General features: G+C 65.8%; 103 protein-coding genes (2 of these 103 cut by a window edge). 60 read left to right on the forward strand and 43 right to left on the reverse strand.

The features are described 5' to 3' along the window. A protein-coding gene (locus IE116_RS19310) for a maleate cis-trans isomerase family protein (RefSeq protein WP_189614902.1) crosses the window boundary here: on the reverse strand, positions 1 to 202 show its start. 539 nt of this gene lie to the left of the window's left edge; only the first 202 of its 741 coding nucleotides appear in the window; it begins with the start codon at positions 200 to 202; its stop codon lies beyond the left edge, outside the window. Next, positions 199 to 1464, reverse strand: a complete 1266-nt coding sequence (locus IE116_RS19315; RefSeq protein ID WP_189614903.1) for a CaiB/BaiF CoA transferase family protein — start codon at positions 1462 to 1464, stop codon at positions 199 to 201. The genes IE116_RS19310 and IE116_RS19315 overlap by 4 nt, the downstream gene beginning before the upstream one ends. A gap of 141 nt (positions 1465 to 1605) precedes the next feature. On the opposite strand from IE116_RS19315, the gene IE116_RS19320 reads away from it, so the two are divergent. From IE116_RS19320 to IE116_RS19360, 9 genes are all read left to right on the forward strand, one after another. After that, positions 1606 to 2532 carry a hydroxymethylglutaryl-CoA lyase gene (locus IE116_RS19320; protein WP_189614904.1) on the forward strand — a complete coding sequence of 309 codons (927 nt, stop codon included), beginning with the start codon at positions 1606 to 1608 and terminating at the stop codon, positions 2530 to 2532. A gap of 121 nt (positions 2533 to 2653) precedes the next feature. Continuing rightward, positions 2654 to 3649 (forward strand): XdhC family protein, encoded by a 996-nt coding sequence (locus tag IE116_RS19325; RefSeq protein ID WP_189614905.1) that lies wholly within the window; start codon positions 2654 to 2656, stop codon positions 3647 to 3649. 36 nt (positions 3650 to 3685) lie between these two features. After that, a complete protein-coding gene (locus IE116_RS19330) occupies positions 3686 to 4447 on the forward strand; it encodes a sulfurtransferase (protein WP_189614906.1) in 762 nt (253 codons plus the stop codon). Between the two features lie 276 nt (positions 4448 to 4723). Next, positions 4724 to 5821, forward strand: coding sequence for a bifunctional 3,4-dihydroxy-2-butanone-4-phosphate synthase/GTP cyclohydrolase II (gene ribBA, locus IE116_RS19335; RefSeq protein WP_229828775.1), 1098 nt, complete (start codon positions 4724 to 4726; stop codon positions 5819 to 5821). Then, entirely contained in the window at positions 5818 to 6339 is a 522-nt protein-coding gene (ribH, locus tag IE116_RS19340) for a 6,7-dimethyl-8-ribityllumazine synthase (protein WP_189614908.1), read from the forward strand. Before ribBA ends, ribH begins: the two co-directional genes overlap by 4 nt. Further along, complete coding sequence (nusB, locus tag IE116_RS19345) at positions 6332 to 6799, forward strand: transcription antitermination factor NusB (RefSeq protein WP_229828552.1); 468 nt, start codon at positions 6332 to 6334, stop codon at positions 6797 to 6799. The genes ribH and nusB overlap by 8 nt, the downstream gene beginning before the upstream one ends. A gap of 34 nt (positions 6800 to 6833) precedes the next feature. After that, positions 6834 to 7847, forward strand: a complete 1014-nt coding sequence (thiL, locus tag IE116_RS19350; RefSeq protein ID WP_189614910.1) for a thiamine-phosphate kinase — start codon at positions 6834 to 6836, stop codon at positions 7845 to 7847. A gap of 3 nt (positions 7848 to 7850) precedes the next feature. Beyond that, on the forward strand, positions 7851 to 8360 hold the full coding sequence (locus tag IE116_RS19355) for a phosphatidylglycerophosphatase A family protein (RefSeq protein ID WP_189614911.1): 510 nt from the start codon (positions 7851 to 7853) through the stop codon (positions 8358 to 8360). 25 nt (positions 8361 to 8385) lie between these two features. Then, positions 8386 to 8886, forward strand: coding sequence for a CinA family protein (locus IE116_RS19360; RefSeq protein WP_189614912.1), 501 nt, complete (start codon positions 8386 to 8388; stop codon positions 8884 to 8886). Positions 8887 to 8933: 47 nt separating this feature from the next. Here IE116_RS19360 and IE116_RS19365 read toward each other — a convergent pair whose 3' ends face one another. From IE116_RS19365 to IE116_RS19380, 4 genes are all read right to left on the reverse strand, one after another. After that, complete coding sequence (locus IE116_RS19365) at positions 8934 to 11405, reverse strand: TonB-dependent siderophore receptor (protein WP_189614913.1); 2472 nt, start codon at positions 11403 to 11405, stop codon at positions 8934 to 8936. Between the two features lie 84 nt (positions 11406 to 11489). Beyond that, on the reverse strand, positions 11490 to 12461 hold the full coding sequence (locus tag IE116_RS19370) for a FecR domain-containing protein (protein WP_189614914.1): 972 nt from the start codon (positions 12459 to 12461) through the stop codon (positions 11490 to 11492). Further along, positions 12458 to 12961, reverse strand: a complete 504-nt coding sequence (locus tag IE116_RS19375; protein ID WP_189614915.1) for a sigma-70 family RNA polymerase sigma factor — start codon at positions 12959 to 12961, stop codon at positions 12458 to 12460. The genes IE116_RS19370 and IE116_RS19375 overlap by 4 nt, the downstream gene beginning before the upstream one ends. A 64-nt stretch (positions 12962 to 13025) precedes the next feature. Beyond that, positions 13026 to 13940, reverse strand: a complete 915-nt coding sequence (locus tag IE116_RS19380; protein ID WP_189614916.1) for a LysR family transcriptional regulator — start codon at positions 13938 to 13940, stop codon at positions 13026 to 13028. Positions 13941 to 14047: 107 nt separating this feature from the next. On the opposite strand from IE116_RS19380, the gene IE116_RS19385 reads away from it, so the two are divergent. From IE116_RS19385 to IE116_RS19400, 4 genes are all read left to right on the forward strand, one after another. Further along, positions 14048 to 14986 carry a dihydrodipicolinate synthase family protein gene (locus IE116_RS19385; protein WP_189614917.1) on the forward strand — a complete coding sequence of 313 codons (939 nt, stop codon included), beginning with the start codon at positions 14048 to 14050 and terminating at the stop codon, positions 14984 to 14986. 170 nt (positions 14987 to 15156) lie between these two features. Beyond that, on the forward strand, positions 15157 to 16119 hold the full coding sequence (locus IE116_RS19390; protein ID WP_189614918.1) for a Bug family tripartite tricarboxylate transporter substrate binding protein: 963 nt from the start codon (positions 15157 to 15159) through the stop codon (positions 16117 to 16119). 109 nt (positions 16120 to 16228) lie between these two features. Continuing rightward, positions 16229 to 16879 (forward strand): SDR family NAD(P)-dependent oxidoreductase, encoded by a 651-nt coding sequence (locus IE116_RS19395; RefSeq protein WP_229828784.1) that lies wholly within the window; start codon positions 16229 to 16231, stop codon positions 16877 to 16879. Positions 16880 to 16933: 54 nt separating this feature from the next. Next, positions 16934 to 17251: an Rdx family protein gene (locus IE116_RS19400; RefSeq protein ID WP_189614920.1), complete on the forward strand. Its 318-nt coding sequence runs from the start codon at positions 16934 to 16936 to the stop codon at positions 17249 to 17251. Between the two features lie 54 nt (positions 17252 to 17305). On the opposite strand, the gene pyrF is transcribed toward IE116_RS19400, so the two are convergent. Both pyrF and IE116_RS19410 read right to left on the reverse strand, forming a co-directional pair. Further along, a complete protein-coding gene (gene pyrF / locus IE116_RS19405; protein ID WP_189614921.1) occupies positions 17306 to 18133 on the reverse strand; it encodes an orotidine-5'-phosphate decarboxylase in 828 nt (275 codons plus the stop codon). 75 nt (positions 18134 to 18208) lie between these two features. Then, positions 18209 to 18610 carry a diacylglycerol kinase gene (locus IE116_RS19410; RefSeq protein WP_189614922.1) on the reverse strand — a complete coding sequence of 134 codons (402 nt, stop codon included), beginning with the start codon at positions 18608 to 18610 and terminating at the stop codon, positions 18209 to 18211. A 294-nt stretch (positions 18611 to 18904) separates the two neighbouring features. Between IE116_RS19410 and IE116_RS19415 the strand changes: the two genes are divergently transcribed. Then, positions 18905 to 19837, forward strand: coding sequence for a tripartite tricarboxylate transporter substrate binding protein (locus IE116_RS19415; RefSeq protein ID WP_189615773.1), 933 nt, complete (start codon positions 18905 to 18907; stop codon positions 19835 to 19837). A gap of 63 nt (positions 19838 to 19900) precedes the next feature. Here IE116_RS19415 and IE116_RS19420 read toward each other — a convergent pair whose 3' ends face one another. The 8 genes from IE116_RS19420 to IE116_RS19455 all read right to left on the reverse strand — a co-directional run bounded on the left by IE116_RS19420 (position 19901) and on the right by IE116_RS19455 (position 30619). Next, on the reverse strand, positions 19901 to 22081 hold the full coding sequence (locus IE116_RS19420; protein WP_189614923.1) for a xanthine dehydrogenase family protein molybdopterin-binding subunit: 2181 nt from the start codon (positions 22079 to 22081) through the stop codon (positions 19901 to 19903). Between the two features lie 17 nt (positions 22082 to 22098). Then, positions 22099 to 22560, reverse strand: coding sequence for a (2Fe-2S)-binding protein (locus tag IE116_RS19425; protein WP_179588993.1), 462 nt, complete (start codon positions 22558 to 22560; stop codon positions 22099 to 22101). 301 nt (positions 22561 to 22861) lie between these two features. After that, entirely contained in the window at positions 22862 to 23842 is a 981-nt protein-coding gene (gene eutC / locus IE116_RS19430) for an ethanolamine ammonia-lyase subunit EutC (protein ID WP_189614924.1), read from the reverse strand. Positions 23843 to 23852: 10 nt separating this feature from the next. Further along, a complete protein-coding gene (locus IE116_RS19435; RefSeq protein ID WP_189614925.1) occupies positions 23853 to 25247 on the reverse strand; it encodes an ethanolamine ammonia-lyase subunit EutB in 1395 nt (464 codons plus the stop codon). Between the two features lie 203 nt (positions 25248 to 25450). Further along, a complete protein-coding gene (gene groL / locus IE116_RS19440) occupies positions 25451 to 27103 on the reverse strand; it encodes a chaperonin GroEL (RefSeq protein ID WP_189614926.1) in 1653 nt (550 codons plus the stop codon). 67 nt (positions 27104 to 27170) lie between these two features. After that, positions 27171 to 27458 carry a co-chaperone GroES gene (locus IE116_RS19445; protein WP_179588997.1) on the reverse strand — a complete coding sequence of 96 codons (288 nt, stop codon included), beginning with the start codon at positions 27456 to 27458 and terminating at the stop codon, positions 27171 to 27173. A 361-nt stretch (positions 27459 to 27819) separates the two neighbouring features. Continuing rightward, positions 27820 to 28590 (reverse strand): SDR family NAD(P)-dependent oxidoreductase, encoded by a 771-nt coding sequence (locus IE116_RS19450; RefSeq protein WP_189614927.1) that lies wholly within the window; start codon positions 28588 to 28590, stop codon positions 27820 to 27822. Between the two features lie 34 nt (positions 28591 to 28624). Continuing rightward, a complete protein-coding gene (locus tag IE116_RS19455) occupies positions 28625 to 30619 on the reverse strand; it encodes a RecQ family ATP-dependent DNA helicase (protein WP_189614928.1) in 1995 nt (664 codons plus the stop codon). A gap of 108 nt (positions 30620 to 30727) precedes the next feature. Here IE116_RS19455 and IE116_RS19460 point away from each other — a divergent pair, with 108 nt between their 5' ends. The 5 genes from IE116_RS19460 to IE116_RS25985 all read left to right on the forward strand — a co-directional run bounded on the left by IE116_RS19460 (position 30728) and on the right by IE116_RS25985 (position 34798). Next, complete coding sequence (locus IE116_RS19460) at positions 30728 to 31078, forward strand: hypothetical protein (RefSeq protein WP_189614929.1); 351 nt, start codon at positions 30728 to 30730, stop codon at positions 31076 to 31078. 88 nt (positions 31079 to 31166) lie between these two features. Beyond that, positions 31167 to 32075 (forward strand): SDR family oxidoreductase, encoded by a 909-nt coding sequence (locus IE116_RS19465; protein WP_189614930.1) that lies wholly within the window; start codon positions 31167 to 31169, stop codon positions 32073 to 32075. A 98-nt stretch (positions 32076 to 32173) separates the two neighbouring features. Further along, on the forward strand, positions 32174 to 33604 hold the full coding sequence (locus IE116_RS19470) for a cytochrome ubiquinol oxidase subunit I (RefSeq protein ID WP_189614931.1): 1431 nt from the start codon (positions 32174 to 32176) through the stop codon (positions 33602 to 33604). Positions 33605 to 33608: 4 nt separating this feature from the next. After that, positions 33609 to 34616: a cytochrome d ubiquinol oxidase subunit II gene (gene cydB / locus IE116_RS19475; protein WP_189614932.1), complete on the forward strand. Its 1008-nt coding sequence runs from the start codon at positions 33609 to 33611 to the stop codon at positions 34614 to 34616. Further along, positions 34616 to 34798 (forward strand): DUF2474 domain-containing protein, encoded by a 183-nt coding sequence (locus tag IE116_RS25985; protein WP_189614933.1) that lies wholly within the window; start codon positions 34616 to 34618, stop codon positions 34796 to 34798. The genes cydB and IE116_RS25985 overlap by 1 nt, the downstream gene beginning before the upstream one ends. 70 nt (positions 34799 to 34868) lie before the next feature. Here IE116_RS25985 and IE116_RS19485 read toward each other — a convergent pair whose 3' ends face one another. The 4 genes from IE116_RS19485 to ggt all read right to left on the reverse strand — a co-directional run bounded on the left by IE116_RS19485 (position 34869) and on the right by ggt (position 42067). Beyond that, positions 34869 to 36053 (reverse strand): esterase-like activity of phytase family protein, encoded by a 1185-nt coding sequence (locus tag IE116_RS19485; RefSeq protein ID WP_189614934.1) that lies wholly within the window; start codon positions 36051 to 36053, stop codon positions 34869 to 34871. A gap of 179 nt (positions 36054 to 36232) precedes the next feature. Beyond that, a complete protein-coding gene (gene mdoH / locus IE116_RS19490) occupies positions 36233 to 38530 on the reverse strand; it encodes a glucans biosynthesis glucosyltransferase MdoH (protein WP_373303088.1) in 2298 nt (765 codons plus the stop codon). Then, positions 38530 to 40218 carry a glucan biosynthesis protein G gene (locus tag IE116_RS19495; RefSeq protein WP_189615775.1) on the reverse strand — a complete coding sequence of 563 codons (1689 nt, stop codon included), beginning with the start codon at positions 40216 to 40218 and terminating at the stop codon, positions 38530 to 38532. The genes mdoH and IE116_RS19495 overlap by 1 nt, the downstream gene beginning before the upstream one ends. A 76-nt stretch (positions 40219 to 40294) precedes the next feature. Beyond that, positions 40295 to 42067 carry a gamma-glutamyltransferase gene (gene ggt / locus IE116_RS19500; protein ID WP_189615777.1) on the reverse strand — a complete coding sequence of 591 codons (1773 nt, stop codon included), beginning with the start codon at positions 42065 to 42067 and terminating at the stop codon, positions 40295 to 40297. Between the two features lie 149 nt (positions 42068 to 42216). Here ggt and IE116_RS19505 point away from each other — a divergent pair, with 149 nt between their 5' ends. The 3 genes from IE116_RS19505 to IE116_RS19515 all read left to right on the forward strand — a co-directional run bounded on the left by IE116_RS19505 (position 42217) and on the right by IE116_RS19515 (position 46368). Continuing rightward, the gene (locus tag IE116_RS19505; RefSeq protein ID WP_189614936.1) at positions 42217 to 42915 is read left to right on the forward strand and encodes a response regulator transcription factor; all 699 of its coding nucleotides are present in this window, start codon (positions 42217 to 42219) and stop codon (positions 42913 to 42915) included. Between the two features lie 77 nt (positions 42916 to 42992). After that, positions 42993 to 44288: a sensor histidine kinase gene (locus IE116_RS19510; RefSeq protein ID WP_189614937.1), complete on the forward strand. Its 1296-nt coding sequence runs from the start codon at positions 42993 to 42995 to the stop codon at positions 44286 to 44288. Between the two features lie 103 nt (positions 44289 to 44391). Then, positions 44392 to 46368: an LTA synthase family protein gene (locus IE116_RS19515; protein ID WP_189614938.1), complete on the forward strand. Its 1977-nt coding sequence runs from the start codon at positions 44392 to 44394 to the stop codon at positions 46366 to 46368. Positions 46369 to 46446: 78 nt separating this feature from the next. On the opposite strand, the gene IE116_RS19520 is transcribed toward IE116_RS19515, so the two are convergent. Next, on the reverse strand, positions 46447 to 47016 hold the full coding sequence (locus tag IE116_RS19520; protein WP_189614939.1) for a LeuD/DmdB family oxidoreductase small subunit: 570 nt from the start codon (positions 47014 to 47016) through the stop codon (positions 46447 to 46449). Next, positions 47016 to 48323, reverse strand: a complete 1308-nt coding sequence (locus tag IE116_RS19525) for a 3-isopropylmalate dehydratase large subunit (RefSeq protein WP_189614940.1) — start codon at positions 48321 to 48323, stop codon at positions 47016 to 47018. The genes IE116_RS19520 and IE116_RS19525 overlap by 1 nt, the downstream gene beginning before the upstream one ends. 96 nt (positions 48324 to 48419) lie before the next feature. Here IE116_RS19525 and IE116_RS19530 point away from each other — a divergent pair, with 96 nt between their 5' ends. Beyond that, a complete protein-coding gene (locus IE116_RS19530) occupies positions 48420 to 49337 on the forward strand; it encodes a LysR family transcriptional regulator (protein WP_229828554.1) in 918 nt (305 codons plus the stop codon). Positions 49338 to 49398: 61 nt separating this feature from the next. On the opposite strand, the gene fghA is transcribed toward IE116_RS19530, so the two are convergent. Beyond that, positions 49399 to 50247, reverse strand: coding sequence for an S-formylglutathione hydrolase (gene fghA, locus IE116_RS19535; RefSeq protein WP_189614941.1), 849 nt, complete (start codon positions 50245 to 50247; stop codon positions 49399 to 49401). A 17-nt stretch (positions 50248 to 50264) separates the two neighbouring features. Further along, the gene (locus tag IE116_RS19540) at positions 50265 to 51371 is read right to left on the reverse strand and encodes an S-(hydroxymethyl)glutathione dehydrogenase/class III alcohol dehydrogenase (protein WP_179589014.1); all 1107 of its coding nucleotides are present in this window, start codon (positions 51369 to 51371) and stop codon (positions 50265 to 50267) included. Positions 51372 to 51535: 164 nt separating this feature from the next. On the opposite strand from IE116_RS19540, the gene IE116_RS19545 reads away from it, so the two are divergent. From IE116_RS19545 to IE116_RS19565, 5 genes are all read left to right on the forward strand, one after another. After that, complete coding sequence (locus IE116_RS19545) at positions 51536 to 53122, forward strand: methyl-accepting chemotaxis protein (protein ID WP_189614942.1); 1587 nt, start codon at positions 51536 to 51538, stop codon at positions 53120 to 53122. A 224-nt stretch (positions 53123 to 53346) separates the two neighbouring features. Next, positions 53347 to 54798 carry a D-alanyl-D-alanine carboxypeptidase/D-alanyl-D-alanine endopeptidase gene (dacB, locus tag IE116_RS19550; RefSeq protein WP_373303064.1) on the forward strand — a complete coding sequence of 484 codons (1452 nt, stop codon included), beginning with the start codon at positions 53347 to 53349 and terminating at the stop codon, positions 54796 to 54798. A gap of 125 nt (positions 54799 to 54923) precedes the next feature. Continuing rightward, on the forward strand, positions 54924 to 55232 hold the full coding sequence (locus IE116_RS19555; protein ID WP_179589017.1) for an ElaB/YgaM/YqjD family protein: 309 nt from the start codon (positions 54924 to 54926) through the stop codon (positions 55230 to 55232). Positions 55233 to 55264: 32 nt separating this feature from the next. Further along, the gene (locus IE116_RS19560) at positions 55265 to 55654 is read left to right on the forward strand and encodes a phage holin family protein (protein WP_189614944.1); all 390 of its coding nucleotides are present in this window, start codon (positions 55265 to 55267) and stop codon (positions 55652 to 55654) included. Next, on the forward strand, positions 55651 to 56016 hold the full coding sequence (locus IE116_RS19565; RefSeq protein ID WP_189614945.1) for a hypothetical protein: 366 nt from the start codon (positions 55651 to 55653) through the stop codon (positions 56014 to 56016). The genes IE116_RS19560 and IE116_RS19565 overlap by 4 nt, the downstream gene beginning before the upstream one ends. Positions 56017 to 56080: 64 nt before the next feature. Here IE116_RS19565 and IE116_RS19570 read toward each other — a convergent pair whose 3' ends face one another. Then, on the reverse strand, positions 56081 to 56377 hold the full coding sequence (locus IE116_RS19570; RefSeq protein ID WP_268249249.1) for a peptidylprolyl isomerase: 297 nt from the start codon (positions 56375 to 56377) through the stop codon (positions 56081 to 56083). Between the two features lie 66 nt (positions 56378 to 56443). Continuing rightward, positions 56444 to 58009: a UbiD family decarboxylase gene (locus IE116_RS19575; RefSeq protein WP_189614946.1), complete on the reverse strand. Its 1566-nt coding sequence runs from the start codon at positions 58007 to 58009 to the stop codon at positions 56444 to 56446. A 687-nt stretch (positions 58010 to 58696) separates the two neighbouring features. Between IE116_RS19575 and IE116_RS19580 the strand changes: the two genes are divergently transcribed. Continuing rightward, positions 58697 to 59554 carry a transglycosylase SLT domain-containing protein gene (locus tag IE116_RS19580; protein WP_189614947.1) on the forward strand — a complete coding sequence of 286 codons (858 nt, stop codon included), beginning with the start codon at positions 58697 to 58699 and terminating at the stop codon, positions 59552 to 59554. A gap of 154 nt (positions 59555 to 59708) precedes the next feature. On the opposite strand, the gene IE116_RS19585 is transcribed toward IE116_RS19580, so the two are convergent. Then, on the reverse strand, positions 59709 to 60872 hold the full coding sequence (locus IE116_RS19585) for a pyridoxal phosphate-dependent aminotransferase (protein ID WP_189614948.1): 1164 nt from the start codon (positions 60870 to 60872) through the stop codon (positions 59709 to 59711). 69 nt (positions 60873 to 60941) lie between these two features. Between IE116_RS19585 and IE116_RS19590 the strand changes: the two genes are divergently transcribed. The 5 genes from IE116_RS19590 to IE116_RS19610 all read left to right on the forward strand — a co-directional run bounded on the left by IE116_RS19590 (position 60942) and on the right by IE116_RS19610 (position 66743). Beyond that, positions 60942 to 61958: an FAD-binding oxidoreductase gene (locus tag IE116_RS19590; protein WP_189614949.1), complete on the forward strand. Its 1017-nt coding sequence runs from the start codon at positions 60942 to 60944 to the stop codon at positions 61956 to 61958. 65 nt (positions 61959 to 62023) lie between these two features. Next, positions 62024 to 64330 (forward strand): NADP-dependent malic enzyme, encoded by a 2307-nt coding sequence (locus IE116_RS19595; protein WP_189614950.1) that lies wholly within the window; start codon positions 62024 to 62026, stop codon positions 64328 to 64330. 34 nt (positions 64331 to 64364) lie between these two features. After that, the gene (locus tag IE116_RS19600) at positions 64365 to 65678 is read left to right on the forward strand and encodes a patatin-like phospholipase family protein (protein WP_189614951.1); all 1314 of its coding nucleotides are present in this window, start codon (positions 64365 to 64367) and stop codon (positions 65676 to 65678) included. A gap of 130 nt (positions 65679 to 65808) precedes the next feature. After that, complete coding sequence (locus IE116_RS19605) at positions 65809 to 66282, forward strand: guanyl-specific ribonuclease (RefSeq protein WP_308428262.1); 474 nt, start codon at positions 65809 to 65811, stop codon at positions 66280 to 66282. Positions 66283 to 66284: 2 nt separating this feature from the next. Beyond that, positions 66285 to 66743, forward strand: coding sequence for a barstar family protein (locus IE116_RS19610; protein ID WP_189614952.1), 459 nt, complete (start codon positions 66285 to 66287; stop codon positions 66741 to 66743). A gap of 147 nt (positions 66744 to 66890) precedes the next feature. Here IE116_RS19610 and hutC read toward each other — a convergent pair whose 3' ends face one another. Further along, positions 66891 to 67607 (reverse strand): histidine utilization transcriptional repressor HutC, encoded by a 717-nt coding sequence (hutC, locus tag IE116_RS19615; RefSeq protein WP_189614953.1) that lies wholly within the window; start codon positions 67605 to 67607, stop codon positions 66891 to 66893. Between the two features lie 196 nt (positions 67608 to 67803). On the opposite strand from hutC, the gene IE116_RS19620 reads away from it, so the two are divergent. From IE116_RS19620 to hutG, 10 genes are all read left to right on the forward strand, one after another. Beyond that, positions 67804 to 68961 (forward strand): ABC transporter substrate-binding protein, encoded by a 1158-nt coding sequence (locus IE116_RS19620; protein WP_189614954.1) that lies wholly within the window; start codon positions 67804 to 67806, stop codon positions 68959 to 68961. An 87-nt stretch (positions 68962 to 69048) separates the two neighbouring features. Next, positions 69049 to 69912, forward strand: coding sequence for a branched-chain amino acid ABC transporter permease (locus IE116_RS19625; RefSeq protein WP_179589030.1), 864 nt, complete (start codon positions 69049 to 69051; stop codon positions 69910 to 69912). A gap of 10 nt (positions 69913 to 69922) precedes the next feature. After that, positions 69923 to 70774 (forward strand): branched-chain amino acid ABC transporter permease, encoded by an 852-nt coding sequence (locus tag IE116_RS19630; protein ID WP_229828556.1) that lies wholly within the window; start codon positions 69923 to 69925, stop codon positions 70772 to 70774. Next, a complete protein-coding gene (locus IE116_RS19635; protein ID WP_229828558.1) occupies positions 70771 to 71658 on the forward strand; it encodes an ABC transporter ATP-binding protein in 888 nt (295 codons plus the stop codon). The genes IE116_RS19630 and IE116_RS19635 overlap by 4 nt, the downstream gene beginning before the upstream one ends. Beyond that, a complete protein-coding gene (locus tag IE116_RS19640; protein ID WP_189614955.1) occupies positions 71651 to 72355 on the forward strand; it encodes an ABC transporter ATP-binding protein in 705 nt (234 codons plus the stop codon). Before IE116_RS19635 ends, IE116_RS19640 begins: the two co-directional genes overlap by 8 nt. A gap of 73 nt (positions 72356 to 72428) precedes the next feature. Further along, positions 72429 to 74150: a urocanate hydratase gene (gene hutU / locus IE116_RS19645; RefSeq protein WP_189614956.1), complete on the forward strand. Its 1722-nt coding sequence runs from the start codon at positions 72429 to 72431 to the stop codon at positions 74148 to 74150. Between the two features lie 17 nt (positions 74151 to 74167). Further along, positions 74168 to 74764, forward strand: coding sequence for a HutD/Ves family protein (locus IE116_RS19650; RefSeq protein ID WP_189614957.1), 597 nt, complete (start codon positions 74168 to 74170; stop codon positions 74762 to 74764). A gap of 20 nt (positions 74765 to 74784) precedes the next feature. Further along, positions 74785 to 76005 carry an imidazolonepropionase gene (hutI, locus tag IE116_RS19655; RefSeq protein WP_189614958.1) on the forward strand — a complete coding sequence of 407 codons (1221 nt, stop codon included), beginning with the start codon at positions 74785 to 74787 and terminating at the stop codon, positions 76003 to 76005. Then, entirely contained in the window at positions 76002 to 77402 is a 1401-nt protein-coding gene (locus tag IE116_RS19660; protein WP_189614959.1) for a formimidoylglutamate deiminase, read from the forward strand. Before hutI ends, IE116_RS19660 begins: the two co-directional genes overlap by 4 nt. A gap of 2 nt (positions 77403 to 77404) precedes the next feature. Next, positions 77405 to 78220 (forward strand): N-formylglutamate deformylase, encoded by an 816-nt coding sequence (hutG, locus tag IE116_RS19665; RefSeq protein WP_189614960.1) that lies wholly within the window; start codon positions 77405 to 77407, stop codon positions 78218 to 78220. A 25-nt stretch (positions 78221 to 78245) separates the two neighbouring features. Here the strand turns inward: hutG and IE116_RS19670 are convergent, their stop codons facing one another. Then, positions 78246 to 80054 (reverse strand): EAL domain-containing protein, encoded by a 1809-nt coding sequence (locus IE116_RS19670; protein WP_189614961.1) that lies wholly within the window; start codon positions 80052 to 80054, stop codon positions 78246 to 78248. A gap of 108 nt (positions 80055 to 80162) precedes the next feature. Further along, positions 80163 to 80942: a 16S rRNA (uracil(1498)-N(3))-methyltransferase gene (locus IE116_RS19675; protein WP_189614962.1), complete on the reverse strand. Its 780-nt coding sequence runs from the start codon at positions 80940 to 80942 to the stop codon at positions 80163 to 80165. Between the two features lie 125 nt (positions 80943 to 81067). Between IE116_RS19675 and tkt the strand changes: the two genes are divergently transcribed. The 5 genes from tkt (at position 81068) to IE116_RS19700 (ending at position 87665) form a co-directional block, all read left to right on the forward strand. After that, positions 81068 to 83119: a transketolase gene (tkt, locus tag IE116_RS19680; RefSeq protein WP_229828560.1), complete on the forward strand. Its 2052-nt coding sequence runs from the start codon at positions 81068 to 81070 to the stop codon at positions 83117 to 83119. Positions 83120 to 83172: 53 nt separating this feature from the next. Further along, positions 83173 to 84183, forward strand: a complete 1011-nt coding sequence (gap, locus tag IE116_RS19685; RefSeq protein WP_189614963.1) for a type I glyceraldehyde-3-phosphate dehydrogenase — start codon at positions 83173 to 83175, stop codon at positions 84181 to 84183. 2 nt (positions 84184 to 84185) lie between these two features. Next, the gene (locus IE116_RS19690; RefSeq protein WP_189614964.1) at positions 84186 to 85379 is read left to right on the forward strand and encodes a phosphoglycerate kinase; all 1194 of its coding nucleotides are present in this window, start codon (positions 84186 to 84188) and stop codon (positions 85377 to 85379) included. 308 nt (positions 85380 to 85687) lie between these two features. Further along, the gene (gene fba / locus IE116_RS19695; protein WP_189614965.1) at positions 85688 to 86752 is read left to right on the forward strand and encodes a class II fructose-bisphosphate aldolase; all 1065 of its coding nucleotides are present in this window, start codon (positions 85688 to 85690) and stop codon (positions 86750 to 86752) included. Positions 86753 to 86783: 31 nt separating this feature from the next. Then, positions 86784 to 87665, forward strand: coding sequence for a phosphoribosylaminoimidazolesuccinocarboxamide synthase (locus IE116_RS19700; protein WP_189614966.1), 882 nt, complete (start codon positions 86784 to 86786; stop codon positions 87663 to 87665). A 176-nt stretch (positions 87666 to 87841) separates the two neighbouring features. On the opposite strand, the gene IE116_RS19705 is transcribed toward IE116_RS19700, so the two are convergent. After that, positions 87842 to 88903, reverse strand: a complete 1062-nt coding sequence (locus IE116_RS19705; RefSeq protein WP_189614967.1) for an NAD(P)H-dependent flavin oxidoreductase — start codon at positions 88901 to 88903, stop codon at positions 87842 to 87844. A gap of 97 nt (positions 88904 to 89000) precedes the next feature. Then, on the reverse strand, positions 89001 to 89843 hold the full coding sequence (locus IE116_RS19710; RefSeq protein WP_189614968.1) for a thioredoxin family protein: 843 nt from the start codon (positions 89841 to 89843) through the stop codon (positions 89001 to 89003). Positions 89844 to 90092: 249 nt separating this feature from the next. On the opposite strand from IE116_RS19710, the gene purE reads away from it, so the two are divergent. The 3 genes from purE (at position 90093) to IE116_RS19725 (ending at position 93074) form a co-directional block, all read left to right on the forward strand. Continuing rightward, positions 90093 to 90701 carry a 5-(carboxyamino)imidazole ribonucleotide mutase gene (gene purE, locus IE116_RS19715; protein WP_189614969.1) on the forward strand — a complete coding sequence of 203 codons (609 nt, stop codon included), beginning with the start codon at positions 90093 to 90095 and terminating at the stop codon, positions 90699 to 90701. Further along, the gene (locus IE116_RS19720; RefSeq protein ID WP_189614970.1) at positions 90698 to 91888 is read left to right on the forward strand and encodes a 5-(carboxyamino)imidazole ribonucleotide synthase; all 1191 of its coding nucleotides are present in this window, start codon (positions 90698 to 90700) and stop codon (positions 91886 to 91888) included. Before purE ends, IE116_RS19720 begins: the two co-directional genes overlap by 4 nt. 136 nt (positions 91889 to 92024) lie before the next feature. Next, entirely contained in the window at positions 92025 to 93074 is a 1050-nt protein-coding gene (locus IE116_RS19725; RefSeq protein ID WP_189614971.1) for an L-threonylcarbamoyladenylate synthase, read from the forward strand. A gap of 108 nt (positions 93075 to 93182) precedes the next feature. Here the strand turns inward: IE116_RS19725 and IE116_RS19730 are convergent, their stop codons facing one another. After that, the gene (locus IE116_RS19730; protein WP_189614972.1) at positions 93183 to 94154 is read right to left on the reverse strand and encodes a Bug family tripartite tricarboxylate transporter substrate binding protein; all 972 of its coding nucleotides are present in this window, start codon (positions 94152 to 94154) and stop codon (positions 93183 to 93185) included. Positions 94155 to 94424: 270 nt separating this feature from the next. Between IE116_RS19730 and kdgD the strand changes: the two genes are divergently transcribed. From kdgD to IE116_RS19745, 3 genes are all read left to right on the forward strand, one after another. Continuing rightward, entirely contained in the window at positions 94425 to 95342 is a 918-nt protein-coding gene (kdgD, locus tag IE116_RS19735) for a 5-dehydro-4-deoxyglucarate dehydratase (protein WP_189614973.1), read from the forward strand. Between the two features lie 152 nt (positions 95343 to 95494). Then, positions 95495 to 95755, forward strand: coding sequence for an antitoxin (locus IE116_RS19740; RefSeq protein ID WP_189614974.1), 261 nt, complete (start codon positions 95495 to 95497; stop codon positions 95753 to 95755). After that, on the forward strand, positions 95752 to 96198 hold the full coding sequence (locus IE116_RS19745; protein WP_189614975.1) for a type II toxin-antitoxin system VapC family toxin: 447 nt from the start codon (positions 95752 to 95754) through the stop codon (positions 96196 to 96198). The genes IE116_RS19740 and IE116_RS19745 overlap by 4 nt, the downstream gene beginning before the upstream one ends. A 2-nt stretch (positions 96199 to 96200) precedes the next feature. Here the strand turns inward: IE116_RS19745 and IE116_RS19750 are convergent, their stop codons facing one another. From IE116_RS19750 to IE116_RS19775, 6 genes are all read right to left on the reverse strand, one after another. Further along, complete coding sequence (locus IE116_RS19750) at positions 96201 to 97010, reverse strand: hypothetical protein (protein WP_189614976.1); 810 nt, start codon at positions 97008 to 97010, stop codon at positions 96201 to 96203. A gap of 93 nt (positions 97011 to 97103) precedes the next feature. Next, entirely contained in the window at positions 97104 to 97625 is a 522-nt protein-coding gene (locus IE116_RS19755) for a flavin reductase family protein (protein ID WP_189614977.1), read from the reverse strand. Positions 97626 to 97692: 67 nt separating this feature from the next. Then, a complete protein-coding gene (locus IE116_RS19760; RefSeq protein ID WP_189614978.1) occupies positions 97693 to 98769 on the reverse strand; it encodes a DUF72 domain-containing protein in 1077 nt (358 codons plus the stop codon). 243 nt (positions 98770 to 99012) lie between these two features. After that, a complete protein-coding gene (pdxH, locus tag IE116_RS19765) occupies positions 99013 to 99645 on the reverse strand; it encodes a pyridoxamine 5'-phosphate oxidase (RefSeq protein WP_189614979.1) in 633 nt (210 codons plus the stop codon). 88 nt (positions 99646 to 99733) lie between these two features. Beyond that, the gene (locus IE116_RS19770; RefSeq protein ID WP_229828562.1) at positions 99734 to 100348 is read right to left on the reverse strand and encodes a gamma-glutamylcyclotransferase; all 615 of its coding nucleotides are present in this window, start codon (positions 100346 to 100348) and stop codon (positions 99734 to 99736) included. Then, a complete protein-coding gene (locus tag IE116_RS19775) occupies positions 100318 to 101535 on the reverse strand; it encodes an MFS transporter (protein WP_189614980.1) in 1218 nt (405 codons plus the stop codon). Before IE116_RS19775 ends, IE116_RS19770 begins: the two co-directional genes overlap by 31 nt. A 161-nt stretch (positions 101536 to 101696) precedes the next feature. Here IE116_RS19775 and IE116_RS19780 point away from each other — a divergent pair, with 161 nt between their 5' ends. The 4 genes from IE116_RS19780 (at position 101697) to IE116_RS19795 (ending at position 105915) form a co-directional block, all read left to right on the forward strand. Then, positions 101697 to 102554: a tRNA threonylcarbamoyladenosine dehydratase gene (locus IE116_RS19780; RefSeq protein WP_189614981.1), complete on the forward strand. Its 858-nt coding sequence runs from the start codon at positions 101697 to 101699 to the stop codon at positions 102552 to 102554. A 179-nt stretch (positions 102555 to 102733) separates the two neighbouring features. Then, a complete protein-coding gene (locus IE116_RS19785) occupies positions 102734 to 103804 on the forward strand; it encodes a helix-turn-helix domain-containing protein (protein WP_189614982.1) in 1071 nt (356 codons plus the stop codon). Positions 103805 to 103917: 113 nt separating this feature from the next. Then, positions 103918 to 104877: an AraC-like ligand-binding domain-containing protein gene (locus IE116_RS19790; RefSeq protein ID WP_189614983.1), complete on the forward strand. Its 960-nt coding sequence runs from the start codon at positions 103918 to 103920 to the stop codon at positions 104875 to 104877. Between the two features lie 135 nt (positions 104878 to 105012). After that, positions 105013 to 105915: a JmjC domain-containing protein gene (locus IE116_RS19795; protein ID WP_189614984.1), complete on the forward strand. Its 903-nt coding sequence runs from the start codon at positions 105013 to 105015 to the stop codon at positions 105913 to 105915. Positions 105916 to 105936: 21 nt separating this feature from the next. Here IE116_RS19795 and IE116_RS19800 read toward each other — a convergent pair whose 3' ends face one another. Beyond that, a complete protein-coding gene (locus IE116_RS19800; RefSeq protein ID WP_189614985.1) occupies positions 105937 to 106578 on the reverse strand; it encodes an aminotransferase class IV in 642 nt (213 codons plus the stop codon). A gap of 1 nt (position 106579) precedes the next feature. Then, positions 106580 to 112420 carry an excinuclease ABC subunit UvrA gene (uvrA, locus tag IE116_RS19805; protein ID WP_189614986.1) on the reverse strand — a complete coding sequence of 1947 codons (5841 nt, stop codon included), beginning with the start codon at positions 112418 to 112420 and terminating at the stop codon, positions 106580 to 106582. A 164-nt stretch (positions 112421 to 112584) separates the two neighbouring features. Between uvrA and IE116_RS19810 the strand changes: the two genes are divergently transcribed. After that, positions 112585 to 112917, forward strand: a complete 333-nt coding sequence (locus IE116_RS19810) for a hypothetical protein (protein ID WP_189614987.1) — start codon at positions 112585 to 112587, stop codon at positions 112915 to 112917. A gap of 20 nt (positions 112918 to 112937) precedes the next feature. On the opposite strand, the gene IE116_RS19815 is transcribed toward IE116_RS19810, so the two are convergent. Then, positions 112938 to 113414 (reverse strand): hypothetical protein, encoded by a 477-nt coding sequence (locus IE116_RS19815; RefSeq protein WP_189615908.1) that lies wholly within the window; start codon positions 113412 to 113414, stop codon positions 112938 to 112940. Next, positions 113411 to 114144: the 3' portion of an alpha/beta fold hydrolase gene (locus IE116_RS19820; RefSeq protein ID WP_373303067.1), read on the reverse strand. 202 nt of this gene lie beyond the right edge of the window; the window shows 734 of its 936 coding nt (coding positions 203-936); the start codon falls outside the window, past its right edge; the stop codon is at positions 113411 to 113413. Before IE116_RS19820 ends, IE116_RS19815 begins: the two co-directional genes overlap by 4 nt.

A 114144-nucleotide genomic window follows, 5' to 3' on the forward strand; every position in this document is an offset into this window, starting at 1 on the left:
CGGCGCCCTGGCTGCGCAGTTGCGTCATGGCCGCGGCCAGATCGTCCTGCAGGGCCTGCTTGCCCGCCGGCGTGTCGGTGTCTGCGTGCAGCGCCATGCGGGTGAACTGCATGGACACGCCCGCGGGCAGCAGGCGCGCCCATTCCTTTTCGTTCACGGTATTGGTGGGCGGCGCGATCACGCCAAGCCGGAGTGCGGTCATGCGGCGCCTTTTGCCAGCTGCGTGGCGTCGTCCTTGTCCAGTGTGCCGATAATGCCTTTTTCCATGAGCGTGCTCAATGTTGAACGGTCCATGTTCAGAATGCCTTCGAACACTTCGCGGTTGTGCTGGCCCAGTTCGGGTCCGCAGGACACGATGCTGCCGGGGGTTTCAGACAGGCGCGGCGCCACGTTCTGCATCTTGAGCGACCCGAAGACCGGGTGCAGCACATCGGCAATCGCATTGCGCGCCTTGAAGTGCGCATCGGCCAGCATGTCGGGCGCGCGGTAGATGTCGCCGTAGGGCACGCCGTGCTGCTCCATCAGCGCGGCCAGCGCATCGGCGCTGAGCGTGCGCGTCCATGCCGCAATGATGTCGTCCAGTTCGGTCTGGTGCTGGCCGCGCGCCGTGTGCGTGATGTAGCGCGGGTCGGCCAGCAGATCGGCGCGGTCCATGGCCGTGGCCAGGCGCTTGAAGACGGTGTCCTGGTTCGCGGCAATCAGCGTAAAGCGCCCGTCATGGGTCGGGTACACGTTGGAGGGCGATATGTTCGGCAGGATCGCGCCGGTGCGTTCGCGCACATAGCCGGTCTGGTCGTACTCGGTCACCAGCGACTCCATCACGGCCAGCACGGCTTCATAGATGGCGCTGTCCACGACCTGGCCGCGGCCGGTCTTCTGTACATGATGCAGTGCCGTCAGCGCACCCAGGCAGGCAAAGGTGGCGGCCAGCGTATCGCCGATCGAAATGCCCATGCGGCTGGGCGGCGTGGACGGATCGCCCACCACATAGCGCAGGCCGCCCATGGCTTCACCGATCGCGCCATATCCGGCGCGAGCGGCATAGGGTCCGGTCTGGCCGTAGCCGGACACACGCACCATGATCAGCCGCGGATTGAGCTCGCGCAGCGTTGCGTAATCGAGGCCCCAGCGTTCCATCGTGCCGGGCCGGAAATTCTCGAGCAGGATGTCGGCGTCCTTGACCAGCTCGCGAATCAGCGCCTGGCCTTCGGCTTCCCTTGCGTTGATCTCGACCGACTTCTTGTTGCGCGCCACCACCGGCCACCACAACGATTTGCCATGCGGCTTTTCGCGGCCCCATTCGCGCATCGGATCGCCCAGTCCGGGCTGTTCCACCTTGATGACTTCGGCGCCAAAGTCCGCAAACAACTGGCCGCAGAACGGACCGGCCAGCAACTGGCCCATTTCAATGACCCGCAGGTCGGTCAGGGGGCCCGACCGGGTGGCATCTCGCGCTTCGTCCATGGCATTCCTTGTGGTCTGGTGCCCAGGCGCCGCGTGTCGTGCGGCCCCGTGGCACGGGGTCATTCAAAGCGGTCGGATGCTTTGTCCGGACAAATACTATACTATCCGCTGACCGCTGGGAATGCATGCTTGGAGGCAGCCATGGCAACCGAAGGACAACACGCGGCGCGACGCGTCGAACTGGTCGAGGTGTCCCCTCGCGACGGTATCCAGAATGAAAAAGTGGTGCTGTCCACCGACGACAAACTCGAGCTGATGCGGCGTATTCACACGGCGGGCCTGCGCCGTGCCGAGGCGACCAGTTTCGTCAGCCCCAAGCGCGTGCCGCAGATGGCGGATGCCGAAGCGGTGATGGCGGGGGCGCTGGCCGAGCCGGGTCATGCGTCGCTGATCGGGCTGGTGCTGAACCAGGCCGGCTTTGACCGGGCGCGCGCGGCGCGCTGCGACGAGATCAACGTGGTGGTGGTCGCGAGCGAGACCTTCTCGCGCAAGAACCAGGGCGCGGGCATCACTGACATGGTGGCCGCGGCGTCCGCCATCCTGGCGCAGTCGCGCAAGGCCGGAATCAAGGCATCGGTCACGATTGCCGCCGCGTTCGGCTGCCCCTTTGAAGGGGAAGTACCGGCCGCCAAGGTGCTGGGTCTGGTCGAATCGCTGCTGCCCGCCCGCCCCGACGAGATCGCGTTTGCCGACACCATCGGCTGCGGCGTGCCCACCCAGGTGCGTGAACTGCTGGCCGGCACGCAGGCGCTCGACGCCGGCATGCCCTTGCGCTGCCACTTTCACAACACCCGCAGCACCGCGCTGGCCAACGTGCTGGCGGCGGTGGAAGCGGGCGTGCATGCGCTCGACAGCAGCATCGGGGGCTTTGGCGGGTGCCCCTTTGCGCCGGCGGCCACGGGCAACGTCGCAACCGAAGACGTGGTCTACCTGCTGGAGCGCATGGGCATTTCCACGGGGGTCGACCTGCAGATGCTGATCGACACGGCCGGGTGGCTGGGCGACCGGCTGGGCCATCCCCCGATGAGCGGGCTGGCCCGGGCAGGGCGGTTCCCGGCCGCGGCGTAGGTGGTTCGATCTGGTGGCAAGACCCGGTGGCAAGCCCCGACAGCAAGGACTTGCTGCCGCGCGGCATTATCATGGTGCCCATCGCGCGGTCCTGCCGCGCTCCAGCACATGAGGATGAACTATGGACAACGTCGACCTTGACGTCTTGCGGCGCGTGGCGACCTGGCAGCGGGAAGGCCACCGGGTGGTCATGGGTACCGTCACCCGCACCTGGGGCTCGGCGCCCCGGCCGATCGGGTCGGTCGTGGCCGTGCGCGACGACGGCTCGATTGCCGGTTCGGTGTCGGGCGGCTGTATCGAAGATGACCTCATCATCAAGGCGCGTCAGGGCGAATTGCCCAGCGATGCGCCGGCGCTGACCCGCTATGGGGTGTCGGCCGAGGAAGCCAACCGTTTCGGCCTGCCCTGTGGCGGCACGCTGGAACTGGTGCTCGAGCCGGTCACGCCCGCCACCCGGCTGGACGAACTGCTGGCCGACCTGGATGCCGGCAAACGGGTGCGCCGTGAACTGAACATTGCGTCCGGCCAGGTGGTGCACACCCCCGCCAAGGGCGAAGACGCCTTCGAGATCACCGACACCACCCTGATTTCCACGCATGGCCCGAGCTGGCGCCTGCTGGTGATCGGCGCCGGGCAGATGACCCAGTACCTGGCGCAGATGGCGCGCGCGCTGGACTACGACGTCATCATTTGCGATCCGCGCGAAGAATACGCCGACCACTGGAGCGTGCCCGGCACGACCCTGGTGCGCACCATGCCCGACGACACCGTGATCGAAATGCGTCCCGACCGCCACACGGCCGTGGTGGCCCTGACGCATGATCCCAAGCTAGACGACCTGGCGCTGATGGAAGCCCTGAAGTCCGACGCCTTCTACGTGGGCGCGATCGGATCGCGCAAGAACCAGGCGCGGCGCCGGGAACGGCTGCTGGAATTCGACGTGAGCCCGGAACAGATCGACCGCCTGCACGGGCCGGTGGGCTTGCGTATCGGCGCCCGCACGCCGCCGGAAATCGCGGTGGCGATCATTGCGCACATGACGGCCGAGCGCTACGGCTTTCACCACGTGCAGTTCGAAGGCGAGGGCGAGGAGGAAGGCGAGAGCGCTTCCGCGTAAAATGGCCGGCTGATCGTTTCGTTCTGGAAGTCCGCTGTGCCCGCCATTGTCAACATCGCCGCCTACAAATTCGTGTCGCTCGACCGCCTGCCGGAACGCCAGCAGGCCGTGCGCGAGCAGGCGGCCGCGGCGGGCCTGAAGGGCACGGTGCTGCTGGCCGAAGAGGGCATCAACCTCTTCCTGGCCGGGGAACGCGCCGCGATCGACGCCTGGCTGGACTGGCTGCGCACCGGGCCGTGGTTCCAGGGCCTGCTGGACGACCTGGAAGTCAAATTCAGCACGTCGGACGGCGTGCCGTTTCGCAAACTGCTGGTCAAGGTCAAGCGCGAAATCATCCGGATGGACCACCCGACGATCCGCCCGGCGGCCGGCCGCGCGCCGGCCGTCGACGCCCGCACCGCCGCGCGCTGGCTGCAGCAGGGCAAGGACGACGCGGGGCGCGAGGTGGTCATGCTCGACACCCGCAATGCCTTTGAAGTGGATGAAGGCACGTTTGAAGGCGCCATCGACTGGCGCATCGGCAAGTTCACCGAGTTTCCGGCCGCCGTGCAGGCGCATCGCGCCGAGCTGGAAGGCAAGACGGTGGTCAGCTTCTGCACCGGCGGCATCCGCTGCGAAAAGGCGGCGATCTACATGGCCGATGCGGGCATCGATCACGTCTACCAGCTGGAAGGCGGGATCCTGAAGTATTTCGAGGAAACCGGCGGCGCCGGGTTCAACGGCACGTGCTTCGTATTCGACGAGCGCGAGACGCTGGACGCCGGGTTGCAGCCCCGGGTGAGCGCGTCCGCCGCCTGACGCCAAAAAACCACCTGGATACCTTTGTCCCACCCGCGCTGAAGATTTTCGCGTTCAGGCGGTAAAATGCGCGGTTTCCTTCCTCGCCGACCTGCGTCGCATCCACGATACGACGCCGCCGAGCCAACCCCCGCCGGACCCCCGCCAATGTCTGCATCTGCTCCCGTTCCCGCCGCCGTGCCCGCCGACGCCCTGTCGGCCGTATCCCCTGAAGGATCGGCGCACTCGGCCATCGCCTCGGTATCGGACATCATTGCCGAGCTGCGCGCGGGCCGCATGGTGATCCTGGTCGACGAAGAAGACCGTGAAAACGAAGGCGACCTGGTCATGGCCGCCGAGCACGTCACCCCCGAAGCCATCAATTTCATGGCGCGCTACGGCCGCGGCCTGATCTGCCTGACCCTGACCGAACAGCGCTGCCGCCAGCTGGCCCTGCCGCTGATGGTCAGCGCCAACGGCACCAAGCACGGCACCAATTTCACGGTGTCGATCGAAGCCGCCACCGGGGTCAGCACCGGCATTTCGGCCGCCGACCGCGCGCGCACCGTGCAGGTCGCCGTCGCCCGCGACGCCAAGCCGGCCGACCTGGTGCAGCCCGGCCACATCTTCCCGCTGCAGGCGGCCAACGGCGGCGTGCTGATGCGCGCCGGCCACACCGAAGCCGGTTGCGACCTGACGGCGCTGGCCGGCCTGACGCCGGCATCGGTCATTTGCGAAGTGCTGAACGAAGACGGCACCATGGCGCGCCTGCCCGACCTGATCGAATTTTCGAAGCAGCACGGCCTGAAGATCGGCACGATCGCCGACCTGATCCAGTACCGCAGCGAACACGAATCCATGGTGCAACGCGTGGCCGAACGGGTCATCCGGACCGTGCATGGCGACTTTCGCTGCGTGCTGTACCGCGACACGCCCAGCGGCGCGCCGCACCTGGCGCTGGTCCACGGCACGATCCAGCCCGAACGCGAAACGCTGGTGCGGGTGCACGAACCCACGTCGGTGCTGGACCTGCTCGAAGTCGATAAAAGCACGCACAGCTGGAGCGTGCCGGCCGCCCTCGAAGCGATCGCGGCGGCCGAGGCCGGCGTCGTGATCCTGCTCAACTGCGACGGCGCCGCGGGCGACCTGTTCAAGGAATTCCAGCAACTGACCGACATGGACGCGACCGGTGCACGCACCGGCATCGCCCCCGTGCGTGTCGACCTGCGCACCTATGGCATTGGCGCGCAGATCCTCAAAGATCTCGACGTCTGCCAGATGAAACTGCTTGCGCAGCCGCGCAAGATGCCCAGCATGGCAGGCTTTTCCCTTACCGTGACTGGCTATGAAGCCGGTCATGACTCTCACTCCGCACAGGATGGTGCCGCATCATGAATCCCTATACCCTCACTCCCGATCTGAACGGCGAAGGGCTGCACATCTGCGTGGTCCGTGCGCGCTTCAATGAAAACATCGGCGAAATCGAACTCGATGCCTGCCTGGCCGAACTGGGCAAGCTCGGCGTCGACGAACAGGACATCATGGTCGTGTCCGTGCCCGGCGCACTGGAACTCGGCGTGACCCTGGCGCAGCTGGCCAACACCGGCGAATTCGACGCCCTGATCGCGCTGGGCGCGGTGGTGCGCGGCGAGACCTACCACTTCGAAGTGGTCAGCAATGAAAGCGCCGCCGCGATCACGCGTGTGTCGCTCGAAACCGGCATTGCGATCGCCAACGGCGTACTGACCGTCGACACCGAAGCGCAGGCGCTGGAGCGTGCCGAGGTCAAGGGCCGCGATTGCGCCCAGGCCGCCGTCGAAATGGCGAACCTGCTGGCCGGCCTGGAACCGGAAGAAGACGACGAGGACGACGAAGATCCCCGTTTCGATGACGAGGACGACCAGGATGAATGACAGCACCCAACGGCAGAACGCGCGCAGCGCACGCCGTCGTGCGCGCGAGTTCGCCCTGCAAGGCATGTATGAATGGCTGGTAAAAGGGGGCAACCCTGAAGAAGCTGGCGAGATCGACGCGCACATGCGCGACGCCGAAGGGTTCGACGAGGCCGACCTGGCGCACTACCGCGCGCTGCTGCATGGCGCGGTGCGTGACGCAGCCGTGCTGCGCGAAAAGTTCGCGCCCTTTCTGGACCGCCCGGTGCACGAACTGTCGCCGGTCGAGCACGGCATTCTGCTGATCGGCGCTTTCGAGCTCTCGACCCACGTCGAGATCCCGTACAAGGTCGTCATCAACGAAGCCGTGGAGCTGGCCAAGTCGTTTGGCGGCACGGACGGCTTCAAGTTCGTGAACGGGGTGCTGGACAAGCTGGCGGCCGAAGTGCGTCCCAACGAAGTGCAGGCCCTGCGTCGTTGATGGCTGCGGCCGCGCCAGTGCGTCGTGCCTGACCATGGCCGACGGCGAGTTCGACCTGATCCGCCGGCATTTCAGCCGGCCCGCCCCGCCCGGGGTACTGGGCGTGGGCGACGATTGCGCGCTGCTGCCCACGCGGCCGGGCGCCATGGCGATCAGCACCGACCTGCTCGTTGAAGGCCGGCACTTCTTTTCCGACGTCGACCCGGCCGCGCTGGGTCACAAGTCCCTGGCGGTCAACCTGTCCGACCTGGCCGCCATGGGCGCCGAGCCCGCCGGCTTCGTGCTGGGCCTGGCGCTGCCGCGGATCGACCATGATTTTCTGGCAGGTTTTGCCCAGGGCATGTACGCCCTGGCCGACCGCCACGCCTGTCCGCTGATCGGTGGCGACACCACGCGGGGGCAGGAAGGCATCGTCATTTCCGTCACCATCTTTGGCACCGTTGCGCCCGGCGAGGCCCTGCGGCGCGACGGCGCGCGTCCGGATGACGACATCTGGGTGTCCGGCTGCCTGGGCGATGCGGATATTGCGCTGCGCCTGCTGCTGGGGGGCGCCAGCGCCGGGGCGGGCACCCTTGCGCAAGGGGATGACCCATTCCCACCGGGCGTGGACCGTTCAGTCCTGCTTGCAGCCACCCGCCGCGCGCTCGAATGGCCCGAACCACGCGTGGCGCTGGGCCAGGCCTTGCGCGGTGTGGCGCATGCTGCACTGGATATCTCCGACGGGCTGCTGCAGGACCTGGGCCACGTGCTGGCGGCCAGTGGCGTGGGCGCGTGCGTCGACGCCGACGGCGTGCCGGTGTCGTCTGCCGTGGCAACCTTGCCGGCCCCCCTGCGTCGTTTGGCCGCGCTGTCGGGCGGCGATGTGTATGAACTCTGCTTTACTGCCCCACCGGGGTTGCGTTCCCAAGTGCTGGCCGCCGCAGTGACCGCGGGCGTTCCCGTCACCCGCATCGGCCAGATCACCGCCGCACCCGGCCTGCGCCTGGTCGATGCGTCGGGCGACCCTATCGATCCCCTGCCGCATGGCGGCTACGACCATTTCGCGTGAGCCATGGCTGAATCGTCCACCAAGAACCTGCTCGTCCAGCCTACCTTTGGGTGGATGCGCCTGAAGTTGAGCCGCCTGATCGCCTTTGGTTTCGGCAGCGGTCTGATCAAGCCCGCGCCGGGCACCTGGGGCACCCTGCTGGCCTGGCTGCTGTGGCAGCCCGTGTCGATGATCACGTCGCCCGGAGCCATGGCCCTTTTCTTGCTGCTGGCGTTTGGCATCGGCGTGTGGGCCTGTGACCGGGTCGGCCGCGAGCTGGGCGTGGGCGACTACAGTGGCCTGGTCTGGGACGAGGTCGTCGCCTTCTGGGTCGTGCTGTGGATGATTCCCGACACGGCCATGGCGCAAGCCTTCGGCTTCCTGCTGTTCCGTCTTTTCGACATCCTGAAACCGCCGCCGATCGCGTATTTCGACAAACGGTTCAAGAGCGGCCTGGGCGTGATGTGGGACGATCTCGTGGCCGCGTTCTACGCGGTCCTGGTGTTTGCGCTGGCGTCGCGGCTGTTTGGCTGACCCGGCCTTTTGTATGGAGACGTAGATGTTCGATCCGAAGACCCTGATACTGGCCGAACAGGTCGTCAAACGTCTGAGCATGGGCGGGCGTGTGCTGGCCACCGCGGAATCCTGCACGGGCGGGCTGGTCGCCGGCGCCATCACCGCGATTGCGGGGTCGAGCGTGTGCTTCGACCGCGGCTACGTCACCTACAGCAACGACGCCAAATCGCAGGAAATCGGCGTGCGTGAAGACACCCTGAAAGCCCACGGCGCGGTCAGCGAAGCCACAGCCCTGGAAATGGCCATTGGCGCCCTGGAAGGCAGCCAGGCCAACGTGGCGGTGTCTACCACCGGCATCGCCGGGCCGGGCGGCGCGACCGAAGGCAAACCCGTCGGCATGGTGTGCTTTGCGTGGGCCTGGGAAAGCCCCGAAGGCCGTTGCACCCGCATGCTGACCGACGTCTTTCCGGGCGACCGCACCGACGTGCGCGAAGCCGCCGTGCAGGTCGCGCTGCGGGGCTTGCTGGATATGCCGGCAGCCTGAGGGCAGAGGGCAGGGAGTCTGCCGTCCCGGGCTCCACCGGCCTGCCGTCAGAAGCTCCCCCGCACGGTCAGCATCACATTGCGCGGATTGCCGTAATAATTGTTGCCGGTCAGCGTGTTGTACGCGGGGATGTAATACCGCTTGTCGAACACATTGTTCAGGTTCAGCGCCACCGACACGTTGCGATTGACCTGGTAGGCCGCCCGCGTGCTCCACACCGAATAGCCGCCCAATTCGAAGCGGCGGTCCGAACTGATCGTGGCGCTTTGCACATTCACGCCGCCGCCCACGCGCACGCGGTTCAGGTCGCCGGGCAAGGTGTAATCGGACCACAGGCGCAGCATGTGCTTCGGGGTCCACGTGCTGAATTCCTTGCCGGCAAGATCCGGGTCTTCCAGAAACTTCGTGGTGTTGAAGGTATAGCCCGCCGACAGTTGCAGGCCGGTCATTACCTGCCCGCTGATCTCGGCTTCGATCCCCTGGCTGCGCACCTTGCCCGACGCGCGCGAGCAATACCACGCGCCGCATTCGTCCCGCAGCCCGGCCGCATAATCGTTCACGGCGCGGTTCTTCTGATCGTAGCGAAAGACCGCCAGCGACGCATTGGCCCGTCCGTCCATCAGTTCGCCTTTCACGCCCGCCTCGATATTGCCGCCCGTGATCGATGGCAGGATGGCTTGCCCCACCGCCCGGTTCGTTTGCGGAATGAAAACCTGCGCGTAGCTGGCGTACGCCGACCATTGCGGGTTGATGGCATAGACGGCGCCCGCATAGGGCGTCACTTTGGCCGGGGTGTCGTTGGTGCTGGGGGCGCCTGCGGTCGCGCCCGTGCGCGCGGCATAGCGGAAGTCGTACCAGCCCACGCGGCCGCCCGCGATCAAGGTCAGCGGCTGCGTGACCTGCAAGCGCCACGTGCCGTAGATGCCTTTCTGTTCGACGTCGTACTGACTGAAGGTCGCGCTGCCGCGGGCGGCGATGCTGTCGAAGTCCTGGCGCGGCCGCGCCGTGTCGATGTTGAAAATGTTGACGCCCGGGGTGAACAGCCGCGCGTAGGCGTCGTCGGTGGTGTAGGACGAATAGTTGCCACCGACAAGCACTTCCTGCTTCATGCCCAAGGCATCGAACTTGCCGGTCAGCACGGCGTCGAGTCCCCGGTTCCGGTTCGAAAACCGGACGGCGTAATCGGCATAACGCGGCCCGCTGCCGTCCGGCGCCACCGCGCCGGTCACGAATTGATAGGCCGAAGCGTTCTTCTCATTCATTGCAAGTGCCGACACCTTGACCGACCATGCGTCGTCGAATCGATGCGCCAGGTCGGCATACAGCGTGGTCTGCTCATTGCGGCTCGTGTTCCAGTCCGACCCGGTATAGGTGGACCGGGGCAGACCGAGGTCGGCGCCCGTCGCGTAGCGCGGCACGCCTATGAAATTGGGCCGGCTCCGGGTGATCTGGTTGCTGATGCCCAGGCCGACCGTGGTCCGGGGCGAGATGTCGTAGTCCAGGGCGGCATACACGGTTTGCGTGTTCTGTCCGGCCTGGTCGATGAAGGAATTGCCCCTGTCGTAGTCAATGAGGGCGCGGCCGCGCAGGGTGCCTTCGTCATTGAGCGCGCCGCCCGCATCCAGTTGCAGGCCGTACCGGTCCCAGGAACCGGCCTTGCCGGTCGCGGTAAAGAGGCGTTCGCGCGTGCCGCGTTTGCGCACCAGGTTGATCGCGCCGCCGGGGCTGTTCGCGCCTTGCAGAAGGCCCGAGGCGCCACGCAGGAATTCCAGGCGATCAACGATGGCCGTGGTCTCGGTCAGGTAGCTGCCCAGCGAATACACGTTGCGGGGCACGGGCACGCCATCGTATTGCAGGGCTTCGATATCGAAGCCGCGCGAGAACATGAACATCCCGGGGCCAGGCGACTTGGTCGACGTCATGCCCGTGGTGTTGATCAGGGCTTCGGTCAGGTTGGTGATGTTCTGGTCGTCCATCCGCTGCCGCGTCAGCACGCTCACGGACTGCGGAATGTCTTTCAGGGCCTGCTGCGTCTTGCCCAGCGTGACCGCACGCGTCGTGTACGAACCGGTGCCTTCCGTGGTCGCGGCGGAATCGGCCTGTCCGATCACCGTCACGGCCGCCAGGGTGGTGGCCTCCGGCCGCAGGGTCGGCATGTCGGCGGCCTTGCGCAGCGTGTAGCTGCCGTCGGGCCGCGGTGTCAGTTCGAGCCCGCTGCCCGCCAGCAGGCGGCGCGCCACGTCATCGGCCGGATAGGTGCCCGACACGGCCGGGCTGCTGAGCCCGTCGGTCAGCGCCGGGTCGAACGACAGGGCAATGCCCGCATCGACCGCAAAACGCGACAGGGCGCGGCCCAGCGGACCTGCCCCGATATCGTAGGCGCGCGGGGCCACGCTGTTCAGGGGGCGCGGGTCGGCGGCATACGCCAGGGGCAGGTGGGCGGCGGCCAGGGCGACGCCCAGCAGGGCAAGGCGAAACGTGGGGTGCCACCGGCAGGTGGCAGGGCGAACGACGGGCATGGGGTGGGCCTTACGGTTGGACGGACAAAGGGTGTCTCTATCCAAGTCGTATGAGCGCAAGAAAAGTGTCAGTCCGTCGACACATCACTGTGGCGGGCGCGCGGCAAGGGTGACCCAGTAGCCACCCAGCCGACGGTGCACGGATACCGGGTAGGTGTCCGCCAGCATGGCAAGCGCCCGGTCCGTATCGGTGATCGGGAAGGCGCCCGAGACCCGCAGATGGGCAATGGCCGGGTCGCACGACACGACACCGCTGCGGTAGCGGGCCAGTTCGTCGAGCACATCGGACAGGCCTTGGTCATCGGCCAGCAGCATGCCCTGCGTCCAGGCGGCAATGCTGTCGTCGGCAACCGAAATCGCCCCCACTGCGTGATCCGAAAACCGCGTTTGCCGACCCGCCGACAGCACCATTTGCGCACCCGGGCCGCCGTGTCGTGGCGTGATGCGAACCGCCCCATCAAGGACAGCGAGCCGCGTCCTGCCGGTGTCCTGGCGCACGGTAAATCGGGTGCCCAGCGCCTGCATCGCGCCTTGGGCGGTAAGTACCTGGAAAGGCCTTTGAAGCGCGGCCGGGTCGGCAGCGGTGTCGATCAGGATGTCGCCGGCAATCAGGCGCACCGTGCGGTCTGTCGCGGTGAACATCACGTCGATGGCGCTGGCCGTGCCCAGCACGACGCGGCTGCCGTCGGCCAGTTGCACCCGCCGTGTCTCGCCCGTCACCGTCTGGTAGTCGGCTGTGCGACGTTGCCAGCCTTGGGTTTGCGTGACCAGCCAGCCCGCAGGCGCCAGCGCCAGCAAGGAAGCGAGTTTGGCGATTGCGGCGCGCCGTCGGGGGTCGGCCTTCCGGCCCAGCACGGGCAGCGCAACCTGCGGGGGCAGGGCGCCCAGGTTCTGCATCAGCCGTTCCGCGCGGGCCCAGGCGCGCGCGTGATCGGCGCTGCCCGCCAGCCAGCGCGCGTGGGCGGCGCGGTCGTCGTCACTGACCTGGCCGGCCTGCCATCGGACCAGATAGTCCGCGGCCTCTTCCAGGATGTGGTCGGGCAGGGTGGCGGTCATTCCATCAGGCTCAGGCACTGCACGAACGCCTGCTTCATGTAGCGCTTCACGGTCGAGAGCGACACCTTCAGGCGCTCGGCAATCGCGTCATAGGTCATGCCTTCCAGCTGCGACATCAAAAAAGCCTGCTTGGCCGCCGCGGGCAGCGCGTCCAGCATCGCGTCGATCTCGTGCAGGGTCTGCAGGATGGATAGCCGGTATTCGGGCGAGGGGGTCTCGGGCTCGGGCAGCAGCGCCAGGGTGTCCAGGTAGGCCCGTTCCAGCGCCTGCCGCCGGTAGCGGTTGACCAGCACATTCCTGGCAATGGCGGCCAGGTAGGCGCGCGGCTGTTCGACAGGACCGGGACGGCGCGAAGTCAGCAGGCCGACGAAGGTATCGTGCGCCAGGTCGGCGGCATCGGCGGGATTGCCCAGCTTCTTGCGCAACCAGCCGGATAGCCAGCCGTGATGGTCGCAGTACAGCGCCGTGACGTGCGGGTCGGAAGATTCGATGACGGCCATGACCACTCCAGACAAGGGAGCGACAGGGCCCCGGGTCATTGAATAGGAATTGTTCGCATTATAGTCATGCGTTCACCGTCGTCCACAAGGCCTCGGCCGCATCCGACATCACCACCGGCTGGCGATACAGCCGGATCTCCAGCGGCAACTGCCAGGCTTCATCGCCTGTGACGGCCAGGCGGCCGCTGGCCAGTTCATCGGCAATCAGCCGTTTCGGCAGCCAGGCCAGGCCCCGGCCTTCCAGCGCCAGGCTTTTCAACACCAGGGCATGGTGCCCGGTGAATACCGTGTGGAAGGGCGCGTCCTTGGCGGACACTGCGCGCAGGCGGCCGCGCATGATGCGGCCCACGCCAGACGCATCGCTGTAGGCCAGCAAGGGCAGTGACGCGCCCTCATCCAGCCTGAAGCGGGGCGCCCCTCGCGCGTCCACCGCCGATACCGGCGCCAGCAGGTCGTCTTCCAGCTTGACCCAGGCCACGCCCGCTTCGTCCAGCCGGTTCGGCACCGCGTCGTGCGCGTAGCACATCAGAAACTGCGCGCGCCGCTGCAGCATCAGTTCTTCGCACCCCAAAGTGCTGTCCGACATCATCTCGATCGGCCCCAGCGCGCCCTGCGCTTCGATGCGCCCCAGCCACTGCGGAAAGTAGCCCAGCGACAGCGCATGCGTGGCCGCAAAGCGCAGGCTGGCCACGCTCTGGTCGTGCGCCATGCGGGCCTTGATGCGCGCGGCTATCAGGCGCGCCAGCACGTCTTCGGTCAGGGGCAGGAAACGTTTGCCGGCGGCGGTCAGCGTGGCCGGGTGCGCGCCGCGATCCACCAGGTCGGCGCCCACCCACTCTTCAAGCGCGCGGATATGGCGGCTGAACGCGGGTTGCGCGATGGTGCGCGCTTCGGCCGCGCGCGAAAAACTGCCCGTCTCGGCCAAGGTCACGAAGTCTTCGAGCCACTCGATGTCGAGGGGTCGGTTGCCGGGTCCCATGCTGCCGATGCTCCGTGGATAGATGTATGCGATTCGAGTATTGGACCGCCCGGGCGCAGGCGGCAATGATGCAGCCATTCTACTCACACCAAGACACCGGAGACGCCATGCCCTCGATCACCAATTACCACGGAATCATCCCCGCCATTTCGTGCCCGTTCACGCCCGACCACCGCATCGACGAGCCCGCGCTGCGCAAGCTGGCGTCGTGGCTGGCAGGCCATGATGGCGTCGTCGCGATCATGACCAACGGCCATACGGGGGAAGTGTTTTCCCTCACGCCGGCCGAGCGCGCCGAAGTCACGCGCATCGTTGCTTCGGAACTGGAAGGCAGGATGCCGGTGATCTCGTCCATCGTGTGCGAAGGCGTGGTCGAAGCCGCCGAGCATGCCCGCGCCGCCCAGGCCGCTGGCGCCAAGGCGCTGGACGTCATGCCGCCGCACCACTGGTTGCGCTTCGGCTTCACACCGGGGCATGCGCTGGAATATTTCGAAGCCATCCACCGTGCGGCGCCCGAACTGGATCTGGTGTGCCACGTCTATCCCGCATGGACACGTGCTTCGTACTCGTCGCAACTGCTGGCCGACCTGGCCCGCCTGCCGTACCTGGCCGCCTTCAAGGTCGGCCAGCGCGACATGAACAAATATGCCCGCGACATCCAGGCGATTCGTGACGCCGACGCCACCAAGGCCATCCTGACCTGCCACGACGAATACCTGCTGGCCTCGATGGTGCAGGGCGTGGACGGCGCGCTGGTCGGCTTCGCCACCTTCATCCCGCAACTGATCATCGACCTGTGGAATGCCGTGAAGGCCGGCGACCTGAAAAAGGCGCAGGACGTGCAGGCGCTGATCACGCCACTCAAGGACGCGGTGTACGGCGGCGGCGAGCCGACCGGCGAAGCGCACGCGCGCATGAAGGCCGGCATGTACCTGGCCGGCGTGATCGCCGATCCCACCGTGCGCCCGCCCACCGAAGCGCCGACCGCTGCCGACAACGAGGCGTTGCGGGCCGGGCTGCGCAAGGCGGGGCTGCTGGCGCGATAGGCGTCGCGGCATGGCGTTGCCGCTTCGACGCGAACGCTTGCGTTGTGGCGGCTCCCTGCCGCATCGATCTGCAGAATCCCGCCACGGCCTGAATTTTTGGCATCGGATCGCGGCGACCATTGGCCGCACCGTGCCGCGGCCATCATAAGAAAGATATCGGAGACACCTTCATGCTACGCACCTTTGCTGCGCGCGCCCTTGTGGCCGCCTTTGCCCTGATTCCGGCCACCGCGGCGCTTGCCGATACGTGGCCGTCGAAACAGGTCCGCATGCTGATCCCGTTCCCTCCGGGCGGCACGCTCGACACCGTGGGTCGCCTGCTTGCACAGAAACTGACCGAACAGACCGGCCAGCAATTCGTGGTTGAAAACCGTGCCGGCGGCAACGGCATCATCGGCGCCGACGCCGTCGCCAAGGCCCCGGCCGACGGCTACACCCTGCTGTTCAACGCCTCGACGTTCACCACGACGCCGATGACGATGAAGGCGCCGTTCGACGTCATCAAGGACTATCAACCCATTGCCCTGGTCGCCCAGGCGCCGCTGGCCGTCGCCGTCAACAAGGACCTGCCCTTCAATGATGTGAAAGGGATGTTGAGCTACGCGAAAGCCAACCCCGGCAAGCTCAGCTTTGCGGTGGGGTCCACCGGGTCCGCCGGACAGCTCGCCACCGAACTGCTGCGCCGTGCAGGCGACATGGAATACCTGGTCGTGCCCTACAAAGGCTCGGCGCCCGCGTATCAAGGCCTGGTCGGCGGCATGATCTCCGGCTTTATCGACCCGATCCTGGGTTCCATGTCGTACTACAAAGGCGGCATGCTGAAGATCCTGGCCGTCACCTCCAAATCGCGCGTCCCGACCCTGCCCGACGTGCCGACCGTGGGCGAGACCATTCCGGGCTACGAGTTCTACAGCTGGTACGGTCTGTGGGGTCCAGCCAAGCTGCCGATGGACATCGCCAAAAAGCTCAACGCCGAGGTCAACAAAGCACTGGCCGGCGACATGCGTGACCGGCTTGAACAGCAGGGCCTGATGCTGCAACCCGGATCGATCGACGACTTCGTGGCCTTTCAGAAAGACGACATGGCGCGGTCGCTCAAGATCGTGACGGAGGGGAATATTCGTGCCGAATGAACACGGATCACAGACGGGTAAGGGCGCGTCTGCCGCAAGCGGACCGACGACCGGGACCGGGGCAGGCACGGCGGCTCGTCACGCGGTCGTCACGGGCAGCAGTTCCGGCATCGGCAAAGCCATCGCGACCGGTCTGCTGGCCGAGGGCTGGCAGGTCAGCGGTCTGGACGTTGCTCCGCCCACGCTGGATCATGCGGGCTTTCGTTCGATCACGGTGGACCTGCGCAACGTGGACGCCATGGTCGCCGCTGCCCGCGAACTGACTGAGGTGGCAGCCTTCGTCCACGCGGCGGGTGTACTGAGGGTGGGCGCCCTGGGCGAGCTCGATGCATCTGCTGGCGCGTTGATGTGGCAATTGCATGTGCAGGCGGCATCCGTGCTGGCCGATGTGCTGGTTCCCGCCATGGTCGAACGCCGCCACGGCCGCGTCGTCCTGCTAGGCAGCCGCGTGGCGCAAGGCATGGCCGGCCGCAGCCAATACGCCGCCACCAAGGCGGCCATGATCGCCCTGGCACGCAGCTGGGCCGCCGAAGTCACCCCCTTTGGCGTCACCATCAACGTCGTCTCGCCCGCCGCCACCCAGACCGCCATGTCGAGCGACCCCGCCCGCGCCGCCGACGCGCCCCGCCTGCCCCCCATTGGCCGCCTCATCCGCCCGGAAGAAATCGCGGCCACGGTCGCATTCCTGCTGTCGCCCGCGGCCGAGGCGATGACGGGGCAGGATATTCAGCTGTGTGGCGGTGCGTCGCTGGTCCGGTAGGAGGGGGGGGGCGCCACGGTACGATGGGCCTGACGCCTGCCCAATGGACACTTCATGACCGACACGCCCGACATCCCGAATACCCGGGCCGCATCCCCTGCGCCCCGCATCGCCATCACCTACTGCACCCAATGCCTGTGGCTGCTGCGCGCCGCCTGGATGGCGCAGGAACTGCTGTCCACCTTCAGCACGGAACTCGGCGAAGTCGCCCTGGTGCCTGGCACCGGCGGCATCTTCCAGATCCGTTATGACGACACCCTGATCTGGGACCGCAAGACCGACGGCGGCTTTCCGGAAGCCAAGGTGCTCAAGCAACGCGTGCGCGATCGGCTGGATCCGGGGCGGGACATGGGGCACGTGGATCGCGTGTAGGACGCGACAAACGCTTTGCAGGCGCGAGCGGTCAGACGCCGCGCCCTGCCAAGGTCAGCCCTTCTGCGCTCGAGCCCCATTGATCGCATCCCGCGTCTGCAGGGCCATGGCCTTGGCGGCGTCGCGCCAGTCGTCGCCCTGGCTGGCGTACAGGATCGCCCGTGACGAGTTGATCAGCATGCCGGTGCCAGCCGCGTTGCAGCCGGCCTGGACGGTCGCCAGGACGTCGCCGCCCTGGGCGCCGACACCGGGCACCAGCAGGGGCATGTCGGCGCCGACACGGGCGCGCACGGCGGCGAGTTCGGCAGGGAAGGTGGCGCCAACCACCAGGCCGCATTGGCCATGGCGGTTCCATTTGTCGGCGACCAGGCTGGCGACGCGCAAGTACAGCGGTTCGCCGTCGGTTTCCAGGAATTGCAGGTCGGACCCGCCGGGGTTGGAGGTGCGGCACAGGACGAACACGCCGCGATCCGGAAACGCAAAATACGGTTCGACCGAATCCGCGCCCATGTAGGGGCTGACGGTGACGGCGTCGGCCTGGTAGCGCTCGAAGGCTTCGATCGCGTACTGCTCGGCGGTGGATCCGATGTCGCCGCGCTTGGCGTCAAGCACGACCGGAATCGTGGGATGGGCCTGGCGGATGTGCGCACAGAGGGCTTCGAGCTGGTCTTCGGCGCGCTGGGCGGCAAAGTAGGCGATCTGCGGCTTGAAGGCGGACGCATAGGGGGCGCTGGCGTCGACGATGTCGCGGCAGAAGTCGAAGATGCGGTCCTGGCGACCTTTCAGATCGGCGGGAAACCGCGCCGGATCGGGGTCGAGACCCACGGTCAACAGGGAATCGGAGGCCGACCAGGCCTGGGCGAGCTTTTGGGTGAATGACATCGGGAGCGCCGTGCGAGGGGTGTTCAACCGCGCCATTGTAGGAGCAACCGGGCAATGCGCTAAATCCGGCCTGTTTCAGCCGAACCAGTTCCAGCGGTCGGCCGCCACCGCGAACCACACGATGCCCGCGAACATCAGCATCACCATGACCGCTGCGCTGCCGATGTCCTTGGCCCGGCCGATCAGCGGATGCGGCTCGACCGTCAGCGCATCGGCCACGGCTTCCACGGCCGAATTGAGCAGTTCGGTCACCAGCACGAGCACGATGGTTGCCAGCAGAACGATGATTTCCAGCAGGTCGCGCCCGAGCCAGAAGGCGGCCGGCACCATGACCACGGCCAGCGCAGCTTCCTGGCGAAAGGCGGCTTCGTGCTTGAACGCCGCGCGCAGGCCCTGCAGCGAATATTGCAGCGCGCGCGCCACCCGCTGCAGGCCGCCTTTGCTTTTGAAGGGAGAGTGTCCGGGTGGGGTGTTCATGTCGGGGTTGCGGCCAGAAGCTGTCAGGTGGCAGCAGGATACAGGCAATTGCTGACCGAACGGGTGTCAGTTGCAGGACGGTGGCGGCGTACCCGGGACAGGTCTGTCCTTGCTCGTTTGCCCGCCTGTCGCGAACCCCGTCCGTGGGGCTATAGTCGTCAGGATGCCTGCACAAGCGGCGCGCCCGCGGATCACCGCGCGGCAAACAGACAAGGATGGAGACTGACGATGGGCAATTCCGACACGTGTCATGGAACCGTAAAAAAGCACGCGGCGCGGTGGGCGCTCGTGGCAATGATGGCGGCGGCCTGGGCGGCGCCGGCTGCCGCGGACTATCCTGACAGGCCGGTGCGGGTGGTGGTGGGATTTGCCGCGGGCGGCTCGACCGACATTGCCGCGCGCATCATCTCCAAGGCCCTGACCGACGCCCTGGGGCAAAGCTTCGTGGTCGAGAACAAGCCGGGCGCGGGCAGCAACATTGCGGCCGAACAGGTCGCGCGCGCCAAGCCCGATGGCTACACGCTGTACATGGTCGCCGTCACCAGCGCCATCAACCAGACCCTGTACAAGAACCTGAGCTTCGACCTGAACAAGGACTTCACCCCGATCGCGCTGGTCGTCAAGGTGCCCAACCTGCTGGTCGTGAATCCCGCCGTGCCGGCCAAGTCGGTGCAGGAACTGGTCAGCTACCTCAAGACCAACGCGGCCAAGGTGTCGTACGCGTCGTCGGGCAGCGGCACGTCGATCCACATGGCGGGCGAGCTGTTCAAGCTGCAGTCCGGCCTGAACATCCAGCATGTGCCGTACAAGGGCAGCGCGCCGGCCGTGACCGACCTGATCGGCAACCAGACGCAATACATGTTCGACAACATGCCGTCGTCGTGGCCGCAGGTTCAGGCCGGCAAGCTGCGCGCCCTGGCGGTGACCACCAAAGAACGGTCGGCCACGGCGCCTGAACTGCCCACCATGGCCGAGTCGGGTTTCCCGAATTTCGATGTGTCGTCGTGGTTTGGGCTGATCGCGCCGGCCGGTACGCCGGCCGATGTCGTCACCAAAGTGAATACGGCCGTCGTCAAGGCCATGGATGACCCTGCCGTGCAAAAGTCCTTCAAGGACCTGGGTGCGGTATGGATCAAGACGACACCCACCGAGTTCGGCAACTTCATCAAGGCCGAAGTCAACCAGTGGGCAACCGTGGTGAAGGCGTCGGGCGCAACGGTCGACTGACCGCCGCGTGGGGGCCAGCCGCGGCCAGGTTGACCGCGGCTGGCCTGGACTCGGCGTGCGTCCTCAAGCCACTTGCGGGAAGGGCAGGCTGCGCACGCGTTTGCCGGTCAGCCTGGCCATGGCGTTGGCCACCGCAGGCGCCACGGGTGGCAGACCCACCTCGCCGATACCGCCCGGGGGATTGTCGGTCGGCAAGACCTTGATCTCCACCAGCGGCGTCGCGTCGGCCCGCAGGATCGGGTAATCCGTCAGATTGCTCTGCTGGACCTGCCCCGCCTTGTAGCTCAGGGTCTCGCCCAAGGCGGCCGACAGCCCGAAGATGGCCGCGCCTTCCACCTGCGCCCGGACGTTGCGCGGCATGATCGCGTGTCCGCAATCGACCGCCGCCCACATCTGATGCACGACGGGTTTGCCGTCCTTCATCGACACTTCGACCACCATCGCAATGAAGGTGTTCCAGGCGTCCGAGAAGGCCATGCCCAGCGCACGGCCGTTCGCGCGGGGCGTGCTCCAGCCGGCCATGTCGGCCGCGGTGCGCAGCACGGCTTGGGCACGCGGGGATCCTTGCGTCAGGTCCATGCGGATCTTGAGCGGATCCTGCTTCGTTTCGGCGGCAATCTCGTCCACCAGCGTTTCCATCACGAATTTCTGGTAGCCGGCGCCCACGCCGCGCCAGTAGCTCACGTCCACGCCGCGTTCGTCGCGCACGTGTTCCACCAGCGTCGCGGGAATGCCGTAGACGCCGTCCGCCCCTTCCATGACCGGCGCGTCCTTGCCGCCCGCCGCCTTGAAGATGGCCGGCGAGGTCCGCGCGTAGATGCTTTCCGACACCGTGCGGTGGCGCAGGCTTTGCAGCTTGCCGTTGCCATCCACGCCCGCGACCACATGGTGCGCGGTCAGGGGGCGCGGCTTGGAGCGCTGGAAATCGTCTTCGCGCGTCCAGATCATCTGCACCGGCACGCCGGGCATGGCCTTGGCCAGTTGTGCGGCCTCGATCGTGTAGTCGGCTTCGGCGCGGCGGCCGTAGCCACCGCCCAGCAGCGTGATGTTGACCTTGATGTTCTCGGGCTTGAACCCGGCCGCCGCGGCCACGGTGCCGATCACCACGCTGGGCACTTGCGATGGCACCCAGAGTTCGATCGTGTCGCCCGTGACGAGCGCGGTGCAGTTCATGGGTTCCATCGTGAACTGCGCGACGTGGTCGCTGGTGTAGGTGGCCTTGAAGGTGCGCGCCACGCCGGACTGGGCTGCGGCCACGTCGCCACTCTTGTGCCAGACGGTGCCGGCATCGTCCAGGTTCTCGGCGCGTTTGACATATTCCTTCAGCACCACGTCGCTGTCGTAGGTGCGTGCCTGGGACGTCGTGGTCCAGGTCACCTCGAGCAGATCGCGGGCCTTGCGTGCCGTCGCGAACGAATCGGCCACCACGGCCACGGCCTGTGGTAGGGTGACGACCTGCTTGACGCCCTTGACGGCGCGCGCGGCGGTGTCGTTGACCTTGACCGGTTGTTCACCCTGTACGGGTGCGTAGCGGATCGCGGCCCACACCATGCCGGGGCGGCGGATGTCCAGGCCGTAGACCGCCGTGCCATCGGCCTTGGACGCGACGTCCACCCGCATGGGGTCGGTGCCGATGATCGTGAATTCCGACATCGGCTTGAGCATGGTCTTGTCGACCTTGGGCAGGGCAGCGGGAGCCTGCGCGGTCGCGGCGATCTCTCCATAGGTCACGCGGCGGCCCGTGGGCGTGTGCACCAGCGTGCTTTTTTCGGCCCGGATCTCGTTGGCCGGGACCTTCCAGGCCTGGGCCGCGGCGTCGATCATGACCAGGCGCGCCTGCAGGCCGGCCAGGCGCAGCGACTCGTAGTAGCCCTTGATGGTGCGGGACGACCCCGTCACCAGGCCACCGCCGAAAGCCGGATTGCCGAAACGCTTGGCGTCCGTGGGCGCCTGCTCGACACGCACGCGGCTCCAGTCCAGATTCATTTCTTCCGCAAAGATCATCGGAATGGCCGTCATCGTGCCCTGGCCCATTTCGGACGCGGGCGAGTAGATGGTGGCGATGTTGTCGGGCGAGATGCTGACCCAGGCGACCGGGCGAAAGCCGCCTGACGGTGCCGCGGCGGTGGCGGCATCCGCGGCCTGCGCGTCGTTCAACGCGGCCAGCGGGCCAAAGGCGATGCCTACCGAAAAGGCGCCGGCGCCAACGATGAAACGGCGGCGGGAAACGTTCTTGATGTCCATGTGCTGCTCCCGTCGGCTCAGGCCGAAGCCTTGTGCACGCTGATGACGGCAGCGGCGATCTGGTTGTAGGTACCGCAGCGGCACAGATTGCCGGCCATGCCTTCGAGCACGGCGTCGCGGGTCAGGGGACCTTTGGCGTCCTTCAGCAGGCCGGCGGCCGTCATGATCTGGCCCGACTGGCAGTAGCCGCACTGCGGGGCCTGCTGCGCGACCCAGGCGGCGCTGAGCGCCTTGCCTTCGGCCGTGGCAGCCACGCCTTCGATGGTCGTGACCTGCATGCCGGCCACGGCCGCGGCCGGCAGCACACACGAACGTGTCGGCGCGCCGTTCAGATGCACCGTACAGGCGCCGCACTGGGCGACGCCGCAACCGTATTTGGTGCCGGTCAGATTGAAGTCTTCACGGATGATCCACAGCAGGGGCTTGTCGTCCGCCACGTCTGCGGAGACGGGCTTGCCATTGAGTACGAAATCGACCACGGGGGTTCTCCTGGGAAGCGGATTCCGGAAAAAGAAAGAATGACGCGCAGGGCGTCGATGGACGGGACGAGTATCCCACCTTTGTCTGGACAATCAAAGACGCGCGCCGCGCGCGGGCGTGTCAGATCGTAGTCTTCCAGGCGGCTAGGTAATACCCGTAGGAACCCTGCGCTGCGGCGCAGCGGTCGGGCGCGCGCGTCGATGTGCACCTTCGCTACGTGCCCAGGTCGCCAGGTACACGGGGACTTCGCCTCGATCGACATCCGTGGATCGCGGGTCAACGCCTTGACCACGCCGCGTCTTACGGCCGCTCGAGCGTTGCCGGATCGGCGGCCGCGTCTGCCTCCAGGGCAGGGGCCGGTTCGCTCTCGTCCTTCAGTCCCACCCCGCTAAGTTGCAGGGTCAGCGACTGCCGCAGCATATGGCTGAGCTTGTCGGCGGCTGCATGGACCGGCAGGCCTTCCGGCCGCACGTTGGATATGCAGTTGCGTTCGCTGTCCATGCGCCCGGTGCGGGGCTGGTAGGTGAAGTAGATGCCCAGGCTGTCGGGCGACGTCAGCCCCGGGCGCTCTCCCACCAGCACGACCACCAGGCGGGCTTGCAGCGCCTCGCCAATGTCGTCCCCCACCGCCACGCGGCCCTGGTCCACCATGACGACGGGGGTAGCGGCCCAGTCGGTTGTAAACCGCTCGCGCAGGGCTTCCAGCAAGGGCAGGGCGTGACGTTCAACGGCGAAGGTCGACAGACCGTCGGCCACCACAAAGGCGAGTTCCGGCGCGGGCGGCGCGGCCAGCAAGGCCTCGCGGTCGGCCTCGTCCAGCCGCCGGCCCAGGTCAGGCCGAAGCAGGTAGGTCTGCCGGTCGGGGGCCTGGCTGCGGACCTGGGCGACACGAAAGCCCGCTGCCCGCAGGCGCGTGGCCAGGTCGGCGCTGTCCAGGGGATGGTGCACGGCATCGCGCGCCCGTGCATGGGCCAGGCCAAAGCGCAGCACCTCGGCGCTGGGCAGGCTGCCGCCAACGCGGCCGATGGCGATGCGGGCCGACGTATGCGCGCGCAGCGCGTCCCATGGGTCGGACTGGACGAGTGGGTCGTCGACAGGCGCGTCGCCCGTCCGGACGGCCAAGGACGGTTCGGGCAAGGACAGCCCAGGCGCAGACTGCTGCGATGCCGGTTGCGCAGAGACGGACTGCTCGGCCGAGGATGGCTCCTGAACCGACCGCTCGTTCAGCGTCTGCTTGGGCTCCTCCGGCTCCGTCGACTGACGGGATTCAAGGCTGCTCATATCGTGACTCCTATCGGCTCTGCGACAGATCCGGCAACTGCTGGAGCAGCGCGTGACCCGCCCCCACGTCCCGCAACCGGCCGGTGGTATCGGTAATCGCCATTTTTTCCAGCCAAGCTTCGAACTCCGGCGCGCGTTTCAGGCCGAGCACAGTGCGCAGGTAGATCGCGTCGTGGAAGGACGTGCTCTGGTAGTTCAGCATGATGTCGTCGGCGCCGGGCACACCCATGATGAAGGTGATGCCTGCCGCGCCCAGCATGGTCAGCAGCGTGTCCATGTCGTCCTGGTCGGCTTCGGCATGATTGGTGTAGCAGATGTCGCAGCCCATGGGCACGCCCAGCAGCTTGGCGCAGAAGTGGTCTTCCAGGCCGGCGCGGATGATCTGCTTGCCGTCGTACAGGTATTCCGGACCAATGAAGCCGACCACGGAATTGGTCAGCAGCGGCTTCAGTTCGCGGGCCACGGCGTAGGCGCGCGCTTCGCAGGTCTGCTGATCCACCCCGTGGTGCGACCCCGACGAGAGCGCGCTGCCCTGGCCGGTTTCCAGGTACATGACGTTGTCGCCCAACGTGCCACGATTGAGCGACAGCGCCGCCGCCCGCGCTTCGCGCAGCAGGTCCAGTGTGACGCCAAAGCCCTTGTTCGCGCCTTCGGTGCCCGCCACCGACTGGAAGACCAGGTCGATCGGCGCGCCCCGCTCGATCGCCTGGATCTGCGTCGTCACGTGGGTCAGCACACAGGTCTGTGTCGGGATCTCGAACCGGGCGCGCACGTCGTCCAGCATCTGCCACAGCCGGGTCAGCGCGGTCAGCGAATCGCTGGCCGGATTGATGCCCACCACGGCATCGCCCGCGCCGTACAGCAGGCCGTCGAGCATGCTGGCCGCAATGCCCGCGACGTCGTCGGTCGGATGGTTGGGCTGCAAGCGCACCGACAGCCGGCCCGGCAGCCCGATCGTGTTCCGAAAGCGCGTAATGACACTGCACTTGCGTGCGGCCAGCACCAGGTCCTGGTTGCGCATCAGCTTGCTCACCGCGGCGGCCATTTCGGGGGTGATGCCCGGCGCGGCGGCGGTCAGGGCCGCGCTATCGGTAGTGTCCAGCAGCAGCCAGTTGCGAAAGTCACCCACCGTGAAGTGGCTGATCGGCGCAAAGGCGGCAAGGTCATGGGTATCGATGATCAGCCGCGTGACTTCGTCGATCTCATAGGGGATCAGCACGTTCTGCAGAAAGTCGCGCAGCGGCACGTCGGCCAGCGCAATGCGCGCCGCCATCCGTTCTTCGTACGTCGACGCCGCCAGCCCCGCCAGTTGGTCGCCCGACCGCGCCGGAGACGCCTTGGCCATCAGCGTCTTCAGGTCGGGAAACACGTAGCCCAGCGATTCGAAGCGGGTGCGGTAGGACATGGTGGGCGGGCGTCTCGCGAAGTAGGCGTTTACCAGCGCCCATCATGGACGGGGGAATGCCTTGCAGGCAAGCAGATTCGGGCGGTGAGCCGGCTGACGCGCCCATAAAAAAACCCTCGACCGGAGTCGAGGGTTTTTTGTCGTGCAGCCCCCGGGCAAGCCCGGGGAGGTCGTACAGAGGTGTCGCGTAAAGGAAGCGGGACTTAGAAGTCCATGCCGCCCATGCCACCCATGCCGCCCATTCCGCCGCCGCCCATGCCGCCGGCAGGTGCCTTGTCGTCGGCCACTTCAACCACGATGGCTTCCGTCGTCAGCAGCAGCGAGGCCACCGATGCTGCGTTTTGCAGCGCGGTACGCGTGACCTTGGTCGGGTCCAGCACGCCGAATTCGATCATGTCGCCGTATTCGCCGGTCTGTGCGTTGTAGCCGTAGTTGCCCTTGCCAGCCAGCACCGCGTTGACGATGACGCTAGGCTCGTCGCCAGCGTTCGACACGATGGTGCGCAGCGGCTCTTCGATGGCGCGCAGGATGATCTTGATACCTGCGTCCTGATCGGCGTTGTCGCCCTTCAGGCCCAGAATGGCTTGCTTGGCACGGATCAGTGCCACGCCGCCGCCAGGAACCACGCCTTCTTCAACGGCTGCACGGGTAGCGTGCAGGGCGTCTTCGACGCGGGCCTTCTTTTCCTTCATTTCGACTTCGGTGGCTGCGCCAACCTTGATCACGGCAACACCGCCGGCCAGCTTGGCCACGCGCTCTTGCAGCTTTTCACGGTCGTAGTCCGACGTGGCTTCTTCGATCTGGGCACGCACTTGCTTGACGCGCGCTTCGATGTTCTTGCCGTCGCCAGCGCCGTCGATGATCGTAGTGTTTTCTTTCGCCACTTCGATGCGCTTGGCCTGGCCGAGTTCAGCCAGGGTTGCCTTCTCGAGCGACAGGCCGGTCTCTTCCGAGATCACGGTACCGCCGGTCAGGATGGCGATGTCTTCGAGCAGCGCCTTGCGACGATCGCCAAAGCCAGGAGCCTTCACGGCGGTGGTCTTCAGGATGCCACGGATGTTGTTGACCACCAGCGTTGCCAGGGCTTCGCCTTCGACGTCTTCGGCGATGATCAGCAGCGGACGGCTTTGCTTGGCGACTTGTTCCAGCACCGGCAGCAGTTCGCGGATGTTGCTGATCTTCTTGTCGTGGATCAGGATGAACGGGTCTTCCAGCGCGGCAACTTGCTTTTCCGGGCTGTTGATGAAGTAAGGCGACAGGTAGCCGCGGTCGAATTGCATGCCTTCGACGACGTCCAGTTCGTTTTCGAGCGACTTGCCGTCTTCAACGGTGATGACGCCTTCCTTGCCGACCTTGTCCATCGCGTCAGCGATGATCTGGCCGATCGAGCTGTCGCTGTTGGCCGAGATCGAACCGACTTGAGCGATTTCCTTGCTGGTGGCGCAAGGACGGCTGATGTTCTTGAGTTCGGCGATGGCGGCAGTCACGGCCTTGTCGATGCCGCGCTTCAGGTCCATCGGGTTCAGGCCGGCGGTCACGTACTTCAGACCTTCCAGGACGATCGACTGGGCCAGCACGGTTGCGGTGGTGGTACCGTCACCGGCGTTGTCGCTGGTCTTGGAAGCCACTTCCTTGACGAGCTGGGCGCCAAGGTTTTCGTACTTGTCTTTCAGTTCGATTTCTTTCGCGACCGACACGCCGTCTTTCGTGACGGTGGGGGCGCCGAACGAACGCTCGAGCACGACGTTACGGCCTTTCGGGCCGAGGGTGACTTTGACGGCGTTCGCGAGAACGTTGACGCCGCGGACGATGCGGGCACGTGCGTCGTCGCCGAATACAACTTGTTTAGCAGCCATGGATGTTCCTTGAGTAGGGGTCTAGAAGCGAAATCGGGTGATCAACACAGCAGAGCGCGGCAGGCGCTTACTGGATCACTGCCAGGATTTCTTCTTCGCGGATAACAATCAGTTCTTCGCCGTCGATCTTGACGGTCTGGCCGGCGTACTTTCCGAACAGGACCTTGTCGCCGACCTTAAGGTCAACCGGGCTTACCTTGCCGTCGTCACTCTTCTTGCCAGGACCGACAGCCAGGACTTCGCCTTGATCAGGCTTTTCAGCAGCGCTTTCAGGGATCACGATGCCCGAAGCGGTTGTACGCACGTTGTCGAGACGCTTGAGGATCACGCGATCCTGCAGGGGACGGAGGGCCATACAAACTCCTGATATACGAAAATTGACGTATGAATTGGAAAAAGGGGCTGAGTCAGCCAGGATCGGCAGTCCGGACACGCAAGGCGCCGCGGACACCGGATCGCAGTGGTGGGGCAGGCGGATGCAGGGCGTCCGTCGCTGTTAGCACTCTATGCGATCGAGTGCTAATTATAGGGACGGTGTTGCCCTGTTTCAAGGGCGGGCCGGATTTATATTTGTTTGTAAGTGCCGCGGAGCGGATCAAGGCGGCGAAGGACGCGTCGCTGGGGGTAGCGAGCAAGTGCTGGCTTTGTAGCACAGCGGCCGCGGGGTTGCCGCGGCCGCTGTCAGGGAAACTACCCGGTGCGGGCAGGCCGGCCGGTCAGGCGCCGCCCCACTGCATGGTCAGTCCGCCATCCATGGTCCAGGTCTGACCGGTCACGTAATCGCCGTCGTCGGACGCCAGGAACAGGGCCAGGCGGGCAATTTCTTCGGGCTGGCCCGGGCGGTGCCACGGAATCGCCTTCATCGACTCGGCCTTCTTTTCCGGATCGTCCAGGCGTTCCTGCGTCATGGGCGTCTGGATCAGTCCCGGCGCAATGTTGTTCACGTTGATCTTGTCTTCGGCCAGTTCACGCGACAGGCTGCGGGCCAGTGATCCGACACCCGCCTTGGCCATGCCGTAGGGGGCGCTTTCCGGTGTGGGCAGGTGCTGCGCGACCGACGAGATGTTGACGATGCGCCCGCCCGGCCCGGCGGCGCGGCGACGCTTGATGAAGGCGCGGCAGCAGAACAGCGGGCCCATCAAATCCGTGCGCAGGATCAGTTCGACCTGTTCGTCGGTCAGGTCGACGACCGGGACGCCGCCCATGCCCTTGCCGGCGTTGTTCACCAGGATATCCAGGCTGCCGAAGGTGTTGATTACCTCGTCAAAGGTGCGTTCGACCGATGCCGAGTCGCCCACGTCGCCCTGGATCACGATGGCGCGGCGGCCGGCGGCTTCGATCAGGCGGCGGGTTTCCTCGGCGCCGTCCTTGTCGGTGTGATAGGTGATGGCGACGTCGGCGCCTTCCTGCGCAAACAGGGCGGCGATGGCCTGGCCAATGCCCGAATCGGCGCCCGTGATCAACGCGCGTTTGCCTTGCAATTTCATTGAGTGCTCCTGTCAGGGTTGCAAAAGGACGGCATCAGGCGCTGGTGACACGCTCGGCTGGCTGCACGAAGCTCGCCACGAACGCGCGATGCGCGCCGTCCTCGAATGACACGGTGATGGTGTCCGCGTCCACCCGTTCAACGGTGCCGGTGCCATGACGGCGCACGCTGACGATGTCGCCCGGGGCGAAGGGGGGACGGGGTTTGTCGGCCGCGGCGGGTGGGGCGGTCGCGGCCGGTGTCCCCGGCACGGCGGCGGTATCCGCTTTGACGGCGGCGGTGTCCACGGACTGCACCGGGCCGCTCGCCCTGCCCGACCGGTCATGGGCGGCATTGGCGGCCACACCGCCCATGCCCCCGCCGCGTCGTGCCATCAGGGCGTCGTCGCGGCTCACGCGGATGCTGGCGTCGCCAGGCGTCTGCACCGCGTTTTCCACGGCCTGGCGGGCCGATGCCGCGGCGATCCGGCGGCAGCTGTCGCAGGTGCCGCAGGGGCCACTTTCCGATGTCGCATCGAAATGCGCCAGCAGCGCCTGCCAGCGGCATGCGCCGCTATGGGCATACGCCACCATTTCTTCGAGCATGGCGCGGTCGTGTTCCCGCTTTTCGCGGTAGGCCGCAGCCAGCGCCTGCAGGTCGCGATCCACCACTTCTGCGATCGCCACACGCAGGTGGCCCTGCCTGTCCTTGACGATGACTTCGTGGTCCAGCAGCAGGCTGATCGACACCTGCACCTTGCTGCGTGGGCGTTCCAGATGCTCGCACAGCGCATCGGTGGTCCAGCCTGCCGCGGCGGTTTCCGGGGGATGGAGCAGGGCTGCGTAGACCGCGCCCACGTCATCGGCCGACGGATATTTGCCCGCCATGAAGAAGCGCTGCACGGCCTGATCCTTGTCATGGAACAGCAGGGTGCACTGCGCCACGTCGCCATCGCGCCCGCCGCGGCCAGATTCCTGGTAATAGGCGTCCAGGCCCGACGGCGTCTGGAAATGGATGACGAAACGGATGTCGGATTTGTCCACGCCCAGTCCGAAGGCATTGGTGGCGACCATGACGCGGACGTCGCCCGTCATGAACGCGTCCTGGCTGGCCCGCCGCTGCGCCGAGCCCATGCGGCCGTGGTAGCGGCCCACCGACTCACCGGTTTCGGCCAGCGCGCTGTAGACCTGTTCCACCGCGGCGACCGTGGCGCAATAGACCATACCGGCGCCTTCGGTGCGCTGCACCAGGTCGCGAACGCGGGACAGCTTGGCCTGTTCGTCGGTGACCGTCTCGACGGCGTAGTGCAGGTTGGGGCGGAAGACGCCGGTGTTGATCACCGCCGCGTCTTGCATCTGCAATTGTTGTGTCAGATCTGCGATGACTTCCTGCGTGGCCGTGGCCGTCAGCGCCAGCACCGGCGGGCTGCCCAGCGCACGCGCCGCCGCCCCGATCTCCAGAAAGGCGGGCCGGAAATCATGGCCCCACTGCGAGATGCAATGGGCTTCATCCACCACCAGCAGGCTGATCGCATGGGCCGACAAGGCCTCCACGATGTCGGGCGAACCCAGTCGTTCGGGCGTGGTGAACACGATGCGCGCGGACCCGTCGGCAATGGCTGCCTCGGTCTGGCGGGCCTCGTCGGATTCAATCGCGCTGTTCAGCTGCACCGCGGCGATACCCAGGGCGCGCAGCTTGTCGCACTGGTCTTTCATCAGCGCAATCAATGGGGTGACGACCACCGTGCACCCCGGCAGCATCAAGGCCGGCAACTGGTAGCACAGCGACTTGCCCGCACCGGTCGGCATGACAGCCACCGTGTGCTTGCCGCGCAGGACCCGGTCGATGACCGCCGACTGACCTTCGCGCAGCCGTTCCAGCCCGAACACGTCGCGCAGCAGGCGCCCGATGTCGGCCTTGTAGGTCGCGAAGGACGCTCGGCCCGATGCAGCGCGGGACGATCCCGGACGGCGGGACGGCGCCTTGGTGGCGCGGCGGGGCGGGGCCTTGCGGGCAGGGGACGATGCAGCGACAGCGGTAGCGACAGGCATGAGGAAGACGCAGCGATGAACGATGGTGAGCCTTCCTGCGCAGATTCTGTGCCCGGCGGACGGCACGCTATGTGCTGGAAAAGGTCATCCAGGAGATAAGGAAACACCATGCCAGACACCATCAATCCCCTCGTCAAGGAACGCCTTGCCGACCAACCCGACATGACCGGCGGCGCGCCCCGGCCCAAACACGTGGACGCCGACGATCCGCCTGTGTCCACCATGGACAACGTGCCGCGCGCCGAGCGTCATGACCAGCCTGGTTTCGACCAGGCCGTGGCGGCCGAAGAGTCGCAGGCACGGGTTGGCACCTTGCCCGGTACGGATGAGTACGCCGATGCAGCCCGTACTCGCGCCCACAGCCAGCCCGAGAAAGCGGCCGGCGACGGCGACCTGGAGCAGGGCACGGCCCGCCAGGGCGGTCCCGTGGGCGGCCAGCGCACGAACGACAAGGACTGACCGGCCGCTGGCGCGCGGGGCGACGTTCATCCCGGCGCCCGTGCTGCCTCGCGCCGCGTCTTCACCCAACCCATTCAGGAGCCTTCTGATGTCGAATGACCAGACCCCCAACCAATATGCAATGCAAAATCCGCTGACCCAGTACCCGCAGCCGCCGTTCCCCAAGCAGGAACAGCCCGAGCCCGGGCTGGACATGAAAATGAATCCCCCGCCCGATCATGGCGAGAAAACCTATCGCGGCTTTGGCCGTCTGGCGGGCCGCAAGGCGCTGATTACCGGCGGTGACTCGGGCATCGGCCGCGCCGTGGCCATTGCCTTTGCGCGCGAAGGCGCCGATGTCGCCATCAACTATCTGCCCGAAGAAGAGCCCGATGCAAAAGAGGTCGTGCAACTGATCGAGGAAGCCGGCCGCAAGGCCTTTCCGCTGCCGGGCGACCTGACCAGCGAGTCCTTCTGCAAGTCCTTGATCGCCAATGCGAGCAAAGCGCTGGGCGGGCTCGACATTCTGGTCAACGTGGGCGGCAAGCAGTTGACGCAGGAAACGATCGAAGACATCACCACCGAACAGTTCGACGCCACGTTCAAGACCAATGTGTATGCGCTCTTCTGGCTGTGCAAGGCCGCCGTGCCACTGATGCCGCCAGGCGCGACCATCATCAACACCGCGTCGATCCAGTCGTATCAGCCGTCTGGCGGCCTGCTGGACTATGCGTCCACCAAGGCCGCTATCGTCGGCTTTACCAAGGCGCTGGCCGAACAGATGGCGCCGCGCGGCATCCGGGTGAACGCCGTCGCCCCGGGCCCGTTCTGGACCGTGCTGCAACCGACCGGTGGCCAGCCACCAGAAAAGGTCGTGCATTTTGGTGAGCAGTTGCCGATGAAACGCCCGGGTCAACCGGCCGAGCTGGCGCCGGTGTATGTGCTGCTGGCTTCGCAAGAGTCGAGCTTTACGACGGGCGAGGTTTATGGCGTGACAGGCGGCAAGCCGACGCCCTGATCGGGCCGCGAGGGCGGAGGTTTCTTCCTGTCGCGGCATGCTTCTGGCTGGCATCCAGACAGCTGCCACGGCAGGCGCCGCCTTGCATGGAGATCAGAATGTTTGGCCTTACCGCATTGGAACTGGCGCGTATCCAGTTCGGATTCACCATCTCGTTCCACATCATCTTTCCAGCGATCACCATCGGGCTGGCCAGTTACCTGGCCGTGCTCGAAGGCTGCTGGCTCAAGACCCGCCGCGCTTTCTATCGCGACCTGTATCACTTCTGGCTCAAGATATTTGCCGTCAACTTCGGCATGGGTGTGGTGTCCGGACTGGTCATGTCCTATCAGTTCGGCACCAACTGGAGCTACTTTTCCACGTTCGCCGGCAGCGTGACCGGTCCGTTGCTCGCGTATGAAGTCCTGACTGCGTTCTTTCTTGAAGCAGGCTTTCTGGGCGTCATGCTCTTCGGCTGGAGCCGCGTCGGGCCGGGCCTGCATTTCTTTTCTACCATCATGGTGGCGGTCGGCACCCTGATCTCGATGACGTGGATCATCTCGTCCAACAGCTGGATGCAGACGCCGCAGGGCCACGCGATCATCGACGGGCGCATCGTGCCGCAGGACTGGTTGGCCATTATCTTCAACCCGTCGTTTCCGTATCGGCTCGCGCACATGGGCGTCGCCGCCTTTCTGGCCACGGCGCTGATGGTGGGCGCCTCGGGCGCGTGGCATCTGCTCAAGGGCAATGACAGCAGGGCGGTGCGCAAGATGTTGTCCATGGCCATGTGGATGGCGCTTATTGTTGCGCCGCTGCAGGCGGTGATCGGCGACCTGCACGGATTGAACACGCTCAAGCATCAGCCGGCCAAGATCGCGGCGATCGAAGGACATTGGGAAAAGTCGCCGCCAGGTGAAGGCGTGCCGCTGATCCTGTTCGGCCTGCCCGACATGGAGCGGGAAGAAACGCGATACGCCGTCGAGATTCCGAAGCTGGGCAGCCTGATCCTGACCCACAGCCTGACGGGCGAACTGCCTGTGCTCAAGGACTTCGCGAAAGAAGACCGGCCCAATTCCACGGTGGTGTTCTGGTCCTTCCGGACCATGGTCGGCCTTGGCCTGCTCATGATCCTGCTCGGACTCTGGAGTGCGTGGCTGCGCTGGCGCGGGCGGCTGTATACCTCGCGCGGCTTTTTCCGGTTCGCGGTGGCGATGGGTCCGGCGGGCATCCTGGCGATCCTGGCCGGCTGGTACACGACCGAAATCGGCCGACAGCCTTGGGTGGTCTATGGTGTGATGCGTACGGCCGACGCGGTCTCGAAGCACGATGCCATCCAGATGAGCGTAACGCTGGCGCTTTTCGTGGTGGTGTACTTCGTCGTGTTCGGCGCAGGGACGGCCTTCGTGCTGCGGCTGATCGGCAAGGGACCGTCGTCTTTCGAAGGCGCCCAACCGCCCCTGGGCGGGCCCGGCGAAGAACGCCAGCAGATGCGCCCGCTGTCGGCCGCGGCCGATGCGACGCCTTCCACCCACACGACCGGGAGCTGACGCCATGGGTATCGACCTTGCGCTGATCTGGGCGCTGATCATCGTGTTCGGCGTGATGATGTATGTGGTGATGGATGGCTTCGATCTGGGCATCGGCCTGCTGTTTCCGTTCATGCCGGATCGCCACGACCGCGACGTGATGATGAACACCGTGGCGCCGGTGTGGGATGGGAACGAGACCTGGCTGGTGCTGGGCGGCGCGGGCCTGCTGGCCGCGTTTCCGCTGGCCTATGCGGTGGTGTTGAGCGCGCTCTACCTGCCGGTCATCCTGATGCTGATCGGTCTGGTGTTTCGCGGCGTGGCCTTCGAATTCCGCTTCAAGGCGAGCGACAATCGCCGGCACTTCTGGGACAAGGCATTCATCGGCGGATCACTGCTTGCGACCTTTTTCCAGGGCGTGACGCTGGGGGCGTATATCAACGGCATTCCGGTCAAAGACGGGGCCTTTGCGGGGGGCGCCTACGACTGGCTGACCCCGTTCAGCCTGTTCACGGGGGTGGCCCTGATCGCGGCCTATGCGCTGCTGGGCAGTACCTGGCTGGTCATGAAGACCGAAGGCGAGCTGCAGGCGCGCATGCGGCGGCTGACACGTGTCGCGGCCTTGGCGGTGTTCGGCTTCGTGGTGGCGATCAGTATCTGGACGCCACTGGCCCATTCGGCGATCGCCGAACGCTGGTTCACCCTGCCCAATCTTTTCTGGTTCGCGCCCGTGCCGGTCCTGGTGGCGGTCGCGCTGGTGTCGCTGCTGCGGTCCTTGCGGACCGAGTCGCATGCCCGCCCGTTCGTCTCTGCGCTGGCCCTGGTGTTCCTGGGCTACACAGGGCTGGGCATCAGCCTGTGGCCCAATGCGATCCCGCCGTCGATCACGATCTGGCAGGCGGCGTCACCGCCGCAAAGCATGGGTTTTGCGCTGGTGGGTGCGCTGCTGATCATTCCGGTGATCCTGGCCTACACGGCCTGGAGCTATTACGTGTTCCGCGGCAAGGTGCGGCACGGCGAGGGGTACCACTGATGACCGAGAAGAACACATCAACCAAAACCGCCGACACGATCAACGACATCCAGCGCCCCTGGTGGAAACGCATGGGGTGGCTGCTGCTCATCTGGGGAGGCAGCGTCGCGGCGCTGGGCGTGGTGGCCTGGCTGTTCCGGATGCTGATGCGCTCGGCGGGCATGATGCCGCCGGGCGCATGAAATTCGGATTTGTGTGCAGACAGGCGGGCGGCGTCGCCCGCCTGTCCCCTGTTCCCTGTCCCCTGTCCTGTTACGGCTGCACGTCGAACACGATGATCTGGTTGCGATCCGTGGCCGAGTCGGCGGTCGGGAAGTTGTCATCCGCAACGATCACCAGCGAGTCATGACCATTGGGCAGTTTGGGGCCGAATGTCATGCCTTCCAGATTGGCAATGCCGCCCAGCTGGGTCTTGAGCGTTTCGAAATCCAGCACCAGGCGTTTGGTCAGGGGCGTGTAGGCCGCTCCCGTCAATGACGTGGTGTTGAGCACGTTGCTGGCCTTGCTGATGTCGACTTCGTACAGGCGGATCTGGTTGCCCGTCACGCCAACCGAAAAGCTGCGCTCCAGCACCAGGAAGCGGGTGTTGGTGATGGCCAGGATTTCGGTCGCGCCGCTGACCGAGAACTGGTCGGCCGGCACCGGCGCAACCTGCACCTTGTCGACTGGGTAGACGTATTGCGAGACGGCCACGCCTGCTGCGCGATTGAACACGGTCAGGCGCGCCAGGCCACCGGCGGTCACGGACGGTGCGGGGCCGTCTTCGAACAGCGGGCCTTCCATCAGCACGGCTGTGCTGAGCGAGTCGGGTGTGAACGCCAGCCCTTCAAACGCCAGGTTGCCGCGCGCGCCTTTTTCGGTGCGCGCCATCTGGAACATGCTGGGCAGGGTGTACTCACGCACATGGGTGCCGTCCGGCCGGATCTCGCGAATGAACGGGTTGATCAGGCGTTCAGCCGTCGTGCCGCTGGCCAGGGTGCGATCGCCTTCGCTGGTCCACACATAGTTGCCGCTGACCGGGTCGACCCGGACCGACTCGGGGTCGGCCACCAGCGGATCGGGCACCTTCGGATAAACCGCGCCGCCGGGCTGCTTCATCGTGAAGGTCGACTGCATCTGCACCGACGAGAAGGTCGTGGCGTTGAAGGTCAGCGCGCCGGTGTACATGCGCGGCGGGGTGGGCGAGTCGGTGGTGGTGCGGTCATCCGAGATGAACACATAGCGCTGGCGCGCCGCGTCGTAGTCGATGCCCGACAGGCCGCCCACGACCGTGCCCTGGAACTCGCCGCGGCGGGGCAGCACCTGCTGGCCGATCAGCTTGAGCGAGCCCACGCTGCGTTCCGGATTGCTGTCGTCGTCATCACTGCCGCAACCGGCAAGGACCAGCAGGGGGAAGACGGCACAAAGCAGCGCAGCGCGGGGCAGGCGGGAGGACATGATGAGGGAAATGGCGCGAAAAGGGGAAGAGGCGCAAGCCTAGGCTTCGCGAATGACCGGGCCGTGACAGGAAGCGGCGTCGTGGCATCTGGATGCACATGACGGCGCCCCAAACGACAACGCCCCGGTCCTCAGACCGGGGCGTTGCATTCACCACAGGCGACGACGATAGCGTCAGATCACGCCGCCAACCCTTCCGTCGGCCGTGCCTGCACCAGTTGCCGATGCACTTCCCGCAGCACCACCGGGTCGTCCAGCAAGCGGATCTTTTCTGGCTCGGGCAGGGTCTCGGGACCCCGTTCCAAGGCCCGCGCAATACGGGTCGCGCGGCTTTCGGCAAGCAGCGGGGTGGCAAGATGCCGGCCTGTCGCCATCGCGGCCGACAGCGCATTGACCTTCGGATCGTGCAGCGCGTCGGCAAAGCCCGGGCTGGGCAAGGACGCATTGTTCTGCTGCGTGTAGGTCTTGGTGTGAACCAGTTCCACGGGCGGATGCGTTTCTTCCGGGATCTGGAACAGGCGATTGCGATACGCGGCCTTGCCCAGCGCCACGCGGCTCGACAGCACCGACAGCGGAATCGCCAGCACCAGCGACAGCAAGATCGGAATCATCCACCACAGGAAGTTGGGGTTGAGCCAGGCCACCAGCGCGCCCCAGCACAGACCCAGCAGCGTCTGCAGGCCATGGCGGCGGGAGGCTTCGCCCCACGACGTCTGGTTGTTGTCGCGCTTGGGGGAGTTCCACTGCACCGACATGCCCAGGAATGCCGCCACCACGAAACGCGTGTGGAAGACCATGCGGATCGGCGCCAGCAGCATCGAGAACAGCACTTCGCAGAGCATGCTCCAGAACAGCTTCACGCCACCGCCATATTCCTTCGCACCCTTGGCCCAGACCAGCAGCACACTGAGGATCTTCGGAAAGAACAGCAAAATGGCCGTGGTCGAGAACAGCGCAATCGCCTCTTCGGGGTGCCACTGCGGCCACACCGGGAACAACTGGTGGGGCGCCACGAAGTACTGCGGCTCGGTCAGGGTATGCACCGCCAGCAGCGCCGTCGACAGGGCCAGGAACAGGAACCACAGCGGCGCCGATAGGTAGGACATGACGCCGGTCAGGAACACCGCGCGGTGCACGGGGTGCATGCCCTTGACCAGGAACAGCCGGAAGTTCATCAGGTTGCCCTGGCACCAGCGCTGGTCGCGTTGCAGTTCGTCCAGCAGGTTGGGCGGCAGTTCTTCGTAGCTGCCCGGCAGGTCGTACGCGATCCACACGCCCCAGCCCGCCCGGCGCATCAATGCCGCTTCGACAAAGTCGTGCGACAGGATGGCGCCCGCAAAGCTGCCCTTGCCCGGCAAAGGCGCCAGCGCGCAATGCTGGATGAAGGGTTCGAGCCGGATGATGGCGTTGTGGCCCCAGTAGTGCGACTCGCCCAGCTGCCAGTAATGCAGGCCGGCCGTGAACAGCGGGCCGTAGATGCGGGTGGCGAACTGCTGCACCCGCGCATACAGGCTGTCCATGCCGGCGGCACGCGGCGCGCTCTGGATGATGCCTGCCTCGGGGTTGGCGTCCATCAGCACGACAAGGCGCTTCAGGCATTCGCCGCTCATCACGCTGTCGGCATCCAGCACCACCATGTACTCGTAGTTGGCGCCCCAGCGGCGGCAGAAGTCGTCGATGTTGCCGCTCTTGCGTTTGACGCGGCGGCGGCGGCGGCGATAGAAGATCTTGCCGAAGCCGCCCACGGCCTTGCACACTTCCACCCAGGCGCGCTGTTCGGCCACGCAGGTGTCGGCCTTGTAGCTGTCGCTCAGGATGAAGAAGTCGAACTGCGCCAGTTCACCCGATCGTTCCACCGATTCATAGGTGGCGCGCAGACCGGCCATCACGCGGGCCACGTCTTCGTTGCAGATGGGCATGACGATCGCGGTCCGGGTGGACTTGTTGATCGGCATGCCTTCGGCCGCCGTGCCGGAAATGCTGTAGCGGTCCCGTCCTATCATCAGCTGCAGAAAGCCCATCAGGGCAGTCCAGAAGCCGGCCGACACCCAGCAGAACAGCAGGGCGAACAGGAACAGGATCGCGATTTCCAGGATCTGGCCGCCCTGGTAGGGCAGCACGGCCTTCATGTACCAGGTGGCCACCACCGTCTGCACGATGACGGCGATCAGAAGGCACATGCGGCGGGCGCGGCCCGCCGTCTTCCATCGCGGTTCCTGCGACTGGTCGCGGCCCGCCTTGGCGGCCCGGGCCTTGCCGCGGATGCTGCGCCAGCCGCGCACCAGCGGATTCGTGATCCAGGGCTCGGGCACCATCGAACTGCGGCGCATGGGCGGCGTGGCGGCAATACACGCTTCGCCGTCGGGCGCGACATGCACCAGGCCGGCCGCGTCCATTTCCGGACCATAGGCGCGTGCCAGCGCCTTCCGGTCGTTCGGGACCGCGGCGCTTGCGCCGTCGTCAGGAAGGACACTCATCATTCAGCCGTCTCGTTGGCGGGCAATTGATAGCTCCAGGTTTCCGATACCTGCGTCTGGCCGTTGACCAGCGCGGCGCGCATCTCGACCGGCTTGGTGGGGTCCTTGACCTTCAGGCGCAGGGTGACACGCCAGCCCCCCGTGACCGGATTGCGGCGCAGGCTGTTTTCCATGACGTCGGCATTGCCGTTGTTCGAAAAGCTGAGCGACACCGGCACGGGCGGATCATTCTTCCTGGCCGTGGCGGGCGCCGTAAAGTCGATCATCAGCGCCAGGCTGCCATCCGCCCGGCGGATCAGGTCGGCGCCTTTGAGTTCACCGGCCGACCGCAAGGTCTGGACCACGCGGGCCAGCTTGGGGTCCTGCAGCTTGGTTTCGTTGCGCGTGAAGCGCAGCGTGTAATCCAGGTCCAGCGCCGCGCCCGGCTTGGGCTGATTTTCCGGCACCCAGAACGCAACGATGTTGTCGTTGGTTTCGTCGGCGGTCGGGATCTCGATCAGCTCGACACGGCCCTTGCCCCAGTTGCCGCTGGGTTCGACCCACAACGACGGGCGGGTTTCGTAGCGGTCATCGATATCTTCATAGCGGCTGAACTCGCGGCCGCGCTGCTGCAGGCCGAATCCCTTCGGATTTTCCATGCCGAACGAACTGGTCGACAGGCGGCGCGGATTGTTCAGCGGGCGCCACAGCCATTCGCCGTTGCCGGCATGGAAGGCCAGGCCGTCGGAGTCATGCAATTCCGGCCGGAAGTTCGACGCCGTGGTCGGCTGGTTCGAGCCGTACAGGAACATGCTGGCCATGGGCGCGATGCCCAGCTTGGCGACCGGCGCGCGCAGGTACACGCGCGATTTCACGTCCACGGTCGTGTCTTCGCCGGGATTGATGGTGAAGCGGAACGCGCCGGTGGCGCGCGGCGAGTCCAGCAGCGCATAGATCACGATGTGCTTGTCGGCGTTGGCCGGGCGCGAGACCCAGAACTCGCGAAAGCGCGGGAATTCTTCGCCCGAGGGCACCGCCGTATCGATGGCGAGGCCACGTGCCGAGATGCCGTACTGCTGGCCCTTGCCGACCACGCGGAAGTAGCTCGCGCCCAGGAACGAGGCAATCTCGTCATCGGGCTTTTTCGAGTTGTTGAGCGGGTACAGCACCTTGAAACCGGCAAAGCCCAGGTTGTTGAGCGCCTTGGCGTCCGGCTTGCGAGGTCCGAAGTCGAAGTTGTTCGGGTCGTACTTGATCTCGCGGACGCCTTCGGCATCCACTTCATTGATCTTGATGGGCAGGTCGAAGTACATGCCCTGGTGATGGAACACGAGTTCAAAGGGCGACTTGTTGTCGGCCCAGTGGTACTTCTCGCGCTTGAGCTGGATCTGCTGGTAATCGGCAAACTTCAGGTCGCGCAATTCCCGCGGCAGGGCGCTGGTCGGTGCCTTGAACTTTTCATTGGAGAGCTCTTTGGCTTTCCGGGCGACATCATAGAAATTGAACGCGTGCGCAGATGTGGCACTCACGGCCCCGGAAACGGCCAACAGACCCACGATGAACGAACGGGTCAGTCGGGCGTACGCGCGATGGGCAATAGTGGAAGACTCAGTCACGGAACCTCTTAACGTCTGGCAATAGAAAGGGGTAAGGCTGGGCAAAGCTTTGGGGGATTTTAGAGGGCACTGCAAGATCCGATACCCCCTCATGCCACGCAAGTAATACGATGTTGCATCGGCAACGAGGTAAGTCGCCATTCACGGGCTGTTGCAGAACAGGGTTGGGCTAATGCCCCAGCGCGGTGCCTTCTCTGCGAGGGTCGGCCCCCGACTGCAACCCACCATCGGGCGTGATCGCGATCGCATGCACGCCACTGGGGAACTCATGCAAGGTTACATGATGGCCGCGCTTTTCCAGCGCGGGAATCAGGGAATCGAGCCCTGTACCGGCTTCCAGCTCGGTATCGCGGTTGCGGCTGCCCCGGTGCGCAAGCGCAACGGCCGCCTGGATATCGAGCTTCCAGTCCAGATTGGCGACGATGGTTTGCGCGACATAATTGACGATGGCGCTGCCTCCGGGCGATCCCACCACCAGGCGTAGCCGGGGCGGGCGGCCATCGGCTGACGGCTCCATCATGACCGTCGGCGCCATGGTGCTGCGGGGCCGTTTGCCCGGTTCGACCCGGTTGGCCACCCGCCGGCCTTGCGCATCCACGGGCGACAGCGAAAAGTCGGTCAGTTCATTGTTGAGCAGGAAACCGCCAACCAGGATCTTGCTGCCAAAGGCCTGCTCGATGGTCGACGTCATGGCCACCGCATTGCCGTCGGCATCGACAATCGACAGGTGGGTGGTCGACGGCAGTTCGGGCGTGTCGTCCAGCCCCAGCCGCACCAGACCGCCCGGCACCGGATCGCCTGGCGCGGCGCGGCCCATGGACTGCGTCGGCGAAATCAGGGCGGCACGCCTGGCCAGGTAGGCGGGCGCGACCATGGCGTCGACCGGCACCGGCTGGAAGGCGGGGTCGGCCACGTAACGCTCGCGGTCGGCATAGGCCAGCCGTCCGGCTTCGCTGAACACGTGGACGGCATCCACCGAATCGGGCGCCAGCCGGTCGATGGGCGTATGGGCAAGAATGCCCAGCATTTGCGCAATGGCGATGCCACCGGAACTGGGGGGCGCCGCGCCGCATACCCGGTACTGGCGATAGGGCGCGCAGACCGGCTCGCGTTCCAGCGCGGCATAGGACGACAGGTCGGTGCGCGACAGGGTGCCCGGCACCGGGTGGCTGGCCACGGCGTCCACCATGCGTCCGGCAAGCGCTCCTATATAGAAGGCGTCGGCCCCTTGCGCCGCAATCGTGCGCAAGGTGGCAGCCAGGGCGGGGTTGCGCAGCCGGTCGCCCACCTGCAGCGGCGTGCCGTCGGGACGAAAGAAATAGGCGCGGGCCGCCGGCTGGCGTGCCAGCGCATCATTGCCGGCGATCAGTGCGGCCAGGCGTGGTGTGACCCGAAAGCCGTCTTCGGCCATGGCGATCGCCGGCTGGAACAGGTCGGCCCAGGGCAGCTTGCCGTGCCGGCGATGCGCCAGTTCCAGCATGCGCAGCACCCCCGGCACCCCGACCGACTTGCCGCTGTTGACGGCGTCAAAGAAGGGAATCGGGCGACCGTTGCGCATGAACAGGTCTTCGTTCACCCGTGCGGGGGCGGTCTCGCGGCCGTCAAAAAACCGCACGGCGCCATCGTTGGCTGCGAAATGCAGCAGAAAGGCGCCGCCGCCAATGCCCGATGATTGCGGCTCGACCAGCGTCAGCACCATTTGCGCCGCAATGGCCGCATCGACCGCGCTGCCGCCGCGCCGCAAGGTCACGTAGGCCGCATCGGTGGCCAGCGGGTGCGCGGTGACCGCCATCAGGTGGCGTGCTGTCACCAGCGCCTTGGCGGTCACGCCGCTGGCGGCTTCGGGATTGGCATCGACGCCGGCATCGGCCAACGCCCGCTGCCCGCCGGCGCACAACGCCAGCGCAGTCAGCAGGGTCGCCAACAGCGATCGACAGGTCAAGGCAGGCATGGGATTCCGTTCGTGGGCGCGGTGCGAGGCAAAACCCGGCGCAGGCAAAACCTTAACGCATTTTGATGAACGGGCAGATACACTCAGCGGCTGAACGGCGCCCCGGTCCCGGTGGCGGCCGCCCTGACAGTGTTCCCACCATGATCGCGCTGCTTCCCCGTGTCCTCATCATCGAGGACGACCTGACGATTTCGGCCAACCTGTGCGCCTTCATGGAAGCCAAGGGCTTTGCAGTCGACGTGGCCTACGACGGCGCGTCGGCCCTGTACCGGCTGGGCGTCGACAGCTTCGACGCCATCCTGCTCGACATCGGGCTGCCCGCGCTCGACGGCATCACGGTGTTGCGCCGCCTGCGGACCGAGCTTCGGCTGGCCACCCCCGTGCTGCTGGTCACGGCGCGCGATGAACTCAGCGACAAACTCGACGCGTTTTCGCACGGCGCCGACGATTACGTGACCAAACCCTATGCACTGGCCGAGGTCGAAGCGCGGCTGCGGGCCTTGTTGAATCGGGCCAGCGGGGTGGTCGCCAACCCCGTGCGTGAATTCGGCCGCCTGGCGTTCGATGCGCGGACGCGGTCGGTGCGGGTGGCGGGCAAGCCCGTCAAACTGACGCCCAAGGGCAGCCGGATCGTCGAAGTGCTGATCCGGGACCCTGGCCGTGTCGTGCCGCGCAGCGACCTGGAATCGGCCTTGTGGGGCGACGATGTGCCCGAGCGCGACGCGCTGCGCAGCCAGATCCACCTGCTGCGCAAGGCGCTGGCCGATGCCGGCTTTGACGGGCTCGACACCGTGCACGGTGTGGGCTACCGGCTGGTCCACGCCGCCGGGGACGCCTGATGGCGCGAGTGGCCGGATCGACGGGCCCAGGCGCACCCAGCCGTCCAGGCGCAACGGGCACGAGCCGCTTCGGTCGCATGACCTTGAAGCAGCGGGTGACCTGGGCGCTGACAGGCGCCGTTGCGCTGTTCGTGGCGCTGCAGGCGGCGCTGGTGTACCTGGTGCTGGACGAGCAGGAAGACGCCCTGGTCGACCAGATCGTGACGACCGAAGCCACGCGCCTGGTGCAGCGGCTGGCGTTGGGCGAAGTGGTGCCGCCCGAGAGCGGCCCGCTGGAATTGGGCCCGAGCCTGAAGGCGTGGGTGGCGCCGCCCGGGGGCGCCCACGATGAGATTCCGGCCAGCATCCAGGCCCTGGCTCCCGGGGCCTACCAGGTCACTCCGGATGAGTCGGTGTGGCATGTGATCGTGACGGACTCGCCGTCGGGCCGTGTCTTTGTGCGCTACGACGCCACCGACAACGAGGAACGGGTGTACGAGTTCGGCGCGATCCTGCTGGGCTTGTGGCTGGCCTGTTCGCTGGCGGGCTTCTGGCTGTCGCGCTCGGCGGCGGGGCTGATCCTGCGGCCGATGATGGAAGTGACGGATCGCGTGTCGGGCTGGGCGCCGGGGGCACCCGCGATCAAGGTAGACCGCGATGATGAAGCTGGCCGGCTGATCGAAGCCTTCAGCCGCGTGCAGGACAGGGTCGAACAATCCATTGCGCAGGAACGCGAGTTCTCGGCCAATCTGAGCCATGAAGTGCGCACGCCGTTGACGTCGATCCGCACCGATGCCGAAATGGCCGCGCTCGATGCAGCCGTGTCGCCGCCGCTGCGCGACCGGCTCCTACGCATCATGCAGAACGTCGACGAGATCGGCTCGACGCTGGAAACGGCGCGGGCCATTAGCAGCGCGCAGGCCGGCCCCCGCACCCCGGTAGTCCTGGCCGAATGCCTGGACGATGCGTGGAGCGGGCTGAGCGAACGCGGCCAGCGCGCAGGCCTGGTGCTGGTCAATGAACTGCCGCCGACTGCCGTCGCGGAACTGGACCGGTATGGCCTGCTGATCGTGCTGCGCAACCTGATCCGCAATGCCATCGATCATGCGGCGCCGGCCACCTTGCGGGTCACGGCAAGGGGCAGCGGGCTGGTGGTGACGGACAATGGCCCGGGCATTGCGGCGCCCGATCTGCCCTTCGTGTTCGAACGCTATTACCGGGGACGATGGAAAGACCGGATGGAAGCCGGGCCGCCTGACGAAGCGGGCCGCGAACGCGGCCTGGGGCTGGCCATTGCCAAACGCGTGTGCGATACCCAGGGGTGGAAGCTGACTGTCACGTCGAGCACCGACAGCGATACCCACCACACGGCGTTTTTCCTGCAATTTGCGTGATGTCCGCCTGATTCGACGCAAATTCGACATGGCTTCAACGGGGATTCGACACCCGCGTCCGTAGTCTTGCTCCGGTCTGCCCTGGAGCAAGGAAGTCCCCATCGTGTCGTCCGTTAAAACCCTGCCGCCTGCCGCGGCCCTGTTGCCCGTCAGCACGCCGTTGTCCTGGCAGAACGGGCGTCTTGCCCTGTTCGGCCTGGTCTGGCTGGCCTATCTGGCCACGTCCTTGGTCACGCGCGTCGCGCTGTCGGCAATCAGCCTGCACGACGGGCTGGTCGGCTGGGCGATGCTGCCGCGCGCCTTCGCCATGGGCGTGCTGCTCGACGCCGTGACCGGTCTGTATCTGTGCGGCGGTCTGGCCGTCTACCTGTGGCTGGCGCCGCGCCGGCTGTATGCGTCGCGATTCGGGCGGCGCCTGATCGTCGCGGGCTTTGTCTTCAGCATCGCAGCCTTCGTGTACCTGATCGCCGCCGAGATCTTTTTCTTTGACGAGTTCAACGCGCGCTTCAACTACACCGCGGTCGAATACCTGATCTATCCGACCGAAGTCTTTACCAATATCCGCGAGTCCTACCCGGTCGGCCGCGCCTTGCTCACGGCGCTGTCGGTCGGGCTCAGCGCCACCTTCCTGCTGCGCCACCGCATCCGTCAGGCGTTCCTGGATGACACCGCCACCCTCCGGGCGCGCACGCTGGCCATGCTGGGATTTGCCCTGCTGGTCGCGCTGTCGCTCGAAGGTCTGTCGCTGCAAAACGCCCAAGGCGCAAACACGAATCGCATCTCGGGCGAACTGGCGGACAACGGCGTGTATTCCTTCTTCAGTGCACTGAAGAATGCCGACATCGACTACGACCGCTATTACGCCACGCTGTCCGACACGGATGCCGCGGCCCGCCTGCGTCATCTGGTGCAGCAGTCCAACACGCACTTTTTGCCGCCCTCGGTCACCAGCCACCCGCTGGCGCGCCAGGTCGACAACAGCGATCTCGGACCGCCGCGCACGCTGCACGTGATCGTGCTGCTGCAGGAATCGCTGGGATCCGAATTCGTCGGCAGCCTGGGTGGCCGCGACCTGACGCCCAACGTGGATCGCATTGCGCGCGAGGGCGTCAGCTTCACGCATCTGTATGCCAGCGGCACGCGCACGGTGCGCGGCATGGAAGCGCTGACCACGTCGCTGGCGCCGGTGCCCCCCGAAGCCGTCGTCAAGCGCAGCCACAACGAAGGCTTGTTCAACCTGTCCACCGTGGCCCGCTGCGCGGGCTATGCGCCCACCTTCATCTATGGCGGCTACGGCACCTTCGACAACATGAATGCCTTTTTTGGCGGCAACGGGTGGCGCGTGGTGGATCGCGTGGACATGCCCAAGCCGCGGTTTTCAAACATCTGGGGCATTGCCGATGAAGAGCTCATGGACAACGCGCTCGACGTGTTCGACAAGCAGGTAGCCAACGGCGAAAAGATATTTTCGGTGGTGATGAGCACGTCCAATCACAAGCCCTTCACGTTCCCGGAAGGTATTGCAGGCGTGCAGGCCAGGGGTGGCGGACGGGATGCCGGCGTGCGTTATGCCGACTATGCCATCGGCAAGTTCTACGACAAGCTCAAGACCCGGCCGTGGTATCGCGACACGGTGCTGGTGGTGACGGGGGATCACGGCGCGCGCGTCTATGGCCGCGCGCAGATCCCGGTGCCGACCTATTCGGTGCCCTTCATCGTGCACGCCCCGGCCTACCTTGCGCCCCAGCGTGTGGACACGCTGGCCAGCCAGATCGACATCGGCCCGACGCTGCTGGGCATGCTGCACCTGTCGTACGAGTCACGTCTGCCAGGGCGCGACATCTTGCGGATGACGCCGGACGACGGCTATGCCGTGTTCAATCACAACCGCAATATTGCGATGATGCGCGGCGACCAGGTCGCCACGCTCGGCTTTGGCAAGACGGTGCAGACGGAAACCTACGATGCGGCCACGGGCGAACTGCGCCCCGCGCCGCACAACCCGGTGCTGGAGCAGGACGCGCGGGCCATGTTCCAGATGTCCTATGACCTGTTCGCGACGGGGCGGCAGCGGGAGTAGGGCGGTGCCGGCGGGCAGGCGCACGCGCCGCCGAAGGCAGGTGGGGCGGCGGCCACGCCACCATCGCAAGCGGCCTGTTCAAGCCCGCGCCGGCATGCGACCCGTTGCCCGCGCATACGCGAACAGTCCGCCCGCCGTCACGATGTCGGCCAGTTCGCCCACCGGCTCGGTCGGCACGTTCACGCCTCGCGCCTGCACCACGACACGGCCTTCATCGACATGCACTTCGACCTCGTCGCCGGTACGCACCGTGTCGTTCAAGGCAACCTGCGCGACCACCGGCAAGACCTCGCCCGTCGACACACAATTGCGGAAAAAGATGCGCGCAAACGACTGGGCCACCACGGCTTGAATGCCCGCCGACCCCAGTGCGATCACCGCATGTTCCCGCGACGACCCGCAGCCAAAGTTCGCGCCCGCAATGATGACGGTATAGGCACAGGCGCCGGTGACCGGATCCACGAACGGCAGCGCGTCGTCGGGCAGGCCGCACATGGCCAGCTTGCCGAGCTCGGCGTAGCCGTCGGGGGTGGACGGATTGATCTTCAGATATTCGGCCGTCAGGATCTGGTCCGTATCGATGTTGTTGCCCAGGACATAGGCGGTGCCGCGAATCACATTGCGGCCGGTGGAAATAGTGGATGACATCAACGACTCCTCAAATAATCGGCCGGGTTGGCAATGCGCCCGCGGATGGCCGACGCGGCCACGGTGTACGGCGACGCCAGGTACACCTGCGCGCCCTTGTTGCCCATGCGGCCCACAAAGTTGCGATTGGTGGTCGAGATCACGCTGATGGCATCGTTGACCCGGCCAAAGGTATCCGACGGCCCGCCGCAGCACGCGGCGCATCCGGTTTCCGACGACAGCAGGACCCCGGCATCAATCAGAATGTCGTACACCGACTCGCCATCGATATGCGTGCGGATCAGGCCATGGAACACTTCTTTGGTCGCCGGCACCGCATAGGTCGGCACCGACACGGTGTGCCCTCGCAGCACACGCGCCGCTTCAACGAAATCTTCCAGCTTGCCGCCCGTGCACGAGCCGATATAGGCCTGCGCCAACGGCACGTCGGACAACTGGTCCACATCGGTCACGTTGTCGGGGCAGTGCGGCTTGGCCACCCGCGGTTGCAGGGTGGTGACGTCGATGTCGATCACCTGCGCATAGACCGCGTCTGCATCCGGTTCCATCACCTCGAACGGAATGTCGGTGCGCTCCGCCAGGTAGGCCAGCGTGGCCGCGTTGGGCACCATGATGCCGTTCTTGGCGCCGCACTCGACCACCATATTGCACAGGGTCATGCGCGATTCCACCGACATGGCATCGACCACTGCGCCACCGAATTCCAGCGTCATGTAGGTGGCGCCTTCGATGGTCAGGCGGCCGATCAATTCCAGGATCAGGTCCTTCGCCATCAGGTGCGGCGGCATGGTGCCGTGGTAATTGACGCGGATCGTTGCGGGCACCTTGAGCGGGAGGGTGCCGGTGCCGAGCGCGAACGCTGCATCGGTGTTGCCCACGCCGATCGAAAACGTCCCGAACGCACCTGACGTGACGGTGTGCGAATCGGTGCCCAGCAGCACTTCACCCGGCCGGTTGTGGCCCCCTTCGGCCAGCGCGATGTGGCAGACGCCCTTGTAGTCCTTGGTGCCCACGTCATAGAAATGCGTGATGCCCTGCGCCTGCGCAAACGTGCGCATCAGGCGGATGTTCTGGTTGGCCAGCGGATCGGCCGTGTAGACGAAGTGGTCGGGGATCATGATGAATCGGTCGGCGTTCCACACCTTGGCGTCTTCGCCGAACTCACGCTTGAACACCCCCACCACGCCGGGCATACAGGGGTCGTGGGACATCAGCACGTCCACCTTGGTCCACACCACATCGCCCACCGCCACATGATCGCGGCCACTGGCTTTTGCCAACACTTTCTGACTCAGTGTCTGTTGCATGTCTGCTCCTTGAACAATGACGATCAAGATAGCAGCGGCTGTTCATATGGAAAACAATAACTGCTAGTATCGCGTGATTGTTTCCCGGAGCGAACAGTGAGCCCATTGGACCAACTTGGCGCCATGGCGGTCTTTGCCCGCATTGTCGAGACCCTGAGCTACACCCAGGCCGCCGCGTCGCTCGGCGTAGCCAAGTCGTCGGTCAGCAAAGACATTGCGCGGCTTGAAGCGTCGCTGGGCGTCGTGCTGCTTCGGCGCACCACCCGCAAGATCGACGTGACCGAGATCGGGCGCGCCTACTACGCCTATTGCGCGCGCGTGCTGGCCGAACAGAAGGGGGCCAACCAGTTCCTGCGGCAGACGACCGAAGAGCCCGTCGGCAACCTGCGGGTGACCGCGCCCGTCACCTTCGGCAACCGCGCCGTCATGCCAGCGTTGTGCCGATTCGTCGAACGCAACGCCCTGGTGCAGTCCGACCTGGAACTGACCGATCGCACCGTGGACCCGCAAGAAGCCGACCTCGACGTGGTCGTCGTCATCAGCCGCGACCCGCCCGACAACGCCCAGTCCCGCATGCTCATGCCGATTGAATGGGGCCTGTATGCGACCCCCGACTATCTATCGCAGCACCCGCCCGTGCGCGTGCCCGACGACCTGCGCCGGCACGGCTTCCTGTCCTTTCGCGGCCCCGCCCATTCGCCCGCCCTGATGCTGCGCAAGGGCAAACGCGACGTCGAATTGCAGGTGCGCCATCTGCTGCGCGTCAACAACAGCACCGCCGTCATGCGCGGCACCACGTCCGGCCTCGGCGTCGGCTACCTGCCGCAATACGTTGCCAACGAAGCCGTGCACGCCGGCACGCTCGCGCGCCTGCTGCCCGACTGGTCGTCCGAAACCCGCATCGCCTACGCCACGTATCTTGAAAGCCGCTACCTGCTGCCGCGCGTGCGGCTGTTCATCGATACCTTGGTCGAGTATTGCCAGGAGCATGGCCGCGCGCTGCGGGGGACGTGATCACGCGGGCAAGAAAAAGCGCCCGGTACAGGGCGCTTTGTTGTCTTGCGGTAGGCCGCGATCAGGACGCGCGCAGATTCCGCGCATGAAACGCCAGGTGATCCTTCATGAAGGTCGAGATGAAGTAGTACCCGTGATCGTACCCTTCATGCCGCCGCAGGGTCAGCGCCTGCCCGGCCTGCTGGCAGGCCGCTTCGAACGCTTCCGGATACAGCTGCTTTTCCAGGAATTGGTCGGCCAGGCCCTGGTCCACCAGGATTCCCTGCGGAAACGGTGATTGCATCGTCGCCATTAGGGCACTGGCGTCATACCTCGCCCAGGCGGCGCGATCCTGGCCCAGGTAGTTGCCCAGGGCCTTTTCGCCCCACGGGCACTGGCTGGGCGCCGCGATCGGCGCAAAGGCCGATACCGACTTGAAGCGGCCAGGGTTGCGCAGCGCCAGCACCAGCGCGCCGTGCCCACCCATCGAATGGCCGAAGATGCCTGCGCGGTCCGCATCGCCGGGCAATTCCGATGTGACGAGGCCGAACAGTTCCTGCGTCACGTAGCTGTCCATCCGGTAGTGGGTCGACCAGGGCGCCTGCGTGGCGTCGACATAAAAGCCGGCGCCTACGCCAAAGTCCCAGCTGTCCGCTTCGCCCGGTACGCCGGCGCCGCGCGGGCTGGTGTCGGGCGCGACCAGCATGATGCCGTGCTCGGCCGCGAATTGCTGCGCGCCGCCTTTGGTCATGAAGGTTTCTTCGGTGCAGGTCAGGCCGGCCAGGTAAAACAGCACCGGCACCTTGCCTGCCTCGGCGCCTTCGGGCAGGAACACCGAGAACTTCATCGGCAGGCCGATCGTGGTCGACGCGTGCCGATAGAAGCGCTGGCGTCCGCCAAAGCAGCGGTGTTCGCTCAGGAGTTCAAGCATGCCTGGCTCCCCGGGAATCAATACAGCACCACGGACCGGATGGACTCGCCGCTTTTCATCAGGTCGAACCCTTCGTTGATGCGCTCGAGCGGCAGGGTGTGGGTGATCAGGTCATCGATGTTCAGCTTGCCGTCCATGTACCAGTCGACGATGGTCGGCACGTCGGTGCGGCCGCGCGCGCCGCCGAAGGCCGAGCCTTTCCATTCGCGGCCGGTCACCAGCTGGAACGGACGCGTGGCGATTTCTTCGCCGGCCGCGGCCACGCCAATGATGAAGGACTGACCCCAGCCCTTGTGGCAGCATTCCAGCGCCTGGCGCATCGTCTTGACGTTGCCGATGCATTCGAAGCTGTAGTCGGCGCCGCCGTCGGTCAGTTGCACGATCGCGTCGACCACATTCTCGACCTTGGACGGGTTGATGAAGTCGGTCATGCCGAACTTGCGGGCCATGGCTTCGCGTTCAGGATTCAGGTCGATGCCGATGATCTTGTTGGCGCCCACCATCTTGGCGCCCTGGATCACGTTCAGGCCGATGCCGCCCAGGCCGAACACGACCACGTTGGCGCCGGCCTCGACCTTGGCGCTGAACACCACGGCGCCCACGCCGGTGGTCACGCCGCAGCCGATGTAGCAGGCCTTGTCGAACGGGGCGTCTTCACGGATCTTGGCCAGCGCGATCTCGGGGACCACGATGTAGTTCGAGAAGGTCGAGGTGCCCATGTAATGGAAGATCGGCTTGCCATCGAGCGAAAAGCGCGACGTGGCGTCGGGCATCAGGCCGCGGCCCTGCGTGCTGCGAATGGCCTGGCACAGGTTGGTTTTGCGCGAAAGGCAAAACTTGCACTGACGGCATTCGGGTGTGTAGAGCGGAATGACGTGATCGTCTTTTTTGACGGACGTGACGCCCGGGCCGGTTTCGAGCACGATGCCGGCGCCTTCATGGCCAAGAATCGACGGAAAGATGCCTTCCGGATCCGCGCCCGACAGCGTGTAGTAGTCGGTGTGGCAGATGCCGGTGGCCTTGATTTCGACCAGTACCTCGCCCGCACGGGGCCCTTCAAGGTCGACTTCTTCGATGGTCAGAGGGGATCCGGCTTTCCATGCGATGGCGGCTTTGGTCTTCATGCTGAGGCTCCTGGTCGTGGGGGGTGCGCAAGGTCAATCCGCAAGTTTAGAGCATGCCACCCCGGCCACCGATGCCCACAACGGCATGTCAACAAATAAGGCTCAACTTCGTGAGAATCCTGCCGTCAACGTGAGGATCGCCTTCCAGTAGACCTTTTTCCATCATGCGCAACAATCAGCCGGTTACCGAGGTCGAGCACTTTGTCGATACCCATCGTCCCGTCGTGACGACCACCGACCTGACCGGGCGTATCACCTATGCCAACCCGGCTTTCCTTGAAGTGAGCGGATTCACGCGCGAAGAGCTGCTGGGGGAGCATCACAACATCGTTCGCCATCCCGACATGCCGTCCGAAGCCTTCGCCGACATGTGGACCACCCTGAAGCGCGGGCAACCGTGGCGCGGCATGGTCAAGAACCGCAGCAAGGACGGCGGCTTCTATTGGGTAGAGGCCTACGCGACGCCCCTGCATGACAACGGCAAGCTGGTCGGCTACATGTCGGTCCGCAATGCCGCGGAACGGTCCGAAGTGACGCGCGCGGCGCAGTTGTACGCCGCGATCAAGCGTGGCGCGGCCCGCTTTCCCGTCACGCCGCGCCGCCGCTGGTGGCATGACCCGACGCCCTGGGGCGCTGCGGTGGCCGCGGCCACCCTCGGCCTGTTCGTTGGCATGCACCAGGCGCCGCATTGGGGGTGGCTGGCGGCCGAGGCCGCGTTGCTGGCGGCAGGCGTCATGCTGTGGCGCCGCCGGGTCAGCGGCCCGATCCGCCGTGCCGACCAGGCACTGGATGCGATCGGCCAGGGCGTGCTGTCGGTCGGCATCCAGGGCAAACATCAGTTCGACCTGCTGGGCCTGCCCATGCGGATCGAGTCCACCCGCATCCACTTGCGATCGACGCTGTGCGACGTGCTGCAGGTGGCGGGCGCGGTGGAAGGCGGCGCGGATCGCGTCAGCCGCGAGATCGCGGCCATCAGCAGCGTGGTCGATGAACAGCGCGATCGCATCACGCGCATCGCCGCCGCCGTCGAACAAATGAGCGTGGCCATTGCCGAAGCGTCGCAGCACACGGCCACGGCCCTGTCCTTGTCGGAATCGGCGCTGGGCGAAGTCGACACCGCCGAAGGCAAGATCGGCGATTCCGTGCGCGGCACGCATTCGGTGGCCGATGCGGTGGGCCGCACCAATCAGCAAATCGGGTCCTTGCACGCCCTGGTCTCGACGATCTCCGGCGTCACCCAGGCCATCAGCGAGATCGCCAGCCAGACGCGCCTGTTGTCCTTGAATGCCGCGATCGAAGCCGCGCGCGCCGGCGAAAACGGCCGCGGTTTCGGGGTGGTGGCCGAAGAAGTGCGAACCTTGTCGGACCGCACGGCGGGCAGCACCGACGACATCGGCCATGCGCTGGAAGCCATCACGCGCTTTGCGACGGACACGTCGCGATCCATGGAAGAGGCCGTGGCCTCGGTCAAGAACAGCGGCGAACAGATCCGCGAAAGCGCGGGCTTTTTCGAGCGCGTGCGTCAGTCGTCGTCGCTGGTGGTCGAACGGTCGCGCGACATTTCCGACATGCTGCAGCAGCAATCGGCCGCGTCGCAGGAAGTCGCGACCAGCATGGAAGGCATTTCGGGCGAAGTTGAACGCACCGCCGCGTCCGTGTCGTCCTTGTCGACGGCCACCGATACCCTGCGCGGATCGGTACAGGACATGCGGCAGTTGCTGGTGCGCTATGAAGAATCGCTGACAGCCTGAGCACCAGCGGGTTGTCAGCCGCTCCCGGTATGCTCTGGGTTGGCATAGCGATGCGATAGCGGGAGAGGTTTGTGGAGAAGGGCGGTTGGGGGATCATGGGTATCGGAACGGGGGACGGCTGCGTCCGGACGCGGCAGGAAGGGGCCAGTGAAGGGGTCAGTGAACACGCCGTTGAACGGATCGGTGGACGCGCCAGACCGCAGCGCCATGCCGGCGTCGATGCCGTGAACACCCGTCGGCCGGTCCAGGAAGTCATCACCCGCCTTCTTGCCGCAGCCGCCGCGGCAACGGCTTTTGCCCTCTCCGCCACGGTCTTCGCGCAGTCGCTTCCCCCGGAATTGACCGGCGCCTGGGCCGCCACCGGCCTGCCCGAATCGGCGCTGTCGGTCGTGGTCGAAGAGGTCGATGGCCCGCGCCTGATCGGCGTCAATCCGCAGCAGCCGCGCAACCCCGCGTCGGTCATGAAGCTGGTCACCACCTTCAGCGCCCTCGACAGCCTGGGCCCCGCCTATGTGTGGCGCACCCAGCTGCTGGTTCAACCCGGCACGACGCGTCTGCCGGATGGCAGCCTGTCCGGTCCGCTCTATCTGCGCGCCAGCGGCGACCCGGAATTCCATCTTGAAGACCTGTGGAGCCTGCTGCGCGAACTGCGCGTGCGGGGCATCCGCCGCATTCCCGAACTCATCGTCGATCGCACCATCTTCGGTCCGGTCGCAATCGACCCGGGCGCCTTCGACAACGATCCCTCGCGCCCCTACAACGCCAGCCCCGATGCCTGGATGGTCGGGCTGGGCGCGGTGCGCCTGCTGTTCACCCCCGACCGGGATGCGCGCCAGTGGCGGGTGGTCATGGATCCGCCTTTGCCCGGCGTGCGGGTCGACGGCGTTCCCAAGTGGTCGGACGCGGTGTGCCCCGGATCCCCCGTGGTGCAGACCGAACCCTTCATTACGCCAAGCGGCGGCATATCCATGCGCGTGACGGGCACGGCGGCCGGCTCCTGCGGCGAGTTCACGGTCTATCGCCTGGCCTTGACCCAGCCCGCCCATGCCGAGGCCACCTTCAAGCTGCTGTGGCAGGAACAGGGCGGCTCGCTGACCGGCCGCATCCGCCAGGGCCAGGTGCCGCCCGACGCGGTGCTGTTCGCCTCGCATGACTCGCCGCCCCTGGGCGATGTCGTGCGGCGCATCAACAAACTGAGCAACAACGTCATGGCGCGATCGCTGCTGCTGACGTTGGGCGCCAATCATGAACGCGGACCGGCCACGGTCGCCAGCGGCGGCCAGGCGGTCAATGCCATCCTGGCCGCGCGGGGCCTGAACTTTCCGGAACTGGTGCTCGATAACGGATCGGGCCTGTCCCGGGACGGCCGCATTTCGGCAGACAGCCTGAGTCGCCTGCTCGGGTCGGCCTGGAAGTCAGCCGTCATGCCCGAGTTCGTGTCGTCGCTCGCCATCTCGGGCACCGATGGCACCGTGCGCCGCCGGCTGCGCGACCCGTCGGCCCAAGGCATGGCCCATCTGAAGACCGGATCGCTGCGCGATGTGCGGGCGATGGCCGGCTACGTGCTTGCCAACAGCGGCAAGCGCTATCTGGTGGTCAGCGTCGTCAATGACGAGAAGGCGCAGCAGGTCAACGCCTTCAACGACCAGCTGATTGCCTGGATCGCGGCGCGCTGACGGGCCAAGCTGCAAGCTTAGGTTGCAGGTGTTACCCGATGATGCGCCGTGCAGGTATGAGTTCCGGTTGCTGAACGACGCTGCTATGATCAATCGTCAACCACACCGCACAGGAGCAATAACCTATGTCTACAGCCGGAAAAGAAAAGCTCATCACCGATGTGAAAGTGGTGCTGACTGACGCTGAGGATCTGCTGAAGCAGGCCGCAGCCAGCACGGGTGACCGTGCCATCGAACTGCGTGAAAGCGCGCTCGCATCGCTCAAGCGCGCCAAGGAAAAACTGGTCGACGTGCAGGACTCCGTCATGGAGCGCAGCAAGCAGGCTGCCCGCGTCACCGATGACTTCGTGCATGAAAGCCCCTGGCGTGCCATCGGCATCGCCGCCGCGGTCGGCTTCCTGGCTGGCCTGGTCGTCAACAGCGGTCGTCGTTAAGCGTTCCGCGCAAGGTGCCCGGACCTCTCCCATTGGTCGGATCACTCAGGTCGCTCGCCGCTACGTCGGTGGGCATCCTCAAGACGCGCCTTGAACTCGTTGCGATAGAACTCGCCGAGGAAAAGACGCGCCTGATGGGCCTGCTGATCCTGGCGCTGGCCGGTTTGCTGTGTCTGGCGATCGGCCTGCTGATGTTCTCGTTCCTGATCGTCGTGGCCTTCTGGGACACCGATCACCGCCTGTTGTCCATCGTGCTGGTAGGCCTGGTCTACCTGCTGCTGGGGATAGGCATGCTGCTCGCGGTCCGCAAGAAAGCGATCGAAGCACCGATCGCCTTCGAGGAAACGCTGGCAGAACTGGAACGTGACCGTGAGCTGCTCGCGGGTGACGAACCCGACGGCGCGTATCGGAGTCGGCCATGAGCGACCCGCGCTCGCGGCTGACGACCCGCAAGGAACTGTTGCTGGCGCGGGCCTCCATCGAACGGATGGAGTTTGCGGCGCATGTCGGCCGGGTCAAGTCGGCGGCAACCCCGTCGTCCCTGATCCGCCTGGCATTGCCGGCGCGCATGCTCAGCCAGCAGGGTCCTGCGATCGCGCTGAGCCTGTTCCAGAACCTGCGGCGATACCCTATCGTGTCGTCGGCCGTGTCGATGCTGCTGGCGCGCGTTGCGTCGGGCGGTGTCTTCAAGCTGGCAAAACTGGGCGGCGTCGCAGCGGTTGCGATGCAGGCGTACAAGATCTGGCGCGCGGTCAACGGACCGGGCGGCGGGCGGTACTACTGAACGTACGATGCAAGAAAAAAAGGCCCGATCAAGATCGGGCCTTTTTCATTCACAGGCGCGTGGCTTAGCTGCGGCTGGTGACTTCCAGCAGGTGATAGCCGAACTGGGTCTTGACCGGACCTTGAACGACATTGATCGGGGCGCTGAACACGACGGTGTCGAATTCCTTGACCATCTGGCCTGGGCCAAACGAGCCGAGTTCGCCACCGTTGCGGCCCGATGGGCAGCTCGAGTTCTCTTTTGCGATTTGCGCAAAGTCGGCGCCGCCTTCAATGGCGCTTTTCAGTTCTGCGGCCTTGGCTTCAGTCGAAACCAGGATGTGACGGGCGGTGGCTTGGGCCATGAGGGACTCCTTATTGATTGGGAAACGCGAGGTTCGCCCCGCAAGCTTACTGTTTTCCGCAAAGCCGTGCCGTTGGGGGATGTGTCAGGATTTCGCCGCCGGGCCCAGGCCCAGGTCGTCCCACATGGCATCGACGCGCGACTTGATCTCGTCGTTCATCACGATCGGGGTGCCCCATTCACGGGTCGTCTCGCCGGGCCACTTGTTGGTGGCGTCCAGCCCCATCTTGCCGCCCAGGCCTGATACCGGGGATGCAAAGTCCAGGTAATCGATCGGGGTGTTTTCGACCAGCAGCGTGTCGCGCACCGGGTCCATTCGGGTTGTGATCGCCCAGATCACCTCCGCCCAGTCGCGCACGTCGATGTCCTCATCAACCACCACGATGAACTTGGTGTACATGAACTGCCGCAGAATGCTCCAGATGCCGAACATGACGCGCTTGGCGTGACCCGCATACTGCTTGCGGATCGACACCACGGCCATCCGGTAGCTGCAGCCTTCAGGCGGCAGGTAGAAATCCACGATTTCGGGCAGCTGGCGGCGCAGCAGCGGCGTGAAGACCTCGTTCAGCGCCACGCCCAGCACGGCGGGCTCGTCGGGTGGCTTGCCGGTGTAGGTGGAATGGTAGATCGGGTCGCGGCGCATGGTAATGCGCTCCACGGTAAACACCGGGAACCAGTCCTGTTCGTTGTAGTAGCCGGTGTGATCGCCATAGGGGCCTTCCAGCGCCATTTCAAAGCCGGTGGCAGGCGGCGGCGTCACGCCATCGGGCACCACCGGCGCCACGGCGCGCGGATCGGTCGATGGCAGCAGGTAGCCTTCCAGCACGATCTCGGCCGACGCCGGCACGGTCAGGTCATTGCCGATGCACTTGACCGTTTCGGTGCGTCCGCCGCGCAGCAGGCCGGCAAACTGGTATTCCGACAAAGCGTCGGGCACCGGCGTGACCGCGCCCAGGATCGTGGCCGGGTCGGCCCCCAGCGCCACCGATACCGGGAAGGGCTCGCCCGGATGGGCCAGCATGTGGTCGCGAAAGTCCAGCGCACCGCCGCGATGCGACAGCCAGCGCATGATCAGCTTGTTGCGCGCAATGGGCTGCTGCCGGTAGATGCCCAGGTTCTGGCGCTTGCGCTGCGGTCCCTTGGTCACCACCAGGCCCCAGGCCAGCAAGGGCGCCACGTCGCCGGGCCAGCAATGCTGGATGGGCAGGGCGCCCAGGTCCACGTCGGCGCCTTCTATGACCACTTCCTGGCACGGCGCGCTGCGCACGGTGCGCGGCGCCATGTCCCACAGGGCCGACTTGAGCATGGACACCTTGGCCAGCGCGTCCTTGAAGCCGCGCGGCGGCTCCGGCTCGCGCAATGAAGCCAGCAACTCGCCCACGTCCTTCAATGCGCTGACGTCGTCGGCGCCCATGCCCAGCGCCACCCGCTTGGGCGTGCCGAACAGGTTGGCCAACACCGGCATGCTCGCGCGGCCCCGTCCCGGCTGCGTCACGTGTTCGAACAGCAGCGCCGGACCGCCGGCACGCAGCACGCGGTCGGCAATTTCGGTGATTTCAAGGTGAGTGGACACCGGGGTGGTGATCCGCTTGAGTTCGCCCATGGATTCGAGCTGGCGGATGAAGTCTCTGAGATCGCGGTATTTCACTCGTGCAAAGCCTTGGAAAAGAGGGCGGTGCTGCCAGGGTACCAGAGGCGTTCGGCCGCTTCAGCACGAGGCGGAAGGGGCTGCAAAGGGGAGCCGAAACGCTGTCCAGAACCGCGTCGAAAAAGGTCCGGATCAAGGGCAAACCCCCATCCGAAACGACCATAATTTACGGGGTTTTTCTAAGTGTGTTCAAAATCTACGCCATAAATCTTGAGAGTGACCGCTCACTTTTCCCGATATTTCCATATATGGCGGATTCAAATTCGCTTACATCTCCGCAGGGCCGCTAAAACGGCTGAATCGGGGCGCTTTTGTCCGGGGGTTGGTTGACCGGTCAAAGATCGGTTCCTAAAATCGGGCCACTTTCAGCGTACGCCTGATCACGATTTCTGTCCTTCCTACACGTCCCGCAAGCGCGGGTTCCGACAGAGCGATCAGGCTGGTCAAACGGGTCATCGGGTGCCCATCCTACTGGAGTTCCTAGCGGCGCAAACGCGTCCTAGCCCGAAACAGGCACGGCCATCAGGGAGTCTCTGCGACCCCGCGCCGTGCAGGTGTACCGCGATATCGTTCTGATAGCGGTGCGATGTACAGCCAAGCGGGCTGTCAGGTATGTGATGTCATGGCTGGAAGCTCACCTTCCAGGGACGCGCATGGCCTGCCGGCCTCAGCAAGGAGGTAATAAGCATGCCCGACGCGCAACCGCGCACGTCGCTCAAGCTGATGGCAACCAACGCCCACAAAAGCGTTGCCGACCTGTCACGCTCGTTCACTGGTTTTCTCGGCCTTGCCTTACTGGTCGTCATGGGTGCCGTCTGGTCCGTTCCGGATCTGCGGGACAACGTTTTTCAGTGGCACACCGATGCTGTAGCAGCTAGCGTGCCCGCCGCCCCTGTGGACGACGTGATCGTTCCACTGGATGTGCCGCACAGCCGCACCGTCGCGTTCCTGGAATCCATGGGCGACGGTCAATCCGTGCACAAGCTGCCGGCCGTCAAGATGTCTCCGGCTCAGGTCGAATCGCTGCGCCGCTATATCACCGGCAAGTACCGCGTGTCGAACGAAGCGACCCGCATGCTGATTTCCACCGCCTATGGCGTGGGTCAGGAAATGGGTCTGGATCCGCTCTTGCTGCTGGCGATCATCGCCATTGAATCGAGCTTCAATCCGTTCGCCGAAAGCCATGTGGGCGCCCAGGGCCTGATGCAGGTGCTGACCCGGGTGCACCAGGACAAATTCCAGCACTTTGGTGGCGAGCAGGCCGCGTTCAACCCGGTGGCCAACATCCGCGTCGGCGCCATGATCCTGCGTGACTGTATTGCCCGCGGCGGTTCGCTGGTGACCGGTCTGCGCATGTATGTGGGTGTCACGGCCGATGGCGTGAGCCCCTACGGCGAGAAGGTCCTGGCCGAGCGCCGCCGCCTGGCGTCGGCCGCAGGCATGCAGCAGATCGCCCCGCTGGCCAAGCCGGCGCAGTCGGCGTCGAACGAGCCGCAGCGCCCCGCCGCCGGTCAGCAAGTGGTTGCCTCGTCGGCCATGATGTAATTTGTGCATGAGCGGGCACGGCACGGTGTGAAGCCTGCCGGATTCGCGTCATCCAGGTAGTACGAAAAAGCCCCGAGGGTTACCCTCGGGGCTTTTTTCATGGATGCTGCCGGGTGGTGGCCGGCGCTTTCATGCAGGCGCGGCGTGGCGCCCCTCAGACCTTTCCGAGGAAGTCGCCGATACGCGCCATGGCCTCTTCCAGGCGGCTCAGCTCGGTGGCGTACGAAAAGCGCAGGTAGCGATGCGCGTCGGCATCGCCAAAGTCCAGGCCGGGTACGGCGCAGACGCCTGCTTCATTGAGCAAACGCGTCGCAAAATCAAAGCTGTCGGATGCGTGGGCGCTCACATCACTATATATATAGAAGGCGCCGTCCGGACGCACCGGTACGGACAGCCCCAACCGCTCGAACGCGGGCAGCAAAAAGTCGCGCCGCTGCTGGAAAGCGCCGCGCCGCGTTTCGAAGATATCGAGCGATTCCGGCGTGAAGCAGGCCAGCGCCGCGTGCTGCGACAGGGCGGACGGGCAGATCACGACGTTCTGGGCCAGCTTTTCGAACGCGGGCACCAGGTCGGGCGGCACCACCAGCCAGCCCAGCCGCCAGCCCGTCATGTGGAAGTATTTGGAAAAGCTGTTGACCAGGATCACGTCGTCGCCCAGCACGGCTGCCGATCGACGGTCGCCGTCGTAGCTCAGGCCCAGGTAGATTTCGTCGACCAGGGTAAAGCCGTCACGCGCGCGCACTTCGGCGGCGATCTCGGCCAGCACGTCGGGCGCGACCGACGTGCCGGTCGGGTTGCTGGGTGACGCAACGATCACCCCGGCGGTCGAGGGCGTCCAATGCTGCCGTACGTGGTCTGCCGACAGCTGGAAGCGGTCCGCCGGACCCGAAGGAATGAGTCGCGGCGTGCCGCCCGCCGCCGTCACGATGTGCCGGTTGGCCGGGTAGGTCGGATCGGGCATCAGGACGTCCTGCCCAGGTTCGATCAGGGCGGCGCAGGCCAGCATCAACGCGCCGGATGCGCCTGCCGTCACGATGACACGCGCCGGGTCGACCTGCGCGCCGAAACGCGTGGCGTAGAAGCCAGCAATCGCTTCCCGCAGCGCCGGGATGCCCAGCGCTTCGGTGTACTGGCTGCGCCCGCTGCGGGCGGCGGCGTCCAGGGCCTCGACCACGGCGGGAATGGCAGTGAAGTCGGGCTCGCCAATGCTCATGTGGATGATGTCGCGCCCGGCCGCCTGCAGCTGCGCGGCCTGCTTGACGACTTCCATGGCGTAGAACGGGGAAATGCGGGCGATACGGGAGGCGAGACGGGGCATCAGCGAAGTTTACCGGACCTACAATGGCGCATCTTCCTTCATGCCTTTCTGAGGTCACCGCACGCACCCATGAAACCCGGTCGACGCGCCTTCTTCCTTCCCCGGTTCGCCGCGGCCACGCCGTGGGCGAACTTCTGCCAGCGCCTGGCGCGGGCAGCCCAGGGGCGGGTCGACGACGAAACCCCGGCGCCAGGCGCCCCGGGGCGGGCGCGGCTGCGGGTGGCGCGCGACGAAGACGTCTTCCATGCACGTGCGCTGTGCGTCGAACTTGGCGTCATGCTGGTGCTGCCTGGGGCCGAACCGGCCCTGCTGCCGCCGGACCGGCATTGGCTCCTGCTGGACATCGATGGCTTGGACGGGATCGGTCCGCCGGACGTGGCGCAGGGCCGTATCGACGTCGATGTCGGATGTACGTTCGGGGCGCTGCGGCAGGCGCTGGCGGGTACCGGCTGGACCTGGCCACACGGGGACGATGCTGCTACGGTGGCTTCGTGGATCGCCGCGCCTGGCCCCTGGCGGCCGGGGCACTGCCGCGATTCCGGCCTGCGGTGGGCCGACGTCATGCTGGCCGGCGGGGAGTTCGAACGCCTGGGGCCGTTTGGCGCGGACGCGACGCGGCCGCTGCGGTCTGCCGCCAGCAGCCGGCTGATTTCGTCGCTGTTCGAACTGAGCGGCGCAGCGTCCATGCAGACGCTGCTGGCGCAGCCGACGTGGCTGGCCAGATATCGGCTTGATGCGCTGACGCCGCAGGGTGAACGCGGGCCGGGTGAGGGAGGGCAGGGTGATGATGGGCGGGGGGATACCGCGCACGCAGGCGACGCCCTTGCGCCCAATCCCGCGCATCTGCTGCTCGGCAGCCGCGGAACGCTGGCGTGGACCGGCCGCGTCCAACTGCAGTTGCTGCGAGACGCGCCAGCAGCAATCGATGCAATGCCGTCCTTGTCGACGCAGCCGGCCGCGTTGCCAACGCCCGTGCCAGCGCCCGCGGCGGTTCCGCCCGTGCGCCGTCATGTGCTCGATGACATGGACGATATGGTCAAAGGATGTTTCGATCCGTCGGGGCTATTCCCGAGTCAGGTTGTCTGATCCCGGTTTGGAGCGGATAATCCGTGGCTCGCAAACTGTCTACCCCCCAGGGCACAACAACGACAATGGCTCAACCCCTCGATCCCAATCTGCGCAAGGCCGCCCTCGAATACCACGAGCAAGGTCGTCCGGGCAAAATCTCCATTGCACCGACCAAGCAACTCTCCAACCAGAGAGACCTCGCGCTCGCCTATTCGCCCGGCGTCGCGGCCGCGTGTGAGGCCATTGTCGACGACCCTGCCAACGCCTTCCGCTATACCGCGCGGGGCAACCTGGTCGCGGTCATTACCAACGGCACGGCCGTGCTGGGCCTGGGCGCCATCGGCCCGCTGGCATCCAAGCCGGTCATGGAAGGCAAGGCCGTCCTGTTCAAGAAGTTTGCGGGCATCGACGTGTTCGACATCGAACTGAACGAGACGGATCCCGACAAGCTGGTCGAGATCATCGTCGCGCTGGAACCGACCTTCGGCGGCATCAACCTGGAAGACATCAAGGCACCCGAGTGCTTCGTGGTCGAGCGCAAGGCGCGCGAACGCATGGGCATCCCGGTGTTCCACGATGACCAGCACGGCACCGCGATCACGGTGGCGGCGGCGATCATCAACGGCCTGGAAGTCGTCGGCAAGAAGATCGACGAGATCAAGCTCGTGACGTCGGGCGCTGGCGCGGCCGCGCTGGCGTGTATCGACCTGCTGGTCGACATGGGCGTCAAGATCAGCAACATCTGGGTGACGGACATCGAAGGCGTCGTGTACGAAGGCCGTACGGCGCTGATGGATCCGGACAAGGCACGTTTTGCGCAGCCCACCGAACACCGCAAGCTGGCGGATGTCATCAAGGACGCCGACGTGTTCCTGGGCCTGTCCGCTGGTGGCGTGCTCAAGCCTGAGATGGTGGCGACAATGTCACCGCGGCCGATCATCATGGCGCTGGCCAACCCGACCCCGGAAATCCTGCCGGAACTGGTCAAGAGCGTGCGCGATGACGCCGTGATGGCGACCGGCCGGTCGGACTATCCGAACCAGGTCAACAACGTCCTGTGCTTCCCCTACATCTTCCGCGGCGCGCTCGACGTGGGCGCCACGACGATCACGCGCGAAATGGAAATCGCATGTGTGCACGCGATCGCCGGACTGGCTCGCGAAGAGCAGAGCGAAATCGTGACCGCGGCCTACGACACGGCCGATCAGGCCTTTGGTCCGGAATATCTGATTCCCAAGCCGTTCGATCCCCGTCTGATCGTGCGCATTGCGCCGGCCGTGGCCCGCGCGGCCATGGCTTCGGGCGTGGCCACGCGGCCGATCACCGACATGGAAGCCTATGTCGAGCAACTGCAGCAATTCGTCTACCACTCGGGCGCGTTCATGCGTCCGCTGTACGGCGCCGCGCGCCGTACGGTCGCCAGCGGCGGCAAGGCGCGCATCGTGTACACCGAAGGTGAAGACGAACGCGTGCTGCGCGCGGTGCAGGCCGTGATCGACGACGGTCTGGCCAAGCCCATCCTGGTGGGCCGTCCGGCCGTGCTGGCCAAGCGCATTGAAAAGCTTGGCCTGCGCATGCGCCTGGGCGTCGACGTCGAAGTCACCAACACCGAATTTGACGAACGCCATCGCGAGTATTCGCAGCTGTACTTTGAAATGACGAGCCGCAAGGGCGTCACCAAGGAATACGCCAAGATCGAAATGCGCCGCCGCCTGACGCTGATCGGCGCCATGATGGTGCACACCGGCGACGCCGACGGCATGATCTGCGGCACGGTGGGCCCGTACTCGAACCACCTGCAGTTCGTCGACGAAGTCATTGGTCGTCGCCCCGACGCCAAGGTCTACGCCGCCATGAACTTCCTGGTGCTGCCCAACCGCACCCTGGTGCTGGTCGACACGCACGTGAACGAGAACCCGACTGCCGAGCAGCTGGCCGAGATCACCATCCAGGCCGCCGAAGAAATGCAGCGCCTGGGTGTCGAGCCCAAGGCTGCGCTGCTGTCGCATTCGAACTTCGGGTCGAACAACTCGCCGTCGGCGGTCAAGATGCGCCGCACGCTGGAACTGGTGCGCGAGATGGCGCCCTGGCTCGAGATCGACGGCGAAATGCATGGCGACTGCGCACTGTCGGAAACGCTGCGCAACCGCCTGCTGCCGAACACGACGCTCAAGGGTGAAGCGAACCTGCTGGTGTGCCCGACGATCGAGTCGGCCAACATCTCGTACAACCTGCTCAAGACGACCGCCGGCAACAACGTGGCCATCGGTCCGATCCTGCTGGGTTGCAAGGCGCCGGTCAGCATCCTGACGGCCAGCGCCACGGTTCGCCGCATCATCAACATGACTGCGCTGACGGTCATGGATGCCAACGCCGCACGCCAGGGCTGATTTCCAGGCCCCGGGTGCATTGCCCCAAGGGGCGATGCTTTCCCTGTCTTCGCCGACCGCGCCCGCCGCGGCCAGCGCAAGCCACGGGGCGGCATCGCCCTTTGTCACGCCTGGCGCCGCGCCACATGCGCCTGCCGCTGGCGACTATCCCAGCTCGGTCGCACCGCCACCGCAGGATCCCGACATTGTCGGCCTGATCCTGACGGGCGGGGGCGCGCGCGCGGCGTACCAGGTCGGCGTGCTCAAGGCCGTCGTGCAGATCCTGCAGGAACGGCCCGGCGGGCTGGTGCGCAATCCCTTTCCCGTGATCTGCGGCACGTCAGCCGGCGCCATCAATGCCAGTGCGCTGGCCTGCGGCGCCGACGACATTGCCGGCACGGTGAACCGCATGCTGGAAGTGTGGGAACACTTCCGCGCCGAACAGGTGTACCGCGCCGATGCGCTGGGCGTGATGCGCACGGGTGCGCGGTGGATGTCCATGCTGTCGTTCGGCTGGATGCTGGCGCGGCTGGGCAGGCTCAAGCCGCGGTCGCTGCTCGACAACCGGCCGCTGGGCGACCTGCTGACCCGCATGCTCGACTTTCCGGCCCTGGCCGACAACCTGCGCCAGGGGGCGTTGCAAGCGCTGGCCATCTCGGCGTCCAGCTATACGACCGGCCAGCACATCACGTTCTATCAATCCGCCTACGAGATCGAACCGTGGCGGCGCACGCAGCGGCTGGCGTACCGCACCCGGCTCACCGTCGATCATCTGCTGGCATCCAGCGCCATCCCCTTCGTTTTCCCGGCGCATCGCGTTCCGGTGTCCGGCCACGCCGAATGGTGCGGCGACGGATCAATGCGACAGCTGGCGCCGATCAGTCCCGCCATCCACCTGGGCGCAAACAAGGTGCTGGTGATCGGGGCAGGGCGCATGCACGAGCCCGCACGCTCGGCGCCAGTGCCGGACGCCTATCCCTCGGTCGCGCAGATCGCAGGCCATGCGCTGTCCAACATCTTTCTGGACAGCCTGGCGGTGGACGTGGAACGGCTGGAACGGATCAACCAGACCCTGGCGCGGCTGCCGGCCGACCGCCGCAACGAGTCGGGCCTGCGGCCGGTCAAGGTGTTGGTCATTGCGCCCAGCCAGCGGCTGGACGACATCGCGTCGCGGCATACGGCCAGCCTGCCGGCGTCCATTCGCGGTCTGCTGGGCGGCATCGGCGTGTCGTCGCGGTCCGGCGATCCGCGCGGCGCGGCGCTGGCCTCCTACCTGCTGTTCGAACCGGGCTACACGCGTGAGTTGATCGCGCTGGGGTTTGGCGATACGCTCGGTCGTCGGTCCGAGGTGATCGACTTTTTCGAGTAGTCCGCGGTTAGCGACGGCCTGCGCAGACGGGTGCGCGCGGCGGACACGGCTGGGTATTGCGGGGATGCACATGCGTAACACAGGGGGGACGACACAGCGCCGTCCACGTTGGCAACGCTGGGAGGCCAACATGATTGGTAGCGTGATCGCTGGCACGATCGTTGGCGTGATGGCGAGTCTGCTTGGTCGCCTGAAGCCTGGCGTGTCGATGCGTGCTGCACTTGCCGCCACACTGGCCGCGTCGTTGGGCCTGGGCCTGGTCCTGGGTGTGACGCTCTCCACGCCGGCCGTTGCGCGGAACACGCAAAACGTCATGTCGGTCCGCGCCTTGCCGCCCGAAGCGCAGCGCGTGCTGGTCCTGATCCAGCAGGGCGGGCCTTTTCCGCACACGAAAGATGGCGTGACGTTTTTTAACCGCGAACGCCTCTTGCCGTCACAAGCGCGCGGATACTATACCGAGTACACGGTGCCGACGCCGGGCGCCCGCAATCGCGGCGCGCGGCGCATCGTGGCGGGACGTGGCGCCGGGGGCAATCCCGCAACCAGCGGCGAATACTGGTATACGTCCGATCACTATTCATCGTTTCAACGTATTCAGGAGTGATCATGTCCGACACCGCGACGCCCTTGCATGCCCTGCTGAAAGATGGCGGCACGCTGTATCGCACGGCGCTGGAACCGGTGACGCTTCAACGGGCAGCGCATGACCTGAAGCTCGCTCTGTTCGACATTGACTGCACCCGCGCCCGGACCAAGTCGGCGGTATTGCGCGCGATCGCCAATGCGGTGGATTTTCCCGAGCACTTCGGCGGCAATCTGGATGCGCTGTATGACTGTCTGACCGATACGCTGCTCGATCAGAAGCGCGGCATGGTGCTCGCGCTGCGGCACCTGCACGAAAACGATCCGGGGCTGGTGCCGCACGTGGGCGGCATCATCCAGGTTTGTGAAGACACGGTCGAATTTGCGCGCGAAAACGGCAAGGTCTTTACCTTCGTGCTCGAGACCGAAGAAGGCGTGCTGGAACCCACGCCATTGCCCCCGACTTCGTCCTACGACGGCTGATCGAGCCGGCGACACCAACAGCGGACGATTGAAAGCCCGCGGCTCTGCAGCCTGGTCGTGGCGGGTGGCGGTCGTTATCCGGCGAAATCCGGCCGCTACCCGCCCAGCCACCAGACGCCGGCGCCCAGGCGCCAACTCCCCTCCCGCTCAGGGCTTGAACGACCCTTCGATCGTGTACCGCGACCCGGGGTGGACCAGGCGGGCGACCGTGATCGGGGTGCCCTGGCTCTCGGTCCGGCGCACGATAATGAGGCAGGGGTCCGCCGCTTCGATGCCCAACAGTTGGGCTTCCTGCACCGTCGGGGTGCCTGCCTCGATCGAATATTGCGCTTCCCACAACGGCGCCACGGCCAGCAGATAGTTGGTCGGCGTCGTTTTGGTGAAGTCCACGGCAAGGTAATCCGGCGCCCGCGACGGGTTCACATAACGGTCTTCGCATAGCAGCGCCACGTCGTCTTCGTAATGCACGATCAGCGTGTGGAAGACATCGCTGCCCACCGGCAAACCCAGGCGCTGCGCCAGTCCGCCCGACGTCACCTGTTCTGCCTGCACCAGGTGCACGTCGGCCCGATGCCGGTGGCCCCGCTCGCTGATCTCGGTGTGCAGGTCGCGAATGGTCAGGGTGGATGACGCCCGATAAGGCTGCGCGGCAAAGGTGCCCACACCCTGCACCCGCTCGACCAGACCTTCGGCCTGCAGCTCGCGCACGGCGCGGCTGACGGTCATGCGGCTGACGCTGAACTGCTCGACCAGCTCGGCTTCGGACGGCATCAGGGTGCCAGGCGCCCAGCGGCCTTCTGCCAGACCGGTCTTGAGGAAATGCTTGACGTGCGCGTAGGCGGCGGTGGGACGGGCATAGTTCATGCTTTTGAGAATACTCGACTATGCCTGTCTAGCCAAGATACCGATTTTGCGTCGGCGAGCGAGTTTTCACAGACTGACCCGTCTAATGGAAAACCCCGCCGATTATGGGTTGAGCTGACTTGTATATACAGGCATAGTCATGTTCAGCGTGCGCTGCCGAGTCAGCCACGGTCACCCCACCCGCAGGAGATCGTCCATGTCCCACTTCAAGCACACCTCGCTGGCCCTGGTGTTGGCAGCAATGGCTGCCGGCGCCGCGCTGCCCGCCCATGCCGATATCAAGATCGGCTTCAACGTCCCGCTGACCGGCTTTGCCGCGGCGGACGGCAAGTCGGCCCTGGAAGGCGCCAAGCTGGCGATCGCCCAGGCCAACGCCAAGGGCGGCGTGAATGGCGAGAAGCTGGAACTGGTGGTGTACGACGACCAGGGCGCCGCCAAGGACGCCGTGCCGGCCGCGACCAAGCTGGTCGAGCGCGACAAGGTGGTGGCCGCCGTGTCCGGTTCGTATTCGGGATCGACCCGCGCGGCGGCATCGATCTTCCAGCGTGGCAAGGTGCCTTACGTGGTGGCGTACGCCATCCACCCGGACATCACCCGCGCGGGTGACTACATGTTCCGCGTGTCGGCCATGGGTGAAGTGCAAGGCCGTGCCGGCGCCAAGCTGGTCAGCGAACTGGGCAAGAAGCGCGTTGCGCTGGTCAGCATCAACAACGACTTCGGTCAGGCCCTGGCCGCCGGCTTCAAGGAAGCCGCCCCCAAGTTCGATTTCAAGATCGTGGCCGAATACGACTACGGCATGCAGGACCGCCAGTTCGGCGCCCTGGTCAGCAAGCTCAAGAGCGACAACCCTGACGTGATCTACGCGTCGGGCTACTTCTTTACGGCCGGCCCGCTGGTCAGCCAGATCCGCGCCGCCGGCATTACCGCCCCGGTCATCGGCCAGGAAGGCTATGACTCTGAAAAGTTCATGGAAATCGCCGGGCCGGCTGCCGAAGGCACGCTGATCACCACGTCGCTGGACCGCGATTCGACCGCGCCGGCCACCAAGGCTTTCCTGACCGAATTTCGCAAGTCGGCCAACTTTGGCGCCGACATGGTGGCCGCGTCGTCCTACACCGCCGTGCAGGTGGTGGTCGACGGCCTGACCAGGACGGGTGGCAAGGGCGGCGACGCCCTGCGCGATGCGATCGCCGCGGGCAAGTACGACACGCCGATCGGCCAGCTGTCGTTCAACGACCTGCATGAAGTGAAGAAGGATATCCAGGTCCAGATCGTGAAGGACAAGGCCTTCCATCGCCACTCGGTGATTTCGGATCCGGTCCTGCTCGCGCCGCCGACCAAGGCCGGCAACTAAGACTGACCCGGCTGGGGGTCATCAAGGGTGGCCGCCGCGCCCGCCTCGATGCCCCCTGCATTTTTTTCATCCACGGACGGACTCTTCATGCTCCTGTTGGAACTCGCCGCCCAGGGCCTCGTGCAGGGCAGCATCTATGCCCTGGTCGCCCTGGGGCTGACCCTGGTCTACGGCCTGCTGCGCATCCTGCACGTCGCGCACGCCGCGCTCTTTACCCTGGGCGCGTACGTGGGCGTGCTGGTCTGCAACGCCACGGGCATGCCGCTGCTGGGCTTTGCCGCGGCCATGCTGGCCAGTGGCGTGGCCGGGGTCGCCATGTTCCGGCTGGCCTATCAGCCGCTGCTGTCGCAGCCGCCCTTTGTCGCGTTGATCGCGTCGATCGGCCTGTTCGTGGCGGCGGAAGAGACCTTCCGTCTGATTTTCGGTGCGTCGGGCATGTCGTTCGTCACGCCGTTCCTGCAGGGCCAGGTGGTCCTGCCGGGCGGCCTGCAATTCAAGGAAGCCGAGCTTGCCGTGATGGTGAGCGCGGCACTGATCATCGGCCTGCTGGGCTGGCTGCAGATGCGCACGCGGATCGGCGTGGCCTGCCAGGCCACCGTGTCGGATCCCAAGATGGCGGAGTCGTTTGGCATCCGCCTGAAAACGGTGCGTGACCTGAACTTCTTTGTGGGATCGGCGCTGGCCGGCTTTGCCGGGGTGTGGGTGGCGCTGCTGAACAACCTGGTCGAGCCGACCATGGGCAGCGTGCCGTCGTACAAGGCGCTGGCCATCATCGTGCTCGGCGGACTCGGTTCCGTGCGCGGCACCCTGCTTGCAGCGCTGGTGCTGGGCGTGGTCGAAGCCTACGGCACCATCTATCTGGGCAACGTGCTGGATCGCAATGCGATCGCCTTTGCCTTCCTGATCTTTGTCCTGATGCTGCGGCCCCAAGGGCTGTTCGCGAAACGTTGAGGAGACCGAAATGGAATATGAAATTTCGCTCCTGACGAGCATGGGCATTGCGGTGTTGTTTGCCTTGTCCCTGAACATGATCACCGGCTTTTGCGGCCAGATCAGCCTGGGCCATGCGGCGTTTCTGGGCGTGGGCGCGTATGTGTCGGTGCTGCTCACGCAGGCCGGCGTGCCCTTCCTGGTGACGCTGCCGGCGTCCATGCTGCTGGCGGGTGTGGTCGGCGTGGTGGTCGGTTTTGCCAGCCTGCGGGTGCGAGCCGACTTCCTGGCCATCACGACCATGGGTGTCGGATTCCTGTTCGTGGGCATCGTGCGCAAGCAGGGCTGGCTGGGCGGCGAGATGGGCCTGTCGGGCTTTCCGGAATCGGGCCTGTCGCGCACCGGTTTCATGCTGCTGGTGCTGGGCCTGTGCGTGGCGGTGGCGGCGCTGAGCGTGTATGTGCGGGCGTCATGGATGGGCCGGGTGTTCAACGGCATTGCCGAAGACGAGGACACCATGCGCGTGCTGGGCATTGACGTGCCGCGCTACAAGCTGGCCGCGTTTGCGATCGGCACCGCGCTGGCGGGCATGGCGGGTGCACTGTATTCGCAGCATCTGCATTTCATCGGGCCCGACAGTTTCGGGTTCGTGGAGTCGATCACCGTGCTGTCGATGGTGGTGGTGGGCGGCATCGGGTCGGTGGCCGGCGTGACGGTGGCCGCGGCGCTGCTGTCGATCCTGCCCGAGTGGTTCCAGTTCATTGGCGACTACAAGCTGCTGGTATATGGCGGCCTGCTGTTCCTGATGATGCGGTTTTCGCCCGGCGGGATGGCGGCCCTGGTCCGCAGAATGCGCAACGCGCTGAAGAAGGAGCCGTCATGAGCGCGAGTGCAATGAACACGGCGGGCATCAACGCGGCGGCCATCAATACGAACGCTGGCCAACCCTTGCTGCGCGTGTCCAACGTAACCGTGCGGTTCGGGGGGGTGACCGCCATCGACAGCGTGTCGTTCGACGTACATGCTGGTGAACTGCTTGGCCTGATCGGACCGAACGGTGCGGGCAAGACCACCATGCTGCGATCGATCACCGGCGTGGTGCGCCCGACCGAAGGCGACGTGTCGCTGGAAGGGTCGAGCCTGTCGGGCTTGTCCATCGACCGCCGCGTGCGCCTGGGCCTGGCCCTGTCGCAGCAACTGGTCAAGCCGCTGCGCAACATTTCCGTGATCGACAACGTGGCGCTGGCCGCGGGCGCAGCCAAGACGGTGTCGCCGCTGCGCGCCTTGCTGAACCGGTCGGACGTCCTGGAACGCGGGCAGGCCATGGTGATGCTGGAGCGGGTGGGCATTGCGCGTCACGCCGATGAAAGCCCTGCCATCCAGCCGCTGGGCGTGCTCAAGCGGTTGGAAATGGCGCGGGCCCTGGCGCAGTCGCCCCGCCTGCTGTTGCTGGACGAGCCGCTGGCCGGGCTCAACACCAAGGAAGCGCACTCGCTGGCCGACACCATTGCCGACATCAATGCGCAAGGCGTCACCATCGTGCTGATCGAACACAACCTGGGCGAGGTCATGCGCATCTGCAAACGCCTGGTCGTGCTGGACAACGGCCGCCGGATTGCCGAAGGCGATCCGCGCACGGTCATGAACGATGCGGCGGTGCGCACCGCCTACCTGGGCGGCGACACGCTGGCTGACCAGCAGCAGGGCGGTCAGGCTGCCCCTGCCAACGTGACGACGGCCACCGCGCAAGGAGCCACCAATGCTTGAACTTCGCAACCTGTCTTGCGGCTATGGCGTCTTCCATGCGCTGCACGACCTGACCCTGACGCTCAAGCCCGGCACCATTACCGGGCTGATCGGCCCCAACGGCGCGGGCAAGTCGTCGACCCTGATGTGCATTGCCGGCCATGTCACGCAGCAGGGCGGCAGTATCCTGTTCGATGGCGAAGACGTGAGCGCGCTGCCGGCGACCGAACGCGTGCGCCGCGGCATCGCCATCTCGCCCGAAGGCCGCCGCCTGTTCAAGGACCTGTCGGTTGAAGACAACCTGCGCGTGGGCGGCATGATCCATCCGGTCAAGGGTTATGCGCAGGACCGCGACCGGGTGCTGACCATGTTTCCGCGGCTGGGTGAACGCATCAAGTCGCTGGCCGGCAACCTGTCGGGCGGCGAGCAGCAGATGCTGGCGATTGGCCGTGCGCTCATGGCCCGCCCGCGCCTGATCATGATCGATGAGCTGTCGCTGGGACTGATGCCCAAGGTCATCGACCTTTGCTACAGCGCCCTGCAACACCTGCGCAGCGACGGCATGACCGTGCTGCTGGTGGAGCAGAACACCGAACGTGTGCTGTCGGTGGCCGACGATGTCTGTGTGCTGGAGTCCGGCCGCGCCGTGTGGCAGGGCAGCGCCGCCGATGCCCGGCAGGATGAAAGCCTGTCGGCCGCGTATCTGGGCTTGCATTGAACCGGGCGGCACCGTTGCCGACTGACACGGCGCCCGGCCATTTCCTTATTCGTACCCGTTCCAGGAGCACCTCATGAACTCCACGACTTCGACCGAAACTTCCGTTCTGCAAAACCCGCGTGTCGACCCGACGCGGGTCATCCGCGCGCCCCGCGGCACCGAACTGACGTGCAAGAGCTGGCTGACCGAAGCCGCCTACCGCATGATCCAGAACAACCTCGACCCCGAAGTGGCCGAGAACCCGCAGAGCCTGGTGGTGTACGGCGGCATCGGCCGCGCGGCGCGTGACTGGGCCTGCTTCGACCAGATCCTGGCATCGCTGCGCGACCTGGAAGATGACGAGTCGCTGCTGATCCAGTCGGGCAAGCCGGTGGGCGTGTTCAAGACGCACCCCAATGCGCCACGCGTGCTGATCGCCAATTCGAACCTGGTGCCCAAGTGGGCGAACTGGGAACACTTCAACGAACTGGATCGCAAGGGCCTGTTCATGTATGGCCAGATGACGGCCGGCAGCTGGATCTACATCGGCAGCCAGGGCATCGTGCAGGGCACGTTCGAAACCTTCGTGGAAGCGGGCCGCCAGCATTTCAACAACGACCTGGCCGGCCGCTGGATCCTGACGGCGGGCCTGGGCGGCATGGGCGGCGCGCAGCCGCTGGCCGCGACATTGGCTGGCGCGGTGTCGTTGAACATCGAATGCCAGCAGAGCAGCATCGACTTTCGCTTGCGCACCCGCTACGTCGACAAGCAGGCCAAGGACATCGACGATGCCATCGCGCTGATCAAGCAGCACACGGCGGCAAAAGAAGCCGTGTCGATCGCGCTGCTGGGCAACGCCGCCGAGATCCTGCCTGAACTGGTCAAGCGCGCGAAGGCCGGCCAGATCATGCCCGACATCGTGACGGACCAGACATCGGCGCATGACCTGATCAACGGCTATCTGCCGGCGGGCTGGTCGGTGGCCGAATGGAAGGCCGCGCAGCAGGACCCGTCGCAGCACGTGCGCCTGACCAAGGCCGCCGCCCAATCGTGCGCCGTGCACGTGCAGGCGATGCTGGACTTCCAGGCGCTGGGCGTGCCGACCGTTGACTATGGCAACAATATTCGCCAGGTCGCGTTCGATGAAGGCGTGACCAATGCCTTCGACTTTCCGGGCTTTGTGCCGGCGTATATCCGCCCCATGTTCTGCGAAGGCAAGGGCCCGTTCCGCTGGGTCGCGCTGTCGGGGGATCCGGAAGACATCTACAAGACGGATGCCAAGATCAAGGAACTGTTTCCCAACAACACGCACACGCACCGCTGGCTCGACATGGCACGTGAACGTATTGCCTTCCAGGGCCTGCCCGCGCGCATCTGCTGGCTGGGCCTGGGCGAACGCCACCTTGCCGGCCTGGCCTTCAACGAGATGGTCAAGAACGGTGAACTGAAGGCGCCGATCGTGATCGGCCGCGATCACCTGGACACCGGGTCGGTCGCCAGCCCGAACCGCGAAACCGAATCCATGAAGGACGGCACCGATGCCGTGTCGGACTGGCCGCTGCTCAACGCCTTGCTGAACACCGCAGGCGGCGCGACCTGGGTCAGCCTGCACCATGGCGGCGGCGTGGGCATGGGCTACTCGCAGCATTCGGGCATGGTGATCGTGGCCGATGGGTCCGACGAAGCGGCCGAGCGCCTGGCGCGGGTGCTCGTCAACGACAGCGGTTCGGGCGTCATGCGCCATGCCGATGCGGGCTACCAGGAAGCCATCGACACGGCCAGGAAGCAGAAGCTGAACCTGCCGATGATCAAGTGATCAGGTGCGACCGCGTCATGACGGTGCAACGTTTTGCCATCGAGCATCTGCTGTCCATGCCGTGGAAGAACGGCGGCGGCGCAACACGCGAGATCGTGTGCCAGCCGCCGGGCGCCGGCATGGATGCTTTCGATTGGCGCATCAGTATTGCGACGATTGACCGGCCCGGTCCGTTCTCGGCGTTTCCGGGCATCGCCCGCACCATCATGCTGCTGGAAGGCTGCGGCGTGCGGCTGCGGTCGGCCCAGGCAGGCATCGACCATCGGCTCGATACGCCGTTGATGCCGTTCGATTTCGATGGCAGCACGGCGCTCGACTGCGATCTGCTGGGGGGAACGTCCACCGACTTCAACGTCATGGTGCGGGCGGACCGGCTGGCGTCGCAATGCCGCGTGCTGCGTGCGGCGCATGCCTTGGCGCCCGCGCCGCACGGCCTGCTGCTGGCGGTTGCCGGAGAATGGACGGCCCAGAGCGACGATGCGTCGCGCCCCCTGAAAGCCGGCGAAGGCGTATGGTGGGCCGATACGCCGTTTGCTGCGCGCCTGACGCCAAGTGGCGATGACGCCGCGCTGATCGCGGTGCGCATCGAGCCGCGACAGGCGCCGCAGCGGTAGAACAGCAAGAGGACTTGAGCATGACGAAGGACTCCACCCCCTCCGCCGACGGCGTCTGGAACGATCTGCGCGTCGTTGATGACACGGGCACCGGCGCGGCAGACGCCGTGATCGTCGTCCAGCAGGGCACGATCGCCTGGATCGGCCCGCAGGCCGATCTGCCCCGCGACTTCGCTTCGCTGCCGCGCCACGATGGCCACGGCGCGCTGGTTACGCCCGGCTTGGTCGATTGCCATACCCACCTGGTCTATGGCGGCCAGCGGGCCAATGAATTTGCCATGCGGCTGGCCGGCGCCAGCTACGAAGACATTGCCAAGGCGGGGGGCGGCATCGTCTCGTCCGTCAAGGCGACACGCGACGCGTCGGAAGACGAACTCTTTGCCAGCGCATCGCACCGCCTGCAGTCCTTGCTGGCGGAAGGTGTCTGCGCCATTGAAGTCAAATCGGGCTATGGCCTGTCGCTGGAACACGAACGCAAGCAGTTGCGGGTGGCGCGCCGGCTGGCGGACGCGCACCACGTGACCGTGCGCACCACCTTTCTGGGGGCGCATGCCTTGCCGCCGGAATACGCCGGGCGCAGCAGCGACTATATCGATGCGGTCTGCAACGACATGCTGCCCGCCCTGGCGGCCGAAGGGCTGGTCGATGCCGTCGATGTGTTCTGCGAGCGCATTGCGTTTTCACTTGAAGAAACCGAACAGGTCTTCAAGGCGGCGCAGGCGCTGGGCCTGCCCGTCAAGCTGCATGCCGAACAACTGTCCGACATGGGCGGCACGGCGCTGGCCGCGAAGTACGGCGCGCTGTCGTGTGATCACATCGAACATCTGTCGCAGGCCGGCATCGACGCGATGAAGGCCTCGGGCACCGTCGCCGTCCTGCTGCCCGGCGCCTACTACACCTTGCGCGACACCCATCTGCCCCCCATTGCCGCGCTGCGCGAGGCAGGCGTGCCGATGGCTGTTGCCACCGATCACAACCCCGGCACGTCACCCGCGTTGAGCCTGCTGCTGATGGTCAATATGGCGTGCACCCTGTTCCGATTGACCGTGCCTGAAGCGCTGGCCGGCGTGACCCGTCATGCGGCGCGCGCGCTGGGCCTGCAGGACACCCATGGCGACCTGCGCGTGGGCACGCCCGCCAACTTCGTGCTGTGGAATCTGCGCGAACCGGCCGAACTGGCGTACTGGTTCGGCCAACGTCCGGTGCGCACCGTGGTGCGCCAGGGAAGGATCGCAGCATGACCGTCATCGTTCCCCATCATCAACTGTTCGCCGTCGACGCCTTGCTGCCGTCGGGCTGGGCCAAGGACGTCGTCCTGTCGTGGGACGCGCACGGTGTGCTGACGCATGTCGATGCCAATACCCTGGCGCCCGCCAACGTCGCGCGCGCCAGCGGGCCTGTCTTGCCGGGCATGCCCAACCTGCACTCGCATGCCTTCCAGCGCGCCTTTGCCGGCCTGACCGAGCATCGTGGCCAGGCGCAGGACAGCTTCTGGAGCTGGCGCACGCTTATGTACCGCTTTGCGTCGCGCCTGGGGCCGGAGCAGATGGAAGCCATCGCGACCTGGCTGTATGCCGAGATGCTTGAAGCGGGGTACACGTCCGTCTGCGAATTCCAGTACGTCCACCACGATGCCGACGGCACGCCCTACACCGATGACGCCGAGCTCAGCCTGGCGCTGCTGCGTGCCGCCAATACAACCGGCATCGGCTTCACGCTGCTGCCGGTGCTCTACCAGACCAGCGGCTTTGGCGCCAAGCCCCCGTCCGAAGGGCAGCGCCGCTTCATCCGGTCGACCGAATCGATGCTTGCGCTGCTGGAAGGGCTCAAGCCGCGGTGCGATGCCCAGGGCGCGCAACTGGGCCTGGCGCCGCATTCCCTGCGCGCCGTGCCGCCCGACAGCCTGCGCGACGCCATTGCCGGCCTGAACCGCATCGACCCGGCATCACCCATCCACATCCACATTGCCGAGCAGACGCAGGAAGTGGACGACTGCGTGGCCTGGAGCGGCCAACGGCCGGTGGCCTGGCTGCTGGACCATATGCCTGTCGATGCACGCTGGTGCCTGGTGCATGCCACGCACATGGACCACGAGGAATACGATCGCGGCGCGCGCAGCGGCGCGGTGGCCGGCCTGTGCCCGACCACCGAAGCCAACCTGGGTGATGGCATTTTTGATTTCCCCCGATGGCGCGACCACGGCGGCATCTGGGGCGTGGGCTCGGACAGCCACGCCTGCGTCAATGCCGCCGAAGAACTGATGCTGCTCGAATACGGCCAGCGGCTGTCCACCCGCCAGCGCAATGTGGGCGCCGAAGCCGCGCATCGTCATGTCGCGACCGCGTTGACGCTGGGCGCGGTGCAGGGCGGCGCGCAGGCGTCGGGCCGGGCGATCGCGGGCCTGGCGACAGGTCAGCAGGCCGACTTTGTCGTGCTCGACAGCACGCATCTTGCGCTGCAAGGCCTGGCGCCAGCAGATATGCTGTCGGCCCATGTGTTTGCCAGCCACCGCACGTCGGCCATTGCCGAGGTCTGGCGGGCCGGCCAGGCGCGCGTCACCGCCGGCCGGCATCCCTTGCACGAATCGGCCGCGCGGGCCTTTGTTGCGGCGCGTGCCCAGCTTCTTCAGGACCAATGATCATGATGTTCACCACCACTGAACCCGCTTTCCGTTTCCGCCAGGGCACCCGCCCGCTGCTGCTGTCGATGCCGCATGTCGGCACCCATGTGCCGCCCGCGCTGGCCGCGCGCCTGACCGAAGAATCGCGTCAGGTGCCCGACACCGACTGGCACCTGGAACGGCTGTATGACTTTGCCGACGCCATTGGCGCGTCGGTGCTGGTCGCGACCCATTCGCGTTATGTGATCGACCTGAACCGTCCGCCCGATGGCGCCAGCCTGTATCCGGGCCAGAGCGTGACGGGCCTGTGCCCGGTCGACAATTTCGATGACCGCGGCATCTATCCCGACCCCGCCGATACGCCGGACGACGCCGAAGTGGCCGCGCGCCGCGACGCCATCTGGTATGCGTACCATGCCAAGCTGGCCGAGGAACTGGCGCGCCTGAAGGCCGCGCACGGTACCGTCGCCCTGTGGGATTGCCATTCGATCCGGTCGGTGCTGCCGCGCTTCTTTGAAGGCAAGCTGCCCGACCTGAACCTGGGCACGGGCAAGGGATCGAGCTGCGATGCCGAGCTGGCCGAGTCGGTCTATGGCATTGCGCAGCAGGCGCCGGGGCTGACAGCGATCCTGAATGGCCGCTTTACCGGCGGCTACATCACGCGCCAATATGGCCAGCCGGCCGCCGGCGTGCAGGCCATTCAGCTGGAAATGACCCAGTCGAGCTATATGCAGGAAGCGCTGCCGTTCGACTACCTGCCTGACGTCGCCAGCAAGGTGCAGCCCACCCTGCGCCGCATGCTCGAAACCGTGCTGGAGTATGTCGAGAAGCGTTAAGGCGGATCGGCCGGGGCAGGGCGCGCTACGGCGCCCCGTCCTCTTCAAGATACAACCCGCGCGTCGCCAGCTTGGCCTTGTGTTTGGCCAGGGCGGCGGCTGACGCAACCTGCTCGGGTTGCGAATACTGCCCGCCGCGGACCCGCACCGCGCCGATCGACAGGCTGGTGAAGCCGAAGAAACGCATCATGCCGTCGCGGTCTTCGGCTTCGATGCCGCCTCGCGCCAGTGCGTCGGCATCGAATAGCGAACGCGCCTTGGTATTGAAATCCTCGATGATGTCGGCGCAGCGCTCGGCCCAGTCCTGGCTCTGGAACACCACCACGAAGTCGTCTCCCCCCACGTGCCCGACGAAGTCGCGGCGCGCATCGCAGTGGGCCACGAACACGCTGGCCACCAGCCGGATCATCTCGTCGCCCTGCCAGTAGCCGTAGTGGTCATTGAAAGGCTTGAAGTGATTCAGGTCGCCATAGCAGGCGACAAAGTCGTTGCCACTCGCAAGCAATCGCGCAATGTGCTGGCTGATGGGAATGTTGCCGGGCAGGAAGGTCAGCGGGTTGGCGTGGCGCGCGGCTTCGATGCGGATCTCGGTCACGGCGCGCACCAGTTGTTCCCCGGTGCTCACGCCCAGGTACTTGCCGCCTTCGGTAATGATGAAGCCTTCGGTCAAATAGCGCTGGTCTTCGGACGTCAGCACCTGCGTCAAGGTGTCGATGCCGGTGTAGCGGTCCAGGGTCAGCGGCGACATGTGCGCGAACAGCGTGCAGGGTTTGCGGCCGTACAGTTCCTTGAAGTAGGGCTTGGCGTACTGGTCAAAAAATCGTTCGCGATTGAGCAGACCGACCGGCGCGCCGTCTTCCACGATCGCGATCGAGTGCAGCGACTCGTCGGCCTGGAACATTTCGGCCACCACCTGGTGCGGCGTATCCGGCGGCACGGCGGGCGCGCGCATCAGCATGCGTTCGACCCGGAAATCCGAATGCACCGCGCGCGCCACTTCGGGCAGCACGGCAATCTCGGTGCTATCAAGTTCGCGCCGCACGTCGGCGCCAATGGCGCGCACCACCCGCGGCGCAGGCCGCCCAAAGAAATAGCCCTGGCCATAGGCCACGCCCAGGTCGCGGATCACCCGCAGTTCGGTATCGGTCTCGATGCCTTCGACGATCACGACCGTGCCCAGGCTGGCCGCCAGGCGCAGCAGGGCATCCAGCATCTGCACCTTTTCGCCATGGTCGCCAATGTCGCGGGCAAAGAACTTGTCGATCTTGACGATGTTGGGCTTGACCTCGGTCCACAGCCGCAGGCTCGAGCATCCGTCGCCAAAATCATCCAGGGCGATCTGCACCCCGCACGCCCGCAGGCGCGCCACCGCGTCGAGCAGGGCAGGCATGTCGGCCACGCGATCATGTTCGGTCAGTTCGAACACCAGCGATTCCGGCGACACCCGGATGCTGCGCAAGATGCGCAGCAGGTCGGGCGTGTCATGACGGGCCAGCGCCTCGACCAGCGCGGCGCCGCTGATGTTCACGAACAGCTTGCCCTTCATGGCCTGCCGCGACCACGCCAGGATGCCGGCGCGCACGCAGGCGATTTCCAGGTCGATCAGCAGGCCTTCGGCCCGCGCCGCCGCAAACATGGCGTCGGGCATGTGCAGCGCGGTGCCTTCGGGGCCGCGAATCAGGCATTCATGCGCGGTGACGGCGCCGTCGGCCAGACGCACGATGGGCTGGAACACCGGATGCAGGGCGTTGTCGGCCAGCACGCGCGCCAGCGTCCAGGGCGCATCCGCTGCCGCGTGCCAGTGCCCGGCAGGGGTCGCTCGAAGAGCAGTCATGGGTGCACGGCGGCGAGACGCAGGAGTGGAAGGTGCGGAAGTATCCGCCCGCAAGATGTACGGCGCGTGACCGTGGCGCGGTGTGGCGCGCCGGGTACGGTTTTCCTGCTAGATCCAGCCCAGGGTTGCGCTCAACGCCGAGACCAGCGCGATGCCGGCGGTTTCGGTCCGCAGCACACGATCCCCGAAACGCACGGGCTGCACGCCGTGGCGGGCGGCCAGATCCATTTCTTCGGGTGACCATCCTCCTTCCGGACCAATCAGCAGTTCTACGCCATTTGCCAGGTCGCCGGCGCGCTGGGTCGCGAGTATCGTGAGGCGGTCCTTGGCGTCGGGGTCGCAGATCAGGCGCAGCGGGGCAGGGGACGGAGCGGCGGAAACGCCGTCAGGACCCGCGGGATACGCCGACACGAAGTACTGCTCGGCCGTCAGCGGCGCGAACACCTGCGGCACGCGGTTGCGGCCGGATTGCTCGCAGGCGGCCACCGCGATGCGGCGCCAGTGCACCAGGCGTTTGTCGAGCCGGTCGCCCGACAGGCGCAGCACCGAGCGGTTGGCGGCGATGGGCTGGATGGCATGGGCGCCGACTTCGACGGCCTTTTCGATCACCCAGTCCATCTTGTCGCCCGATGCGATGCCCTGGACCAGAGTGATGCGGCCGGGCAGCTCGGCTTCGCGCGGATCGTGGTCACCCAGCGCCGCCCAGCCGCCCTTGCCTTCGGCTTCGAGCCGCGCCGGCACCTGACCACCCTGTCCATTGAACAGGATGACGTCTTCGCCATCGCGCAGCCGCAGCACGCGAAAGGCATGGTGGGCAATGTCGGCGGGTAGCGGGACGCGCGTGTTCGGCGCAAGAGGAAGATCAACGAAAAAACGTGGGAGAGACATGCTGGGCGGGGGACGATGTAACAGATCAGTAACGGTCCGCACGGCGCGATCGGTGCGAAGCTGACACGAATGTTAAACTCTAAAGCTTTGTAGCTGCGGGGTTTCCCGCCGGATAGAGCGCCTTTATGAGCAAGCAAGCCGCCCCTCATTCATCGATGGCCAACGCGATTCGTGCGCTGGCGATGGATGCCGTTCAACAGGCCAATTCGGGCCACCCCGGCGCGCCCATGGGCATGGCCGAGATCGCCCAGGCGTTGTGGAACAGGCATCTGCGCCACAATCCCGCCAATCCGGCGTGGGCCGATCGCGACCGTTTCGTGCTGTCGAACGGGCATGGCTCCATGCTGATTTATGCCTTGCTGCACCTGACCGGCTACGACCTGCCGATTTCCGAGCTGCGCAATTTCCGGCAAATGCATTCCCGCACGCCGGGCCACCCCGAAGTCGGCATCACCCCCGGGGTTGAGACCACCACCGGCCCGCTGGGCCAGGGTGTCTCGAACGCCGTCGGCATGGCGCTGGCCGAAGCGCTGCTGGCCACCGAGTTCAACCGCCCGGGCCTGCCTATCGTCGATCACTTCACCTACGCGTTCGTGGGTGATGGCTGCCTGATGGAAGGCGTGTCGCACGAAGTGGCCTCGCTGGCGGGCACGCTCAAGCTGTCCAAGCTGGTCGTGCTGTACGACGCGAACGGCATTTCCATCGACGGTCACATCGAACCCTGGTTCGGCGACGACACCGCCACACGTTTCGAAGCCTATGGCTGGAACGTGATCCGCAACGTCGACGGCCATGACGTGAACGCGGTCGACGCCGCCATCGCAAGCGCCAAGGCGCAGGCCACCGCCGCGGGCGGCAAGCCCACCCTGATCGTCTGCAAGACGGTGATCGGCAAGGGCGCCCCCACCATGGCCGGCACGCATAACGTGCACGGTGCGCCGCTGGGCGACAAGGAAATCTCGGCCACCCGCGCCGCCATCGACTGGCCCCACGCGCCGTTCGAGATCCCGGCCGACGTGTACGCCGCCTGGGACGCGAAGGAAGCCGGCCACGCCGCCGAAGCGAACTGGAACAAGTGTTTTGCCGAGTACCGCACGCAGTTCCCCGAGCTGGCCGCCGAATTCGAGCGCCGCATGAAGGGTGACCTGCCTGCCGATTTTTCGGACACGCTGGCGCGCATCGTGGCCCAGACGGCCGACAAGCAGGAAACGCTGGCCAGCCGCAAGGCCTCGCAGCAGATGATCGCGGCGTTGGTCGATGTGCTGCCTGAAATGCTGGGTGGGTCGGCCGACCTGACCGGCTCGAATTTCACGGACTGGAAAGGCGTGGCGGCAGTGCGGCCAGGCGAGCAGGGCATCCAGTTCGGCCGCCACATCAACTATGGCGTCCGCGAATTCGGCATGAGCGCGATCATGAACGGGATCGCGCTGCACGGCGGCTATCTGCCGTTCGGCGGCACCTTCCTGACCTTTGCCGACTATTCGCGCAATGCGCTGCGGATGGCGGCCCTGATGAAACAACGCGTGGTGTTCGTGTTCACGCATGATTCGATCGGCCTGGGCGAAGACGGCCCGACCCACCAGTCGGTGGAACATGCCGCCAGCCTGCGTCTGATTCCGAACCTGTCGGTCTGGCGTCCGTGCGACACGACCGAAACGGCGGTGGCCTGGGGCGCGGCGGTGGAACGTCCGTCCAGCATCGGCATGCAGGTGCGTGCCGGCGGCCCGACGGCGCTGCTGCTGTCCCGCCAGAACCTGCCCTTTGTCGAACGCGACCAGGACACCATCGCGGCCGTGGCGCGCGGTGGCTATGTGCTGCGCGACGCGCTGGGCGCGGCGGCGGTGATCATCGCGACCGGATCTGAAGTGGGCCTGGCGCTGGCCGCGCAGGAAGCGCTGGCCGCCGAAGGCGTACTGGTGCGCGTCGTGTCGATGCCGAGCACCGATGTGTTCGACCGGCAGGACGCCGACTGGCGCGAGAAAGTCTTGCCCAAGGGTCTGCCGCGCGTGGCGGTCGAGGCCGGCGTGACCGACTTCTGGCGCAAGTACGTGGGACTGGAAGGCGAAGTGGTCGGCATCGACACCTTCGGCGAATCCGCCCCGGCAGGTGTCCTGTTCAAGCATTTCGGCTTCACCGCGGAACGTGTCGCGGCTGCGGTCAAGAAAGTGATTGGTTGAGAGTTGACGACTAGTACCCGAATATTCATATCACTACCTCGAGGAAACACACCATGACCATCCGTGTCGCGATCAATGGCTACGGCCGCATCGGCCGCAACGTCCTTCGTGCCCATTACGAAGGCGGCAAGAAGCATGACATCGAAATCGTTGCGATCAACGACCTGGGCGATCCCAAGACGAACGCCCACCTGACGCAGTACGACACGGCCCATGGCAAGTTCCCGGGTACGGTCACCGTCGACGGCGACTACATGGTCGTGAACGGCGACAAGATCCGCGTGCTGGCCAACCGCAATCCGGCCGAACTGCCGTGGGGCGAGCTGAACGTCGACGTCGTCATGGAGTGCACGGGCTTCTTCACCACGAAGGAAAAGGCCAGCGCGCACATCAAGGGCGGCGCCAAGAAAGTCATCATCTCGGCCCCGGGCGGCAAGGATGTCGACGCAACCATCGTCTACGGCGTGAACCACAACGTCCTGAAGTCGACCGACACCGTCATCTCGAACGCATCGTGCACGACCAACTGCCTGGCTCCGCTGGTGCAGCCGCTGCACGCCAAGCTGGGCCTCGTGTCGGGCCTGATGACCACCATCCACTCGTACACCAACGACCAGGTTCTGACCGACGTCTATCACGAAGACCTGCGCCGCGCCCGTTCGGCCACGCACAGCATGATCCCGACCAAGACCGGCGCCGCCGCCGCCGTGGGCCTGGTGATGCCGGAACTGAATGGCAAGCTGGACGGCTTCGCGATCCGAGTCCCGACCATCAACGTGTCGCTGGTCGACCTGTCGTTCGTTGCCTCGCGCGACACGACCGTTGAAGAAGTCAACGCCATCATGAAGGAAGCTTCGGAAGGCGCCTTGAAGGGCATTCTGGACTACAACACCGCACCCCTGGTGTCGGTCGACTTCAACCACAACCCGGCGTCGAGCAGCTTCGATGCGACGTTGACCAAGGTCATCGGCAATCTGGTCAAGGTGTCGTCGTGGTACGACAACGAGTGGGGCTTCAGCAACCGCATGCTGGACACCACCATCGCCCTGACGTCGGCGAAGTAATCATGAGCAAGGTCCTCACGCTGTCGGGTCTGGCGTCCGAAGGCAAGCTGAAGGGCAAGCGCGTATTCATCCGCGCCGACCTGAACGTGCCTTTGGGCGACCAGGGCCAGATCACGGAAGACACGCGCATCCGCGCCTCGGTGCCGGGCATCCGCCTGGCGCTGGACGCGGGCGCCGCCGTCATGGTGACCTCGCACCTCGGTCGTCCGACCGAAGGCACGTTGACCCCGGCCGATTCGCTGGGCGTCGTGGGCGAGCGCCTGTCCGAATTGCTGGGCAAGCCGGTCCGTCTGGCGACCGACTGGGTCGACGGCGTGGACGTCGCCCCGGGCGAAGTGGTTTTGCTCGAGAACTGCCGCGTCAACAAGGGTGAAAAGAAGAACGACGAAGCGCTGGCAAAGAAGCTGGCCGCGCTGTGCGACGTGTACGTGAACGATGCCTTTGGCACCGCGCACCGTGCCGAAGCCACCACCCACGGCATTGCGAAGTTTGCGGCCGTGGCGTGCGCCGGTCCGCTGCTCGAAGCCGAGCTGGACGCCCTGGGCCGCGCACTGCTGGCGCCCAAGCGTCCGCTGGTCGCCATCGTGGCCGGCTCCAAGGTCTCGTCCAAGCTGACGATCCTGCGCGCGCTGGCCGACAAGGTCGACGCGCTGATCGTGGGCGGCGGCATTGCCAACACGTTCATGCTGGCCAAGGGCCTGCCGATCGGCAAGTCGCTGGCCGAGCCGGACCTGGTGGAAGAAGCCCGCGCGATCATCGATCTGATGCAATCGCGTGGCGCCGCCGTGCCGATCCCGACCGACGTCGTCTGCGCCAAGAAGTTTGCCGCTGACGCGCCTGCCGAGACCAAGGCCGCTGCCGATGTCGCCGACGACGACATGATCCTGGACATCGGCCCGCAAACCGCCGCGTTCCTGGCGGATTCGCTGAAGGCAGCCGGGACCATCGTCTGGAACGGCCCGGTGGGCGTGTTCGAGTTCGACGCGTTCGAACACGGGACCAAGACGCTGGCCCGGGCCATCGCTGCGTCGCCGGCCTTCTCGATCGCCGGCGGTGGCGACACGCTGGCCGCGATTGCCAAGTACGGCATTGCGGACCAGGTGGGCTACATCTCGACCGGTGGCGGCGCTTTCCTGGAATTCCTGGAAGGCAAGACGCTCCCGGCCGTGGCGATCCTGCAGGAACGCGCCGCCTGAGCGGTGGGATCCGACCGATGATCCGCGTGCGCCAGACATCGTCTGGACTGCGGCGTTTGACGTAGTACCGGGGGCTTCGAGACGGCGTAAAGTGGTAGGCCGTCTCGAAGCCTTTGTTTTGTAAATCGCTACCGAACGCAAAAACCCTGGCTCCGGCAGGGGTTGTCGCGTATCTAGTTCGGGCGAGTGGTCCACCTGCCGGGCCGGTACCGCCCAAGAATGCTTTACGGGCAGGCCTACGCGCCTGTCCGGGTCACCGATTTCGTGTTTCCGATTTGCTCAGGCATCAATCTCCAGGAGTTTCAAAAATGGCCCTAGTTTCCATGCGTCAACTGCTCGATCACGCGGCAGAAAACGGTTACGGCATCCCCGCCTTCAACGTGAACAACCTGGAACAGGTCCAGGCCATCATGGAAGCGGCGAACGAGACCGACAGCCCGGTCATCATGCAAGCCTCGGCAGGCGCCCGCAAGTACGCCGGCGAAGGCTTCCTGAAGGCCCTGATCGCTGCCGCGGTCGAGACGTATCCGCACATTCCGGTGGTGATGCACCAGGACCACGGCCAGTCGCCGAAGGTGTGTGAAGGCGCCATCAACATGGGCTTTTCCAGCGTGATGATGGACGGCTCGCTGCAGGAAGACGGCAAGACCGTCGCCGACTACGATTACAACCTCGACGTCACCAAGCGCGTCGTGGAAATGGCCCATGCCCGCGGCATTACCGTGGAAGGCGAACTGGGTTCGCTGGGCTCGCTCGAAACCATGATGGGCGACAAGGAAGACGGCCACGGCTTTGACGGCGCCCTGACCCGCGAACAGCTGCTGACCGACCCGGAACAAGCTGCGGATTTCGCCAAGCGCACCCAGATCGACGCGCTGGCCATCGCCATCGGCACCAGCCACGGCGCCTACAAGTTCTCGCGCAAGCCCACGGGCGACATCCTGGCGATCGACCGCATCAAGGAAATCCATCGCCGCCTGCCGAACACCCACCTGGTCATGCACGGCAGCTCCAGCGTGCCGCAAGACCAGCTCGCGATTATTCGCGAGTTCGGCGGCAAAATGAAGGAAACGTATGGCGTGCCGGTCGAAGAGATCCAGGAAGCCATCAAGCACGGCGTGCGCAAGATCAATATCGACACCGATATCCGTCTGGCCATGACTGCTGCGATCCGCAAGTTCTTTGCCGAGAACCCCGAAAAGTTCGACCCGCGTGATTACCTGAAGCCTGCCCGCGAAGCCGCCAAGCGCATCTGCCTGCAGCGTTACACGGAATTCGGCACCGCCGGCAACGCCAGCAAGATCAAGGCCGTGCCGCTGTCGGAAATCGCAACCATGTACGCAACGGGTAAACTCCAGCAAGTCGTCGCGTAAGCGGCATCCATTCCGAACTTCAGGCAGATCCATGTCCGCACCGCTTTATCAGTCCACCATTCAATCCCTGCCGTTGCTTGCGCGCGGCAAAGTGCGCGACATGTACGCGGTCGGCGATGACAAGCTGCTGATCGTGACGACCGACCGCCTGTCCGCGTTCGACGTGATCCTGGATGACCCGATTCCGGGCAAGGGCGAAGTGCTCAATTCGCTCACGGACTTCTGGTTCGATCGCCTCGGGACCATCATCCCCAACCACCTGACCGGCATCGCGCCCGAAACGGTGGTGACGGAACTGGAACGCGAACAGGTCACGGGCCGCGCGGTGGTGGTCAAGCGGCTCAAGCCGGTTTTGGTGGAAGCCGTGGTGCGGGGCTACCTGATCGGTTCGGGATGGAATGATTACCTGGCAACGGGTTCGGTCTGCGGCATCACGCTGCCGGCCGGCCTGCAACAGGCCGACAAGCTGCCGTCGCCGATCTTTACGCCGGCGGCCAAGGCTGAGCTGGGTGCGCACGATGAAAACGTCGATTTCGAGCACGTGGTGCGCGAAGTGGGCCCGCAACTGGCCGAGCAGATCCGTGAAGTGTCCCTGCGGATCTACCAGGTCGCGGCCGACTACGCCGCCCAGCGCGGCATCATCATCGCCGATACCAAGTTCGAATTCGGCCTGGATGAAAACAACCAGCTGCACCTGATGGACGAAGTGCTGACCCCGGACTCGTCACGTTTCTGGCCTGCCGATTCGTACACGCCGGGCATGAGCCCGCCGTCGTTCGACAAGCAGTTCGTGCGTGACTGGCTCGAGACGCAGGATTGGGGCAAGACCGCCCCGGCCCCGCGCCTGCCGGCCGATGTGCTGCAAAAGACATCGGACAAGTACAAGGAAGCACGTGCGAGGTTGGTAGCTTGAAACGGCGAATAAAACGGCTGATCGCGTGGGTAGTGAGCTTGTAAAGCCCCAGCCTGCGGCGGTCAGCAAACGAGAAGTCCGCAGGATGTGAAAACGCCGGTTCGAAGATGAACCGGCGTTTTTTTGGCCTGCGGTATCTGGCCTGCGTTGTTGGCTTGCGTTCTTGATGGGCGCGCTCAGCCCTTCATTTCGTCCGCCAGCGTCTTCATCAGGTCCGCCGCCGTCATCTCGCGGGCCAGCGGCGCGCCCTGTCCAGCCCACTGCGCCGCAAATTCGTGATTGTCCTGCTTGCCGGCGGCGGCGTTGATCTGCTTGGCCGCATCGTAGGCCAGCGGGTAGTCGGCGGGTGGCGGGCTGCCGGCGGCTTCACCGAAATCGATGTAGCGATTGACCATGCCGCGCGCCGGCCGGCCCGACAGCACGGCGGTCAGCCGCGTCGAATAGGCGCGGTCGCCGCTCAGGTTGGCGCGGTAGGCCGCGTTGGCGGCCGATTCCGGGCACAGCACGAAGGCGGTGCCCAGCTGCGCCGCCGCAGCGCCCAGGTCCAGCGCGGCCTTGATGCCCCGGCCATCCATGATGCCGCCGGCGGCGACCACCGGCAGACGTGTTTCGCGCAGCACCAGCCGCACCAGCACCCAGGTAGGCAGGGCTTCGTCGGTCGCGGACGGATCGAACATGCCGCGATGGCCGCCCGCTTCGATGCCCTGCGCAACGATGGCGTCCACGCCGGCCTGTTCGATCTGCCAGGCTTCATCCAGGTTGGTGGCGGTGGCCATGGTCACGATGCCGGCCTTGCGCAGCGCCTGGATCCGGTCCGCCGAGGGCAGGCCGAAGTGAAAGCTGACCACGGCCGGGCGGGTGGCGAGCAACATCTCGAACGCGGCGTCGTCCCCCACGAAGCTCGGGTAGATTTCGTCAAGGTGGTCGGGCGCGGCAATGCCGGCTTCGGCAAACAGCGGCGCCAGGTGCGCCAGCCAGGCGGCTTCCCGGTCGGCGTCGCGGCGGGCCGGCGCGTGGCAGAACACGTTGACGTTGAACGGCCGCTTGGTCAGCGCGCGGGTGGCCTTGATGGCCTCGCGCGCCTGTTCCACCGTGCTGGCGCCGATGCCCAGCGAACCCAGCCCGCCGGCGTTGGACACAGCGGCGGCAAGCTGCGGCGTCGACACTCCGGCCATGGGCGCCTGGATGATGGGAAGGGACAGGCCCAGGCGGGCCAGGAAAGGACGGGAAGCGGACACGTGAAACTCCTGGCAGCGGCCGTGACGGCCGGGCAGAGGGATGGGGGAAACCGCAAACCGCGGCGGCGCAGAAGCCTGCGCCACCCAGGCAGGCAGTCTAGAACAGCAAGGTGGACAGCTTGCGGCGGTATTGTGAAACCAGTTCTGGCTGCGCCGACGCCATGCCAAAGACGGCGATCAGCGTCTTGCGGCCGATTTCCTCCTGGAAGGTCCGGTCGCGGGCCACGATTTCCAGCAGTTCATCCATGGCCGGGCCCCAGGCGCGGCGGGCGATGCGCTTGTTGGCCAGTTCCAGGCGGGCCTGCAGGTCGTTCGGATCGGCCTCGATCCGCTTCACGATCTCGTCTTCGTCCGGCAAATCCTGCGCCTGATCGACGGCGTTCAGCGCCGTTTCCATTGGCTCGTAGCGCGGATCGGCCTTGGCCTTGGGCGTCAGCAGCGCAAATTGCGCCTTGGCGTCTTCCGGCCGGCCGGTGGTGATCAGCACCTCGACATAATCGAAGCGGGCTTCGTCATAGGTGGCGTCCAGCACCAGCGCGGCGCGCAGGTGCTTTTCGGCCGTTTCCATATCGCCGGCCTGGGCCGCGGCCAGCGCCTGCTGGTGTTCTTCTTCGTGCGGCAGGGGCAGGAAACGATCGATGAAGGCGCGGACCTGGCCTTCGGGCTGCGCGCCGGTGAACTTGTCGACCGGGCGTTCGTTGACGATCGCGACCACCAGCGGAATGCTGCGGGCCTGGAAGTGGGCGGCCAGTTCGGGATTCTCGTCCACGTTGACCTTGACCAGCTTGAAGCGGCCGGCGTAGTCGCGCTCGAGCTTTTCCAGCGTGGGGGTCAATGTGCGGCAGGGACCACACCACGGCGCCCAGAAGTCCACCAGGACAGGGACCTCCCGCGACGCGTGTATGACTTCACGTTCGAAATTGGCGAGTGTGACATCCATGGCAAGCATCCTATGAAGCGTTCGTTTAGGCGAATTTTCCTCTATGTGGGGCGTGTTGTGGCAGAGGCAACGGGGAAACCGACGCGGCGCGGTAAAATCGTCGGTTCGATATAACGGTTTTCGCGTCAAGGGCTCGTACGTATCCCTGGATCAGCTGCAGGTTTTAGCGGCTAAAACCGGCGTCGACCTTGGTTCATGTCCAAGCCGCTTACGTTCACCATCGGGGTCGTTCCCCGGGATTCCCAGCCTATGTCCAGCCACGCTTCAACACCTTCGTCCTCCCTTGCGCCTGTCACCGTCGGTATCGTGATGGGTTCGTCCAGCGATTGGGAGGTGATGCAGCATGCCGTGACCATCCTGACGGAATTCCGAATCCCGTTCGAGGCGCGTGTCGTGTCCGCCCACCGCATGCCGCTCGACATGGTCGAGTATGGCGCGCAGGCGCCGAAACGCGGCATGCGCGCGATCATTGCCGGGGCGGGGGGCGCGGCCCACTTGCCTGGCATGGTGGCGGCGCTGACCTCGGTGCCTGTGTTTGGCGTGCCGGTGCCGTCGCGCTACCTGCGGGGCGAAGATTCCTTGCTGTCGATTGTGCAGATGCCCAAAGGCGTGCCCGTGGCCACCTTTGCCATTGGTGAAGCCGGCGCGGCCAATGCGGCGCTGCACGTGATCGCCAATCTGGCCACCACGGACGACGACCTGCGCACCCGCCTGGACGCCTTCCGGGCCCGCCAGACCGAAGCTGCCCGCGCCATGGCGCTGCCGATCACCGGGCTGGTGAGTGGGACTGATGCGGACACTGATGCGCGCGCTGAAGCCGGCACTGGCGCCAGCGCCGCCCAAGGAAAGCAGCCATGACCCCGCCGCGCAAGGCGATTCTGCCGGGCCAGTGGCTGGGAATGTTGGGGGGTGGCCAATTGGGCCGCATGTTCTGTCATGCCGCCCAGGCCATGGGCTACCGCGTGGCCGTGCTGGACCCGGCAACTGAAAGCCCGGCCGGGTCGGTGGCCGACCTGCACATCGTGGCGGATTATGACGACCGCGACGCCCTGGCCGAATTGGCCGACCTGTGCGCCGCCGTGACCACCGAATTCGAAAACGTGCCGGCCGCCAGCCTGGAATTCCTGGCCGCGACGCGTCCGGTCGCGCCCGATGCCAAAGCCGTGGGCATTGCCCAGGACCGCATGGCCGAAAAGGGCTTTATCGCGTCGCAGGGTGTGCCGGTCGCGCCCTATGCCGAGATCCACACCGCAGCCGACCTGGACACCGCGTCGGCGTCCTTGTACCCCGCCATTCTGAAAAGCGCCCGCCTGGGCTACGACGGCAAGGGCCAGGCCCGCGTCAAGACGGCCGACGAGGCCAAGGCGGCGTTTGCGTCCTTTGGCAGCGTGCCCTGCGTGCTGGAAGCCATGCTGGCGCTCAAGCACGAAATTTCCATCGTGGTGGCGCGCGGGTTCGATGGGCAATCGGTGACCTATCCGGCGTCGGAAAACGAACATCGCGACGGCATCCTGGCCGTGTCGACCGTGCCATCGCCGAACGTGTCGCCGGCCCTGGTGGCGCGCGCGACCGAAGCCGCTCGCACGATTGCGGCCGGCCTCGATTACCACGGCGTGCTCTGTGTCGAGTTCTTTGTGCTGGAAGGCGACCGCCTGGTCGTGAACGAAATGGCGCCCCGGCCGCACAACAGCGGGCACTTTTCGATCGATGCCTGCGTGTCCAGCCAGTTCGAGCAGCAGGTGCGCGCCATGGCGGGACTGCCGCTGGGGTCGACGGAGGTGTTGGCGCCGTCGGTGATGCTGAATGTGCTGGGGGATGTGTGGTTTACGGGTACCGATGCCGAGGGTGCTGCGGCCGACGCGGCCACCGAACCGGCCTGGGCCAAGGTCCTGGCCGTGCCGACGGCCAAGCTGCACCTGTACGGCAAGACCGACGCCCGCCGGGCCCGCAAGATGGGTCACATCACTTGCCTGGGCAGCACTGCCGCCGAAGCGTCGTCGGCAGCAGCGAAGGTGGCTGGCGTCCTGGGCATCGCGTTTCCGTGAGCTTGGGCATGCTGCGCGCGTCGATGCACGCCGAAACGGCGCCCAGGATAGTGTGTGCGCCGATCCAATCGGAAAGTGCGCCAGGGCAAGCACGCGCTTCAGTCCTCGGGCCACTTTGTATGCCGGGCGTCACGCGATGACGGACACTTCAACGCCGGCCATGTCGCCCGTGCCGCGCATCGCGCCCGCCTCGCCAGAGGCGCTGGACCGCGCCGTGGCCCTGCTGCGTGCGGGCCAGCTGGTGGCTTTTCCGACTGAGACGGTTTACGGACTGGGCGCTGACGCGTCCGACCCCGAGGCTGTCGCCCGCATCTTTGCCGCCAAGGGCCGCCCGAACGATCATCCGGTCATCGTGCACGTGGCGCCTGGCAACGATGTGTCGGCCTGGGCCGCCACGATCAATGACGATGCCCGCACGCTGATCGACGCCTTCTGGCCTGGCCCGTTGACGCTGATCCTGCCGCGTGCGGCCGGCGTACCCGACGCCGTGACGGGCGGGCAGGAGACGGTGGGCGTGCGCTGCCCGTCGCACCCGGTTGCCCAGGCGCTGCTGTCGGCCTTCGGCGGCGGCGTTGCGGCGCCGTCGGCCAACCGCTTCGGCCGCGTCAGCCCCACCACCGCGCAGCACGTGGCCGATGAATTCGGCCCTGAGCTGAGCCTGGTCCTGGACGGCGGCCCGTGCGAAGTCGGCATCGAATCGACAATTGTCGACGTGACCGGCGACACGCCCGTGCTGCTGCGCCCGGGACACATTTCGACCGCCATGCTGGCCGGCGCCCTGGGCAAGCCGGTACTGACCCGCGCGGAGCTGGATGCGCGCATGAATGCCGGCGCCCAGGCCGCGCGTGAGGTGCCTCGGGTATCGGGCGCACTGGCGGCACACTACGCGCCCCGCACGCCGCTGGAACGGGTACCGGCCGGTGCGCTGGACCTGCGCGCCCGCCTGCTGGTGGCGGCTGGCCGCCGCGTGGGCGTGTGGTCGACCGTCAAGCCCGCGGCGGACGTCATCTGGGTGGGCGCGCCGCTCGACCCGGTGGCCTACGCGCAAGACCTGTATGCCATGCTGCGATTCCTGGATACGCAAGGCTGCGACATCCTGCTGGTGGATGCGCTGCCGGATACCGACGCGTGGTCCGCAGTGAACGACCGGCTGGGGCGCGCCGTGGTGGGGTCGGGCGACGGCTGATCCGCCGCCTCGCGACGCAGATTGCGCCCACACCAATGACAAAAGCCGCCTTTCGGCGGCTTTGTCGTTGCTGCCATCGGCCCGTGGGGCCGTTGGCTTGGCAGTACGTTAGTCCAGCTTGATGTTGCCCTTCTCGACCACGGTGGCCCAGCGCTTGCGCTCGCCGCTGAAGAAGGTATCAAGTTCCTTCGGGTTCTGCACGACGACTTCTGCGCCTTGTTCCAGCAGCTTGGCCTTGATTTCCGGCGATGCGATCACACGGGCCAGTTCGGCCGACAGGCGGGTGACGGCGGCGTCGGGCGTGCCGACAGGAGCCATCACGCCTTGCCACGTGCCCGACTCAAAGCCGGTCATGCCTTGTTCGGCCAGGGTAGGGATATCCGGCACCAGGGCCATGCGCTCACGCTTGGAGATGGCAATGGCCTTGAGCTTGCCCGACTTCACATAAGGCAGGGTAGCGAGCATGCCGTTCATGATCACCTGCGTCTGGCCGCCCATGGTGTCGGTCACGGCCTGCGAGCCGCCCTTGTACGGCACGTACAGCCACTTGGCCTTGGTGGCCTGTTCCACGGCCACGCCTGCCAGGTGCGGCGCGCTGCCGATGGCGGTCACGGCAAAGCTGATCGGCTGCTTGCCGGCCAGTGCAACCAGTTCGGACAGCGTGTTGGCCGGCACCGACGGGTTCACCGCCAGGATGTGCGGCGAGTAGGCCAGCATCGAGACGCCACGCAGGTCTTTGGAAGGATCGAAGCTCAAGGTCTTGTAGACCGACGGGCTGATCGCCAGTGCGCCCACGTCGCACAGCAGGAAGGTGTGCTGGTCGGTAGCCTGGGCCACCTGTCCCGCGCCAAGGTTGCCGTTGGCGCCCGGGCGGTTGTCGACGATGACGGTCTGCTTGAGCGCGGCGCCCAGTTGCTGGCTGATCAGGCGTGCAATGATGTCGGACGATCCACCGGCAGGGTAGGGGACCACGATGCGGATCGGGCGGGTGGGCCATTCGTCTGCCGCGTTGGCGGTGGCTGCGCCACCCAGGACGGCAAGGGTGGCGAGAGCAGACGTGAGCACGCGTTTGAAGAACATGACCGGGATATCTCCGTGATGTGCAGATGCGTGGCGGAAAACGCTGCATCCGATTTGTGATAAGTCATCATACAACATGGGAAATGTTGAGCTAGCGGCTGCCTATTAGGGAGTTTCCCTTAAGCCATTCTTAAGCATCAATAGGCCTTTTCCTTGGGTGCATTAGCAACAACCCGCATTTGCTTTGCCGGATTTAAGTTGTACGATGACTTATCTCAACACGGGGCGGTGCTGTTGTAGCGGCGTCCAATTCAATGAAGGTGCGGTGCCATGCAAACGTCTCCCCAAGAACTCAAGTCCATCGTGTCCGAAGGCCTGTTGTCCTTCCCGATCACGGACTTCGACAGCAACGGCGACTTTCGCGAGTCGACCTATATCGAACGTCTGGAATGGCTGGCTCCCTACGGCGCCACGGCGCTGTTCGCTGCCGGCGGCACGGGTGAGTTCTTCTCGCTGGCGCCCGACGAATACTCGAAAGTGATCGACGCCGCCGTCAAGACCTGCGCCGGCAAGGTGCCGATCCTGGCCGGTGCTGGCGGCCCGACCCGTACGGCCATTGCGTACGCCAAGGAAGCGCAGCGTCTGGGCGCCCACGGCGTGCTGCTGATGCCGCATTACCTGACCGAAGCCAGCGAAGAAGGCATTGCCAACCACGTCGAGGAAGTCTGCAAGGCGCTGGATGTCGGCGTGATCTTCTACAACCGCGCCAACTCGCGCCTGGGCCCCGATTCGCTGGAACGCCTGGCCGACCGCTGCCCGAACCTGATCGGTTTCAAGGACGGCGTGGGCGATATCGAACACATGGTCAAGGTGCGCCGCCGCATGGGCGATCGCTTCTCGTACCTGGGTGGCCTGCCGACCGCCGAAGTCTACGCCGCGGCCTACAAGGCGCTGGGCGTGCCGGTGTACTCATCGGCCGTGTTCAACTTCATCCCGAAGACGGCCATGGACTTCTACCGCGCGATTGCCGCCGAAGACCACGCCACCGTCGGCAAGCTGATCGACGACTTCTTCCTGCCTTACCTGGAAATCCGCAACCGCCGCGCCGGCTATGCCGTCAGCATCGTCAAGGCAGGCGCGCGCCTGGTCGGCCATGACGCCGGTCCCGTCCGCGCCCCGCTGACCGACCTGAACGACAGCGAACTGGCCGACCTGGATCGCCTGATCAAGAAGCTCGGCCCCCAGTAATCCGCTGGGTGGTATGAAAAACGGCGTCCTTCCGGACGCCGTTTTTGTTTGTGCTTCGGGGTGGAACGTTTGCAGTTCGACGGGCTGCCGACCCGCCCATTGCGAGCCGTTCGATCCACGGTATATATTGTAATATATATCAGGAGGTTCATATGCCGCAGACAGCCAAGATCTTTACGACCGGTCGCAGCCAGGCAGTACGTCTTCCGCTCGAATTCCGTTTTGCAGAAAAAGAGGTGTTCATACGCCGGGATGCCGCAACGGGCGACGTGATCCTCTCGCGTCGGCCCGAGTCATGGGAAGGTTTTTTCGCACTGGACAATGGCGACGACGTCCCATCTGACTTCATGAACGAGAGTGATCGCAATCAAAGTGAGCATGTCCGCGATCCGTTCGACGATACGTCGGCATGACGACCTATCTGCTCGACACGAACACCGCCAGCCACGTCATCAAAGGCGATATTCCGCTCGTGCGCCAACGGCTTGCCGCGGTCCCCATGGCCAGCGTTGCCGTTTCGATCGTGACTCAGGCGGAGTTGCTGTACGGCGTGGCGAAACGCGGCCACCCTGCGGCGCTGGCCACACGCGTTCGTGAGTTCCTGGTTCGGGTCGACGTATTGCCCTGGACTGCCGAGGTCGGCGAAGTCTACGGCGCGCTCAGAGCCCGATGCGAGGCCGGGGGCGTTCCGTTGGGCGCCATGGACATGATGATTGCAGCGCACGCCAAGACCCTGGACCTGCTTGCCGCGCAGGTGCAAGACACCGCCATTCTCGTGACCAGAGATCGTGCTTTCTCACGTGTTCCGGGCGGCCTGGCCCTGGACGATTGGACCCAGGAGGCGTCACTCTCTTGAGATCATGACCCCGTCGCGACTGCACGCCGCCGGGCGTACGCAAACCAGCCGGCCGTCTGCCCGTTGTTGGTCGCTTCCAGCAGCAACAGCGGCTGGGCCGTGCCCGCGGCGTCGGCCACGCGGACGCCCACCCCCTGCATGGACTGGGTGGCGACGTTGGCCGCACAGCCGGACTCGCCGCCAAAGCTCAGGTTCAGGATCGTGTAGTTCTTGCTGTTGGCCCCGTTCGACAGCGCGCCATTGATGGCGCAGGGGTCAGGCTTGCCTGGCACCGTCGACGTGGCTGTGATGCGGCCGCCGCCGTCCAGGGTCACGACCAGCCGGGCGCCACTGCTGTCGCGGCCTTCCCAGGTGCCGGCATAGTCGGACAGGGGCACGGCGGTGTTGTACTGGCTGTTGAAGTTGGTGGTAAAGGTCAGGTTGTTCGGCAGGTTGCCATCGAACGCCGATGCCGTCGTCACCGAACCGGTCACGGTGCCCGTCGTCACGGTCCCGCTGGCGCCGCTTGCATAGGTCTTCCCGGTGCCCGTGAAGTTCTTGCCAGTCAGCGCGCCCGTGCCACGAAACAGACGGAAGGCCGTGTTGGCGCTTTCGTCATACGACAGGCCCCACACGTCATTGGTGGGTGTGACCAGCAGCGCGAAGGTATAGCGGTCGCTGGTCGTGCCGGTCCACAAGCCCTGGGCGTCGCTGGTCGCGCCGTTGCCGCCCCCATTGCCATTGTCGTCGGACTCGACGCCGAAGTAGCCGCCGTTGCAGGCGGCAAGCACCGCGGCGCTGAGCAGGGCGATGTAGAGAGCGGGACGGCGCATGATGGACTCCAGTTGGACGTGTTGCCGGTAGACGTAATATGGGTGGCGAGGTAAAGGGTGATGTTCAGCAAGCCGACATGGAAAAGCCTGCGGTCAGGCCGGCGTGTCGGCGGCGCGCGCCGGCTGGGGCGTCAGGTCAAAATCGCCCGCGTGAAACACCAGCGGCATGGCCGGTGTGTGCCCGCAGTGTTCGACTTCGCCCACAAAAATGCAGTGGTCGCCTTCACGATACTGGCTGCGGTTGAAACACTCGAACCAGGCGGTGCAGCCGTCGATCAAGGGGGCGCCGTTCGCACCGGGCCGCCACGGCACGTCGGTGTAGCGGTCGGCCCCCTTGCGGGTGGCGAAACGTTTGGCCAGTTCTAGCTGATCGGCGGCCAGCACATTGATCGCATAGTGCTGGCAGGCTTCCATCGTGCGGAACGAGCTGGACGTCAGCGTCAGGCTCCACAGCACCAGAGGCGGGGCCAGCGAGACGGAATTGAACGAACTGACGGTCAACCCGACAGGCTGTCCATCGGCGCCAATGGCCGTGACCAGCGTCACGCCGGTCGCAAAGCGTCCAAGGGCAGCGCGAAAGTCGGTGGAATCGAAATCCGGTGGGGCAGCGGGCATCCAGGGCGGGTGCGCGACACATCCCTGGGATGCGCAGCGACGTCAGGTTGGCTGAGAGATCTCGATTTTAGCGCGTGCGCCGGCGCGCCGTGATTTCCCTGGCAAGCGCTTCGATCGTCAGCGGCGCGCTGCCCTCGGCCTTGTTGTTGGCAACGATCCAGACGGGCTTGCCGGACTGGTGGGCAATGGCAGCCGCCTCGGCCAGCGCGTTGCGAGTATCGGGATCCGGCACGACCAGTTTGTCGAACGGCTTGAACCGGGACTTGGCGGCTTCATACCGCTGCCCGGCCAGCAGATTCCACCGGACCACGAGCGGCCCCGGCCCGGTCGCGGCCACGGCCTGCAACTGGCGCGCGGCAGGGGGCATGCGGCTGTGGATGGCGACGCAATAACGCGCATCGCGCCGCGCCAGCATCTTCATCATGCGCGGCGTGACGACATCGGCATCACGAAACTCCACCGCATAAAACCCGTGCTGCGCGGCGTCCGAGGCAGGCAGCCGCGGCAGCGCGGCCAGAAAGGCTTCCAGGCGGTCGACCCATCCTGCCGGGTCGGCCAGCACATCCATCGGCAATGGCGAAAACTGGAACACCAGCGGGCCGGCTTTGGCTCCCAGGCCTGCCAGACACGGCGTCACGAAATGCTCGGTGGCAATGGCCGCATCCAGAAAGCTGGGGTTCGGACCGGTAGGCGTGCCCTTGTCCTGACGCAGCACGGCATCGGTTACCAGATTCGGCGCCTTGACCACGAACCGGAAACCATCGGGCACCTGGCTCGCGTAGGTGGCGTACTGCGCTTCGGAAATCGGCGCATAGAAGGTCCGGTCCAGGCTCACGCTGCGCAGCAAGGGATGCTGGCCGTAGGCGCGCAGCCCTTCGCGCGACAACAGCGTTTCGCTGGCGTCGTCCCCGTAGACCAGGCCGCGCCAGCCCGGAAAGGCCCAGGACGACGTGCCCAGGTGGATGTCCCCCGGCAGATCGGCGCCCAAGGCGCGCAGGTCGTCGTCGTGATCGGCGGGCGGAACTTCGGTCGCGGCGCCGCGCGCCCGGCGTTTTTTCGCCGGTGCGGCAGAGGTGGCGTCAGCATCCGCATCCGCGGCCGGGTCGCCGGGGGTACCCACTTCGAAGAAAGACGTCTGATTCATAACTTCGTGCTTATGTATGACACATAACTTTTTGCTTATGTATTGGCGCGCGCGGAAAAGGGAGATGGCCCCCCGCTGGGTGATTCGCCGGTAATTCGTCTGGTATGCGCCCGGTATGCGCCCCGATATGTGCCTGTTATGCGCCCGTTATGCGTCTGTCATTGCGCTCGTTATCGCGACCGCGTCACGGCGCTACCAGGCTCGGTGCCGTGGTCGGGGCGGCAGGCGAATTCCCGCTGGAGTTCAAGGCGACAGACGGGCAATGCGCCAGGCGTCGCCTTCCCGCACATACGCCAGCCGGTCGTGCAGACGGGACGGGCGGCCTTGCCAGAATTCAAAACGATCGGGCACGACGCGGTAGCCACCCCAGTGCGCCGGCCGGGGCGGATCGTCACCAAGGCGCTCGCGAAATTCCGCTTCGCGTTCGCGCAGCCATTCACGGCGCGGGATTTCGGTGCTCTGGTCAGACGCCCAGGCGCCAATCCGCGAAGCCAGCGGACGGCTCTTGAAATACGCATCGGACTGTTCTTCCGATACCTTTTCGACCCGGCCTTCGATGCGGATCTGCCGTTCGTGCGGCGCCCAGAAGAACAGCAGACTGGCCCATGGGTGGCCGTCGAGCTGGTGGCCCTTGCTGGAGTGGTAGTTCGTGTAGAACACGAAGCCGCGTTCGTCGTAGTCTTTGAGCAGCACGATCCGCGCGGCGGGCCGGCCGTCATCCTTGACGGTCGCCAGGGTCATGGCGTTGGGATCGAGCAGGTTGTCCTGCAGCGCCTGTTCGAACCACGCGGTGAATTGGTCGACCGGTGAAGGCAGCGCGTCCGCTTCATGCAGCGCGCCTTGTTGGTAGGTCTTGCGAAGGTCGGCTAGCGACATGCTGGGAATCCCGGTAAAGAAGTTGCAGACGCAGGTATCGAGCGTTGGGTGTGAATCATCCACGCTCAGCCGACAGCGTCACCGGCAACTATAGCGCCGCGTGCGGGTCCTGCCGCAGTTGCGCAACGATGTGTTCCAGGCGCCGGTCATGGATGCCGCAGTCACGCAATGCTTGTTCGGTTTCCATGACGTAATCCATGCAGGGACCGTATCGGCCCCGTGCGCGCCGCACGATGTCGAGCAAACGCTGTTCCTGCAATTCCCCGGTGTAGCCGCTGGCCTGCCGGTTGATGACGAAGGCCAGTGCCGTGACGTCGCCGTCGGGCGTCGCGCAGGACAGCCACCGCGGCAGGTAGGAATCCATCAGCATCTCGCGTTGCCACAAGTCGTGGAACACGGGGCGCACCTCATCGTCAGGCACCTGCAGCACAACGCCCCGGCAGGTGCCGCCCCGGTCCAGTCCGAACACCAGGCCAGGGTCGTCTGGCGACCCGCGGTTGATGCGTGACCACAGGCACAGGGACCGGTGGTAGCCGCGCACCCGGGCCATGCGCCGGCCGGCGGGTGCGAAGCCCGGACGCCAGATCAGTGAGCCATAGCCGAATACCCAGACGTCGCCCGGCGGTCGCTGCGCCAGGGCGCGGTCCATCGAGGCAAGGAGTTGTTCCGGATCTAGTCGTGTGGCGGTACTTTGATCGAGCAAGGCGGAGTCCTTGGCGGTCCATTGAAGATGCCGCCCAGCAGCAGGCCGGTCGCCATCGTCCAGAAGGGCAGACCGACGCCCGCCACGGCGCCCAGTGCGCCGCAGGTCAGGGGCAGCGTGAACTGTCCGCCGTTGATCAGGGCCATGCGCAGGCCAAGCGCTTCAGCCGCGCGGCCCAGCGGCGCGTGGGTATGCAACAGGCCCAACAGGCTGGGTTGGCAGCTGCCCAGCGCCAGGCCCAGCAGGAAGGCAAGGCCGATTAGCACCGGCACCTGGGTGAACATCGGAAACAGCAGGTAGACCGAGCCCGCCGACAGCATGGCCGTGCGCAGCAATTGCCAGGGCGTAAGCGCGCGCTGGATCCAGGGCAGCATCATCCGCACCACGAAGGTCGCGGCGGCAAAGGTGGCCAGGATGACGCCGATGGTGGTGGCCGACAGGCCGATGCTGTTGCCGAAGATCGGCATCATGAAGGCGTTGACGTCCCAGGCGCCCGACAGCAGCAGGGTGGCGATCAGGATCTTGCGCATGACCGGCATGGCGAGCAGGTCGCTCAGCTGCGCGTTTTCCTGGCGGGCCACCAGGTTGAGCGTGCGCGGCAGCAGCCGCCGGTAGTGGATCAGCGCAACCAATGCGGCCAGCGGCGCAAGCGTCAGGATGCCGAAGGACCACCGGTAGCCGAGATGATCGATGGCCAGCCCGGCCACCAGCGGCCCGCTGAATCCGGAAATCGACATGGATATCGACAGCCGCGCGAAGTTCACGATGCGCCGCTCGGGCGGCATGTTGGCGCCCATCAGGTTCTGCGCGGCAATGATGTAGAGCATGCAGCCGATGCCTACCGTACAGCTCGACAGGAACAGCACTTCGGTGCGGGAGATGGCAAAAGGAAGCATGCTGCCGAAGATCAGCAGCAAGGTGCCGACCCGCATGGGCCGGCGCACGCCAATCCGGTCCACCCAGCGGCCGGTGTGCACCGACAGCAGCATGGGCAGCAGCGCGAACAGCGCCATCAGCACGCCGACCGTGAAGCTCGACGCGCCCTGGCTGAGCGAGCCGAGGGCGACCGTCACGCGGCCGCCGGTCAATGCAAAGTGGTTCAGGATCGCCAGGCCGCAAAAGACGTACACGCCGCGGTTGGAGAGTGTGGAGGAGGGCGCAGTCTCTTGCGCGGTGCCTGCAGGCACTTGGAGTAGGGAACCGTCTTCGGCCACAGCGTAAGACCCGATCCTGAATATTGAGCATGTTCATTCTACTCCCGGCGCCTTGCGGCGGTGGGAAGGGCGCGCGTCACGGCGCTGCTAACATGGCGCGATCCGCCTTCGCCGGCAACCCTGGATGACCTTGCATGACCCCTGAAGACACCCTCCCGCTGGACCGCGAGCGACGTTTTGGCGGCGTTGCGCGCCTGCATGGCGAGCGCGCCCTCGACACGATGGCCAACGCACGCGTGGCCGTCGTCGGATTGGGCGGCGTCGGTTCATGGGCCGCCGAAGCGCTTGCTCGCTGCGGTATCGGTGGACTGACCCTGATCGATCTCGACCACGTGGCCGAGTCCAACATCAATCGCCAGGTGCATGCGCTGGAAAACACCCTGGGCATGGCCAAGATCGACGCCATGGCCGAGCGCATCCTGGCCATCAATCCGGATTGCCGCCTGACCCGGGTCGACGATTTCCTGACCCCGGACAATGCCGCCGACCTGCTCGGCGACCCCCAGGCCGGCCCCCTGACGGCCATCCTGGATTGCACCGACCAGGCCGCGGCCAAGGTCGCCATGATCCTGTTCGCCAAAGCCAATAACGTACCCGTCGTGGTCTGTGGCGGCGCGGGCGGCAAGACCAACCCGCTGGCGCTGCGGGCGACCGACATCACCGAAACCCTGAATGACGCGCTGCTTGCCAAGGTCCGCAACCAGCTGCGGCGCCAGCACGGCTTTGCGCGTGCCGCCACGCCGGGGGGCAAGCCGCTCAAGCGCATCCCGAAAATGCACATTCGCGCCTTGTGGGTGAACCAGCCGGTCCGCCTGCCTGCCGCGTGGGTCGACGCCGCGCTGACCGCGGAACCCGGTACAGAGGGCGCTGAAGCCCTGCAGGGCCTGTCTTGCGCCGGCTACGGGTCGATCGTGACCGTGACGGCAGCCATGGGGCTGGCCGCCGCGCACGAAGTGCTGCACCTTCTGTTCGGCGGTTCGCAGCCGGCCTGAGCGGGGCGGCCCGGGCCGCGGCGCCTTGGCATGTCGTGCTGCGCGCAACGCCCGGCGCGAAGGAAGGTCAAGGAAGTGATCGCCCACGCTTTATTACCTTATGTTTGCGCTATGCTCACATTTGGTGACAAGAGCCAGAGCAACCACTTCGGTCCAGCCGACGCTGCAAGGACGACCCCGTGGCAGAGCCGCGCCTTCCCGACACGATTCACAGCAACCATTTCCACACGGCCGCCCTGGGGTCGGGTGATGACGCGTTCTGGGCGTGGCGTGAGGCGGTCTCCCCCCTGTTCGACGTGGCCTTGCCATCGCCCGATGACGTCGACACCTTTGCGGCCGAGGTGCGTTCCTATCATCCCGGTCCCATCCTGTTCGCATCGGTTGCTGCCTCGGCGCAGCATTTCCGCCGCGCGCCCGGCACCATCGCGCGCAACGGCATCAACCACTATCTGGTCCAGTTGTACCGGCAGGGCGGCTATCACGGAGACGCCAATGGCCGGAGCGTCGTGGTCGGCCCGGGCGATATCAGCGTGCTGGACATGTCGCTGCCGCTGCAGACACGCGCGCAGGCCTTCGAGAACATCAGCGTCATCGTCCCGCGCCAGATGCTGGCGCCGCTGCTTGCCTCGCCCGATGCCGTCCATGGGACGGTCCTGCGCGCCGGCACCGGCGCCGGCGCCTTGCTGCGCGACCACCTGACCACCTTGTTCGAGAACGCCGCCGACCTGAGAGCCGACGAAGCCGAGGCGATCATGCAGGGAACCGTGTCACTGATGGGGGCATGTATCGGGCCGACGGCCGACGCGCGCGAGATGGCGATGGACGACATCCGCGCCGCCACGCTGGTTGGCATCAAACGATTCATTGAAGGCAATCTGGGCGACGCCGATCTGAATGCCGAACGGGTGTGCGGACGCTTTGGCGTATCGCGTCCGACGCTGTACCGGTTGTTCGAGCCCTATGGCGGCTTCATGCGCTACATCCAGGAGCGCCGCCTGCGCCGCTGCTTTACCGAACTGACATCGCCGCATGCCGGCAGCCAGCGGATCGCCGATATCGCCCAGCGCTGGGGTTTCGGCAATGAAGCCACGTTCAGCCGGGCGTTCCGCCGCCAGTTCGACGTGTCGCCGCGCGAATTGCGGCATGCCGCCGCCAAGTCCGGCGGCCGCACTGGCCATGTGCCTGGCGTCTCGCGCTGGAACACCGAGAGCCTGATCGAAAGCTGGTTGTTGAGCCTGGGAGACAGCTGACGATGGGCGCCATGCACGACGCACCGAATGGGAGTGCCCTCTGCACCCCGACCCTGCGGTTCGACAGCGCCAATTTCCATTCGCCTGCGGAAGCTTTCGACCGGTGGCGGGACATGCTGGCACCAGTCTACGACGTGTCGCGCCCATCGGCTGCCGAACTGATCCGATTCCATGCGCAGCTGACGGCCATGCATCTGGGGCCTGCCCTGATTTCCTACGCCGTTGCCGCCGCGCAGCATTGCCAGCGCAGCAGCACCACGATCGCCCGCAGCCAGGTCGATCACCTGATGGCGCACACCTGTCTGGAAGGCGGTTATCACGGCGTGACCGATGGCCGGGCCTTCCAGGTGTCACCGGGCGATGTGGGTATCTTCGATCTGTCGCGCACCTGGCATGCGACCTGCAAACCCTTCCGGCATCTGTCGCTGCTCTTGCCGCGCACCCTGCTCGAGCCGCTGCTGACCCGGCCCGACCGCGCCCACGGTACCGTGCTGAGCGGCGCCACGCCCGCCGGCAGGCTGCTGTGCGAGCACCTGCAGTCCCTGTGGCGCAACCTGCCGCAGTTGACGCAGGACGATGCCCAGCGCGTCCTGCTCGGATCGGCGTCGCTGATCGCGGGCTGCCTGGGCCCGACGCAGGGCGCGCACGAGTCGCCCGTTCGCGCCGCTTCATTCGCCCGCATCCGGCGGTACGTGGACACCAACCTGACGCGGCCCGACCTGAACGCCGAGCAGGTGTGCGACCGCTTCGGGCTGTCGCGGTCCACGCTGTTCCGGTTGTTCGCGCCGTTTGGCGGCTTTGCCCACTACGTGCGCGATCAGCGGCTGCGCGCCTGTTTCCGCGATATCGCGTCGCCCGCGCAAGCCCATCGTCGCATTTCCGATATCGCCGAACACTGGTGTTTCAACAACGAGGCGGTCTTCAGCCGCGCCTTCCGGAGGCTGTTCGATGCATCGCCGCGGGACGTGCGGCAGGCGGCGCTTGCGTGGGCCACCTTGCCCGAACACTACGCGCCGCGATCGGCGCCGGCGCCTTCGATGACGCCCCTAGATACGGCAGCAAGGATGAGCTGAAGAACGAGGCACGTTGTATGATCAACAACCATCAACGCCCAGGACAATCGCTCGCGCACGATCTTCTCGCGAGACCCTTTTAGACGTTCCTGGTGGCGCACGTCATGGCGTGCCCGATTCATTCCCTCAGTCCAGATGCCCCTTGCCGTGTCGACCCTCGACGGGTTATCCGACGCCGTGTTCACCACGTTGCTTCATGACGTGAAGGCGCCGCATTTCCTGAATCAACACCTCGATCGCCGCGCGGTGATCCTGACGGGCGAACCGGCGCGTTTCGACGGCCTGTTCGATGGTCGGACCTTCTGCGCGCTGGCGGTTGATGCGGGCCGGCTGCATGCGTCCTTTGTCGATGTGGATGGGTGGATGGTGAATGTGGCGATCGCGCCGGGGCAGATCCAGCGGATGCTGGGCGCCGGCATGTCGGTGCTGGCCGAAAAGCTGCCGGAACAGGGCCGGCTCGAGGCGTTTCTTGATGCCTATCGCAGTGTGCAGCCTTCGGCCCAACCGCTGCAGCTCGATGGCGCCGTGTGTCCGAACCGGTCATTGCATCCGCTTGGCATCCACAGCACGCCGATCTGTATTTTTCAGGTGGCCGGCCGCTACACGTGGCGGTATGTGCCCGAGCCGATCCCGGGCGGCGCGCCGCTCGACGTCACCATGCCGGCCGACGTCGACAGCCTGCCCTTGCCGTGGGGCGACCTGCTGCGTCCGCCCGCCGACGCATTCGTCGAACAGACGCTCAATCCGGGCGATACCTTCTATCTGCCGGCCGGGTGCTGGCATGAAGGCTTTTCGGTGGGTGAATCGACCGTGCTGGCAGCGACCGTCAAACGGCGTGCGCCGCTCGACATCCTTCGTGGCCTGATGGCGAACGCCACGGCCGATCCAGCCAGCCCGCGTCCGCCGCTGCAGCGCGTGTCGCCTGCCGAGATGGCTGCCAGCGTGCAGCGCACGGTGGCAGGCGGGTGGTCGGCCGCCGACCTCAATGCCACCTGGCAGGCCTTGCTGGATGAAGCCGGCCGGCCCGCGGCAAACTGAGCCCGCCTGACCTGGGTATCGCTACGCAACCTCGCCCGGCAACAGCGTCACATCGAACCAACCGCGCAAGGCATTCGACAGCCGCAGGCCTTCCGCGCGCATCAGGTCGTCGCGCGTCAGCACACCCTCTATCGCCGCCTCGTCATCCAGCAACGCCGCCCGCTGCGCGCCGGGCAGCAGACCCGACGTGATCGGCGGCGTTACCCATTGCCCGTCGATCAACAGATAGACGTTGCACCGGCTGCCTTCGCACAGCTCGTCCCGTTCATTGAAATAGAGCAGGTCAAAGTGGTCCGGATGCGTCGCGATCCATGCCGCCGCGCCGGCGTACCACGGCCGATGCGTCGTCTTGTGCCGCAGCAGCGGTTCGTCGGACACCAGCTGCTGGCTGGCAACCATCACGCGCGGGGTGACAGGCAGGGGCGGCAGCACCTGCGTTTCGATGTCGATGACGCCGTCATCACTTACCCGCAGCCGAAGGCGATGGGACACCCCTTCGGCCAGGGGCGCGGCGGCCCGCGCAATGGCGCGTTGCGGCGCATCGATCGACCACCGGTACCCCAGTGCGGTCGATGACGCCCCCAGCCGTTCGATGTGCCACGGCAGCAAGGGCATGCGGCCATCGGCCTCCACCCGCAGGGTTTCGATCAGGTGCGGACGCATGTCACGAAGCCTCCTGCTGCTGCGCCATGAACTCGTGCAGCACCTGTCCGGTATGGGACTGGTCACGGTAATCCATTACCGCTTCCGGGGTGCCTTCGATCACCAGCTGCCCGCCTTCGTTGCCGCCTTCCGGACCCATGTCCAGCAGCCAGTCGGCTTCGGCAATCACGTCCAGATTGTGCTCGATCACGACCACCGTGTTGCCGGCTTCGACCAGGCGATGCAGCACGCGGATCAGTTTTTCCACGTCGGCCATCGACAGGCCCACCGTGGGCTCGTCCAGCACATACAGGGTATGCGGCTGGCGATACCCGCGGCCGGTCCGCATCGTGCCGTCTTCCAGGCGCGCCTTGGCCAGCTCGGTCACCAGCTTGATCCGCTGCGCCTCGCCGCCCGACAGGGTAGGAGAGGGCTGGCCCAGCGTCAGGTAGCCCAGTCCCACGCTTTGCAACAGCAGCAGCGGATTCAGGATGGACGGATGGGCGCCGAAGTACTCCACCGCGTCATCCACTTCCATGCCCAGCACTTCACCCACGCTTTTGCCGCGCATGTGCACGGCCAGCGTTTCGCGGTTGAAGCGGCCGCCATTGCAGGCATCGCACGGCACCTTCACGTCGGGCAGGAAGTTCATCTCGATGGTGCGCATGCCCTGGCCTTCGCAGACCTCGCAGCGTCCACCGGCCGTATTGAAGCTGAAGCGGCCCGCGGTCCACCCGCGCATGCGGGATTCCAGCGTGTCGGCAAACTGCTTGCGCACGGTATCCCAGAAGCCCACGTACGTGGCCGGGCAGGAGCGTGGCGTCTTGCCGATCGGCGTCTGGTCCACTTCCAGCACCCGGTCGATGGTTTCCCATCCGGTGATGCCGGCGCAGCCCTTCCAGGCCATCTTCGTCCGTTTTTCTTCGCGCAAGGCCGCGTTTGCCACTTCGCGATGCAGGTTGTCGAGCAGCACTTCACGCGCCAGCGTCGACTTGCCCGACCCCGACACCCCCGTCACGACCGTCAACCGGCCGATCGGGAAGCGGGCCTCGACATTCGCCAGGTTGTGCAGGCGCGCGCCCTTGACCTGGATCGACGGCGTGTCGGCGTCGACCGGCCGCCGCGGCTGCAGCGGGTGCTTGAGCGGATGCCGCAGATACTTGCCGGTCAGCGAATCGGGATTGTCCATGATGTCCTGGACCGTTCCCTGCGCGACCACCCGGCCGCCCCGCACCCCGGCGCCCGGACCGATATCGATCACGTGCGCCGCGCGGCGGATGGTGTCTTCGTCGTGCTCCACCACCACCAGCGTATTGCCCTTGCCTTCAAGCCGCGACAGCGCATTCAGCAGAATGCGGTTGTCGCGCGGGTGCAGGCCGATGGTCGGCTCATCCAGCACGTAGCACACGCCCTGCAGGTTGGAGCCCAGTTGCGCGGCCAGCCGGATCCGCTGCGCCTCGCCACCCGACAGCGTCGGCGCGGCGCGGTCCAGCGCCAGGTAGCCCAGCCCGACTTCTTCCAGGAAGTCGAGCCGGCTGCGCAGCTCGGTCAGAATGTCGCGGGCAATCTCGGCCTCGCGGCCATGGGTTTCCAGCTTCTGGAAAAAGCTGCCCGCATCCCGCACCGCCAGCGACGCCATCTGCGCGATCGACTTGCCGCGCCAGCGCACGGCCAGGGCGTTGCGGTTCAGGCGCTGCCCTTCGCAGGTCGGGCAGGCCACCGCTTCGCCTTCGAACGCGGCGTTCCAGGCAGCTTCTTCACCGGTCTGTTCGTGGTCGAAGCCTTCCAGCTTGACGCCCGTGCCAAAGCACGACGGGCACCAGCCATGCTTGGAGTTGTACGAGAACATGCGCGGATCCGGCTCGGGAAAGCTCAGGCCGCAGCATGGGCAGGCACGCTTGACTGAAAACACGCGTTGTTCCAGCGACGGCGCCGCCGCGGCGCTGTCGGCGGCCATGGCCTCGCGCAGCCGCTCCAGCGGCCACACGACGCTCATCACGCCATTGCCATGTTCCAGCGCAACGTCGATCGCCTTGCGCAGCTGCGCTTCATTGGCCGGATCAACCATGAAGTCGGCCACCGGCAGCTCAATGTTGTGTTCCTTGAAGCGGTCCAGGCGCGGCCAGCGCGCGGTCGGCAGGAAGGCGCCATCGACCCGCAGGTGCGAGTGGCCCTTGTTGGCCGCCCACTTGGCCATGTCGGTGTAGAAGCCCTTGCGCGCGGTGACCAGCGGCGCCATCACGCCAATGTGCTGGCCCTTCAACTCGCGCATGATGCGATCCACGATCAGATCGAAGGTTTGCGGCTCGACCGGCACATCGCAGTTCGGGCAGTACTGCGTGCCCAGCTTCATGTACAGCAGCCGCATGAAGTGATGCGTCTCGGTCATGGTCGCGACAGTTGATTTGCGGCCGCCGCGGCTGGTGCGCTGCTCGATCGCCACAGTGGGCGGGATGCCGAAAATCGCGTCCACGTCCGGCTTGCCCGCGGGCTGCACAATCGACCGTGCGTAGGCGTTCAAGGACTCCAGATAGCGGCGCTGTCCTTCGTTGAACAGGATGTCGAAGGCCAGTGTCGACTTGCCGGATCCCGACACGCCCGTGATCACCGTGAACACGTTGTGCGGAATGTCGACGTCGATGCCCTTCAGGTTGTGCTCGCGCGCATTCTTGATTTCGATAGCCGTGGACCGGCGCTTGGTCAGCACGTTCTGCAGCGGCACGCCCAGGTCGTCGGCAATGTCTTCCGCCAGATGACTGGCGGCTTCGATCTCGGTGCGGCTGGTGGCGTACGGCGCCATGCGCTCGGCCAGGGTCAGGTCGGGCGACATCTCGGGCCGGTTGGCATCCAGCGCGCCGATCTCGTGTTCGTACTCGCGCAGGGCCAGGCCGGTATGCGATGCGGGCGTGTTCATGACCTGCTCGGGCGTGCCCACGGCCACGATCTCGCCGCCGGCATCGCCACCTTCCGGACCCAGGTCGATCAGCCAGTCCGACGCACGGATCACGTCCAGGTTGTGCTCGATCACGATCAGCGTGTGGCCCGCGGCCAGCAGCTTGCGGAAGGCGCCCATCAGGCGCGCAATGTCGTCGAAGTGCAGACCGGTGGTCGGCTCGTCGAACAGGAACAGGCTGCCCTTTTTCGACAGCTTGGCCCCCATGGTCGAAATGCCCGACCGGGCTGCCTCGGCCAGGTGGCCCGCCAGTTTCAGGCGCTGCGCTTCGCCCCCCGACAGGGTCGGCACCGGTTGCCCCAGGCGCAGGTATTCCAGGCCCACGTCAGCCAACGGCGCAAGGCCATACTGCACGTCGCGCTCGCCTGCAAAGAACTGCAGGGCTTCGGTCACGGTCATGTCCAGCACGTCGGAAATCGATGCCGCGCGGCCATTGCGTTCCACCGTCACTTCGCGCACTTCGGCGCGAAAGCGCGTGCCATCACAATCCGGGCAGCGGATGTACACGTCGGACAGGAACTGCATTTCCACGTGTTCGAAGCCCGTGCCGCCGCAGGTCGGGCAGCGCCCGTCGCCCGCGTTGAAGCTGAACATGCCGGCCGTGTAATTGCGTTCCTTCGACAGGCGCGCCTGCGCAAAGATCTTGCGGATGCCATCAAAGGCGCCCACGTAGCTGGCCGGGTTGGACCGCGCCGTCTTGCCGATCTGCGACTGGTCCACCATCACCACGTCCACCAGCCAGTCGTCACCCAGGATGCGGTCGTGCGCGCCAGGGGTTTCGGTGGGCTTGCCCTTGAGCTTGAGCAGGGCGGGATACAGCACGTCCTGCACCAGTGTCGACTTGCCTGAGCCGGATACCCCCGTCACCGTCACCAGACGGCCCAGCGGGAATTCCACGGTCACGTTCTTCAGGTTGTGCTCGCGCGCGCCTTCGACGATCAGGCGCGGCGTGCTGGCCGTGACCGGCATCGGACGCGGCGCGGCCACGTGCCGGCGGCCCGACAGGTAATCGCCCGTCAGGGTCTTGGCCGTGCGCAACTGCGCCGGCGAGCCGTTGAACACGATGTTGCCGCCGCGTTCGCCCGGACCCGGGCCGATGTCGATCACCCGATCGGCGGCCAGCATGACCTGCGGATCATGTTCGACCACCACGAGCGAATTGCCCGCGTCGCGCAGGCGGTGCATGACTTCGACAATGCGGTTCATGTCGCGCGGATGCAGGCCGATGGACGGCTCATCCAGCACGAACAGCGTGTTGACCAGCGAGGTGCCCAGCGCAGTCGTCAGGTTGATCCGCTGCACTTCACCGCCCGACAAGGTGCGGCTCTGGCGATCCAGGGTCAGGTAGCCCAGGCCCACGTCGCACAGGAACTTCAGGCGGGCGCGGACTTCTTCCAGCAGCAGGTCGGTCGCGGCATCCAGCACGCCATCGAACTGCAGGTCGTCGCAAAAGCGGCGCACCCGGTCGATCGGCAACATCATCAGGTCATGGATGCTCAGGCCGGGCAGGGATGCCAGCGTGGCCGCGCTCCAGGCCGCATGCACGGGCCGAAAACGCGTGTACTTGCTGTCGGTCTGCGGCAGCACGGCATCGGCGTCGGCCTTGCTGCCCACGCGCCACAACAAGGCATCGGGCTTCAGGCGCGAGCCGCGGCACACGTCGCACGGGGTGTAGGCGCGGTACTTCGACAGCAGCACCCGGATGTGCATCTTGTAGGCTTTGGTCTCGAGCCAGTCAAAGAAGCGCTTCACGCCGTACCACTGGTTTTTCCACGCGTTGCTCGCGCCCTTCCAGTCCGGCGTGCCGTTCAGCACCCATTCGCGCTGCGCGTCCGTCAGGCGCGCCCACGGCACGTCCAGCGGAATGCCCGCGCGGCCGGCGTACTTGACCAGATCGTCCTGGCATTCCTTGTTGCTGGCGGTCTGCCACGGCTTGACCGCGCCACCGCGCAAGGTCTTGTTCACGTCCGGCACGACCAGCCCGTAATCGACACCGATCACCCGCCCGAAGCCCCGACACGCCTCGCAGGCGCCCAGCGGCGAATTGAACGAAAACGCGCTCGGTGTGGGCGCCGAATACGAAATGTCGCTGTCGGCACAGTGCAGTTCATCGCTGAACTTCCAGACGGTCGTGTCGGTGCCGTCGTCACCCAGCACGCGCACGTCGACCCGGCCCGCGCCCAGGCGCAGCGCGGCATCCAGCGCTTCCATCACACGGGCGCGCTCGGCGCTGCCCATCCGCAGGCGATCCTGCACCACGTCCAGGATCTGCGCCGCGTCCTTGCCGCTGCCCACCGCGCGCCGGGCATGCACCCGCGTGTAGCCCTGGCGTTCCAGGAAGGCGCGGATCTCGTCCTCGCCATAATTGGCCGGCACCTGCACCGGGAACGTGATCGCCAGCCGCGGATCGCCGGCCTTGGCGGCACGGTCGGCCAGCATGTCGTAGATCGAATCGGGGGTGTCCTTGCGCACCGGCTGCGCGGTCTGCCGGTCATACAGCGTGGCCGCGCGCGCAAACAGCAGCTTCAGGTGGTCGTTCAGCTCGGTCATCGTGCCGACCGTGCTGCGCGAACTGCGCACCGGATTGGTCTGGTCGATGGCGATCGCCGGTGGAATCCCGTCGATGCGGTCCACCTGCGGCTTGTCCATCCGGTCCAGGAACTGGCGCGCGTAGGGCGAGAAGGTCTCGACATACCGCCGCTGCCCTTCGGCATACAGCGTGTCGAAAACCAGTGAGCTTTTACCCGACCCCGATACGCCGGTCACCACCACGAGTTCGTTGGTGGGAATGGTCAGGGTCAGGTTCTTGAGATTGTTCTGGCGGGCGCCAACGACCTGGATATCGGATGTGCCGGAGTCGGTGTCGAGGGCGGTGTCGGAGACTGCTGGGGGAGTAGAGGCGGACGTCATGGGTGCAAGATGGGGCCGGTTGGCTCGTCGGCAATCCTTCCATCGTAGCCCGTTACAAGGCCGCGCGAAAAATGCCACACCGCAGAGCATTCGGCAACGCCTGACAAGCTTTGGTAACACCTGAGGACTCAGTCCTTTGGCGGAGCGGCGAGTAAGATGAATCCATGAAAACCCGTTCCCTGACCCCCTCGGAAACACTCGGCGTCGAAGCCGGCATCTACGTGCCGCCTCGCGTGCTGGGTGATGCTCCGCCGCCGCCGCGCAGCCTGCGCCTGGCCGCGGTTGTGGTCATTGCGGGAAGCATCGGCGCATCGGTGGTTGCCGTGAACGTGGTGCCCGACGCGGCCCACACCTGGCACGTGGTCAGCCACCAGACCGACCGGGCCCTGGCCCACGTCCTTGGCAAGGCCGAAGTTCAGACGGCCGAGTTGCTGTCTGACCTCACCGCCGGCTTGATTCCAGTCGCCGAACCTGTCGTCATCCCCCCGTTGCACTGAAAAACCGTTAGAATCGCAGGTTAGTCTGATGCAGCAGCCTGCAGGTTAGTTTGATTGGCGGCCTGCTTTTTTCGGCAGTCTGTGATCTGGCAGCCTGTTTTAACGATGTATTTCTGGAGAACGACATGGCGGAAAAGAAGCGCACACGTCGCAACACCCTCGAGCGCCGTTGCCTCGGCAAGACCTTCAAGCGCCTGTTCGTTGGCGCGCCGAAGGGCATCTTCAAGATGCTCGAGAAGGTCAAGAAGGCTTAACTGCTGAAAAGCGTGAGCCTGTCGCGACAGAGGAAAACCGTGGTGTCCGCACCACGGTTTTTTTTTCGCCTGCACGGTGGGGTGACCGGCGCCGACCGGGGCACCGCCACCTTCGGCGGGTTTTGGCACCCCCGCCAACTGGCCACAAAAGCTGCGGCGGCCGCTGGCAGACGTGCTCAGCTTCGTCTGAGGATGCTGATGCCTGTTGCCATCTGATGCCTCCGCCAAAGCAGGCGGCGTCATCGCCGCTGCGCCGCCTCTACAAATTCCATTACATCGCGATTGAACCGCTCCGCCTCTTCCACGAAAGGGGCGTGGCCCGATGCCGCATACACCGTGCTTGCTGCCGCGGGATTCAGCTCCCTGGCCCGCGCGATCGACGGCAAGGCGTGCACCAGCGCGTCCTGCGCGCCGTAGATCAGCAGCAGCGGTTTGGTCATGCGGCCCAGGCCGTCGCGGGCGGCAATGGACATGGTGGGGACGGCGGCCTGCAGGACGGGCGAGGCAATCGCCGCGTTGGCCAGCAGGCGCTGGAAGGTGACGGGATCAAGCTGCGTCGCAAAGCACAGGGCGACAAAAGTGCGTTGGGCGTCCAGCCAGGTCCTGAGGTCTGGCGACGCCAGGTCGCGATAGACGTCAGGGTGCGACACGATGGTGGTGGGCGTCAGCTCAATGACCCCACCCACATAGATTGCGCCGGCGATGCCCGCGTCCCCATAGGCCGCCAGGTAGTTGCTTGCCACAGCCGCGCCCAGGGACCATCCCACCAGAACGGGCTGCCGCGCCTGGGTGGCCGCGATCACGGCCTGCAGGTCGTCGGCCCAGCGGCGCCCGTCGGTGTAGGCAACGGCGGATGCTGGCTTGCCCGATTGCCCGTGGCCGCGAAGGTCAAACGTGATCAGGCGGTAGCGGCTGAGCAGCGGACTGTCGACCTGCGCATCCCAGCTCAGGCGGCTGCCCAGCAGCCCGTGGA

It is taken from the genome of Pigmentiphaga litoralis (assembly GCF_014651835.1).
Classification (GTDB): domain Bacteria; phylum Pseudomonadota; class Gammaproteobacteria; order Burkholderiales; family Burkholderiaceae_B; genus Pigmentiphaga; species Pigmentiphaga litoralis.

What these genes read in the sequence shown, in the direction of transcription:
- IE116_RS19315 (WP_189614903.1), bottom strand. Translation starts at nt 1,464, where the DNA reads ATGGACGAAGCGCGAGATGCCACCCGGTCGGGCCCCCTGACCGACCTG.
- IE116_RS19320 (WP_189614904.1), top strand. Translation starts at nt 1,606, where the DNA reads ATGGCAACCGAAGGACAACACGCGGCGCGACGCGTCGAACTGGTCGAG.
- IE116_RS19325 (WP_189614905.1), top strand. Translation starts at nt 2,654, where the DNA reads ATGGACAACGTCGACCTTGACGTCTTGCGGCGCGTGGCGACCTGGCAG.
- ribBA (WP_229828775.1), top strand. Translation starts at nt 4,724, where the DNA reads ATGGTGATCCTGGTCGACGAAGAAGACCGTGAAAACGAAGGCGACCTG.
- ribH (WP_189614908.1), top strand. Translation starts at nt 5,818, where the DNA reads ATGAATCCCTATACCCTCACTCCCGATCTGAACGGCGAAGGGCTGCAC.
- nusB (WP_229828552.1), top strand. Translation starts at nt 6,332, where the DNA reads ATGAATGACAGCACCCAACGGCAGAACGCGCGCAGCGCACGCCGTCGT.
- thiL (WP_189614910.1), top strand. Translation starts at nt 6,834, where the DNA reads ATGGCCGACGGCGAGTTCGACCTGATCCGCCGGCATTTCAGCCGGCCC.
- IE116_RS19355 (WP_189614911.1), top strand. Translation starts at nt 7,851, where the DNA reads ATGGCTGAATCGTCCACCAAGAACCTGCTCGTCCAGCCTACCTTTGGG.
- IE116_RS19360 (WP_189614912.1), top strand. Translation starts at nt 8,386, where the DNA reads ATGTTCGATCCGAAGACCCTGATACTGGCCGAACAGGTCGTCAAACGT.
- IE116_RS19365 (WP_189614913.1), bottom strand. Translation starts at nt 11,405, where the DNA reads ATGCCCGTCGTTCGCCCTGCCACCTGCCGGTGGCACCCCACGTTTCGC.
- IE116_RS19370 (WP_189614914.1), bottom strand. Translation starts at nt 12,461, where the DNA reads ATGACCGCCACCCTGCCCGACCACATCCTGGAAGAGGCCGCGGACTAT.
- IE116_RS19375 (WP_189614915.1), bottom strand. Translation starts at nt 12,961, where the DNA reads ATGGCCGTCATCGAATCTTCCGACCCGCACGTCACGGCGCTGTACTGC.
- IE116_RS19380 (WP_189614916.1), bottom strand. Translation starts at nt 13,940, where the DNA reads ATGGGACCCGGCAACCGACCCCTCGACATCGAGTGGCTCGAAGACTTC.
- IE116_RS19385 (WP_189614917.1), top strand. Translation starts at nt 14,048, where the DNA reads ATGCCCTCGATCACCAATTACCACGGAATCATCCCCGCCATTTCGTGC.
- IE116_RS19390 (WP_189614918.1), top strand. Translation starts at nt 15,157, where the DNA reads ATGCTACGCACCTTTGCTGCGCGCGCCCTTGTGGCCGCCTTTGCCCTG.
- IE116_RS19400 (WP_189614920.1), top strand. Translation starts at nt 16,934, where the DNA reads ATGACCGACACGCCCGACATCCCGAATACCCGGGCCGCATCCCCTGCG.
- pyrF (WP_189614921.1), bottom strand. Translation starts at nt 18,133, where the DNA reads ATGTCATTCACCCAAAAGCTCGCCCAGGCCTGGTCGGCCTCCGATTCC.
- IE116_RS19410 (WP_189614922.1), bottom strand. Translation starts at nt 18,610, where the DNA reads ATGAACACCCCACCCGGACACTCTCCCTTCAAAAGCAAAGGCGGCCTG.
- IE116_RS19415 (WP_189615773.1), top strand. Translation starts at nt 18,905, where the DNA reads ATGATGGCGGCGGCCTGGGCGGCGCCGGCTGCCGCGGACTATCCTGAC.
- IE116_RS19420 (WP_189614923.1), bottom strand. Translation starts at nt 22,081, where the DNA reads ATGGACATCAAGAACGTTTCCCGCCGCCGTTTCATCGTTGGCGCCGGC.
- eutC (WP_189614924.1), bottom strand. Translation starts at nt 23,842, where the DNA reads ATGAGCAGCCTTGAATCCCGTCAGTCGACGGAGCCGGAGGAGCCCAAG.
- IE116_RS19435 (WP_189614925.1), bottom strand. Translation starts at nt 25,247, where the DNA reads ATGTCCTACCGCACCCGCTTCGAATCGCTGGGCTACGTGTTTCCCGAC.
- groL (WP_189614926.1), bottom strand. Translation starts at nt 27,103, where the DNA reads ATGGCTGCTAAACAAGTTGTATTCGGCGACGACGCACGTGCCCGCATC.
- IE116_RS19445 (WP_179588997.1), bottom strand. Translation starts at nt 27,458, where the DNA reads ATGGCCCTCCGTCCCCTGCAGGATCGCGTGATCCTCAAGCGTCTCGAC.
- IE116_RS19450 (WP_189614927.1), bottom strand. Translation starts at nt 28,590, where the DNA reads ATGAAATTGCAAGGCAAACGCGCGTTGATCACGGGCGCCGATTCGGGC.
- IE116_RS19455 (WP_189614928.1), bottom strand. Translation starts at nt 30,619, where the DNA reads ATGCCTGTCGCTACCGCTGTCGCTGCATCGTCCCCTGCCCGCAAGGCC.
- IE116_RS19460 (WP_189614929.1), top strand. Translation starts at nt 30,728, where the DNA reads ATGCCAGACACCATCAATCCCCTCGTCAAGGAACGCCTTGCCGACCAA.
- IE116_RS19465 (WP_189614930.1), top strand. Translation starts at nt 31,167, where the DNA reads ATGTCGAATGACCAGACCCCCAACCAATATGCAATGCAAAATCCGCTG.
- IE116_RS19470 (WP_189614931.1), top strand. Translation starts at nt 32,174, where the DNA reads ATGTTTGGCCTTACCGCATTGGAACTGGCGCGTATCCAGTTCGGATTC.
- cydB (WP_189614932.1), top strand. Translation starts at nt 33,609, where the DNA reads ATGGGTATCGACCTTGCGCTGATCTGGGCGCTGATCATCGTGTTCGGC.
- IE116_RS25985 (WP_189614933.1), top strand. Translation starts at nt 34,616, where the DNA reads ATGACCGAGAAGAACACATCAACCAAAACCGCCGACACGATCAACGAC.
- IE116_RS19485 (WP_189614934.1), bottom strand. Translation starts at nt 36,053, where the DNA reads ATGTCCTCCCGCCTGCCCCGCGCTGCGCTGCTTTGTGCCGTCTTCCCC.
- mdoH (WP_373303088.1), bottom strand. Translation starts at nt 38,530, where the DNA reads ATGAGTGTCCTTCCTGACGACGGCGCAAGCGCCGCGGTCCCGAACGAC.
- IE116_RS19495 (WP_189615775.1), bottom strand. Translation starts at nt 40,218, where the DNA reads ATGAGGGGGTATCGGATCTTGCAGTGCCCTCTAAAATCCCCCAAAGCT.
- IE116_RS19505 (WP_189614936.1), top strand. Translation starts at nt 42,217, where the DNA reads ATGATCGCGCTGCTTCCCCGTGTCCTCATCATCGAGGACGACCTGACG.
- IE116_RS19510 (WP_189614937.1), top strand. Translation starts at nt 42,993, where the DNA reads ATGACCTTGAAGCAGCGGGTGACCTGGGCGCTGACAGGCGCCGTTGCG.
- IE116_RS19520 (WP_189614939.1), bottom strand. Translation starts at nt 47,016, where the DNA reads ATGTCATCCACTATTTCCACCGGCCGCAATGTGATTCGCGGCACCGCC.
- IE116_RS19525 (WP_189614940.1), bottom strand. Translation starts at nt 48,323, where the DNA reads ATGCAACAGACACTGAGTCAGAAAGTGTTGGCAAAAGCCAGTGGCCGC.
- fghA (WP_189614941.1), bottom strand. Translation starts at nt 50,247, where the DNA reads ATGCTTGAACTCCTGAGCGAACACCGCTGCTTTGGCGGACGCCAGCGC.
- IE116_RS19540 (WP_179589014.1), bottom strand. Translation starts at nt 51,371, where the DNA reads ATGAAGACCAAAGCCGCCATCGCATGGAAAGCCGGATCCCCTCTGACC.
- IE116_RS19545 (WP_189614942.1), top strand. Translation starts at nt 51,536, where the DNA reads ATGCGCAACAATCAGCCGGTTACCGAGGTCGAGCACTTTGTCGATACC.
- IE116_RS19555 (WP_179589017.1), top strand. Translation starts at nt 54,924, where the DNA reads ATGTCTACAGCCGGAAAAGAAAAGCTCATCACCGATGTGAAAGTGGTG.
- IE116_RS19565 (WP_189614945.1), top strand. Translation starts at nt 55,651, where the DNA reads ATGAGCGACCCGCGCTCGCGGCTGACGACCCGCAAGGAACTGTTGCTG.
- IE116_RS19580 (WP_189614947.1), top strand. Translation starts at nt 58,697, where the DNA reads ATGCCCGACGCGCAACCGCGCACGTCGCTCAAGCTGATGGCAACCAAC.
- IE116_RS19585 (WP_189614948.1), bottom strand. Translation starts at nt 60,872, where the DNA reads ATGCCCCGTCTCGCCTCCCGTATCGCCCGCATTTCCCCGTTCTACGCC.
- IE116_RS19590 (WP_189614949.1), top strand. Translation starts at nt 60,942, where the DNA reads ATGAAACCCGGTCGACGCGCCTTCTTCCTTCCCCGGTTCGCCGCGGCC.
- IE116_RS19595 (WP_189614950.1), top strand. Translation starts at nt 62,024, where the DNA reads ATGGCTCAACCCCTCGATCCCAATCTGCGCAAGGCCGCCCTCGAATAC.
- IE116_RS19600 (WP_189614951.1), top strand. Translation starts at nt 64,365, where the DNA reads ATGCTTTCCCTGTCTTCGCCGACCGCGCCCGCCGCGGCCAGCGCAAGC.
- IE116_RS19605 (WP_308428262.1), top strand. Translation starts at nt 65,809, where the DNA reads ATGATTGGTAGCGTGATCGCTGGCACGATCGTTGGCGTGATGGCGAGT.
- IE116_RS19610 (WP_189614952.1), top strand. Translation starts at nt 66,285, where the DNA reads ATGTCCGACACCGCGACGCCCTTGCATGCCCTGCTGAAAGATGGCGGC.
- hutC (WP_189614953.1), bottom strand. Translation starts at nt 67,607, where the DNA reads ATGAACTATGCCCGTCCCACCGCCGCCTACGCGCACGTCAAGCATTTC.
- IE116_RS19620 (WP_189614954.1), top strand. Translation starts at nt 67,804, where the DNA reads ATGTCCCACTTCAAGCACACCTCGCTGGCCCTGGTGTTGGCAGCAATG.
- IE116_RS19625 (WP_179589030.1), top strand. Translation starts at nt 69,049, where the DNA reads ATGCTCCTGTTGGAACTCGCCGCCCAGGGCCTCGTGCAGGGCAGCATC.
- IE116_RS19630 (WP_229828556.1), top strand. Translation starts at nt 69,923, where the DNA reads ATGGAATATGAAATTTCGCTCCTGACGAGCATGGGCATTGCGGTGTTG.
- IE116_RS19635 (WP_229828558.1), top strand. Translation starts at nt 70,771, where the DNA reads ATGAGCGCGAGTGCAATGAACACGGCGGGCATCAACGCGGCGGCCATC.
- IE116_RS19640 (WP_189614955.1), top strand. Translation starts at nt 71,651, where the DNA reads ATGCTTGAACTTCGCAACCTGTCTTGCGGCTATGGCGTCTTCCATGCG.
- hutU (WP_189614956.1), top strand. Translation starts at nt 72,429, where the DNA reads ATGAACTCCACGACTTCGACCGAAACTTCCGTTCTGCAAAACCCGCGT.
- IE116_RS19650 (WP_189614957.1), top strand. Translation starts at nt 74,168, where the DNA reads ATGACGGTGCAACGTTTTGCCATCGAGCATCTGCTGTCCATGCCGTGG.
- hutI (WP_189614958.1), top strand. Translation starts at nt 74,785, where the DNA reads ATGACGAAGGACTCCACCCCCTCCGCCGACGGCGTCTGGAACGATCTG.
- IE116_RS19660 (WP_189614959.1), top strand. Translation starts at nt 76,002, where the DNA reads ATGACCGTCATCGTTCCCCATCATCAACTGTTCGCCGTCGACGCCTTG.
- hutG (WP_189614960.1), top strand. Translation starts at nt 77,405, where the DNA reads ATGATGTTCACCACCACTGAACCCGCTTTCCGTTTCCGCCAGGGCACC.
- IE116_RS19670 (WP_189614961.1), bottom strand. Translation starts at nt 80,054, where the DNA reads ATGACTGCTCTTCGAGCGACCCCTGCCGGGCACTGGCACGCGGCAGCG.
- IE116_RS19675 (WP_189614962.1), bottom strand. Translation starts at nt 80,942, where the DNA reads ATGTCTCTCCCACGTTTTTTCGTTGATCTTCCTCTTGCGCCGAACACG.
- tkt (WP_229828560.1), top strand. Translation starts at nt 81,068, where the DNA reads ATGAGCAAGCAAGCCGCCCCTCATTCATCGATGGCCAACGCGATTCGT.
- gap (WP_189614963.1), top strand. Translation starts at nt 83,173, where the DNA reads ATGACCATCCGTGTCGCGATCAATGGCTACGGCCGCATCGGCCGCAAC.
- IE116_RS19690 (WP_189614964.1), top strand. Translation starts at nt 84,186, where the DNA reads ATGAGCAAGGTCCTCACGCTGTCGGGTCTGGCGTCCGAAGGCAAGCTG.
- fba (WP_189614965.1), top strand. Translation starts at nt 85,688, where the DNA reads ATGGCCCTAGTTTCCATGCGTCAACTGCTCGATCACGCGGCAGAAAAC.
- IE116_RS19700 (WP_189614966.1), top strand. Translation starts at nt 86,784, where the DNA reads ATGTCCGCACCGCTTTATCAGTCCACCATTCAATCCCTGCCGTTGCTT.
- IE116_RS19710 (WP_189614968.1), bottom strand. Translation starts at nt 89,843, where the DNA reads ATGGATGTCACACTCGCCAATTTCGAACGTGAAGTCATACACGCGTCG.
- purE (WP_189614969.1), top strand. Translation starts at nt 90,093, where the DNA reads ATGTCCAGCCACGCTTCAACACCTTCGTCCTCCCTTGCGCCTGTCACC.
- IE116_RS19720 (WP_189614970.1), top strand. Translation starts at nt 90,698, where the DNA reads ATGACCCCGCCGCGCAAGGCGATTCTGCCGGGCCAGTGGCTGGGAATG.
- IE116_RS19725 (WP_189614971.1), top strand. Translation starts at nt 92,025, where the DNA reads ATGACGGACACTTCAACGCCGGCCATGTCGCCCGTGCCGCGCATCGCG.
- IE116_RS19730 (WP_189614972.1), bottom strand. Translation starts at nt 94,154, where the DNA reads ATGTTCTTCAAACGCGTGCTCACGTCTGCTCTCGCCACCCTTGCCGTC.
- kdgD (WP_189614973.1), top strand. Translation starts at nt 94,425, where the DNA reads ATGCAAACGTCTCCCCAAGAACTCAAGTCCATCGTGTCCGAAGGCCTG.
- IE116_RS19740 (WP_189614974.1), top strand. Translation starts at nt 95,495, where the DNA reads ATGCCGCAGACAGCCAAGATCTTTACGACCGGTCGCAGCCAGGCAGTA.
- IE116_RS19745 (WP_189614975.1), top strand. Translation starts at nt 95,752, where the DNA reads ATGACGACCTATCTGCTCGACACGAACACCGCCAGCCACGTCATCAAA.
- IE116_RS19750 (WP_189614976.1), bottom strand. Translation starts at nt 97,010, where the DNA reads ATGCGCCGTCCCGCTCTCTACATCGCCCTGCTCAGCGCCGCGGTGCTT.
- IE116_RS19755 (WP_189614977.1), bottom strand. Translation starts at nt 97,625, where the DNA reads ATGCCCGCTGCCCCACCGGATTTCGATTCCACCGACTTTCGCGCTGCC.
- IE116_RS19760 (WP_189614978.1), bottom strand. Translation starts at nt 98,769, where the DNA reads ATGAATCAGACGTCTTTCTTCGAAGTGGGTACCCCCGGCGACCCGGCC.
- pdxH (WP_189614979.1), bottom strand. Translation starts at nt 99,645, where the DNA reads ATGTCGCTAGCCGACCTTCGCAAGACCTACCAACAAGGCGCGCTGCAT.
- IE116_RS19780 (WP_189614981.1), top strand. Translation starts at nt 101,697, where the DNA reads ATGACCCCTGAAGACACCCTCCCGCTGGACCGCGAGCGACGTTTTGGC.
- IE116_RS19790 (WP_189614983.1), top strand. Translation starts at nt 103,918, where the DNA reads ATGCTGGCACCAGTCTACGACGTGTCGCGCCCATCGGCTGCCGAACTG.
- IE116_RS19795 (WP_189614984.1), top strand. Translation starts at nt 105,013, where the DNA reads ATGCCCCTTGCCGTGTCGACCCTCGACGGGTTATCCGACGCCGTGTTC.
- IE116_RS19800 (WP_189614985.1), bottom strand. Translation starts at nt 106,578, where the DNA reads ATGCGTCCGCACCTGATCGAAACCCTGCGGGTGGAGGCCGATGGCCGC.
- uvrA (WP_189614986.1), bottom strand. Translation starts at nt 112,420, where the DNA reads ATGACGTCCGCCTCTACTCCCCCAGCAGTCTCCGACACCGCCCTCGAC.
- IE116_RS19810 (WP_189614987.1), top strand. Translation starts at nt 112,585, where the DNA reads ATGAAAACCCGTTCCCTGACCCCCTCGGAAACACTCGGCGTCGAAGCC.
- IE116_RS19815 (WP_189615908.1), bottom strand. Translation starts at nt 113,414, where the DNA reads ATGACGCCGCCTGCTTTGGCGGAGGCATCAGATGGCAACAGGCATCAG.